Below are 113,787 nucleotides of genomic sequence, written 5' to 3' on the forward strand. Positions count from 1 at the left end.
TTTTATTTATAGATTACGAGATTGTAGGGTTTTCAAAAATAACAATCTCTGAACTGTTTGTAGTTGAAACACGTTGGGCGTAATATGTTAAAGCTGAAGAAATATATGCTGGTAACGTATCATTTGTATGTGATGTTGTATATTCATGGATTAATTCCTTTAAAGTTGTCCATTCTAATTGTGCTGGGTGATCAGACACGAAAGAACTTACCCAGCGATCAAATGAAGATGAAAAATCAGTTTGTAAACGAAATACTTCTTTCATAATAAAACGCTCCCTTAAAATGTAGTATAATCATTTTACCATAAAACACGAACGATAGCTAATTTTTTTAAGTATAATGTTCGTGTTATATAGTTGTCTAGATGATTGGTTATGTAAATTCAATTTGCCATTTGAAATAACATTCCGTAAGATGAGAGATAGAGTATATTTAGAGCTGGAGGAAAGAAAGTGGAATTTGTATTTTTAGGAACTGGTGCAGGTGTTCCTTCAAAAGGAAGGAACGTTTCAGCAATTGCTTTACAATTGTTAGAAGAACGAGGACAAACTTGGTTATTTGATTGTGGCGAGGCCACGCAACATCAAATATTACATACATCTGTACGTCCGCGCCGCATTGAAAAAATATTTATTACGCATTTACATGGCGATCATATTTTTGGATTGCCTGGTTTATTAGGTAGCCGTTCATTTCAAGGAGGAACTACGCCTTTAACGGTGTATGGACCGAAAGGAATTAAACAATTTATTGAAGTGGCATTATCGGTAAGTACGACACATGTGAAATATCCACTTGAAGTTGTGGAGATAACAGAAGAAGGTACCGTATTTGAAGATAATGAATTTTATGTAGAAACGAAAAGATTGTCACACGGTATAGAATGTTTTGGATATCGTATTGTAGAGAAAGATATACAAGGTGCTCTTTTAGTTGATAAGTTGCTTGAGATGGGTGTGAAACCAGGTCCAATCTTTAAACGTTTAAAAGATGGTGAAGCAGTTGAATTAGAGGATGGCACGATATTAAATGGAAATGAGTTTATCGGCCCACCTCAAAAAGGAAGAATTATTACTATCTTAGGTGATACGCGATATTGCGAAGCGAGTAGGGAGCTTGCACAAGATGCAGATGTACTTGTCCATGAAGCGACTTTCGCAGCAGAAGATGAGCAACAAGCGTATGATTATTTTCATTCTACATCTAAGCAAGCTGCGAGCATTGCACTTCAGGCAAATGCGAAGCGACTAATATTAACTCACATTAGTTCTCGCTATCAAGGAGATACATATAAGGAATTATTGAAAGAGGCTAGAGAGTTGTTTTCTAATACAGAAATAGCGACGGATTTGAAATCATTCCCAGTAGAAAAATGATAATTTTATAAAAAATGGTAACGGCGGGTTACCATTTTTTTATGTCTAAAAAAATTTAAAAATAAAACTGTTATTATTTTATACTTATACTTGGATGATACAGAAAATTAGGATGGTTTGAATATATAGGATAAAAATACGAAATAATGATTATTTAGAAAAACTGTTATATAAGTCAGATGACATACAAGTGATACAAATAGCAGAAATGGACTTTTATTCAGAACTTTTAAAATTCAACAAAAGTAAGCGTTTTATAAAAAACAAGCTATAATGAGGGCAGATTATAATTTATGATAAGTCACATGTATTTTAGTCATTATCGTAACAAGTGAAGTTGACTAAATCATGAGAGAGTAACACGAGAATTATAATAGGAAAGATATTACTATTATTTGTCATAAGTCTTTTTCACTTTTTAGCTAAACGATATGATTAGCGAGTGTATCTATTGCAAGTTCCTTAGTAGAAGCTTTTTATTAATAAGGTGGTGGAGATTTAATTGGTACACCACTCTTTAAAAGAGTTCAGAACATCAGCAGGTAGTCTAGGCGGAATAGCGGGTGCAAATTTAGTTGCATTAGCAATGGTTATATCACTTGTTTATGCTATGCTTGCAATGGCTTCTGTGTTAAACTTTGGATTGCTACCAGACTTTATTGTGGATTATCTTATATCATTTTTTAATAAAAATAATACTAAGAATTTTATGTATTATGATAACTGGCATTATTTCAGGTTATATTGGATTACTTTTATTCAAAAACTATCCAATTCGTACAGCAGAACAAATTCGTGGTACAACTGGAAAAGCGACAGATGTAGCAGCTTAATAGAATAGTAGAATAAATTTTTTCATAGAGGTTTAGGGGGAGTTATGATGAAGTATCGCTCAGTATTTGATATTATCGGTCCAGTTATGATTGGACCATCAAGTTCACATACAGCAGGCGCGGCAAGAATGGGGCAAGTTGCTCGCCAGCTGTTTCGTCATGAACCAGAAAGAGTAAGCATTTCATTATATGGATCATTTGCAAAGACGTATCGTGGGCATGGTACGGATGTAGCGCTAATAGGTGGGATATTAGGATTTGAAACAGATGACTTACGTATTCCAGAGGCGCTAGAAATAGCAAAAGAGCGCGAAATTGAAGTAGAATTCATTGAAGAAGATGCCAATGCACCTCACCCAAATACAGCGAGAATTCGTTTGTATAAAGGTGAAGATGAAATTGAAGTTGTTGCTTGCTCAATTGGTGGCGGTAAAATTGAAGTTGTAGAATTAAACGGATTCGATCTTCAATTATCAGGCACGAGCCCAGCACTACTTATTGTAAATAACGATCGCTTCGGTGCTATTGCAGCGGTAGCTTCAATCCTTGCGAAACATGAGATTAACATTAGTACAATGAGTGTATCTCGTAAAGAAAAAGGAAGAAGAGCGCTTATGGTCATCGAAACAGATGAATTATTAGCAGATGAAGTAATTGAAGAAATAAAAGCGCAACAAAATATTTGTCAAGTAACTATTATGGAATAATTGCAGGGGGGACACACCATGTTTCGGAACGCAGCGGAACTAGTGGCGCAAGCTAAAGAACAAAATGTAAAAATCGCAGAAATTATGATTCAATGTGAAATGGAAACAAGAAGTATTTCACGTGAAGAAGTAATTGCTGGTATGGAAAAGAACTTAGTCGTGATGGAGCAAGCAGTAGAACGTGGTATTCGCGGCGTGAAATCACCAACTGGTTTAACTGGTGGAGATGCTGTAAAAGTTCAAGCGTATATGAAGAGTGGAAAAGGCTTATCTGGAGATACGATTTTGGATGCAGTAAGCAAAGCTGTTGCAACAAATGAAGTAAACGCAGCGATGGGAATTATTTGTGCAACACCAACAGCAGGGTCTGCTGGAACAGTGCCAGGTGTACTATTTGCACTAAGAGAAAAATTGCAGCCTACACGTGAAGAAATGATTGAATTCTTATTTACAGCAGGAGCTTTCGGTATGGTTGTTGCGAATAACGCTTGTATTTCTGGTGCGGCAGGAGGATGCCAAGCTGAAGTTGGTTCAGCAAGTGGAATGGCGGCTGCAGCTGCAGTTGAGATGGCTGGTGGAACACAAGATCAAGCAGCTACAGCGATGGCAATTTCATTAAAGAACATGCTTGGTTTAGTGTGTGATCCTGTTGCAGGACTTGTAGAAGTACCTTGTGTAAAACGTAATGCAGCAGGAGCTGCAAATGCGATGATCTCAGCAGATTTAGCATTAGCTGGTGTAACGAGTACAATTCCATGTGATGAAGTAATTGAGGCAATGTTTAGAATCGGACAAACGATGCCAGTAGCACTTCGTGAAACAGCAGAAGGTGGACTTGCAGCAACGCCGACTGGTCGTCGCCTGCAAGAAGAGATTTTTGGGAAGAACAATAACTAAGTGTAATTATAGAAAAAGGAGCTCAAATAAACTTGAGCTCCTTTTTCTATTTTTCTTTTGTTAGTTGTTCTAATGTTTTTCCAAGATTATGTGATCGTTTCGTTGCCTGTGTAATACAAGAAACAAGTGCTTGGTGAAATTTATGTTCTTGTAATACTTCAATACCTGCCTCGGTAGTTCCACCAGGAGAAGTAATTTCCTTTCGCAAAATAGAAGGATGTTTGTCACTTGCTTTTAACATTTCAGCAGCACCAATCATCGTTTGAAGAATAAGTGATTTTGCAACATCTTCTTTTAAACCAATTTTTGTTGCAGCTTCTTCCATAGCTTCCACTACGTAATAAATATAAGCAGGTCCACTTCCGGATAATGCAGTGACAGCATGCATATCTTCTTCCTCTACAACAGAGACGAGACCAATCGTTTCAAATAAAGATGTTGCAGTGCGAATATGTTCCGCTGTTGCATGTTTTGAAGGGGAGATAGCGGTAGCTGATTTTAAAATGGCTGCGGATGTATTTGGCATTGCACGAATAATTGGAACGTCTTTTTGAAGTAGTTTTCTAATTGAGTCAGTAGAAACACCTGCTAGTAATGAAATAATAAGCACGTTATTATTTATGTATTCTTTAAAAGGGGTAAGCGCCTCTGCAACATCCTTTGGTTTCATTGCTAGAAAAAGAATATTTGCATCAGTAAGCAATTCTTTTTTATTATGAGTACCTTTGACACCGTATTTTTTATGTAGCTCTTGTAATCTTGTCTCGTTAGAACGATTACTTACAGTAATTTGTTCACCTTTAACAACATTTGCATGTAACAAGCCACCAATAATAGCTTCGGCAATGGAGCCTGCACCGAGAAAGGAAATGTTTTGAATAGACATGATGTTCCTCCTTTAATTTTGGTTAGAAATTCTTATAAATGTACATACATTCGTTTTTTTATAGGAAACACCTCTTTTTATCTGAAAATAATGACAAATATATATAGAAGTTGTAAACTGAAGAAGTATTCATTTTTGAACCGGAAAGAGACAGGGGGGCTAAGCATGACGGCGATTCACCGAATGGAGATTCCTGTACCATTTGCAGTGGAAACTGTGAATGTGTTTTTAGTTGAGGGGGAGGCATTAACATTAATTGATACAGGGACGAATACAGAAGAGGCAAGGAATGCGTTAGAAAGTCAATTAGGTGCATTAGGACATACGCTAGAAGATATTGAAACAGTAGTCATTACGCATCATCATGCAGATCATTGTGGACTTTTAAATATATTTTCTGAGAAGACGAATATTATTGGACATCCTTGGAATGAGCCTTGGATCACACAAAATCCAGAATTTTTAAAGCGGTATCATGAATTTTTTAGAGAGACGGCCTTACAGTTTGGTGTGCCAGCAGCATTTTTGAAAGACGAGTCGTTATTGACGACGAGGACACTTAAATATTCTTGTAATAGATCGTTAACGCATACTGTGAGAGAAGGAGATCGTATTGATTCTTTGCCTGGATTTATAGTACTTGAAACACCAGGTCATGCTTCTACTCATATTTCTTTATATAGAGAATCTGATGGAATATTAATTGGTGGAGATGCTCTCATCAGTCATATTTCTTCGAATCCAATACTAGAACCACCATATGAAGGGCAAACAGAACGGGCACGCCCATTACTACAATATAATCAAACATTACAGCGTTTAAGCGAAATGAATATTTCACGTATTTTATCAGGGCATGGGGAAGATGTTCTAAATGTGAAACAACTTATTGAAACGAGATTACAAAAGCAAGAAACACGTGCTTTTAAAGTGCTTGAGTTATTAAAGGAAAAACCAATGACAGCATTTGAAGTATGTGTAAAACTATTTCCGGTATTATATAAAGAACAATTACCACTTACTATTTCAGAAACGGTTGGACAATTGGACTATTTAGCATATAATCAACAAGTGATGATTGATGAGTCATCGCAACAATTGATTTATTATGCAAAGTAGGTGACAGCAATGACAGGACGTTTACAAAATAAAGTAATCGTCATTACAGGTGCTTCTAGTGGGATTGGTGAGCAAGTTGCAATGCAAGTTGCAGCACAGGGAGCGACTCCAGTATTAATGGCTCGAACAGAAGAGAAACTACAAGCGTTAGTAGACAAAATTAAAGAAACTTATAATACGCCTTGCTATTATTATGTATTAGATGTAAGTGAAGAGATGGAAGTACAGTCTGTTTTTTCAAAGGTATTACAAGAAGTGGGACGTATTGATATATTAGTAAACAATGCGGGATTTGGTATTTTTAAAACGTTTGAAGATGCGTCAATGGATGAAGTGAAAGATATGTTCCAAGTAAATGTATTTGGATTAGTAGCATGTACGAAAGCGGTACTACCTTATATGGTAAACAAGAACGAAGGACATATTATTAATATTGCTTCCCTTGCCGGAAAAATTGCAACTCCGAAATCAAGTGCGTATGCAGCAACGAAACATGCTGTATTAGGATTTACGAATAGTTTACGCATGGAATTAGCGAATACAGATATTTATGTTACAGCAATTAATCCAGGTCCGATAGATACAAACTTTTTTGAAATAGCGGATCAATCTGGTACATATGTAAAGAATATGGGACGTTACATGTTAAAACCAACATACGTAGCAGAACAAATCGTAAAGTCGATGCACACGAAAAAACGTGAAGTAAACTTACCGAAGTGGATGGGAATTGGCCCGAAACTTTATGCTTTATTCCCAGGTTTATTTGAACGTGTAGCAGGTAAATCATTAAGTAAAAAATAGGAGATTTCCACATGGAAATCTCCTATTTTTATTGTTTTCCAGTCACATAATCATAAACAATATCCTCAATCTCCTCGTATAAATCAATTTCAATATTTGAATGAGTCACCGTTTGAATATGTTTCACTAGCATTTCCTGATCTTCTTTTGATATTGGACTGCATTGATATTGCTGAAAACTTTTTATAATCATTTTCTCAATTAATTTTTCGTTCATATTTTTTCCCGCCTGTATGTACGTATGTATTGTTTTATTGTACTTGAAGTGAAATAAAAAAACTACCATGCACTATTTTTGTATAAAAATTCGGTTGTGTATATTGTTTTTCTAGTAAAATTAAGTTTTTTAAGTTTGGAAAATTTATAAATATTTAATTGACTCTATAAATATACAATATTATAATCATACTTAATTTAAAGAATCGATTTGAGGAGGAACTTATGAAAGTCGCAATTATTGGAGCCACTGGATATGGGGGCATTGAGTTAATTCGTTTATTAGAACAACATCCATATTTTTCTATAGCGTCTCTTCATTCTTTTTCACAAGTTGGTGAGTGTATAACAAATGTATATCCGCATCTTCGAAATGTCCTCGTTCATACGTTACAAGAAATTGATGTGGAGACAATAGGGAAAGAAGCAGAAATCGTATTTCTAGCAACACCAGCAGGAGTATCGGCGGAGTTAACTCCCAAGTTATTAGCTGAAGGTTTAAAAGTAATTGACCTATCTGGAGACTTTCGTATGATAGATCCTTCGTCATATGAACTGTGGTATAAAAGGCCAGCAGCGAAAGAAGAAATTCTTAGAAAAGCAGTGTATGGGTTAAGTGAATGGAAAAGGACTGAGATTCAACAGGCAAATTTAATTGCAAACCCAGGATGCTTTGCTACAGCCACATTGCTAGCGATAGCACCGTTAGTACGTAGTAGCATGATTGAAGAAGATTCGATTATTATTGACGCGAAATCAGGGGTAACAGGAGCAGGTAAAACACCAACAACAATGACTCATTTTCCTGAGCTATACGATAACTTACACATCTATAAAGTAAACCAGCATCAGCACGTTCCAGAGATTGAGCAAATGCTTACAGAATGGAATAGTGAATTACAGCCAATTACATTTAGCACACATTTAATACCGATATCACGAGGAATCATGATTACACTTTATGCAAAAGTAAAACAAAAGATGGAAATAAAGCAACTTCAAAAATTGTATGAAGAAACGTATGAACAATCGCCTTTCATCCGAATTTGTACGCAAGGGAAATTTCCAAGTCCAAAAGAAGTGAGAGGCTCAAATTATTGTGATATTGGCATAGCTTACGATGAAAGAACAGAAAGAGTTACGGTCGTTTCTGTTATAGACAATATGATGAAAGGCGCGGCTGGGCAAGCGATTCAAAATGCAAACATAATAGCGGGACTAGAAGAGACAACAGGTTTACAACATATGCCGCTTTATCTATAAGGGGGACATGATGATTAAAGTAGCGTCTATTACAAAATTAGAAAATGGTTCGATTGTAACGCCGAAAGGCTTTTCGGCAATTGGTACTGCAAATGGTCTGAAAAAGGAGAAAAAGGATTTAGGGGCAATCGTTTGTGACGTACCAGCATCATGTGCCGCTGTGTATACAACGAATCAAATACAAGCAGCCCCTTTACAAGTAACGAAGGATAGTATAACGGCAGAAGGGAAGTTACAAGCAATTATCGTTAATAGTGGAAATGCAAATGCTTGTACTGGAATGAAAGGATTACAAGACGCATACGAGATGCGCGCATTAGGGGCGGAACATTTTGGATTGAAAGAAAATTACGTTGCAGTAGCTTCAACAGGTGTAATTGGTGTTCCGCTGCCGATGGATATAATCCGAAAGGGAGTTGCAACTCTTATACCGACGAAGGAAGAAAGTGAAGCATATTCTTTTTCTGAAGCAATTTTAACGACGGATCTCATAACGAAAGAAACTTGCTATGAAATGATTATTGATGGGAAGAAAGTGGCGATTGCGGGTGTTGCAAAAGGTTCAGGGATGATTCATCCGAATATGGCAACGATGCTTAGTTTTATTACGACAGATGCTCATATAGAGCATGACGTATTGCAAACGGCATTATCCCAAATTACGAATCATACATTTAATCAAATTACGGTAGATGGAGATACTTCTACGAATGATATGGTCATCGTTATGGCAAGTGGATTATCAGAAACAAGGCCGATAAATATGGAACATACAGATTGGGAAACTTTCGTATGTGCTTTACAGAAGGTATGTGAAGATTTAGCAAAGAAAATTGCGCAAGATGGTGAAGGCGCTACAAAGTTAATCGAAGTAAATGTGCTAGGAGCTCAAACGAATGAAGAGGCAAAAAAAATTGCAAAGCAAATAGTCGGTTCGAGTCTTGTGAAAACAGCAATACATGGTGAAGATCCAAACTGGGGGCGAATTATTAGCAGTATTGGACAAAGTGAAGTAGCTATTAATCCGAATACAATTGACATTACTCTTCAATCTATATTGGTATTAAAAAATAGTGAGCCTCAAACATTTTCTGAAGAAGAAATGAAAGAGAGATTACAAGAAGATGAAATAGTCATTAATGTGTACTTACACTTAGGAGAAGAGACAGGATCAGCTTGGGGCTGTGACTTAAGCTATGAATATGTGAAAATAAACGCTTGTTATCGTACATAAGGAGAGAGAAGATGAGCGAATATATTGTAGTGAAATGCGGCGGTAGTATGTTGAATCAATTAAATGATGTGTTTTTTGATTGTATAAAGAAATTACAGCAGAAGTATAAAGTAGTGATTGTCCATGGTGGTGGGCCAGAAATTGATGCCAAATTAAAAGATTGTAACATCAACGTAGAAAAAAGAGATGGATTACGCGTAACACCAAAAGAAGTTATGGATGTTGTTCAAATGGTGCTATGCGGAAGTACGAATAAAAAACTCGTAATGAATTTACAAAAGCATAATTTACTTGCGGTAGGTTGTTCAGGGTGTGACGGCAATTTACTTCAAGTTCAACCTGTCAGCGAAGAGATAGGATATGTGGGGGAAGTAAGTTATGTAGAAACAGCCTTATTAAAAGGATTAATAAATATGGAGTATATTCCTGTTATTGCTCCAATCGGGGTAAATGGTAATGAAGTTTATAACATAAATGCGGACAATGCTGCAGCTGGGATTGCGGCTGCGTTAGGGGCAAAAGAACTTATTTTTATTACGGATGTAGATGGAATATTACATGAAGGGAATTTGGTAAAGGAAACGGATGAATCTGAAATTGCTACTTTTATAGAAACAGGTGTTATTACAGGTGGGATGATTCCGAAAGTACAGGCGGCACTAGCATCATTAAAAATGGGAGTGCAAAAGATAAGTATTGTGAATGGTACAAAAGATTTTACTGAGGTTACGGGAGAGTGTATTGGAACGACGGTAACGAAAGGTGTGAGTATTGCATGACGAGTCATCTTTTTCAAACGTATGGCAGAAGAACTATTGAGTTTGTAAAGGGAACTGGAACGAAAGTTAATGATAATGACGGTAAGGAATATTTAGATTTCACATCAGGAATTGGCGTATGTAATTTAGGACATTGTCACCCTACTGTTCTCAAAGGTGTACAAGAGCAACTTGATGATATATGGCATATATCTAACCTGTTTACAAACAGCTTGCAAGAAGAAGTTGCGTCATTATTAACAGAAAATAGAGCATTAGATTATGTGTTTTTCTGTAATAGTGGGGCAGAGGCAAATGAAGCGGCTTTAAAGTTAGCACGTAAGCATACTGGAAAATCTCTCGTCGTAACATGCCAGCAGTCTTTTCACGGTAGAACATTTGGAACGATGAGTGCAACGGGCCAAGATAAGGTGAAAGAAGGATTTGGTCCATTACTTCCATCTTTTTTACATATCCCTTTTAACGATATTAAAGCATTAGAGGAAGTAATGAATGAAGAAGTTGCGGCGGTAATGGTAGAAGTTGTTCAAGGAGAGGGAGGAGTAATACCTGCTGATCTATCTTTTTTGAAAGAGATTGAAACATTATGTAATAAGTTCGGTTCCTTATTTATTATAGACGAAGTACAAACGGGGATAGGAAGAACTGGAACACTATTCGCTTATGAACAAGTGGGAATAGAGCCTGATATCGTTACCGTAGCAAAGGCGCTTGGGAATGGGATTCCTGTCGGAGCGATGATTGGCCGGAAAGAGCTCGGAGCGTCGTTTACTGCAGGATCACACGGTTCAACTTTTGGCGGGAATTACATCGCGATGGCTGCAGCGAAAGAAGTATTGCAAGTAAGTAAAAAACCATCGTTTTTAAAAGAAGTACAAGAAAAAGGCGAGTACGTATTAGAGAAGTTGCAAGAGGAATTACAGCATGTCGAATGTATTCAAAATATACGTGGTAAGGGGCTTATGATTGGGATTGAGTGTAAGCATGAAGTTGCAAGTTTTATAGAACAACTAGAAAACGAAGGACTTCTCGTATTACAAGCAGGTCCTAATGTGATAAGACTATTACCGCCACTCATTGTCACGAATGAAGAGTTAGAACAGGCAGTATATATAATAAAAAAAGTAGTTTGTACAAAAAACGTATCAATCATATAAGGGGGAAGTTTCATGTCAACTGTACAAGTACCGAAATTAAATACGAAAGATCTTTTAACACTAGAAGAATTAACGAAAGAAGAAATTATTTCTTTAATTGAGTTCGCTATATATTTAAAAAAGAATAAGCAAGAGCTTTTATTACAAGGCAAAATATTAGGGCTTATTTTTGATAAGCATTCCACTCGTACTCGTGTATCTTTTGAAGCAGGAATGGTACAGCTCGGGGGACATGGTATGTTTTTAAGTGGGAAAGAGATGCAAATGGGAAGAGGAGAAAGCGTTTCAGATACTGCGAAAGTATTATCGCAGTATATTGACGGGATCATGATACGTACATTCTCACACGCGGATGTAGAAGAGCTTGCAAAAGAATCGAGTATTCCTGTTATTAACGGTTTAACGGATGATCATCATCCTTGTCAAGCATTGGCAGACCTTATGACGATATACGAAGAAACAAATACATTTAAAGGAATAAAATTGGCTTACGTAGGTGACGGAAATAATGTATGTCATTCATTGTTGCTAGCGAGTGCAAAAGTCGGAATGCATATGACTGTGGCAACGCCTGTAGGGTATGAACCGAATGAAGAGATTGTAAAAAAAGCGTTAGCAATTGCCAAGGAAACAGGAGCTGAAATTGAAGTTTTGCATGATCCTGAATTAGCAGTGAATGAAGCAGATTTCATTTATACTGACGTTTGGATGAGCATGGGGCAAGAGGGCGAAGAAGAGAAGTATACTTTATTTCAACCTTACCAAATCAATAACGAACTTGTTAAGCATGCGAAGCAAACATATCGTTTCTTACACTGTTTACCTGCCCATCGTGAAGAAGAAGTAACAGGAGAAATTATAGATGGACCGCAGTCTATCGTCTTTGAGCAAGCTGGTAATCGATTGCATGCTCAAAAAGCGTTATTAGTGAGTTTATTTAAAAATGTAGAAGAGCCTTCCTAAAAGGGAGGTTTTTTTATATTAAAATGTCGGATGTATATTTGGTTAACCATTTCGATATCATTTATAATAAAAGAGAAAACTAAATTTGTTTTTCAGAGTGTGTCAGGACATACTACATATAAAAATATAGTTAAAGAGATGATGAGGGTGAAAACAACTAAGAAAACATATTCGTTTTTCCAGCGGATGTGGAGAATATTAAAGTTTCAATATTATAAGTTGCTTCGATCGCCAGAAGGCGCAAAGAAAGTATCGTTAGGGTTTGCTATAGGATTCGGCTTAGAAATGTTAGTCATTTATACGGCATCGCTCGTATATGTAATATTTTATCCAATCGTCAGGTTAGCAAAGGGATCTTTTCCTGCGGCAGTTATTGGCAATATTATTGGGAAAATATCGTTTCTCCCAGTATTTTTATTTCCGCTTGCGTATGCGCTAGGAAAAATGATTTATCCATTTCATGTACAGAAAATTCATCATGAACCATTTACGATATCGGACTTGTTTTCAAGTCACATTTTTACGATATTAAAGAGCTTATTACAAAGTGAAGTGTATGTATTAATTGGAATGACGATTTTAGGAGTTGTGTTTGGTCTCATTTCATATTTCGTTGTGCATTATTTATACGAAAAGAACCGTAAGTTACGTTTGAAGAAAAGGAAGAAACGAGTGAGAGAACCACTTGTACAATTATAAACAATGTCACATTCATTTTCTCCTTTGAATATGTTTAAGAAAAAGGAGGAGAGGATAATGTATTATTATTACGTGCCTCAAGTATATCCATATGTAAATTATTATCCGGTTTATGATACGAGTAGACAATACGAATTATATCGGCAACAACAATTACAGCAATTATCACAAATACCACAATTACCAACACAACAGCCTACACAGGAAAAAAACCATATTTAACAACATGGCCATATTCCAATGTATACTATGGTAATTATTACGAATCATAAAGCTGCTTCTATTTAGAAGCAGCTTTATACGTTTGTTTTCAAAATTAAATTTTGAATGGTTTGAAGAGAATGAATGAGCTTTTCGCGCTCTTCCTCAGATAATGTTTGGAAATTTTCTTTTAGTTTGTCTAAAATGAATTGCTGATACTGATTTACTAATAATTTCCCTTCAGCTGTTAGAGAAATTAAAATGACCCGTCGATCTTTTTCGCTATAATGACGCTCTATTAGTTCTTCTTGAATAAGTTTGTTTAATAGAGGTGTCATGTTAGGCCGTGAAATCGCTAGCCGCTTGCCGATTTCGGAAACTGCTAATGTGCCGTTTTCATGCAAAAGCAGTAATACTTGTGTATGTGATGGCGGCATATGTCTTTGAGAAGAAAATTCTCCAGGAAGCATAAATTTGCGATAAAAAAGAGGCACTAGCGAAAGAAGATGATCAACAATACGTTCCCACTCGCGTGATTCCATATAAAGGCCCCCTTCCACTATCATTGTAACAAAAAAGACATGTTATAAAAATAGAATTGTTTCATGGTCGCTTTAATATTTGTAGGATAACACTTGCTTTGTAAATGTGTTGGCAATAATTGCATAGCCGTTATCATTTGGGTGTACTTGGTCAAATAATAACTCTTTTTTATCATTCGATATTAATTTGCGAATTGGTAAAACGATAGATGGTTGATTTGCTTTGGAAATGGAATAAACAGATTCATTCCAGCCATCTAAAAACATATCTGCATAACTTGCGATGGAGTCATCGAGTTGTAACGGGTTATAGAGTTCTGAGAGAATGAGTAAAGCGTCCGGATTTTGATCTCGAACTGTCTTTACAATACTTTTTATATCCGCTTCAAAATGGGCTTTTTCTTTATTTAACATTTTTATACCATCTATAACACCAACATCACGATGTAAACGAAATAAATTATTTCCTCCAATATTAATTGTAATTATATTTGCTGCTCTAATTTTTTCCTTTACATCTTCTGATTGAACTTTTTTAGCGAGACGATCTGTTGTAAGACCGTTTACCCCAAGGTTTTCTACTGTAATTGGTTTATGAATTTGTGCTTCTATTTGCTTAGAAGCTAATTCAGCAAATCCACCTTGTGTCGATCCATATCCTTTAGCGAGTGAATCACCTAATACAAGATGATAAAAAGATTCGTTTGTTTGCTTATCAATCCAATTTGGGGCAGATGTTTTTTCTGTTTTTTCTTCAGATTCATTTTGTTTTGTCTCGTCGTTCTTTTCAAAATAAGAATAAGAAATGATCAGAAGGAGGAGACAAACAATTGTTAAGATGACTTTTTTCATAAATTCATCCTCCTTGTAATTGGTAATTGTATCATATTCAGCAGTATTAGCAATGTAAGGGCATATTATATGTTTATGAAAAGTTTATAATAACTTTACAGAAAATTTGTTGAAGTTTGTCAAAAAATATTGACGATAGGAAAGAACTTTATATATGATAATGTCAGATAAGGTGAAACTTTAATGAGTGGGAGCTTTATTTCCTATTAATTAATAGTCTTCATCAATCGGGCGTTTAAGGGGACTACTCGTTAGCGCAGGGTGAAATGAAAATTGTGTCTCTAATAGAAGAAAAAAGGTATGTGGTTAGAGACAGATAGGGATTCATTTCATTATTTCTGGTAATTGTATAAGGGGGATTTTTTGTGAAAAAGTCAAAAAAAATGCTAGCTGGAGCAACTCTTGCTATTGGTGTTATAGCGCCGCAAGTATTGCCAGCAACAGCTCATGCGGATGAGCAAACTGGGGAGAGTACAGTTAACTTACGAATTCTAGAAACATCAGATATTCACGTTAACTTAATGAATTACGATTATTATCAAACGAAAACAGATAATAAAGTAGGTCTCGTGCAAACTGCAACACTCGTTAATAAAGCACGTGAAGAAGCGAAAAACTCTGTCCTATTTGATGATGGAGATGCATTACAAGGGACACCGCTTGGAGATTATGTAGCAAATAAAATAAAAGATCCGAAGAATCCTGTGGATCCTAGTTATACACATCCATTATATCGTGTAATGAATTTAATGAAGTATGACGTCATCTCTCTTGGGAATCATGAATTTAACTACGGCTTAGACTATTTAAACAAAGTAATTAGTAAAACGGAATTCCCGGTTATTAACTCGAATGTTTATAAAGATGATCATGATAATAATGAAGCGAACGATGAAAATTATTTTAAACCATATCATATTTTAGAGAAAGAAGTAGTGGATGAAGCAGGCCAAAAACAAATAGTAAAAATTGGTGTAATAGGATTTGTCCCACCTCAAGTTATGAACTGGGATAAGGCAAATTTAGAAGGAAAAGTAAAAGCGAAAGATATTGTCAAAACAGCGAATAAATTAGTACCGAAACTGAAAAATGAGGAACATGCAGATATTGTCGTTGCACTAGCGCATTCAGGTGTTGATAAGAGTGGATACAACGAAGGAATGGAAAATGCATCATATCATTTAGCAACACAAGTTCCTGGCGTAGATGCAGTATTAATGGGACATTCACATACTGAAGTGAAGGATGTATTTAATGGTGTTCCAGTTGTAATGCCTGGTGTTTTTGGTAGTAACTTAGGTATTATTGATATGCAATTGAAAAAGGTAAACGGAAAATGGGAAGTACAAAAAGATCAATCTAAGCCGCAACTTCGCCCGATTGCTAATAGTAAAGGTACCCCATTAGTAGAATCTGATCAAAAATTAGTTAATGAAATTAAAGATGAGCATCAAGCGACAATCGACTATGTAAATACACCTGTAGGTGAAACGAAAGCACCAATTAATAGTTATTTTTCATTAGTACAAGATGATCCTTCCGTACAAATTGTGACAAATGCGCAAAAATGGTACGTAGAACAAGAACTTAAAAAACCAGAGTACGAAAAGATTAAAGATATTCCGGTTTTATCTGCAGGCGCACCATTTAAAGCAGGTGGCCGAAACGGTGCTACATATTATACGGATATTCCAGCTGGAACGTTAGCAATTAAAAACGTTGCAGATTTATACGTGTATCCAAATACGTTATATGCTGTAAAAGTAAATGGGGCACAAGTGAAAGAATGGCTTGAAATGTCTGCAGGTCAGTTTAATACAATTGATCCAAAGAAAACAGAAGAACAGCCATTAGTAAATATAGGCTATCCTACATATAACTTCGATATTTTAGATGGCTTAAAATACGAAATTGATGTAACACAACCGGCGAAATACGATAAAGATGGAAAAGTTGTAAATGCAAATACGAATCGTATTGTAAATATGACATATGAAGGTAAGCCAGTAGCTGATGATCAAGAGTTCATCGTCGCTACAAATAACTATCGTGGAAGTAGTCAAACGTTCCCAGGTGTAAGTAAAGGGGAGGTTGTATACCAATCACAAGATGAAACACGTCAAATCATTGTGAAGTATATGCAAAAAATAAAAAATATTGATCCAGCAGCTGATCAAAATTGGACGTTTAAACCGATTGTTGCAGATAAATTACATACAACATTTGATTCTTCACCAAATGCACAAAAGTATATAAAGAAAGATGGGAACATATCATATGTTGGACCATCTGAAAATGAATTTGCTAAATATGCAATTGATATAACGAAGAAAAATGATGATAAAGAAACTGGTGAAGGAAATCCAACGACACCGCCAACAGGTGGGGGAGAAAATCCAACAACACCGCCAACAGGTAATGGAGAAAACCCAACACCACCAACAGAAGAAGGTAATAATGGTAATGAACCAAAACAAGATGGAAACAATACTGGATCTGGACAAACTACAACAGATGATCAAAATACAAAAGAAACAACAACAACTGTAAGTGAAAATAAAGAAGCTGAAAAAGATGAACGTGATTTACCGAAAACAGGTGCAAGTATTGCTTCTACAATTGGAGCGGGTCTTGCGTTTGTTGGAGCGGGATTACTTATGTTATTTAGAAGAAAGAAAGCGAATAGATAGTCGAGAAATATAAAAAGGATTACCGATTTGGTAATCCTTTTTATTATATTATGAAACTGGTACTGCTTTTTCTTTTTTCCATGAAAGGCCGAATCCAGTAAAGCCGACGATAATGGTTACGACTGGACATGCTAAACAGAAGATTGCGTATGGCAGGTAATCGAATGTTGGAACGCTAAGAACGTTTGTTAAGAATACGCCACTTACACCCCATGGTACGAGTGGATTAATTACTGTACCAGCATCTTCTAATACTCGCGATAAATTACGACGTTCTAAACCGACTTCATCGTATTTATTAGCAAATGCTTGTCCTGTTAAAACGATGGATAAGTACTGCTCACCAAGTAAGAAGTTTACACCAATTGCAGTTGAAGCAGTAGAAATAATTAAGCGTGTACTAGTTTTTACGAAGCTAGAGATAATATTCATCAGCTGCGCTATAATACCCATTCCTTGTAATAATCCTCCCATACAAAGAGCTAGGAAAATAAGAGCAATTGACATCATCATACTTTGCAGGCCACCGCGAGATAATAAGCTATCAATATCTTTGATACCAGTTTTAGAAACGTAACCGTCTTGCATAATTTTTATTAAATCAGCTAAAGAAGTGCTAGGTTTAAAAATAAAGAGAATAATAATCCCTACCACAATTCCTGCAAGTAATGTTGGAACTGCGGGTACCTTTTTAAATGCGAATAGGAACAGTAATAAAATAGGAATCAGTGTAACGATAGAAATCGTTGTATTTTTTTCTAATGTGTTAATAAATGCTGAGAAATCAACGTTTCCATCAGATCCGCTTCCTAAAATGAAAAATGCGATAAAAGCAATAATGAAAGCTGGTACTGTTGTCCAAAGCATGTTACGAATATGTTCAAATAAATCTACACCCGTTACAGCAGGCGCTAAGTTTGTTGTATCAGATAAAGGAGACATTTTATCTCCGAAGAATGCACCAGAAATAATTGCACCAGCAATAAGAGCTGGATCGTATCCAAGGGCAGTACCCATTCCCATAAAGGCAAGTCCTACAGTTGCAGCAGTTGTAAAAGCACTACCGATACTCGTTCCAACAATTGCACAAACAACAAAAACAGTTGGAACGAAAATTTTTGGAGATACAAGTTGGAAGCCGTATACCATTAAAGTCGGAATAGTTCCAGCTGCGATCCAAACGCTAATTAATACGCCTACAAGTAAGAAAATAAATATAGATGGAATACCAGCTGAAATACTACTAATCATCCCTTTCTCCATAGTAGACCAAGAGATTCTCTTCAAGAATCCAAATGCTAATAAAAGAACGATACCAAATAAAATTGGGATGTGTGGTGAAACTTCTAATTGAATAACACTAAAACCAATACAGAAAAAGATAAAAATTGTTAAAAGAACAGACTCAATTTTTGAAACCATTGTTTTCCCCTCCTAAGTAATATGAAATAGCTCTTTTTTATATAAAATTCGCCAATATTGTATATTTCCTTCTAAAATTTAGAATTTTGTGACAAATCACCGGTAATTGTTTGTTCTTCTATATGATACGGAAAAGATTGGATAAAAAAACGTCCCTGCATATAATTATGCAGGGACGAAGAAATCGCGGTACCACCCTAGCTTGTGAAATGAATGTATCACAAAATAAAGGGTCATATGATATGCGCTTATAAAATAAAAAAACGCCCCTGCAATATATGCAGGGACGAAAAATTCGCGGTACCACCCTAAATTGTGAAACAGTGTCGTTTCACCACTCTTTAGACATAACGGTCTATAACCGTCTTTCACTACTCCTCACGTTTCGTAAAAGAAGCTCCAGGGGGTAATTCATAATTCGCTCTGTACTGGTTCGCACCGACCACCAGCTCTCTGAAATCAGAAATCGAAATACTACTAAATCCTATCAACGCCGATTCATATGATGTTAGTTAAATTTTTATCATATTTTCATCTTACATGTCAATAAAAATATTAAATGTTTTTTTAGGGAAATAAAGGATAATTGTTTTTAATGCTGTAAAAATGTACGTTATAATGAATTTGAAAGGGGGAGGAAAGAGTGAAGAAAAAAATAATTCTTTTTACCACTTTATTAGTTATTGGAGGAAGTGCTGGAATTTACACAGCTTTTGCGGCTGAATCAGAGCAGCTGAAACAAAAGCAAATACAACAATCAGAAGTGAAGAAAGTAAAAGAAATAGAAGAGAAGAAATCAATGGAAAAAGCAGCAGAGAAACTAGGAGTTTCTACAGAGGGAAAAACAAAAGAAGAGGTTACGAAAGAAGTAAATACCGCTAGGTTTGAGAAGCGTCATGATTTATTAATTGAGCACGCTAAGCAACTTGGAATTGATACAGAGGGGAAAAAAGATGAAGAAATTATTTTAGAAATTGGAAAGATACAGCATGGAAAGTAGAACAACTTATCGTATGATAAGTTGTTCTTTTTTAAGAACTATTTGATTTTAAAATAATTGACAGTCATTCAGATTTAATGTTAACTATATTTATAAACAAGTTAACATTAGGGGTGACAATTGTGACAATAAATAGTAAAACGATTGAAAAATCATCTTATACATATGAAGAATTAGCAGAGAAAAATAAAGCTTACGTATGGCACCCATTTACACAAATGAAAGATTATTTAGAAGAAGATCCTGTCATTATTGAACGTGGAGAGGGAAGAAAGCTATACGATGTAAATGGTAATGAATATTGGGATGGTGTTTCATCTATATGGTTAAATGTTCACGGACATCAAGTACCGGAATTAGATGAAGCAATTCGTGAGCAATTAAATAAAATTGCTCATTCTACTATGTTAGGACTTGCTAACGTTCCATCTATTTTATTAGCAGAAAAAATTATTGAGGTTGTACCAGATGGATTGAAGAAGGTATTCTATTCTGATTCAGGTTCTACCGCTGTTGAAATTGCAATTAAGATGGCTTTCCAATATTGGCAGCATAAAGGGAAACGAAAGAAACAAAGATTCGTTACATTAAAAGAAGCATATCACGGTGATACAATTGGAGCTGTTTCGGTAGGAGCAATAGACTTGTTTCACCAAGTGTATAGTTCGCTCTTATTTGATGCGATTAAAATGCCGTATCCATATACATATCGTTCTCCTTACGGAAATAATAGGGAGGAAATTGTAAAAAGCCATTTAGAAGAAATGGAAGAATTGTTGAAAGAAAAGCATGAAGAAGTAGCTGCCATCATTGTGGAGCCATTAATGCAAGGTGCTGGCGGGATGATTACAATGCCAAAAGGATATTTAAAAGGACTGCGCGATTTATGTACTAAGTATAATGTATTATTTATTACAGATGAGGTAGCGACTGGATTTGGGCGTACAGGGAAAATGTTTGCGTGTGAACATGAAAATGTGACGCCAGACATTTTAACTGCTGGGAAAGGTTTAACAGGTGGATATTTACCAATTGCAGTTACGGTAACGACGGATGAAATATATAATGCCTTCTTAGGAGAATATGAAGAACAAAAAACATTTTTCCATGGACATAGCTACACAGGCAATCCGTTAGGGTGTGCCGTAGCAATCGCGAATTTAGAGCTATATGAAAAAACAAATTTAATAGAAGAAGTGGCACATAAAACGGATTATGTGGCAGCGCAATTAGAAAAGCTCTTTGCGTATAAACATGTAGGTGATATTCGTCAGTGCGGATTAATGGTTGGTATTGAGCTTGTGAAGAATAAGGAAACGAAAGAAGCGTTTGACTGGACAGAAAGAGTCGGTGTTCAAGTATGTAAACGCGCAAGAGAGCTGGGTATGATCTTACGACCGCTCGGTAATACGATTGTATTTATGCCACCTCTTGCTTCTACAATTGAGGAGATTGATGATATGTTACGTATTTTGTATAAAGCAATCTCGGATGTTACGGAGGGAGAATAATGAGCGGTTTTTTTATAACAGCAACAGATACTGAAGTGGGGAAAACTGTCGTTGCCGGTGCATTAGCCGGTGTATTTAGAGAATTGGGATATAACATCGGAGTATATAAACCGTTGCAAAGTGGGCATGTTGCATCAAACCCTGAGGGAGATGCGGCAAGGTTAAAAGCATTATCAGGTGTGCCGACACAAGAAAATGAAATTTGCCCTTATTCTATTGAAGAACCACTTGCTCCGAGACTTGCCATGAAAAGAGCTGGAAGAGTAGTAAAGTTAAAAGAAATTACTGATTACTATAATGAACTATTAAAAGAGTTTAATAGCTTATTTGTAGAAGGGGCAGGTGGGCTTGCTGTCCCATATACAGAAGATGCTTTAGTAATTGATTTTGCAAAAGAATTACAGTTGCCTCTTATTGTAGTAGCTCGTCCTACATTAGGAACAGTAAATCATACAGTGTTAACGATTGCTTACGCAAAGGCGCATGGCTTAACCGTAGCGGGTGTCATTTTATCAGGTTGCAAAGAATGTGAAATGGAAAGAGTGCAAGAAAATAAAGAGATGATTGAAGAGCTGAGCGGGGTACCAGTTTTAGGATTATTACCATTCTTTGAAGGTGAGTTTACGAAAGAAGAAGTATTAGAATCTGCAAAAGAACATATTATGATTTCAAAATTAGAGGAGTTTATCCAAAATGAATCAAACGTGGCGGGCGCACCTTCAATGTAAATTACAACAATTACATGAGCAAGGGCAGTATCGTGATTTGCATGTAACAGAGAAGGCAGAAGAGACTTGGCTTATTCGAGATAAAAAAAGGATGTTAAATTTAGCGTCAAATAATTATTTAGGGTTAGCTGGAGATGAAAGGTTAAAAGAAGCTGCTATTGCCTGTACAAAAAGATATGGAACTGGAGCGACTGCCTCTCGTCTCGTTGTAGGAAATCATCCATTATATGAAGAGGTTGAGAGAAGCATATGTGAATGGAAAGGTACTGAAAGAGCTTTAATTGTAAATAGTGGGTATACGGCAAATATAGGTGCCATATCTTCTTTGGCCTCTCGGCACGATATTGTTTTTAGTGACAAGTTAAATCACGCAAGTATTGTTGATGGAATCATATTAAGCGGGGCAGAGCATAAAAGGTATCGTCATAATGATTTGGATCATTTAGAGAAGCTGTTGAAAATGGCTTCGCCTGAAAGCAGAAAATTAATCGTAACAGATACCGTTTTTAGTATGGATGGTGATACTGCGTATTTGAGAGATTTAGTACAGCTGAAAGAGAAATACGGGGCAATCATTATAGTCGATGAAGCACATGCGAGTGGAATATATGGAATCGGCGGAGCTGGGTTATCTCATATAGAAAAAAATCTTGCTCAAAAAATTGATATACATATGGGGACGTTTAGCAAGGCTTTAGGGTGTTATGGTGCGTATTTGACAGGTGATGAAATTTATATAGAGTATTTACAAAATATGATGAGAAGCTTTATTTTTACTACAGCTTTACCACCAAGTACGTTAGGAGCAGTGCAAAAAGCAATTGAAATTGTAAAAGAAGATAATGAAAGAAGAGAGAACCTTATAGCAAACGGAGAATACTTCAGAACTAAATTAAGGGATGCTGGTTTTGATATTGGGAATAGTTCAACTCATATTGTACCGATTGTAGTCGGTTCAAATGAACATGCTTTACGATTTAGTAAAAGGTTGCAAGAGGCAGGGATTGCGGCCATTGCAATTCGTCCGCCAACTGTGCCGGTTCATAGTTCTCGAATTCGCTTTGCAGTTACATCGCAACATACAATAGCTGATTTAAAATGGGCTATTGACCGAATTATTCACATTGCGAAAGAAGAGGAGATTTTCGTATGAACGAGCTAAAGATTATTTTTATCCCCGGATGGGGAATGGAAGAGAATATTTGGGATTTAGTACTTCCGTATTTTAAAGGATATCCTGTTGAATGCGTAGATTGGCGTAATGTGAAAGAACGAAGTGAATTTGCGGAACGAATTATAGATGTAGCGCATAACGACAACGTAATTTTAGTTGGATGGTCACTAGGAGCGTTAGCAGCAGTTGAAGCTTATAAAAAGATTCAGGCAAAAGGCATCGTATTAATTGGTGGGACTGCTAAATTTACAAATACGAGCGACTATAGTAATGGATGGAATGCTTTGCATATAGAACGGCTGAAAAGGAATTTGGCGAGAAGGAGAGAGGATACGCTCAAGCGTTTTTATGAAAATATGTTTACGAAAGATGAGCTAAAAGGGAATAAAAACTTTGAAGACATTGTAGACCGTTTTAAAGGTGATTCTATTCAGTCTTTACAACTAGGTTTGGATTATTTAATAGAAACAGATATGAGAGAAGAACTAAAAGAAATTAAAGTACCTATACTACTTATTCACGGAGAACAGGATGTAATATGCCCATTGTCTGCGGCACGTAGTATGACGGAGAATAGCAGCAGCGAGCTGAAAGTAGTAAGTGAAGCAGGGCATGCATTATGTGTAACGAATTTTGAATATTGTGCAAATGAGATAATTCAATTTGTAGAGGGGATACGACATGATCAACAAAACGTTACTACAAAAACGGTTTAATGGGGCAGCCGTATCTTACGATCGATATGCAAATGTACAAAAAAAGATGGCACATTCATTACTTTCAATCTTAAAGGAACGATATAGTGAAACGGCATCAATACGTATTTTAGAACTGGGATGCGGGACGGGGTATGTAACAGAACAATTATCAAAGTTATTTCCGAAAGCACATATTACAGCAGTTGATTTTGCTGAAAGTATGATTGCGATTGCGCAAACTAGACAAAATGTAAAAAATGTAACGTTTCACTGTGAAGATATTGAGCAATTACGATTAGAAGAATCCTATGATGTTATTATTTCAAATGCTACATTTCAATGGTTAAATAATTTACAACAAGTGTTAAGAAATTTATTTCAACATTTGTCTATAGATGGGATATTACTCTTTTCAACGTTTGGACATGAAACATTTCAAGAATTGCATGCTTCGTTCCAACGTGCGAAAGAAGAAAGAAATATAAAAAATGAAATATCGATTGGTCAACGTTTTTATTCAAAAGATCAGTTGCTTCATATATGTAAGATAGAAACAGGGGATGTGCATGTTTCTGAAACATGTTACATAGAGAGTTTTACAGAAGTTAAGGAGTTTCTGCATTCTATTCGAAAAGTAGGAGCAACTAATAGCAATGAAGGATCATATTGTCAAAGTCCCTCACTCTTTCGTGCGATGCTACGCATATACGAAAGAGACTTCACGGGAAATGAAGGGATAATGGCAACGTATCATGCTTTATTTATACATATAACAAAAAAGGGGAAGAGATGAAATGAAACAAGTACAAACAAAAAGGGATTGGAAAAAACTTGCATACGACGTAGTGGAAGAGAAAATGATTACGAAAGAAGATGCAATAGCGATATTAGAAGCTGATGATACAGAAGTTTTAGAAATTATGAATGCAGCTTACATTATTCGCCATCATCACTTTGGTAAGAAAGTAAAATTGAATATGATTATTAATACGAAATCTGGATTATGTCCTGAAGATTGTGGATATTGCTCACAGTCTATTATTTCAGAAGCACCGATTGATAAATATGCATGGTTAACGCAGGAGAAGATTGTAGAAGGGGCACATGAAGCAATACGCCGTAAAGCAGGTACATATTGTATTGTAGCGTCTGGTCGTCGTCCGACGGATAAAGAGGTAAATCACGTAATTGGAGCAGTTAAGGAAATTCGTGAAACGACAGACTTGAAGATTTGTTGTTGTTTAGGTTTCTTAAATGAAGATCAAGCAGGACGTTTAGCGGAAGCAGGCGTGCACCGTTATAATCACAACTTAAATACACATGCAAATAATTACGATAGTATTTGTTCAACTCATACGTATGATGATCGTGTTGATACAGTTCAAAAAGCAAAACAAGCTGGTATTTCACCATGCTCTGGAGCAATTTTTGGCATGGGAGAAACAATTGAAGAGCGTGCTGAAATTGCATTTGAATTACAACGTATAGATGCAGATTCTATCCCTTGTAATTTCCTTGTTGCTGTAAAGGGGACACCTCTTGAAGGGCAAAAAGAGTTAACGCCAGTAGAATGTTTAAAAGTACTTGCAATGATGCGTTTTGTAAACCCAACAAAAGAAATTCGTATTTCAGGAGGACGTGAAATCAATTTACGTTCTGTACAGCCAATCGGTTTATTTGCAGCAAATTCTATTTTTGTCGGGGACTACTTAACGACAGCTGGGCAAGAGCCGACTGCGGACTGGGGTATGATTGCAGATTTAGGATTTGAGATTGAAGAATGTGCATTATAAGATAGATGAAAAAGCAAACTTGTAAAAGGGTTTGCTTTTTTTGTAAATAAAATGTAATAAATAGTTGTGAACGCTTGATATTATTGGTTTTTGAGCGAAAAAAAGAATTTTTGTGGACGAATTTTCCAAGCCCTAGTTGTACATAGTAAATATGTAATTTATATTGGGTTGGAGGATTTTACATGTACAAATACATATTAGCGATTATGACTTGTTTAATTTTAATAAAAGCAATAAGTTCTGATCCAGTTAAGGCTGCTGAAAATCCTGAACAAAAAGAGATGCAACAAAGAATCGAACAACACTTTCGAACGAAAGCTGAACATTTTGGATTGAAAACGGAAGGAAAAGATTTAAAGGAAGTTAGAAAAGAAATTACTATTATAGAAGAAGCGAAAAAAAGAGAGAATGTATGGAGAACAGCACAAGCTCTTCATATAAAAACAGAAGGAAAAACGATGAATGAATTAATAAAAGATGTACAAAAAAAGGTGAAAAAATAAAAAGAGGCCGCAGCCTCTTTTTTTTATGCCCATTGTTTTGATAAGTGAGCCATTTCAATTGCAGCAACAGCTGATTCATATCCTTTATTACCAGCTTTCGTACCTGCGCGTTCAATCGCTTGTTCAATTGTTTCTGTCGTTAATACGCCGAAAATAACTGGGATGTCCATTTGTAGTGATAAAGACGCAACACCTTTTGCTACTTCATTACAAACGTAATCGTAGTGAGTTGTAGCACCTCGGATTACAGTACCTAGTGTAATAACAGCATCATACTTTCCGCTACTAGCCATCTTTTTAGCGATTAAAGGAATTTCAAATGCACCAGGAACCCAAGCAACATCAATATCATTTTCTTCTACACCGTGACGCTTTAATCCGTCTAAAGCGCCGCCAAGTAACTTACTTGTAATAAATTCGTTAAAACGTCCAACAACAACTCCAACTTTTAATCCTGTACCAACTAAATGACCTTCGAATACCATAATAAATCTCTCCTTTAATTATAAGTTTAGTAAGTGTCCTAATTTATTTACTTTCGTTTGTAAATACGATTTATTTTCTTCTTTTGCCGGCATTTGCAACGGTACACGCTCGACTACTTCTAAATCGTAACCTTGTAAGCCAGCAATTTTTCTTGGGTTATTCGTTAATAATCGTAAGCTTTGTAAACCTAAATCTTTTAATATTTGAGCACCGATACCGTAATCACGAAGATCAGCAGGGAAGCCGAGTTTTTCATTTGCTTCTACAGTATCGAATCCTTCTTCTTGTAATTTATAAGCGCGAAGCTTATTAAGAAGCCCAATGCCTCTTCCTTCTTGTCTCATATAAAGAAGAACACCTTTTCCTTCACGCTCAATTTGAGCAAGTGCTGCATGGAGTTGTGGTCCGCAATCGCAGCGATGTGAACCGAATACATCTCCTGTTAAGCATTCAGAATGAACACGTACAAGTACCGGTTCACCTGTTGAAATATCACCTTTTACAAGTGCGATATGTTCTTTCGTATCTAATGAGTTAGAATAGCCAATTGCGTGGAAAGTACCGAAATCTGTAGGTAATGTAATTTCCACTTCTCTCGTCACAAGTGTTTCATGATGGCGGCGATAAGCAATTAAATCTTCTATTGTAATCATTTTTATATCAAATTGTTTTGCGCATTCTATTAAATCAGGTACACGTGCCATCGTGCCGTCCTCATTTATAATTTCGCAAATAACTCCAGCTGGTTCGGCACCGCATAGCTTTGCTAAATCAACAGCAGCTTCTGTATGACCTGCACGACGCAGGACACCGCCTTCTTTCGCAATTAATGGAAAGATATGTCCAGGTCGATTGAAATCAGCGCCTTTTGATGCGGGGTTTAACAATTCTTGTATCGTAGTTGCACGTTCGTGAGCGCTAATCCCTGTTGTTGTAGAAACATGGTCAATGCTCACTGTAAACGCAGTATGATGTGAATCTGTATTATGAGATACCATTGGTTCTAATTGTAGACGTTCTGCGTACCCTGCTGTAATCGGTACACAAACGAGACCACGGCCATGTGTAATCATAAAATTAATTGTTTCTGGTGTAATGTACTCTGCTAAAGCAATAAAATCGCCTTCATTTTCTCGGTTTTCATCATCACATACGATAACGACTTTACCTTGTTTTAAATCTTCTAGAGCTTCTTCAATACGATGAAACATTGTGCTTCCCCCTTATAGAAATCCGTTTTCTTGTAAAAAGCTTTCAGTCATTGAACCTACTCGTTTTGTAGGTTTAGTAATAAAGCGTTCGATATATTTACCAATCATGTCACACTCAATATTTACGATATCTCCGGCATTTTTTTCCCCAATGACAGATTCGCTTACTGTGTGCGGGATGAGTGAAATCGTTATGGAAGATTCGTCTATAGCAAATATCGTTAAACTCGTTCCATCAACAGCAATGGACCCTTTCTGCAAACAATAGCGCAGCAGTTCATCAGAAATTGCTATTTTGTAATAGACGGCATTGTAATGTTGTTTTTTATTTAAAATCGTTCCGATGCCATCAATATGTCCTGAAACGAAATGTCCACCGAATCGTCCGTTTGCAGCCATTGCTCGTTCTAAATTTACTTTAGAGTGCGGTTTAAGTATACGAAGTGATGTCGACTGCATCGTTTCGGGCATTGCATCAACTGTAAATGAAGTAGTTGTAAAGTTTGTTACAGTTAAGCAAATACCGTTAACCGCGATACTATCACCTAAGTGAACATCTGATAAAATTTTCTTTGCATGAATCGTTAATTTCATCGCTTCTCCGCTTTGTTGCATGTTTGCTATCGTTCCTAATTCTTCTACAATTCCTGTAAACATTTCGTCACCTCGTTTCGGGCATTCGCAACGATTTTTATATCATCACCAATTTGTTTCATCTCTTGAATTTTCAAGGAAAGCGCATCTTGTAATTTTGAAAAACCATTTCCTCCAAATAAAGTAGGAGCATCTTTCCCACCAATTAATTTCGGGCTTATATAGGTTACAATTTCATTGAAATTGTTTGTTTTTAAGAAACTTGCATGAATCGATTGGCCACCTTCAACGAATAGAGAAAGAATTTGTTTCTCTCCAAGAAAGGAAAGAAGGTCCTCGATTTCTATATGCTTCGTTTCCATTTGGAATATAGCTATATTTTTAGATTCATAAGAAGATATCTTCTCTTTCTTTACATCCTTACCGACAATAATCCATGTCGGTGCTAAACCATCTGTTATAACATGAGAAGATGGTGGCGTTCGTAAATGGGTATCTAAAACAACGCGAATAGGATGTTTCCCACCATTTGGAATTCTTGTTGTTAAATGAGGATTATCAGCTATAACTGTATTCACTCCAACAAGAATTGCATCATGTGTATGGCGATATTGGTGAACATCAGCACGTGCTTCTTCACCTGTAATCCACTTACTTTCACCAGTTACAGTTGCTGTTTTTCCATCTAAGCTCATTGCGGTTTTGATTGTTACAAAAGGGCGTTTCGTTTTCATGTAGTGAAAAAAGTAGCGATTTAATAAAACTGCTTCTGCTTCAAGAACACCGGTAGTTACTTCAATTCTAGCTTCCTCTAATCTTCTTTTTCCGTTACCAGAAACGAGCGGATTACAATCGAGAGTAGCAATTACAACACGCTTAACTCCTCTTTCGATGAGCAATTCACAGCAAGGTGGTGTTTTTCCAAAGTGGCTACACGGTTCCAGTGTTACATAAACGGTAGCGTCTTTGGCGTTCTGACCAGCCATTTGAAGGGCATGAACTTCTGCGTGTTCTTCACCAGCTCGTAAATGAGCGCCCATACCAACGATGTTTCCATCTTTTACAACAACAGCACCAACCATAGGATTTGGACTTGTTTGTCCTGATGTTCCTTCTGCTAACTGCAGGGCAATCCTCATATATTCTTGATCTGTCATTTTCTTCACCTCTCCAAAAAAAATCAAAAAACCCCAAGGATTTAATATCCTTGGGGTTTGGGAGACGTGATTTCTAGAAATATAGTTTGAATACGAAAGCATAGGAAAGAAACCTAACGATAATTGATATTTCTGCATAAGGAAAAAACCTAGCAAAATATCGAATTTTTAAACGCTAGTTGTCTCTTTTTATTTCAGTATAAAAAATAAGTATAGAAAATTAAACATATATAAAGAATCAAAATGAATCTTTAAAAATATGCATACTGAAATAAAAGTGTATTCACTATATAAAAAACTAGAAACATATCCTTCTCCCATCCAGACTATACTGTCGGCCCTAGAGTTTCACTAGATCCACCGTTTTCGAGTTGAAAACGGGTCACGGACTTAGAAGTTTTCACTTCATCACCGCCGGTTGGGAATTTCACCCGACCCCGAAGGATGCTGTTTGCTCAAATTATAGCACAAAAAAAATAAAAGGCTAGTAAAAAATATTCGAATGTGAAGAATTGTGTGAAAATATATGCAGGCTGGAATGGAAATAAAAGTATTAGAAATGTTGTAAAGAGAAGGGATATAACGGAGTTGCTAAAAAGAAAAAACATGCACAAAAAAATGTGCATGTCACATGTAAAATTATTCTGCCTCTGGTGCTCTAACAACAGACTCGAATTTACCTTTATGCGAAGCGTCGCAATAAGGCATATTTTTTGATAAACCACAACGGCATAAAGAAAATGCCGGTTTTGCTGGGAATGCATTCCCTTGTGAGTCGACTAATTCCACGTCCCCTGTAACGCGAAAAGAGCCATTATCATTTACTTTAATTTGTACTTTTGCCAACGTTATCCCTCCTTCCCAAACGCTTAATTTCATCATATAATCAAGGGAAGTGCTTGGCAATATAAAGTGAAACTTTAATTAGTGAGGGAGGCATCCCCCACTAATTATTAGTTGAACCAATCGGGCTTTTAGGGGCAGTTAATCTCTTACCTAACTTCTTTGTTTCAGCCGAATTTTGAGGTGGGAGTTTTACTGCCCGCAAATAGCGGAGAAAAAAGAGCACTTTGTTTGAGAAAGAAGAGAGTGTTATAATAGTTTTCATAACTGACTAGAGTAAGGTGACGAGAGATGGATAAACAATTACATACATTACGAAACATTGCAAATGAGCGCACGTGGGCATCATTTTTGAATGATAATCATCCATATAGTTTGTTACATTGGTCCATTGCAGGTGTAGGGCAAGAGGCAAAGGATGTTTGGTTACTTCAAGATGAAGTAACATTTCAAACGACAGAATTCCCAACGTTAGATGATGCAATGCAATGGATTTCTGAAAATATGGAACAAGTTACAGACGTTTTAGCGCAATAAAAAACAGGCTTATGCAAGCCTGTTTTTTGTTTCTTTCACATATGTGTTTAAAAATTGATCGACGGCTGCTTCGTACTCTTCTTTATTTTCGTTATAAGAGCAAGCGTGTGCACCGTGTTCTGCAATATAAAGCTGCTTATTATTTTCTTTCGCTTCATATAACGCTTTTGTCATATCAGCTAAAATATAGTCGTCATCTTTACTATGAATAAAGAGAACGGGATTGTTAATGTTTTTTATACAGTCGATTGGTGAAACTTCACGAATTGTATAACCGTCACGAACTTTCAAAAATGCGTTTGCTAAAGGTAATAAAGGCCATTTTGGTAAATGGAATTCAACCTTTAAACGGTGCTGTAATTGTCCGTGAAAATCAGAGAAAGGACAATCTGCAATATAGAAATCAGCACCATCTTCTACAAGTCCTGCGTATTGAAGAAGTGTTGCAGCTCCCATAGATTCACCATGAATACCAAGTGTAATATTGGTGCCAAAACGGTTTTTTAGCCAGTCAACTACGGATTTTAAATCATGTTTTTCATAGTATCCATAGCTTGTTGTTTTTCCGCCAGTTTTACCATGACGACGATGATCGTAAATGAGGACGTTATATCCCCTTTTTAAGAATAAGTTTGCATATTTTACAGAGTTTATTTTATTTACAGTTACACCGTGGCAAAAAACCATAAACTTATTGGTGGAATGACCAGCAGGAATGTAATATCCGTGAAGGTCGTATCCGAATTGTGAAGGGATATGAATTTCTTCTTTATGAAGAGCATCAAAATCCTCTATACGAAAATGTTTTTTCGTTTCTCTTTCGAGTACTTCTTCCTCTGTTTTTTTCTTTAAGTACATCACTTTATTTGTAAAGAAAATCCCAAGGGCAGTTATTGCACCTAGTATAGTAAACAATGCTGCAAAAAAACGTTTCATACTTTACCTCATCCTCCAAATACCGTTACATGTGATACACTTATATTGTATCACAATGATATAAAAGGGGAGAAATAGGAAATGCTGCATATACAAAAAATTACGCCAGCGATGAAAGAAACAATCCGAATGTTCATGTGTGAGAACTGGGGAAGTTCATTGATGGTTTCACGTGGTAAGGGACATCAGTTAGAAGAGTTGCCAGGATTTGTTGCGCTCTTAGATGACAGAATAATCGGAATTATAACGTATGAAGTGATCGGGAATATGTGCGAAATTGTATCGCTAGATAGCTTTGAAGAAAGAAAAGGAATAGGGACGAAACTTGTGGATTGTGTATTACAAGTTGCAGAAGAAGAACGGTGCAGACAGGTTTGGCTTATTACAACAAATGATAATATGAATGCGTTACGATTTTACCAAAAACGTAATTTTGTAATGACTAATTTATATGTGAATGCGGTAGAGGAGGCACGAAAAATAAAGAAAGAAATTCCACGTATTGGATATGATAATATCCCAATTTTACATGAAATTCAGTTGGAGTATCGTTTAGTGAAATGATGTAACAATTTTCAGAAATGTGAGTTATTAATCTTGACGGATAGTGTAATTTAGGTTACCGTAAATTTGTAATCTATTACCATATTAAGGGGTGACGATGTGGCAACTATACGTGATGTTGCAAAATTGGCAGGTGTTTCAGTCGCAACCGTTTCACGAGTTATTAATGAAAAAGGATACGTTCATGAGGACACAGTAAAACAAGTAAAGGAAGCAATTGAAGAATTACGTTATAGGCCAAACAGTGCAGCGAAGCCACTATTTAAAGAGAATTCAACGATAATTGCATTACTTGTAGATAATTTATGTAACCAATCAAACATCAATTTGCTACATTGTATTGAGGAAATAGCATATAAAGAAGGTTATCAAATCATTATTTGTAATATAGAGAATAAAGATAGATACATACATATGCTGAAGCAAAATAACATTGCAGGTGTTATTTTGACAAGAGCAGTTTTTAAAAGTGTAGGAAAAATTCCATTTCCGTTTGTTGTGATCGATGAGCAACAATCACATGGAAATTATTATGAAAGTGGACAGAGAGCTGTTTCTTTATTAAAAGAGAAAGGGTGTCACTTTCTTGCATATTTCGGTGAGGGAGAAGAAAGTGAAGAAGTGGAAGATCATATAGCAGGGTTTTTAGACGCTGTTTGGGATGAAGGAATCTCTTATCGAGAAGAATGTGTACAAGGGTATACAAATAAACAATTTATTACATTATTGCAAAACAATCCATATATAGATGGAATTGTAGCCTCAAGTGATCAGATTGCTATTGAGTTAATTCGGTCAGCGAGATTTCTAAATATACATGTACCAGATAAATTAAAAATTGTTGGACCGAATGGGAGCATAGAGTGTGAATGGATAGGTTCATCACTACCGACAATTGAAAGCCGTGTCAAAGATAACGGAAAAGTAGCTTTTCAACAATTAAAAGGAAAAATGAAAAAGTAAAAGGTGCGTTTTATACGCACCTTTTTATAATGTAATTGCGGCAATAAAGCCAAATATAAGTAACGGTATATTGTAATGTAGAAAAGTGGGTACACATGTATCCCATATATGATGGTGCTGACCATCAGCATTTAAACCGGATGTTGGTCCAAGGGTACTATCCGATGCTGGAGATCCTGCGTCACCTAGCGCTCCGGCTGTACCGATAATAGCAATTGTGGCCATTGGACTAAATCCAAGCTGAATGCAAAGAGGTACAAAAATGGTTGTTAAGATAGGGATGGTTGAAAAGGATGAACCAATTCCCATCGTAACGAGAAGTCCAATAACGAGCATAAGAAATGCAGCGAGTGGTTTATTATTTCCGATTATATGTGCACTCGTTTGCACCAGAGATTCAACATGTCCTGTTTTTCGAAGAACAGCGCCGAATCCAGCGGCAGCAATCATAACAAAGCCAATAAAGGACATCATACGCATTCCGCTTGTTAATATCGCATCTGCTTCTTTAAGTGGTAGACTGCCGCTAACCGATAAGACGATAATACCTGCTAAAGCACCAAAAATCATTGATTCTGTTGTTAATTGAACAGTTAATGTAGCAATGATAGATAATAACCCGAAAGTAATGCTACGTTTTGTATAGGGAACGATTTCATTTTCGGTAGTATGAATTTGTTCTGTTTCATACGTACGAGGTTTTCGGTACGTAATGAATACCGCTACACATAATCCAATAATCATACCAATTGCTGGAATAGTCATTGCTTTTGGAATAAGTGTGACATCAAATGTAAGGCCGCTTTGCGCAGCGTTGGTTTGCAATACGTCATGATAAATTTTTCCGAATCCTGCAGGGATCCACATATAAGGAGTAATCAATCCAAATGTAATAATACATGTGACAAGTCTGCGATCCACTTTCAGCTCATTTAATACTTTTAAAAGTGCTGGAATTAAGATGGGGATGAAAGCAATGTGAACAGGAATCACATTTTGTGAGAAACAAGCCATCGTTAAAATAATGAATAAAATAAGTATTTTAGAATAAACTTGTTTTTTCGTGTCTTGTTCATTGCCAATCCATTTTAATGCAGTTTGAATCATAGCATCTGGAAGTCCTGTTTTGGAAAGGGAAATAGCGAAACCACCAAGCATTGCATAACTTAAAGCGATTGGAGCACTGTTTCCAAGACCAGTTGTAAAAGTGTTAATCGTTTCTGAAATACCGAGTCCGCCGATAATTCCGCCTGTTAAAGCTCCAACAATGATGGCGACAATGACCTGGACACGTAACAAACTAAGCAATAGCATAATTGCTACTGCGACGAGTACAGCGTTCATAATAAATGTAATCTCCCTAAATTTTTATTCTGTTAAGACAAGTAAATATGAAACATTTTGCGATGTTTATACATACTTGCGACATATTATTATAAAATGTTTTCTATGAAATGTAAAAGAACCTTTTGTTACTAATGCTGAAAAGCTAGCTCTTGTTTAATTGATTGCAAAGAATTAGCGAATAATTCTGGTTCTTCTAAATCAGGAGAATGTGCTGAATTTGGGAACCAAATCATCTTTTTTATAGGCGCTTCAATAATATCGCAATATTCCTGAACGAGTGCATAAGGAGTTTGATAATCATAGCGACCAGAACAAAAATAAACTGGAATAGATAAACTTGAGATAGAAGAAAAGAAATCGATTGTCAGCATTTCTTCCCATAAAACGCCAGATTTTAAATTTCCTGCGAGAAACTTGAACCAATCTAATAGCGTATACTCAGGAGAAAAGAAACCTTTTCGTATGAAAGAAAAGGAAGATCCGTTTTGGATTGCGCCTCCAAATGTGCCAAGCCACTTTCTTTGAATAATGAGACGTCTCGTATCTAAAAATGGTGGTTTGCCTAATTTTAAAAGGGAAGCTAATGCCTTTTTATGATCATGTTTTTTTGCAGAATGAATTAAATGTTGATATAGCAATTCTTCATTTTGTTTCATATGTACAATTTGCCCAATACCGATGTAAGCCTCGATATACTTTGGATATTGATGTGCTATGTTAAGCCCAATAATACTTCCCCAAGAATGACCAGCGAGAAATAGTTTTTGTTTGTTGAACCTTTTAAGTACATATTGAATCACTTCTTTTGCATCGGAAACGAATTGTTCGATTGTGAAATTTGCTCCGAAATCTTTCAGTGAAAAGGATTTACCAGCCCCGCGCTGATCCCAATTAATAACAATAAATTGCTTCTCTAATTCTTTTTGAAAATGGCGAATAAATCCGATTTGTGCCATCCCAGGTCCGCCGTGACAGCATAATAAAATAGGTTGCTCTACGTTTTGTCCACGCATAAGGAGAGTTTGTTTTCGATTATTAATCATAACGCTTTCTATCGTAGCGATACTATTAGGAATGAGTTGTTTGTTTTCATTATAGAACTGAGGGGTGTAGCTACGAAAAAGCATATTGAAAACCTCCTTTTGTGAAATCGTATGAATCGCACAGGCTATTCATTTTGCATATACTGTTAGAAAATCATTGTAACATACCATACTAGTGTCATTTCAACACGGGAGGAGGGAAATTGTGACGATTGGAGAAATTATAGATGGTTTAAATAGACGTGAACCCATCGCTATTATAGCAAAACGTCTTGAAATAAGCCCGTATACATTATCGAAGAAATTAAGATTGATTGGATACGAATATGATGGAGAGCAGAAGAAACGTATTTTTGTAGGAGATGGAGAAGAACCACGTCACTTACAACTCCAAGAAGCGACCGCCCTTCAATATGAGAAAACAGATTATCAATTGTTAATTTATGAGCAATTACAAAGCATTTATGAATTATTAAGAAAAAGAGAAGAAGTAATTGTACCAATTATGAGTAAAAGTACAGAGAAGAAGAGACGAACCTTTTCTATTAATACAGAAATATTATCACAATTGGACCTTATATCAGAATCGAAAGGAATTCAAAAATCTAAACTTGTAGAAGAGGCGTTGCACCAATTTTTACAGCAATATGAAGTTGACAAAACATCACATTTTGATAACTAAAGAAAAGGATACTATGTTCATTGGAAGAACGAGTATCCTTTTTATGATGTATATTACGTATAAAATAGAGGATCAGTATAAATCCTTTATGGCGTGAAAAATGAAATTTATTATTAGAGAAACACTTAATTTACTTTTTGAATTCTTCCATCAATAACTGGCTGAATTGGTTCTTTTAATTGTTTTACGTAATCGACTAACGCTTCAAAGTCGTTTGGACCAGTTTCTGCATTTTTACCATTTTTAAATGATACGAATCCGTCACCGCCAGAAGCTAAGAAGGCATTTGCAACTACGCTATACATTTTAGATGGAGATAATTCTTCACCGTTTGTTAAACGTATATTTGTAACTTTTTCACCGTTTGGTTTATTTGCATCCCACGTATATTGAATACCTGAAATTTGAAGCATTCTTGTTGTTCCTTTTTGCCATTGCTGATTTAAAATATCGCGAATGTCTTGACCTGTTAAATCTACTTTAATTAATTGATTTCCAAAAGGTTGAATGCCGTATAACTCACCCCACGTAATATCACCAGCATCTAAGTCATTACGAATGCCACCAGGATTCATGAGGGCGATTTGAGTTTGCATTGTTTGACGCTGAGCATCGGCAACTAAATTTCCAAGAGTGGACTCACCAGCATCATTTTGTTTACGGTCGATAGGTGCTGTAGATTTTCCGACTACTTCATTTACAAGTGGTGCAATTTTTTCTTTATATTGATCTAGTTTTTTCTTTACTTGTTTATCAGGTTCTACACCTTCATGATACGTTGTAACAACTTCAGCTTTTTTCTTTACAATATCCTTTGTTTTACGATCAATTGTTACATCCACGTCTGAGAAAGCCGTTCCGTATGAATTTGCTTGGACAATTAGTTTATTATTTACTGTACCATTTACATACGTATGACTATGTCCACCGAAAATAACATCAACTTCTGGGTCTGTTTCATTTGCAATTCGAGTAAGATCGCCATTTGTTACCCCAGACTCATCGGTTGTTCCACCGACATGAGCAAGAACGACGATAGATTTAACGCCGAGACGTTTTAATTGTTGTGTTGATTTATTAATTGCTTCTACTTCATCAGTAATTTGTACATTGTTAAGCATCGTAGGCATAACGACATTTGGTGTATCAGTTGTAACAACCCCAATGAATCCTACAGGAACACCATCTACCATTTTTACAGTAAACGGTGGTAAAAATAAGCGGCCAGTTGATTTGTTGTAGAAGTTAGCAGCTACATAGGGGAAGTTAGCTCCTTTGAAATTTCCTGTTTTTTCATGATATCCACCGTAAATGAGGCGTTGCATTTCATCAATACCTTCATCAAATTCATGGTTTCCGATTGTACCAACATCAAATTTTAAGTCATTTAAAAATTCAATTGTCGGTTCATCTTGTAATAATGCTGAAACTGGTGGACTAGCTCCGACGATATCACCAGCATGTACGAGAAGTGTATTAGGGTTTTGTTTTTTACGTTCTTTTAAATAAGTAGCTAAGTAATCAGCGCCACCAGCTTCTTTATTATTGATTTTTTTAACAGTATCTAGTTGTCCATGGAAATCATTAATACCAAGCATTTGTACGTCTATGTAGCGGTTTTGTTCAGCTGGATTCTGAGATGGGGGAGCGGCAAATACGCTTGAAAAAGTAATGGTGCTTAAAACAGCAACGGCAGGAATAATTTTTTTCCACATAATATAATTCTCCTTTTTTTATAATCTGACATCATACGACATAATTTTAATAGATTCATAGGATTATAGCTACACAAAAATTTAGTCTTTTCGAAAAATTAACATATTTACAAAAAGTGAATAATAGAGTAAAGACCCTTTTTTATTGTCGATTTCATCGTGTATCTACTATAATGGAGAAAAAAGTAAAAGGTGAGTAGCATGAAGAAAAAGAAACAAAGACAAATGCAAAGACAATCGCAAGTGAATCAACCAAAGAAAGAAACACTTACATTAGGCGATCAATTAAATGATTCACTCATGCAACAATTAAAGAGTAAGAAGAAAGAGTTGCAAGTGAGAGAAGAGGAAAAAGAGGCAGCTGAACTGGAAAGAAAGCGCCAAGAACAAAAAGAACGTGAAAAGAATAAATCATTTGAAGAACTGCTAAGTGAAAGTAACCTTACTTGGAAAGACTTTAAATAATAAAAAATGATCAGTGAAATACCACTGATCATTTTTTGACGAGCTTGTAAGAAAAGGGGAGTTAGAATGAGAAAAATTGTCGTTGTTCCACATGAAAACCATTGGAGTGAAAAATTTCAAATGGAGGCTAAAAGATTAAAATCAGCGATGCCAGAAACGGTAAAAATTCATCATATTGGAAGTACGTCAGTTCCTGGACTGGCAGCTAAACCTATTATTGATATGATCATGGAAGTAGAAAATATCGAAAGAGTAGATGGGTGGAATGAACGATTTATAGAGCTTGGTTACATCGTAAAAGGGGAAAATGGTATTTCAAGACGCCGATATTTTATTCATGGAACTGAAGAAAAAAGTTCGTATCATTTACACGTGTTTGAAAAAGGAAATCCAGAGATAGTAAGGCATTTAGCATTTCGTGATTATATGATGGCTCATTGTGAAGAAGCAGAGACATATGCAACCTTAAAGAAAGAATTAGCCGAAAAGTATACATATGATGGCGCGTTATATACGGAAGGAAAAAATGAGTTTGTGCGCAATGTGGATGAAAAAGCGAAAGAATGGAGAAAAAATAACGTGAATGAATTCACGTTATTTTTTAACTATATAAAAGTGTTATGTAAACTGTACGTATGTTTTGACTTTTGGGATGAATCTTGTTGAAATAAAGTTGTGGCTTATAAAAAATGTAACAATGAAAGGGAGACGACTGTGCATATTCCAACAACTACACTTCATAATGGCGTGAAAATGCCGATGATTGGTCTAGGCGTATATAAAGCGAAAGAAGGAGACGAAGTAAAGCAAGCAGTAAAAACAGCGTTAGAAGTTGGATACCGTTCGATTGATACAGCAACTGTATATGAAAATGAAAGCGGTGTCGGAGAGGCGATACGTGAATCAGGAATTCCAAGAGAAGATCTATTTATTACAACAAAAGTATGGAACGACGATCAAGGATATGAGGAGACACTCGAGGCATTTGAAAAGAGTTTAAAAAAATTACAAATGGACTATGTAGATTTATATTTAATACATTGGCCGGTAAGAGGGAAGTATGTTGATACGTACCGAGCTTTGGAAAAATTGTATGAAGAAGGTAAAGTGCGCGCGATTGGTGTTTCTAATTTTCATAAACATCATTTAGAACTATTATTACCAAATTGCAAAGTGAAGCCGATGGTAAACCAAGTGGAACTTCATCCGATGTTGACGCAATTTGAGTTGCGCAATTATTGTCAAGATGAGCAAATTCAAATGGAAGCATGGAGTCCGTTAATGAGGGGCGGAGAAGTATTCCAGCATCCAATCATTCAGGCTATTGCTAACAAATATGAAAAAACACCTGCACAAGTTATATTAAGGTGGGATATTCAAAGCGGGATTGTTACAATTCCTAAATCTGTTACACCATCTCGTATTAAAGAAAACTTTACTATTTTTGATTTTGCACTAACTGAAGAAGAGATACGTCAAATTAACACGTTGAATCGTGATTTACATGTAGGAACGAATCCTGATAAATATGATACGTTATAAAAAAGACTGTCTCCTGATACTGGAGACAGTCTTCTATTTATCGGTAATTCGATATTTTTAACGATGCAAAGCATATGTGTCATATTTAACAATCTTTTGAAGTTGTATATATTCTTCTTTCGTTAAAGGTAACTGTTGGCTAGCTCGTATATTTTCCTGTAATTGTTGAAGCGAGCTTGCACCAGGTATAACAGCTGCAACAGTCTTATTATGTAAGCAATATTGAATAGCTGTTCCTGTTAAAGAGCGTTCTCCAATCGTTTCTTTTACACTCGCTAGAGTTGTATGTAATTCATCGTAAGAATAAGAAAGATAATCCTTTTCCTTTACTCTTTCTATTTTTCTTGCATTGTTGTCAGTTAAAATTCCTTTTGCAAGTGGCCCGCGGGCAATGACGCTAATTTGGTGTTCATTCAGAAGTGGGAACCATTCTTCAGGGCGACGATTTAAAAGGCTATATTCCATTAGTACACTAACGATGTTTGAGCGTTTTGCATACTCACGAACGACATTTGGGCGTATAGAAGAAATACCGTAATGGCGAATAATACCTTCCTTTTTCAATTCTTCAAAAGCTTCAATTGTTTCATCTATTGGATCTTCAATCGTTCCGCCATGAAGTTGGTAAAGGTCAATATAATCAGTTTGAAGTCTACGTAAACTTTCCTTTACTTCAGTCTTTATGTAAGCTTTAGAAGGATCCCAAGACCAACCATTTTTTTCTTCTGTCCAACGATTTCCAACCTTCGTTGTAAGTACAATTTGGTCTCTTCTTCCCTTCAAGGCTTTTCCAACAAATTCTTCATTTAATCCGTAATCATATAAATCTGCTGTATCAAAAAAATTAATTCCTAAATCGATCGCTTCATCGATAATATGCATAGCTTCTGTTTCAGATGTACCGAGAGACATACAGCCAAGGCCCATTTCTGTAACAAACAAATCTGAGTTTCCTAATTGACGTTTTTTCATAGGTCAACCTCCTTACCTTTATTGTACGAGAGGGAAAAGAGGTTGACAAACGTTTACTTTTCGCTGCGCATTAACTGCCCGTAAAAGCATGATTAATGTTTCACTTTATTTGCTGTAATCCACTCTTGTACAGTTGTATACTCTTTGCTATATTGCTTTAGCTTATGGCGAATTTGCCATGCTTTTCCGACTAAAGTGACGCGATTTGGTAAAATATAAACTTTCATTTTTATCACGCTCCTTTCAATGTGGTAAAATGTATGAGGAAAGAATAGGAAATAGAACAGGGAGATGAAGTAGTGTGAGTAATCTTGCAGAGAGAACAGTAAAAACTGAGCCGATTTTTGATGGTAGAGTTATAAAAGTTCGTGTTGATGATGTAGTATTACCAAATGGAGCAATGAGTAAACGTGAAATTGTAAATCACCCTGGTGCAGTTGCTATTATTGCTATTACTGATGAGGGGAAAATTGTGCTTGTTGAGCAGTATCGTAAAGCACTTGAAAAGGCGATTATAGAAATTCCGGCTGGCAAGTTAGAACCTGGTGAAAAACCTGAGGTAACAGCAGTTCGTGAATTAGAAGAGGAAACAGGATATGTATGTGAAAATATGGAGCTCATTACTTCTTTCTATACATCTCCAGGATTCGCAGATGAAATTTTATATGTATATAAAGCGACAGGTTTGACAAAAAAAGAAAATAAAGCTGAGTTAGATGAAGATGAGTTTGTGGAATTAATGGAAGTATCGTTAGAAGAAGCGATTACTCTTATGAAAGATCTTCGTATTCATGATGCGAAGACGATGTTTGCAGTACAATATTTACAACTACAAAAATAAACACTCGCCAAAGGCGAGTGTTTTTTAATTGATTTTTGCATATACACGTGCATCACGTAAGCTACCATCTGGTGCTAGGAAATCATTTTCCATTGTACCTTCTAGAATGAATTCTAGACGTTCTGCTAAGCTACATGCATTTATATTTGTTGCATCAGTACGAATTTCAATTCTTCTAGCGCCTAGTTTATCAAAGGCGAACTGAATTGCACCTTTAACAGCTTCGGTCATATAGCCTTGTTTTGTATAGGCACTATGTAGCCAGAAGTGAAGTGAAAACTTTGGAATATCCCAGTTTTCAGGCTTTAGTGTAATTGCTCCGATGAATGTACCAGATACTTTATCGTATAAGTGAAAATCAAGTGTTTCACGAAGTAAAAACTGTCCGTGAGCTTCGCGAACAATTTCTTCAGCACTCTCTTCTGTTTCAGCGTTAATTGGTATCCACGGTACTAAGTCTTCTAGAGAAGCTTGGATTGCTTCATATACTTCTGCACCATCACCTGGAAATGGTTTACGAACTTGCAAGCGTTCAGTTTGAAATAATGTTGGAAAATCTAATAATAATGGTTTCAAGAGAAATCCCTCCTATTCTCTACTTTTTAGTTTAGCAAAGTAGAGCGGAATTTCAATGTTAATTCGTCATACTTTTTTCTTTCTTTCATACATTTTTAATAAGAGTGTGAACGGAGGGAAGAAAAATGTGGCGAAAAAATTGGCAAGACCGTGTAATGTCTCACATACAGGAAAACTCTTCATTATATATATTTAACGCCGTTTTATTATTGATGGGAGTAATATTCGGAGCCATTCTGGTGAATAGTTTACAAATCAATCAAAAACAAGATTTATCATTTTATTTACAACGTTTTTTTGGACAAGTCTCTAAAGGAGAATTTGCTATTGCGGGCGAAATGTTTCGAGAAAGTTACTTTTCGCAATTAAAATACATCGGGTTTATTTGGATTTTAGGGATTTCAATTATTGGATTACCACTTATTTTTATTTTATTATTTGTAAAAGGAGTTGTCGTTGGATTTACAGTTGGTTTTTTAGTAAGTCAGCATGGATGGAATGGACTATTATTAGCATTTGTATCTGTTTTGCCACAAAATTTAATTATCATTCCAGTCTTTCTCGTTATGACAACTATTGCTGCAAGTTTTTCTTTACGGATGATTAGGCATCAATTTATTAGAAAAATAACCGAGCCACTATTACCATTATTAATCCGTTATACATGCTTCTTTCTCGTAATTGGAGTAGTGTTAGCACTTGCTTCTAGTGTGGAGGCTTACGCATCACCAGTTTTAATGAAAGAAGTCGTTGAGGCTATTAATAAAAAATAAATACTTTTTGAGAATAATTATCAATTTGTTTTTATTGTTTTTTCTTTTGACAGAAGCCCTTCTTCTGATATAATGGTGTAAGAGTGGCGAGGAGGGAGTAGTACCGAATGGAAGAAAGAATTGAACGAATTAAGAAGCAATTACATGCAGCGAGCTACAAATTAACACCGCAACGTGAAGCAACAGTTCGTGTGCTGCTAGAAAATGAAGAAGATCATTTAAGCGCAGAAGATGTTTACCTCCTTGTAAAAGAAAAGTCGCCAGAGATCGGATTAGCAACCGTCTATCGAACTTTAGAACTATTATCTGAGTTAAAAGTTGTCGATAAGATTAACTTCGGAGACGGTGTTTCACGCTATGACTTACGCCAAGAAGGTGCGCAGCGTTTCCACCATCATTTGATTTGTACACAATGTGGTGCTGTACAAGAAATACAAGAAGATTTACTTGGTGAAGTGGAAAGGAAAGTAGAACGAGACTGGAGCTTTAAGGTGAAAGATCATCGTTTAACATTCCATGGGATTTGTAAAAATTGTCAAGAAAATGAAACGGATGAAAAATAACCTTTTCCTATTTATCTAGGAAGAGGTTTTTTATTTGAATAAGGTATAAATTGGTGAAAGCTTGGCATATGTTGTAATAACTTATATTTTGGAGGAATTTACAATGCGCCGAGCTTTAAAATTAACTTTTGATGGAATAAAAGTATTTTTATTATTTACAAGTTGTACGATTTTGTTTTATTTCGCTATACTATGGATAAATGAAGAATATGAAAGCTATCATCGTTATGAAAAACCTAAAGAAGAGACTGTAGAAAAAGTATCAGGGAATGAAGAACCGGCAAAGGATGCTTTCGTAAATAGAATGATGTTTTTCTATGAAAATGGGGAGTAGTGTAGAGTGGAAGATCAATTAAAAGATTTTATTCATTATATGGTTGTCGAAAAAGGATTAGCAAAGAATACAGTAGTATCTTATGAACGGGATTTAAAAAGCTACGTAAAGTATTTGCAAAATGTGGAACAGACGAAAACTTTTCATGAAGTGACCCGTTTACACATTGTTAACTTTTTGCAGTATTTAAAAGAGAACGGAAAATCTTCGAAAACATTGGCGCGTCATATCGCATCAATTCGTTCGTTCCACCAATTTTTACTTCGTGAACGAGCGGTAGAACACGACCCATCCGTACATATTGAAACGCCACAAGGGGAACGGAAATTACCAAAAGTATTATCAGTTGATGAAGTAGAGGCGTTACTTCAAACACCAAAAATGACAAGTGCTTTTGGGATTCGTGATAAGGCGATGCTAGAGTTACTGTATGCGACAGGACTTCGTGTTTCAGAATTGATTGCACTCAATTTAGAAGATGTACATTTAACAATGGGATTTGTTCGTTGCATAGGGAAAGGGAATAAAGAAAGAATTATTCCACTAGGAAGTTTAGCAACGGAAGCGATTCAAAAGTATATTGAAAAAGGAAGAAGAGAATTAATGGGGAAAAAAGTAGTAGATGCACTCTTTTTAAACCATCATGGTAATCGATTATCAAGACAAGGATTTTGGAAAATATTAAAACGATTAGCGAAAGAAGCAAATATTGAAAAAGAGCTTACACCTCATACGTTGCGTCATTCGTTTGCTACGCACTTATTAGAAAATGGAGCAGATTTACGTGCTGTACAAGAAATGCTTGGACATGCAGATATTTCAACGACGCAAATCTATACGCACGTTTCAAAAACTAGATTAAAAGATGTATATAAACAGTTTCATCCGAGAGCATAGTTACTATGCTCTTTTTTTCATAGATTAAGAGGGGAAGAGCGTTTCACAGAAACTTCACAAACATTTCGTATATTGTTTTCAGCAGAAGACTGGAATATTACAATGTATTTCCTCTATACTAAATAAAGTATAAAGGAGGAAATGATGATGAAAAAACTGATTATAACTTTATTTATCGCGATGCTAGCGTTGGCTGGCTGTAATACAAACAAAGAAGAACCGAAAAAAGAACAGAAACTTGAAGCTGTAAAAGTAGCAGTACAAACAAATCCGAAAGAAATTAAACCAGGTGAAAAAACAGAAGTACAAGCACTTGTTACACAAGGGAAAGAAAAAGTAACGGATGCCGATGATGTAAAGTTTGAAATTTGGAAAGATGGCGACGAAAAACACGAGATGTTAGATGGTAAGCATAAAGGAAAAGGTGTTTATGCAGTAGAGAAAACATTCGAAACGGATGGAGTATACCATATTATCGCTCACACAAATGCACGTGAAATGCACGTTATGCCAGAAGTAAAAGTTGCTGTAGGAAATGCGAAAGTAGAAGATGCAAAAAAAGAAAATAGTGATCACAGTGCAGGACATGGAGATCATAAAAGTGACACAATGATCCATCTTATGGCTGGAGACATAAAGGCAAATGCTGAATCTACAATGAAAGTTCATTTAAAACAAAAAGAAGAAGCCCTAACTGGTGCTGAAGTACAACTAGAGATTTGGAAAGATGGTGTTGAAAAACACGAATTTATTCCAGCGAAAGAAGGGAATAAAGGAGAGTATGAAACAAAACATACTTTCAAAGAGAACGGTGCTTACAAAGTGAAAGTACATGTAAGAAAAGGCGAATTGCATGAACATAAAGAAGAAACAATAGAAGTAAAATAAAAAGTAGCTCTTTAGAGCTACTTTTTATTTTTAATATGAAGAAATAAATCATAAAAAAATTAGCACTTCGTTGCAGAATGGATTACAATAGAAGTGTGAAGAAAATGAGAAATTCTACGAAAATGTATTAAAAAGAAAGCGTAAACATGTTATGATATCAGTATCAGATGTCTGACATCTGACTTAGAAAAAACTAGAAATGTTTTTGAATCGTTTCAAGTAAACGAAATAGGTTAGAAAATGATTTAAAGAAGTACTGTTTGACAATGAGAATTCTTTTGGATAACAGTTTCACTTTATAGCGTTTTGAACATACTACAAGAAGTAGAACTGAACTTATAGGAGGTCGCAGTTATGAATAAATATAAACGTATATTCCTAGTCGTAATGGACTCTGTGGGAATCGGTGAAGCACCAGATGCTGAGCAATTTGGTGATTTAGGATCTGACACAATTGGTCACATTGCTGAACATATGAATGGGTTACAAATGCCTAACATGGTGAAATTAGGTCTTGGTAACATTCGAGAAATGAAAGGTATCTCTAAAGTAGAGAAACCACTTGGATATTACACAAAAATGCAAGAGAAATCTACTGGTAAAGATACAATGACAGGTCACTGGGAAATCATGGGCCTTTACATTGATACACCATTCCAAGTGTTCCCGGAAGGATTCCCGAAAGAATTACTTGATGAATTAGAAGAAAAAACAGGCCGTAAAATTATCGGTAATAAGCCAGCTTCAGGAACTGAGATTCTTGATGAACTTGGTCAAGAGCAAATGGAAACAGGCTCTTTAATCGTTTATACTTCTGCTGATAGCGTATTACAAATTGCAGCACACGAAGAAGTAGTGCCACTTGATGAGTTATATAAAATCTGTAAAATTGCACGTGAATTAACATTAGATGAGAAATACATGGTAGGTCGTGTTATTGCTCGTCCATTCGTTGGTGAACCTGGAAACTTTACACGTACACCAAACCGTCATGATTATGCACTAAAACCATTCGGCCGTACAGTAATGAATGAATTAAAAGATAGTGACTACGATGTAATTGCTATCGGTAAAATCTCTGATATTTATGATGGCGAAGGGGTAACAGAATCACTTCGTACGAAGTCTAACATGGATGGAATGGATAAGCTTGTAGATACATTAAATATGGACTTTACAGGTCTTAGCTTCTTAAACTTAGTTGACTTTGATGCATTATTCGGCCACCGCCGTGATCCACAAGGATACGGAGAAGCTCTGCAAGAATATGATGCACGTCTTCCAGAAGTATTCGCAAAACTAAAAGAAGATGATTTATTACTAATTACAGCAGACCACGGTAATGATCCAATTCATCCTGGTACTGACCATACACGTGAATATGTACCATTATTAGCATATAGCCCAAGCATGAAAGAAGGCGGACAAGAGTTACCACTTCGTCAAACATTTGCTGATATTGGTGCAACAGTAGCAGAAAACTTCGGTGTGAAAATGCCAGAATACGGAACAAGCTTCTTAAACGAGCTAAAGAAATAGGGGGATAAACAAATGAATCGTGAACTTATTACAAAATCAGCTTCATACTTAAAAGAGAAATTTCAAGAGACACCACAAGTAGGACTAATCCTTGGATCAGGACTAGGTGTATTAGCAGACGAAATTGAGAACGCAGTAACAGTACCTTACAGTGAAATCCCTGAGTTCCCAGTATCAACTGTAGAAGGCCATGCAGGTCAACTAGTATTCGGTACACTTCAAGGTGTAACAGTAGTAGCAATGCAAGGACGTTTCCACTTCTATGAAGGATACGACATGCAAAAAGTAACATTCCCAGTTCGTGTTATGAAAGAACTAGGTGTAGAAACAGTTGTTGTAACAAACGCAGCTGGTGGTGTAAATACATCATTTGAGCCAGGCGATCTTATGTTAATTTCAGACCACATTAACTTCATGGGTACGAATCCATTAATCGGACCAAATGATTCTGAAATGGGCGTACGTTTCCCTGATATGTCTACGTCATATACGGTAGAACTTCGCGAAATGGCGAAACAAGTTGCAGCAGACTTAAATATTAAAGTACAAGAAGGTGTATACGTAGGAATGACAGGTCCTGTATATGAAACACCTGCTGAAATTCGTATGCTTCGTACACTTGGCGGAGATGCAGTTGGTATGTCAACAGTACCTGAAGTAATTGTAGCGCGTCATGCTGGTATGAAAGTATTAGGTATTTCTTGTATTTCAAATATGGCAGCTGGTATTTTAGATCAGCCACTTCACCACGATGAAGTAATTGAAACGACAGAACGTGTTAAAGCGAACTTCTTAGCATTAGTAAAAGCAATCGTAAAACAAATGAAGGGGTGACCTCACAATGAGAATGGTGGACCTAATTGCAAAAAAACGTGACGGACATGCATTAACGACAGAAGAAATTAATTTTATTGTTGAAGGATATACAAATGGTGATATTCCTGATTATCAAGTAAGTTCACTTGCAATGGCAATTTTCTTCCAAGATATGAACGATCAAGAGCGTGCTGATTTAACGATGGCAATGGTAAATAGCGGTGATACAATCGACTTATCAGCTATTGAAGGTGTAAAAGTAGATAAGCATTCAACAGGTGGTGTTGGTGATACAACGACACTTGTATTAGGTCCATTAGTAGCTGCTTTAGATGTACCAGTAGCGAAAATGTCTGGACGCGGTTTAGGACATACTGGTGGTACAATTGATAAATTAGAAGCAGTCCCAGGATTCCATGTGGAAATTGAAAACGATGAATTCATGCGTCTTGTAAATGAAAACAAAATCGCAGTTATCGGCCAAAGTGGTAACTTAACGCCTGCTGATAAAAAGTTATATGCACTTCGTGATGTAACAGCAACAGTAAACTCAATTCCGCTTATTGCAAGTTCGATTATGAGTAAAAAAATTGCTGCTGGTGCAGATGCAATTGTTCTTGATGTAAAAACTGGAGCAGGTGCATTTATGAAAACGGATGAAGATGCAAAACGTTTAGCAGAAGCAATGGTACGTATCGGTAATAACGTTGGTCGTAACACGATGGCAGTTATTTCGGATATGAGTCAACCACTTGGTGAAGCTATTGGTAATGCACTAGAAGTACAAGAAGCAATTGATACATTACAAGGTAAAGGGCCGAAAGATTTAGAAGAGTTATGTTTAACACTTGGAAGTCAAATGGTGTACCTTGCCGGACAAGCTTCATCTTTAGAAGATGCACGTGAAAAGCTAATTGAAGTAATGAACAACGGAAAAGCGCTAGAATCATTTAAAACGTTCTTATCAGCGCAAGGCGGCGACGCATCTGTTGTTGATGATCCTTCTAAATTGCCACAAGCACAATTTAAAATTGAAGTGGAAGCGAAAGAAGACGGATATGTATCAGAAATCGTTGCAGACGAAATCGGAACAGCAGCAATGCTTTTAGGAGCAGGACGTGCAACGAAAGAGTCTGAAATTGATTTAGCAGTTGGTCTAATGCTGCGCAAAAAAGTAGGCGATAGCGTGAAGCAAGGTGAATCCCTTGTTACAATTTACGCAAACCGCGAAAATGTTGAAGATGTAAAAGCGAAAATTTATGAGAACATGAAGATTTCTAAAGAACATGTAGATGCACCAACTTTAGTACACGGTATCGTAACGAAGTAATAAAAAAGCTGAGGAGATTTCTCCTTGGCTTTTTTACTATTTTTTGTTTATAATAATAATGGGTGAAATTATGATTAGAATTTGTGCAGTAACAAAAACAGATGAAGTATTATATGATGTTTCTCTAGAAGAAACAAAGAAAGACCATATTGTATGGTATTGGCTAGATTTATATAAGCCAACGAAAGAAGAGTATACATATATTCTGCAAGACCATTTTAAGTTCCATCCCCTTGCAATTGAAGACTGTATAGAATATGTACAGAGGCCAAAAGTTGATTTTTATGATGGATATAACTTTTTAGTACTTCATGCATTTGGGGAAGATGGACTAGAACCGCACGAAATCGATTTATTTATTAGTGATCGTTATATTGTTTCTTTCCACTTTTCTCATAACAATGCAATCGAAAGAGTATGGAAAACACTTGGAGAAAAGAAGCGTATTAAAAATAGTCCTTTACACGTAGCTCATACAATTATCGACCAAATTGTAGATGACTATTTTGCGCCTGTATATTACATTGAGGATCATTTAAATGCAATTGATGATAATTTAACGGGGGAGACAGCAGGAAGTGTATTAGAAGAGGTATTTGATATACGTACAGATTTATCAAAGCTAAGGCGTACAATCATTCCGATGCGTGATTTATTATATCGTATTTTAAATTCGACTCGTTTTTACGGTATAAGCGATCATGAAATTTACTTTAAAGATATACATGATCATTTGCTTAAACTAACAGAAATGATTGAGGCAAGCCGAGAGTTAACAGCAGATATTCGGGATAGTTATTTTTCATTAAACTCACATCATATGAATAACATTATGAAAACATTAACTGTATTCTCGACTATTTTCATGCCATTAACATTTATTGCGGGAGTATATGGAATGAACTTTACGCATATGCCAGAGCTTGGTGGACAATATAGTTATTTTATTTGTCTACTTATTATGGCACTAATTGGCGGCGGAATGATGGCCTGGTTTTATAAAAAAGGATGGTTTAAGTAAAAAAACACCGAGGATTTCCTCGGTGTTTTTTTAACCAATAGCATGTAATACAAACATAGCTAAGAATAAGCATGTAATGATATACATAGATGGTGCGACTTCTTTACGCTTTCCAAGAGCAACTTTTAAGATAGGGTAAGCAATAAATCCGAACGCAATGCCATCAGCGATACTATATGTGAGCGGGATCATAACGATAATTAAGAATGCTGGAAATCCTTCTGAAAAGTCATTCAGAGGAATTTGTTGAATGCTTGTAATCATCAGACCGCCAATAATAATTAAGATTGGTGCAATGGCACTATCAGGAATTAATTTGACAAATGGAAGAGCAAACAGTGATGCAAAGAATAGCAACCCAGTAACGATAGACGTCAGACCTGTCTTACCACCTGCAGTAATACCTGCGGCACTTTCTACTGTTGAAACGGTAGGACTTGTGCCAAATAGACCACATGTCATTGCTGAAATTGCATTGGCTTGGTAAGCACGTGGGAATTTACGATCATCTTCTAATAAACCGTGCAGAAGTCCCATGTTCTCAAAAATAAGCACCATGCTTAAAGAGAATGTTGCAATCCAAAATGGTAAGGAAGAAAGTTTCCCAAATGACATAGCTCCAAACACATCACCGTAATTAGCGAATGAGAATGAACTATTTCCCACTTGACTCGTATCCACAAGACCAAATAGCCATGCGATACCAGTTCCTATTGCAATCGTCCATAAAAAGTTTCCACGTACGTTACGAATAAATAATACAAGTGCAATGATAAGAGTAAGTAATGTCGCAAGAACGACAGGATTACTTAATTTCCCCATTGCCACAGCAGTATTTGGGTTCGAAACGACTAAACCACCTTTTTGCAATCCGATAAACGCTAAAAATAATCCGATGCCGACAGTAATCGCTTCCTTTAATGACTTTGGAATTGATACTGATAGCACGCGAGCGATTGGTGTAAAAGCGGCAATTGCAAAAATAATACCAGAGATAAAGACAGCAGCCAATGCTTCTTGCCAAGTTAGTCCAAGCGTATGCACAGCTGTGTACGTGAAGAATGCATTTACACCCATACCCGGGACAAGAATAGCAGGTGCATTTGCCCAAAATGCCATGAGTAGACATCCGACAAATGAACTAAAAACAGTTGCTAAAATTCCAGCTTCAAGAGGAATGCCAGCATCTGATAAGATTGACGCATTTACAATCATAATATATACGATTGTGAAAAATGACGTAACTCCAGCTAAAACTTCTTGTTTTGGTGATGTTTCGTGTAAACCTAATTTAAATGTTCTTTCAAGTATTCCTTTCATGTTAAACCTTCTTTTTCATATCCCTCTCCCACCCGTGATATCTCTTTCGTAAGAGCTCACCGTCCTTTATTATATCAGAACATCATGTTTTTACAACAAGGAAAATGATAACGTTTACTTATAAATGAAATTATTTATAAATACGTAAAAATTGCCCGTATTGTTGAAATAATTTCTAATTCTCCCGATTGAATAGGTGGAGCTGCTTGCGCATGTAAAGTAGCATAAGACGTAACCTCCCTTGGTAATTGGGCAGATTCTTCAACGAATGAGAGGGGAACAGGATTAATATTTAAATTATATGTACTCGCAATAGCACGAGCTTTTTCTACTGCCTGGTGCAGAGCTTGAATGAGAGCTTGCTCATAATATTTATTTGGATGAGATACTCGGAAACGTAACCCTTTTGCTACATTTGCGCCATTTGAAACGGCTATATCATATACTTCCCCAGCTTTTTGTACATTTAAAACGGTAATTTCATACAAATGCTCTACACGGTATCCTTGTAGCAATGCTTTATCATTTACATATTCGTATTGAGGAGTAATTGTATAAGAAATCGTCTCTATATCTTTATCGGCAATACCAAGCTGTTTAAGTGCATCCAGCAATTGTTTGGATTGCACTGCATTTTCTTCTTGAGCCTGTTTTACATTTTTATCATCTGTTCGAATGCCGAGTGTTAATATAACAACATTCGGTTTTGCTTTTACAACACCTTCTCCTTGTACAGTAATAGTAGCTTCTTTACCAGTATTAGCAGTGCGTACGTTGTGTAAATAAGGATTCATTCCACCCTGCATTTTCCATCACCATCCTTTTTATATGTATATGTGTGAACAAAAAAGAAATTTATATGAAAAAAGTTACATAAATGAGAATGTTGAGGAAAGAAAGCATATACAACATAGGTATTTATAGATTATAATATGTGTAAATATGATAAAAAAGGGACGAGGCTATTGAACGAAAAAAGAGAAACGCTGATTTTAGATTTATCTGCATCATTTCGAAAAATGATACGTTTATTACAAAATGATATTAATACACGTTTTGCAGAACATATGCCATATAATGAATTTTCTGTATTACGTGCGTTATTTTTAAACAGTCCACAGATGGCTTCGCAAATTGCGAGTGAAGTAAACGTAACCTCCAGTCATATTACAGCTGTTACAGATCGTCTCGTACGAAAAGGATTAGTAGAAAGAAAACGTTCTAATTCAGATCGTCGAATCGTGTACTTAGAAATTACAGAGCATGGAAGAGAAGTAACTGAAAAACTTGAAGCTGTGCGTAAAGAATATTATAAAGAGAGATTTAAAGGTTGGAGCGACCAAGAAATAGAAATGGTCTTAGAACTATTTGGCCGCGTATTATAATAAATGAGGATAGGAAGCGAAAGCACTCCTATCCTTTTTCTTTTGAATAAAAATATTTTGAAACTCCGATACTTTAATTAAAAGATCGGAGGAAAGATTATGAAATATATTGCTGCACTTACCATTTTATTTGGTAGTTTTTTCTGTTTTCAAACATTCACGTACGCAGATACGCCTATCCAAGTGGTGCGAAAAGAAGTGAAGTACATCGAAAACGATAATACAGTCTTATATTCAAAATTATGGGTTCGTTCTATGCAAAACGCAGTATTATTCCACCATAGCGATAATATTCGTAATCGGGACACATTACGTAATGTAACAAGTTCATCGCTTGTTAAAGCGAAGCAACTATCTTTTCAGAAAGCAGCACTTTATATACCGAGACTATCGCAATACGTATCAAAAATAGGGAAAGAAAACATTCAAGTGTACTACATTGCGATTCACTATAATGTGAAAAAAGAAAATGCATATCAATTAGATGGCATGAACTATTTTCTACAAGTATTCGTAAAAGAGCGTGGGGAATGGAAAATTGCCGAAAGTGTAGTTGCACCGACAGAGCAAATTGTGCAAAATGGTGATGGATTTGGGATGAAAGAAGAGATGGTGTATGGGGATAGGAGAGAGAATGTGAAATAACCTCCTTTAAAAGGAGGTTATTTCACACGCCAAGAAAATTTGAATTTTAATAAGCAAGATAATAGTAGGTAGACTATCGTACTGGTCCCTATAAAACCAATATAATAATTTACGATAGAATGACTTCCGCCCGCTGCCATTCCTCCAAACATTCCAATAAAGGTTACACAACATATCATACATAGTGTTTTAAGCTTCGGATATAATAGAAAGTTTCCGTTTTGTTCATTAGGTGATCTTGTATATAAGTACATTCCTAAAGGTAATAGAATAAGTATATTTACGATTGGACCGATAAGTTTTGTTGCTGAAGGAATATACGTAAAATTAGGTTCAACATGACGTACGCCTTGTTGATCAGTATAAGCACGTTGAGGATCGTAATTAAAATTAATATTGAATCCGCGAACTGGCGCTAAAATACTCACTTTTTCTATTACTGAACCGTAACGATCTACATTTTCCTCCGTATAGACGGGATGATTGGAAATAAGTCCAACCGTATGAATAGAAATAGCCCCGGCAATTAGAGTCGGCAAAATAAAAGGGAATCCAAGTATAGCAACACTGAAAAATCCTTGTGAAATCATATTACCAGCAATTGTTCCTATGCATAATGCAAGTGTATATATAGCAATTAAGATAATAACCATGTATAAGAAGTAAGTATGAAATGGTGAAAATATTTGATACTTATTATGAAAGGTTGTCTTTTTCATAATAGCAAAAAGTCCCCAATTTAGTATAACGATAGCTACAATATTACACACACCAAAAAGCCATTTCGTTATGAAGAGATGTGTTCGTTTAAATGGCATAGACCATAAAATGTCACTTGATTGATTTTGACGTTCCCATCCAATAAGAATACAGGCTAATATAATAAGGAGTCCTCCTTGAACCATAATAGCATCGGGAAGTGAAAGTTGATAATTATATCGGTATATATATTTCCATTCATTATGTTCATGAAAATATTTTAATTGCTCGGCAGCTGCTAAATAGTATTTATATGATAGTACATAAAAACTTACTAACCAAAATAGCCAAACAATATATTTACTTTGTTTGTAGGTATGCACCCATAATGCTTTTTGAAACATAGGATCTCTCCTTTAAAAAACTTTATAGTTTGTAAGACGTGATAATATAAAATAAGTGACGATTCCAAATAAAAAGAATCCAACATAGTAACTAAATAATAAATCAAAACGTTTTAACATTTGCCCACCTATTAATGCAAAATAAAAGGTAGTACCCCACATCCAGAGTGAGTTGTATTTTGGAAAAAGGAAAATTTTCTTATTATGTTCATTAGGTGATCGTGCATAAAGAAACATACCAATTAGTAAGCTGGAAATAGTATAGAAGATAGGAACAAGTATTACTTTTGCAGAGTAGTAACTATGAAAAGTGGGTCCCCTTTGTATTACTTTTCCATGATCTTCATCTGATTGGACAGTAGGGTGGTAATTATAACTAATTGAAAAGTCTAATATAGCGCTTGAAATGTTGGTCTTTTTATTGAATTTATAAATGTTTTCAAAATTCGTATAACTTTTATTCCCCTGTATTGCCTCAGCGTGAGCTGTAAAGAAAAGGAGTAAGAGTGAAAAGATTCCCATTCCCATTATGCAAAAAGTAATGCTGAAGATGCTTTGTGAAATAATACTGCCAGTAAATGTACCTATACATAAAGAGACAGTATAGATAGCGATATATGTGAAAATTGCGTACAGGAAATATCGATGAAATGGTTCGAAAGATTGATATTCAAAGTGAATCGTAGATTTATAAATAAAATACATAAGACCCCAATTGATTAGAAATGATAGTACAATGAAAAATCCACCAAAAACCCATTTCGATAAGAACATATCACGTCTTTTAAATGGAAATGTCATAAGTGAATCTCCATTTTGATTACTTCGCTCCCAGCCAATTAATATACAGGATAGGATAATTGTAATAATACCTAACCAAAAGCAATTAGAAGAATAAAAAGAATAATGATAGTAGAACTTTTCTTCACCTATTTTTTCTGGATGGAGAAAGAGAGACTGTTGAGTTTCTGCTTCTTGATAGTATTCGAAAGATAAAAAATAAAGTGAACTGAAGAGAAAAAGTAACGCAGCATATTTCCCACGCTTCCAATTCCACATCCACAACGCTTTATGAAACATACCCATCCTCCTCCAGTGTCGTAACGAAGACATCTTCAAGTGACATTGTTAATTCTTCAATAAGTATAGGTTGCTCTTTGTAAAACTTCTCCAGTGTTGTAGCCACATTTCCTTCGATTAAGATTGTATATACTTTTCCTGTTTGATTTAATATTTTAATATTGCTTAAGTTTTCTAGTTTTTGAGGTAGTGAACGTTCATAAGCAACTTGTATTTTAGCAAATCGTGATTTTGCATCGTCTAGTGATGTAATAGACGAGATAGTATGGCCTTTTAATATAATAATTGTATCTGCAATTTGTTCTACTTCATCTAAATGGTGAGTGGAGATGAAAATGGTAATCTCTTTTTCTGCAACTTCTCCAACGAGAAACTGTAAAATTTTCCTTTTCACGATAGGATCAAGTCCATTTGTCGGTTCATCTAAAATGATATATTCTGCCTTTGTAGAAACGGCTAAAATGATGGCGAGCAGTGCTTTCATTCCTTTTGAATAACTACGAATTCGTTTATTTGGTAAGTTGAAATGTTCTAGTAGTTCATAGAAATATGGTTCATCAAATGCTGTATAAACTGATTTATAAAACTTCACGATTTCTTTTACTGTATAACCGTTCAGCATGTTAGTAGAATCCGGAACATATACGATTTTTTGTTTCGTTTCAGGATTTTTATGGATGTCGATATCCTCATATGTAACAGTTCCCTCGTCTGGGTCTAAAATACCGACCATCGTTCGCAATAAAGTTGTTTTTCCCGCGCCATTTCTTCCGAGTAATCCGATGATACTCCCTCTTTGCAATGTGAAAGAAACATCGTCTAAAATTGTTTGATTATCAATTGTTTTCTTCAAGCTTGTCACTTTCAACATCCGTATTCCCTCCAATCTCTTTATAGTATGAATCTATCCAATCATGAATTTTATCTTTCGTAATACCAAGATAAGAGGCTTCTAATAGTAATTGATGAAATTGCTTTTCAACCATAGCGATTTTCCTTTCGTCTAATGTTGGGGTAATCGATTGGGATACAAATGTTCCTTTTCCTCGTAACGTTTCAATAATTCCTTGTCGCTCTAACTCTTGATACGCTTTACTCACTGTATTTGGATTTATAACGAGTAAAGAAGCGAGTTCGCGTACAGAAGGAAGTTTATCACTTGGAGCCAACATGTTTTTCAATACGAGTTCTTTTATATTTTGAACAATTTGTTCCCATATCGGAGTGTTGCTTCTTGGGTCAAGTTGAATATGCAAGAGCAATGTCTCCTTCCTCATATGTATTAAGTGTACTACTGCGTGTAATACACTTAATACAATATAGGGGACGAATGTATTTGTCAACTGAAAATTTTAGAAAAATTTGGTATTAAAAAAAGGTAAATTGGAAAAAATAGGTCTGATATAGAATGGAGGGTTAGTCATGAAGCGAGTTTTTGGAATACTTGTTTGTTTCATGTTATTGCTTTCTGGAACTTCAGTGAGTTTCGCACAATCTGAGAAAACGAAGCAGGAGAAAACAGAAGAAACAACACCGAAGTTAGCGGAACAAGCGTCGTCAGCAATCGTAATTGAGCAAGATACAGGTAAAGTTTTATTTGATAAAAACCCAAATGAAAAATTACCACCTGCTAGTATGACAAAGATTATGACAATGCTTTTAATTATGGAACAAGTTGAAAAAGGAAAACTAAAACTGACCGATAAAGTTAGAGCGAGCGAACATGCAGCTTCAATGGGTGGATCGCAAATCTTTTTAGAACCTGGGGAAGAGATGACTGTAAATGAGATGTTAAAGGGTATTGCAATTGCATCTGGAAATGACGCATCTGTTGCAGTAGCCGAGCATATCGCGGGTTCAGAAGAAGGATTTGTAAATATGATGAACAAAAAGGCGAAAGATCTAGGGCTGAAAAATACACATTTTCAAAACCCAACAGGTCTTCCGGCCAAAGACCATTATTCGACAGCAAATGATATGGCTATAATGGCGAGAGAATTGATGAAGTATCCACTTATTCGTAAATATACAGGTAAGTACGAAGATTATTTACGTGAAGATACGGATAAAAAGTTTTGGCTCGTTAATACGAATAAGCTAGTACGTTTTTATCCTGGCGTAGATGGAGTAAAAACAGGTTTTACGACAGAAGCGAAATATTGTTTAACAGCATCGGCTGAAAAAAATGGCATGCGTGTCATTTCAGTTGTCATGGGAGCACCAACATCAAAAGAACGGAACAACCAAGTGACGAAGCTTCTTGACTACGCATTTGGTCAATATATGACAAAGAAATTGTATACGCGCGGCGAAAAAATTAAGACAGTTCAAGTAGGGAAAGGGAAAAAGAAAAAGTAGATTTAGTTGCATCAGATAATGTTTCTCTTCTTATGAAGAAGGGCGAGAATATGGACAAGGTAAAACAAGAAGTAATTGCTGAAAAGAAAGTAAAAGCACCGATTAAAAAAAGGTGACGCGCTTGGTACACTTGTTATTAAAAAAGATAAAGATGTTTTATTAAAACAAACAATTGTAGCAAAAGAAGATGTTGCTGCAGCGAGCTGGTGGGAGTTATTTAAAAGAAGTTTTGGGATGTTTTCAACATCAAAATAGCGGCAAATATTTTGCCGCTTTTCTATTCGTATGTAAGTGAATAATGCTGAAAGGTTTCACTTTATGACGAAATAGTTCTTCTTTTGTCAGCAGGAAGGATTCTTATTTTGTATCACGAAAATCTTTATGTATGTGAATAAGTAAAGTTTGAGCATAAGGAGGAAATCGTGTGAGTCTTTCCATGCAATTAGAAGTAAAACGTGACGTCCTATGTGTGAGACTAGAGGGTGAATTAGATCATCATACGGCTGAAGAGTTGCGAACGAAAGTAACAGATATGATTGAGACACATGGTGTTCATCATATTGTTTTGAGCCTAGAGAACTTATCTTTTATGGATAGTTCTGGTCTAGGTGTTATATTAGGCCGATATAAACACGTAAAGGGATTAGGTGGAGAAATGGTTGTTTGTGCAATTTCACCGCCTGTTAAGCGTTTATTTGAAATGTCGGGCTTATTTAAAATCGTTCGCTTAGAAGAAAGTGAAGCGCACGCGCTCGCGACGTTGGGGGTGGCATAGATGAGAAATGAAATGAACCTTCAATTTTCAGCATTAAGTCAAAATGAATCGTTCGCTCGCGTTACAGTAGCGGCTTTCATTGCACAACTAGATCCAACGATGGAAGAATTAACGGAGATTAAAACAGTTGTGTCAGAAGCGGTTACAAATGCAATTATTCATGGATACGAAGGAAATGCAGAAGGTATTGTTTATATTTCTGTAATTTTGGAAGAAGCAATGGTGAAACTCACGATTCGAGATGAAGGGATTGGAATCTTTAACTTAGATGAAGCGAGACAACCCCTTTTTACAACTAAACCTGAATTAGAGCGTTCCGGAATGGGATTTACTATCATGGAAAATTTTATGGATGAAGTAGAAGTTATTTCAAACGAATCTTTCGGGACAACAATCCATTTGACAAAATACTTATCAAATAGTAACGCTCTATGCAATTAAGGAGAATAGCCTATGGACATAGAGGTCAAAAATGAGAAGAAGAAACCTCAGTTAAAGGACCACGAGCTAAAAGCGTTAATTCAAAAAAGTCAAGATGGAGATCAACAAGCGAGAGATACAATCGTTCAAAGTAATATGCGCCTCGTTTGGTCGGTTGTACAGCGGTTTCTTAATCGAGGATACGAACCAGACGACCTATTTCAAATTGGATGTATTGGGCTCTTGAAATCGGTAGATAAATTTGATTTATCTTTCGACGTGAAATTTTCAACATATGCAGTTCCAATGATTATTGGTGAAATACAACGTTTCTTACGTGATGATGGATCAGTGAAAGTTAGTAGGTCTTTAAAAGAAACAGGAAACAAAATTCGAAAGATGAGAGATGAGCTTTCGAAAGAATTCGGAAGGGCTCCAACGATTAATGAAGTGGCAGAGGCACTAGAACTAACGCCAGAGGAAGTTGTTCTAGCACAAGAAGCGAGCCGGGCCCCTTCGTCTATACATGAAACTGTATATGAAAACGATGGAGATCCAATCACTATTTTAGATCAAATTGCAGATCAATCTGAAACGAAATGGTTCGATAAAATTGCTTTAAAAGAAGCGATTAGAGAACTAGATGAACGAGAGCGCTTAATTGTATACTTGCGTTACTATAAAGATCAAACACAGTCAGAAGTAGCAGAGCGCATAGGCATTTCGCAAGTACAAGTTTCAAGACTTGAAAAGAAAATATTAAAACAGATGAAAGATCGAATAGACGAATAATTGTCTATTCGATTTTTTTACGCCGTTAATAGGAGAGAGATGTTAATTTTCGCAAAAATTAACAGAATTTATTGATAATTTAGTCAATTTAAAATATAATCCAAGTATGAACTTGTCATAAAGGGGGAAGGAAACATGGAAACGAGGCAACAATGGGGAACGAGAGCTGGATTTATTTTTGCAGCGGTCGGATCTGCCGTTGGATTAGGAAACATATGGCGTTTTCCTTATACAGCGTATGAAAATGGAGGAGGAGCATTCTTTTTACCGTACTTATTTGCATTATTAACGACTGGTATTTCATTGTTAGCGTTTGAGTTTGCCCTTGGTCATCGTCATCGTGGTTCAGCACCACTTACATTTTTCCGTATTAGCCCGCGTGCCGAATTTATTGGATGGTGGCAAATGTGCGTAACATTTATCGTTTCAACATATTATGCAGTGATTATTGCTTGGTCTATATCGTATACATACTTTGCAATTACTGGAGCATGGGGAAAAGACACGCAATCATTTTTATTTAAAGAGTACTTACATGTTGCAGATAAGCCAGGGCAATTTGGAGGACTTGTACCGGAAGTATTAATTCCATTAGCTCTCGTTTGGATTATTGTACTTGGCGTTGCATTTAAAGGAGTTAAAAAAGGAATAGAAGTTGTTAACCGTATATTTATTCCTTTATTAGTTGTTATGTTCCTTATTATCGTCGTTCGTGCAGTGACGATGGAAGGTGCTATGCAAGGACTAGATGCATTCTTTAAACCAGATTGGAGTCGTATTTTTGATGGGAAAGTATGGCTTGCTGCTTATGGTCAAATATTCTTTAGTTTATCTTTAGCATTTGGAATTATGATTACGTATTCTAGTTATTTACCGAAAAACTCGGATACAACAAATAATGCCTTTATTACTGGATTTGCCAACTCAGGATTTGAATTATTAGCAGGTATTGGGGTCTTTGCAGCTCTTGGATTTATGGCGAATAATATGGGAGTACCGGTTGATAAAGTAGCAAGTGCTGGCGTTGGGCTTGCGTTCGTAGTATTTCCGCAAATTATTAATGAATTGCCGATGTCACCGTTGTTTGGTGTATTATTTTTCTTATCGTTAACGGTTGCTGGAATCACATCACTTATTTCACTCGCGGAAGTATGTTTTGCCGCTGTATCTGAAAAATTCAGTTTAAGTCGGGAAAAAACCATTGGAATTATGGGAACCCTTCTCGTGTTAGTTTCTCTTGTATTTGCAACACGTGGTGGGCTTATGTTCTTAGATGTTGTCGACTATTTCGCTAATAATTTCGGATTAATTACAATTGCACTTGCGGAAGTAGTGACGATAGGGCTCATTTTACGTCGTTTACCAGTTTATCAAAATCATGCAAACTTTGTATCTGATATTAAATTAGGAACGTTTTGGAGAGTGAGTTTACTCGTTATTACTCCGCTTATGTTAGGGTATATGCTAATTGATGGTACAATCCAAAATATTAAAAAGAATTATGGAGATTATCCGACTGAGTTTGTTATAACGTATGGTTGGTCGATAGCAGCAGCCTTCCTTATCGTTGCGCTAATTATTAGTCTAAAGAAATGGAATGCACAAATACATTCGGATTCTGCCAAGCTTGAAAAAGAATGGAAAGATCGAGGTGTTTCATAATGAGTGGATCAGCAATTATGATGATGGTTATTGGAATAGTAGTCATTTGGGGAGGGCTTGCATTAAGTATTGCAAACTTATTTAAGAAAAAGGCATAAGTAAAAAACATCTGTACCGAAATGGTGCAGATGTTTTTTTATGAAAAAATTGTATTAGAAAAAAATTCAATAACCATACTACAACTACGAGGAAGAGTGAAGGGGTGAATGAAAGTTGGAACAAACGATTTATATTAAAATGCGCAATCGTTTAAAAGTTTCTCCTACTTATGAAGTAAAGCTGGGCGATGTTGCTCAACTTGCCGGAGATTCTTCCGTAGTTGAGTTGTTACAAAATGAGATAGTTTACAAAATAACAGCGCATGATAAGACGCATGTTGTAATTGATGTTATGAAAGTAATTGAGATTATTCAACAGAAAGCATCTCATCTACAAATTAATTTACTCGGTTCTGGACAAACTCTTGTTGAAATTATATACGAAAAAAAGAAGACACACCCAATTTTTTTCGGGCTTGTATGGCTGTTACTTTTCATTGGAGCGGCCCTTGCGATCATTTATTTCCATGAAGATGTAAGTATGCAACAAGTACATCAACGGTTATATTACATGATTACTGGAGAATTTAATGCGCAACCACTTTTATTTCAAATTCCTTATTCTTTAGGTCTTGGCTTAGGGATGGTTTTATTCTTTAATCATGTATTTCAAAAGCGAATTAATGAAGAGCCGAGTCCGCTAGAAGTTGAGATGTTTCAATACCAACAGTCACTTGATCAGTATGTAATCGTTAATGAAAACAAGGATAATATGAAACAACTTACCGATGATTGAGTATGGATTTGTTATTTTAATTGGTTTAGCTGGAGGGATTGCGGTAGGTAGCGGATATGTCGCATTTTTAGCTGTACTTGGTATAATCCCCCGTTTAGCCCAATTAACGAGAAGTGGAAAGCATATTCAATATTTTGAGTGGGCAGTCATTGCAGGTACTTTAACAGGGGCTTGGTGCAGTTTGAAAAACATTACATTTCAAACGTCGCAATATTGGCTCGTTATATTAGGGATATTTTGTGGCACGTTCATTGGAATGCTTGCTGCAGCATTAACAGAGGTGTTAAATGTTCTACCTATTTTAGCGAAACGAGTAGGGGTAGAGGGGAAGATTATTGTTTTACTCGTTGCTCTTGTACTTGGGAAAGTAATAGGATCGTTGTTTCACTGGATTTATTTCGTAAAGTAGGAGGCAGTATATAAATGACAAGTCAGAAATTGAAGGATGATTACATAAATAAAGTGAAGGAGTATCATCCAAAGCCAAACTATTTACTAAATTGTATCAAAGCATTTCTTGTAGGTGGACTCATTTGCACAGTTGGAGAAGTATTGATGAAATTTTATATACATTATTTTCACTTCAGTGAACAAGAGGCAGGAAACCCAACTGTTGCAACCCTTGTTTTATTATCCGCGATTTTAACAGGGTGTGGTGTATATGATAAAATCGGTCAATTTGCTGGAGCAGGATCAGCGGTACCGGTAACAGGATTTGCAAATTCTATGGCGAGCGCTGCCTTAGAACATAAGAGCGAAGGGGTTGTTCTAGGGATTGCTACAAATATGTTTAAACTGGCAGGAAGTGTGATTGTATTTGGGGTTGTTGGTGCATATATCATTGGGTTAATAAGGTATACCTTTAAAATTTTTATGTCTTAAAGGAGGGGCTAGTATGAGGTTGACCGGAAAACAAACGTGGGTATTTCAAAATGATATATATGTGAATGCAACGGGTACTGCTGTCGGTCCGAAAGAAGCTGAGGGCCCTCTTGGGAAAAAATTTGATATTTCATATGATGACTTGCATTGTGGAGAAGAAAATTGGGAGCTCGCCGAACGAAGATTAATGTCAGACTCAATTCAACAAGCAGTGCAAAAAGGGAATATAAAAACATCGCAAATTGATTTCTTTTTAGCGGGAGATTTATTAAATCAAACAGTGACAGCAAATTATGTTGCGCGTAAGTGGGGCATTCCTTTTTTAGGAATGTTTAGCGCTTGTGCAACGTCTATGGAGACTTTAGCAGTTGGCTCAGCTTTTATAGACGGTGGATTTGCAAATCGTGTCTTAGCTACAGTAAGCAGTCATAATGCAACGGCTGAAAGACAATTTCGCTATCCAACAGAGTACGGTGGGCAAAAACCAGGGACAGCAAATTCAACTGTGACTGGTGCAGGATCTATATTAATTAGCAATGAAAAAAGTGCAATTAAAATTACGTCAGCTACAATCGGAAAAGTGCAAGATTTAGGAATTACAAATCCTTTGGATATGGGGGCAGCGATGGCTCCAGCAGCAGCTCATACAATTCAACAACATTTTGAAGATTTAAGAAGAAGTGCCGATGATTATGATTTGATTGTTACGGGTGATTTATCAGCTGTTGGGACGCCGATTGCGAAACAACTTTTACTTGAGGAAGGTTATGATCTTGGGCATATATACAATGATTGTGGATTGATGATTTATGAATCAAGTCAAGAAGAAGTGTTTGCAGGTGGTAGTGGGTGCGCTTGTTCAGCAGTTGTTACGTATGGCCATTTATTACACGAGATGCAAAAAGGGAATTTACAACGAATTTTTGTCGTTGCGACTGGTGCATTATTAAGCCCGATGATGATGCAACAGAAGGAAACGATTCCAACAATTGCACATGGTGTCGTATTTGAGAGAGTTAAAGGAGAGTGAATTGTGGATTTTATATATGCATTTCTTGTAGGTGGAGCTATTTGTTTAATTGGGCAACTATTGTTAGATTTCGTAAAGTTAACACCAGCTCATTTAATGGCAACTTTTGTAGTCATCGGAGCAATTTTAGATGGATTTGGATTGTACGATAAACTAATAAAATTTGCAGGTGCTGGAGCGACAGTCCCTATTACAAGTTTTGGACATTCACTATTGCACGGAGCAATGCATGCAGCAGAAAAACATGGATATTTAGGAATTGGTATTGGCATGTTTAGTTTAACGTCTGCGGGCATTTCCGCAGCGATATTGTTTTCATTTTTTATAGCACTTATATGTAAACCGAAAGGATAAATCAAATGAGACGAAGGGTTGTTTTGGTCACAGATGGAGATGAATATGCAAAGCGGACAATTGAGCTTTTAACGAAGGAATTTGGGGGAAGGTGTATTTCAGCATCACAAAGTAATCCAACCAAATTGACAGGGAAAAAAGTTGTTGAGCTTATTATGCAAACGCCATATGACCCTGTATTTGTCATGTTTGATGACAGTGGATTTATTGGAGAAGGATCTGGTGAAAAGGCATTAAAATATGTGGCTACCCATAAACAAATTGATGTGCTCGGTATTTTAGCAGTAGCGTCTAATACGCATCATTGGGAATGGGCACGTGTAGATGTAAGTGTAGATCGGAACGGGAATTTAACCGAATACGGTGTTGATAAATTTGGACTTCCAGATGGTGAAATTGGCAGGATTAGCGGAGATACAATATATTGTTTAGACGATTTAAATGTTCCTGTCATTGTTGGAGTCGGTGACATTGGTAAGATGTGTGGAAATGATGAATGGGAGAGGGGATCACCTATTACGAAGAAAGCAATTCAATTAATTTTGGAAAGGAGTGGTTTTTATGACGAAGCCTAAAAAAGTGGATATTCCTATATCAACTTTCATAAGTGACAATGAAAATTATTTAAAGCAGACAGTTGGACTAGGCGTTACATACGATGTCGGCATTCGTAAATTTCAAATTTTGAATAAAGAAATTGGTGTGTTATTTGTAAACGGACTTTGTGATACAAATTATATTATCCCTATTTTAGAAGAAGCGGTGGATACAAATGAGATAAGGGATGTAGAAGAAGATACAGTGAAGCTTTTAGAGAATCGCTTAATCCATCAACAAGTAAGTAAAGTGAAAACGATGGATGAGGTAATGCTCCAAGTATTATCAGGACTGATCGTGATATTTGTGGAAGGTGAAACGGAAGCGTTCGCGATCGATGTTCGTAGTTATCCAGGGCGAACACCGACAGAACCGGATACCGAAAAGGTAGTACGAGGTGCGAGGGATGGATTTGTTGAAAATATCGTTGTAAATACAGCGTTAATTCGTAGGAGAATTCGAGATCCACGTCTTCGAAATGAAATGGTTCGAGTAGGAGATAGATCGCAAACGGATATTTGTATTACATACGTTCAAGATGTTGCAAATCCAGATTTAGTAAAGATTATAAAACAAGAATTAAATAACATCGATGTAGATGGAATTACGATGGCGGATAAAACAGTAGAAGAATTTGTTGTAAAGCAAAGCTATAACCCATTCCCACTTATTCGATATACAGAAAGGCCAGATGTAGCAGCAAATCATCTACTAGAAGGACATGTGTTAGTACTTGTTGACACATCGCCAAGTGCTATGATTACACCGACAACATATTTTCATCATTTACAGCACGCGGAAGAGTTTAGACAAAATCCAGCTGTCGGTACATTTTTACGCTGGGTGCGCTTTTTAGGTGTTATATTCTCGTTATTTTTATTACCATTTTGGTTAGTGTTTGTATTTGATCCAACTCTTTTGCCAGCAAATCTTGCTTTTATTGGACCGACTAAGATGACGCATTTACCAATTTTATTACAGGTGTTAATGGCAGAGGTCGGACTTGAGTTTTTAAGGATGGCAGCCATTCATACTCCAACGCCGTTATCGTCTGCAGCAGGGTTAATTTCCGCTATATTAATTGGTCAAATTGCAATTGATGTAGGTTTGTTTGTGCCAGAAGTAATTTTGTATGTAGCAGTTTCGATGGTTGGTGCATATGCAACACCGAGTTATGAACTAGGATTAGGGAATAAGGTTGGGAAATTGTTTGTTATTATTTTAACAGGTCTCTTCCATGAGATGGGATTTGTAATTGGTATGACGATATTAATTTTATTTTTTAACGTCTATAAAAAGTTTACAAACACCTTATTTATGGCCGTTTTTTACCATTTGATTGGGGCGCGTTAACAAAAATTTTACTCCGTCCAACGATGTCTAGTTTAAAAGTACGACCAAGTATTGTAAGACCTCAAAATGTAAAAAGACAAAAATAAACGGGATTATACACCCGTTTATTTTTTTTAGCAAAAATTTATTATTTTTTAACAAAAATCAAACATTTTTTGTGTACACTTAGAGTAGATATTGTGTATGAAAGGGGAAGAGGACATGATTAAATTATTTGTAAGTGATTTAGATGACACGCTCGTTTACGATGTGAATCATATGCAAAAAGAAGATGAACGTGCGCTGTGTTGGTTAGCTGAGAAAGGGACAAATATTTGTTTTGCCTCTGGCCGCTTTACACACAGAATTGATAAAGTTGTAAAAAGGTTTGCATTCCCATATTACACAACTGGCTTAAATGGAGCGACAATGTTACTTCCAGATGGAAATTTATTTCATGAATCGAGTTTTGAAAATGTGGTTGCCCAGGAAATATATCGATATATACATAAAAAAGGACTAGCGGATATTGTTTGTGCAAATGAGCAGCGATATACAAAAAGGAAGAATGAACATCACCATAATTTTGAAGCATATATGGGCGTGCATATCGCTGAAATTGAAGCGTTAGAAGAAGAGTTTGGTAAGACTGTACACCCTGCAAAATTGTTTGTTTTTGGAGAAGAAGAGAAAATTGTGACGTTAGATCAAGAGCTACGAGATACGTTTCAAGGCGAAGCGGAAGTTTTTATATCAGGTAAACGCTATGTTGATATTATGCCAAGAGGCGTGAGTAAGGGGAGTGCTCTAAAGCGACTAATGGATCATTTGCAAATTGAAGCAAATGAAGTTGCTTGTATTGGAGATTCTTTCAATGATATTTCTATGTTTGAAGTAACCCCGCATTCATTTACTCTTCATCATGCCCATCCATATGTAAAGGAGAAAGCAAATCATATAGTGCGTTCGGTTGAAGAGGCTGTTATGAAATTACCGTTACTTGTATAAAAAAGAAGCCCGTCATTGGCGGGCTTCTTTTTTACTTGAATAAAGATTTAACAAAATCAATGATACTTGAGAAGAAATCTTTCACTTTATCTAGAAAACTTTGCCCTTCTTCAGATCCTAAAAAGGCAGAAACATGTTCTTTTGCTTTGTTTAATTGACTACCAACTTGATTCCAATCGATATTAAGATTCTTCATTTTATCAAATAACGATACTAAGTTATCTAACTGTTCATCTGTTAATGTAATGCCGAGTTGGTCAGCAATTTTTTTAATTAATGAACGTAAATCTTCTGTTGTTTTTGGCTGTTCTTTTGCAATTTCTTCTTTAATTTTTGCAACAAGTTGAACTGCTTTTTCTTCACCAATTTTATCACCAAGCTGGGCTGTTTGTACCATTTCTTCATTCGCTACTTTTTTAACTTCTTCAGGAATTTGTTTATTGGACGCAGTTTCGTATGCTTTCATTAATCCAGTTAAAGCTGCAGTTCCTGAAACTTTAAAAGGTGCAGTAATTTGAATTTCTGCATCTTTTACACCTGCTGTAATCAAAGCGTTAGTGTACATTGCATCTGTTACCCAGTTAATGTTCTTTGATCGTACAATAAGACCAGATCCTGGTTTTGTGTATGTAATCATAGAAGAAGAAATTGCTCTCGTACCAATTTGTGCTTTTGGAACAATGCCTTCTAGAAATTTATGTTCTTCCGCATTAGATACAGTGATAATTGTAGCATCTTTTGGTGCTTTCATTTCTTTTAACAGATCTTGTTTTTGTTGTTCGGATAAGTTCTCTCCTAATGTAACAATTGATTCTCCCTCGATGATGTCTGCAAATGAAGCTGTTGGCATCATAAATACCGTTACAGCTAATAGCAGAGCTAATAATTTCGTTTTCACGAAAAATCGCTCCCTTTCTCTTTCTAAAATTTTCGGGCAACAAAGTTATTATAGTATATATTTCTTATTTGTCACCTAGCTTTTTCCACATTTCAAAAAAGAAGTATCTAGATTGTCGGATTCTTTTTGTTTCTAGTCATGAATGTGGTAATATAGTGCTGAGATAATTGAAAGGAGACATATACGCATGAAAACTTTAGGATACATATTAATGGAAAACGGTGAAAAAATCGACTTGGAATTTTTCCCAGAAGAAGCACCGAAAACAGTAGAAAACTTTAAAAAATTAGCAGAGCAAGGATTTTATGACGGTGTTACATTCCACCGTGTTATTCCTGGCTTCGTAAGCCAAGGTGGAGACCCAACAGGTACAGGTGCAGGTGGCCCAGGTTACTCTATTCCATGTGAAACTGATGGAAACCCTCATAGACACCTTGTAGGATCACTTTCTATGGCTCACGCTGGCCGTAACACAGGCGGTAGCCAATTCTTTATCGTTCATGAGCCACAACCGCATTTAGATGGTGTTCATACTGTATTTGGTAAAGCAACAAGCGGTATTGAAACAGTATTAAAAATGCGTCAAGGCGATGTAATGAAAGAAGTTAAAGTTTGGGAAGAATAAGGTAAGGAAAAAGAGAGCTTTTGCTCTCTTTTTTATTTTTAATGAGATTGAGTACTTCTTCTACAGCTCATCATACAAGTAGTATTGTTGCTAAAATATATTGCTTGTGAGAACAAACCTTTAACCAATTACATAGAATACATTACATTATATGTTTCAATAAATATTTTTTGTTATATTAATTTTGCTAGAATTGTGCTGCTTTAGGGTAACTATAAATGAAGTGCTGTTGAATGATATGTTTCTTTCCATTCCATATAAAATTTTCTTTTTTAACTCTATTTATTAAAGGAATAGTGCTGAAACATAGATTTGACTTTCTTCTTTTCGCTTTGTATGATTATCAAGTTGTTTTAGACTCTTCTCACTCTGTTGAAAATATTGTAAAATGAATGTGATATGAAAAGAGTGATTGAGGGGATTACTAGTTTGTAACTTTTGTAAGAAGGGATAAGGGTTATGTTAATTCGTTTTAAAAAAAGTTATGAAAAAATTGCAATGGGGCTTCTTTCGTTTATGCCAACTGAAAAAGATGTGAAAACATTACAATTGACAATGAAAGAATATGAAGCAAAAGATGATTGGCAATTGTATTTGTGGAAAGAAAATGAAGATTTTGTTGGAATAATGGGGATTGTAAAAAAAGAGAATCAAGTATTAGAAATTCAGCATTTGAGTGTGAACCCGTCTCACCGTCATGTGGGGATTGGGACGAAGATGGTTCAAGAGTTAAAGAGTAAATTTCTTGAGTTTACAATTTGCGGAAATGAGCAAACGGCAAGTTTTTGCGAAAAATGTAAAGGGCTAGAACAAAATATACATTCGTGAAAGCAGAGATAAGTAGTTTATTATCTCTGCTTTCTTTTTTGTAATTGTTCGTTTCGTTCAGTAATGACCTCTGTGCGATCACGCAAAGTGTGCTTGTTTATAATATATTCACCTGGGATAGCATTCAAGTCTTTCCAAGAGAGGTTTTGTTTTTGACATAACTCTATGCACTGCTTCTCTAACGATGGATCTGATAAGGGTAAAAATAAAGGTAAAAAACGTTCTTTTTTATGGATAGATTGCAATCTTTCATTGAGCAAGGAAAGAAGTTGTACTTGATTAATTCCTAAACGTTGTAAAGGCACACCGCTTTTTTCTAAAATTGTGATTGCGCTTTTCATCATTTTTGTGGAACCATTCCAATTAGCACGTCTTTGGTGGTATAAAGAAACTGCGATTTGAATGAGACCAACTAAGTAATGATCACGATTACCTCTTGGTTTTGTTTTCCAATACTCTTCTAGTATTTCGTGGCATTCAAAATAGTCATAATCTCCATGGAAATGAATTAAAAATTGTATGTATTCGGTAGGATACATGTTTTCTCGCTCCTATCTAACGGTTATACATATAAGTGTATCATAGAAATATGAACAATAAACGACTAGGAGGTTTCCCCCTAGCCGTTATTGTTCATATTAGCAGAAGCAAGCTGCTCCTACAATAATTAGTAAAATAAACAGTACAACAAGTAATGCGAACCCGCCGCTAAAACCACAATCAACGTGACCCATAGTTTTTTGACCTCCTACATTGTTCTTACTACACTGTTATCATATGAAGTGGTGGGCATGATGACATAGGCATCGGTCTATTTTTAATTAAATTTCTTAAAAAGGTTGGATAGAACATGAGTATGCTCTATACTTATGTTGTTATAGAAAAAATGTGGTGGGATGCTTTGTGCAATATAATTTTAAAGTAGAGGCTTTTGAAGGGCCGTTAGATCTATTGTTACATTTAATACATCGTTATGAAATTGATATATATAATATTCCTGTAGCAGATATTACAGAGCAATATTTATCTTATGTGCATACGATGAAAGAACTTCAATTAGATGTTGCAAGTGAGTATTTAGTAATGGCTGCAACGTTATTACAAATTAAAAGTAAGATGTTGTTGCCGAAACATGAAGAAGATGTACTTGATAACGGTGATGATTTTATAGATGATCCTCGTCAAGAATTGATGGAGAGGTTAATTGAATATAAGAAATATAAGCAAGTTGCTACTGAGTTAAAAGAAAGAGAACAAGAAAGAGCACAGCTATATACACGTCCACCAATTGACTTTACATCGTTGCAACAAGAAGAGGAGACAAGCTTACCTCTTGATGTTACGTTATATGATATGCTAGCAGCATTTCAAAAATTAATGCGCCGTAAAAAGGCAAAAAAACCTGTAACAACACGTATTACTCGTCAAGAAATACCAATTGAACAGCGAATGACTGATATTTTAAAGCAGTTAAAAATAAAGGGTGGTCGCCAAAGTTTTTATGATTTGTTTGTTGATGATGAACGTGAAATAATGGTTGTAACATTTTTAGCAGTTCTGGAACTTATGAAAAATCAACAAATCATAATTGAGCAAGAACATAATTTTGATGAAATTTTCGTATCAAGCTCTAATAAATCTGCATAGAGCAAGTATGTGAAAATGGGATAGAAACATTTTATCTCATGCTATGTTTTAATGTATCGTTTGGAACAAGAGAAAAAATATTGAACCGAACGCATTAATTGTGATTCGGTTTTTTGATGTGTATTTTTATGGGAAAATAGAAGGAAGGAGCTCGTGAAATGGATAGGAAAGAACAAAAGTCAATTATTGAAGGCCTTTTATTTGTTTCTGGTGATGAAGGGATTTATCCAGAACAAATAGCAAAAGTTCTTGAAATTGAAATGAATGAAGTAATTAATATTTTAGAAGAAATGCAACAAGAATGTGAAGGTGCAAACCGTGGTTTGCAAATTGTACAGTATGCAAAAGTATATCGTTTTGCTACAAAGAAAGAACATGCTTCATATTATCAAAAATTAATAGATACACCAACAGCTGCTTCACTCTCACAAGCTGCCCTCGAAACTTTAGCGATTGTTGCATATCGCCAACCAATCACAAGGACTGAAATGGAAGAGATTAGAGGAGTTAAAACCGATAAGGCGTTACAAACGTTGGTTTCACATTTACTTATAAAAGAAATGGGAAGAGCAGAAGGACCAGGGCGTCCTATTTTATACGGAACAACAAAAGAATTTTTGGACACATTTGGATTGAAAACATTAGATGATTTACCACTGCTTTCTGAAGAGAATGAACAAATGAATGAAGCAGATTTATTCTTCGGTTCCTTACAAGAGATATCGAAATAAAAGCTTAGCATTTTGCTAAGCTTTTTTTGTATATCAATTATTTACAGTGCCATACTAAATGAAAAAAGGAGACGAGTTATGAGAGGTATGCGGATTATTTTATTATTAGTTTCTGTTTTATTATGTTTTTCTTTAAATAGCGCATCAGCTAAAAGGTATATGATGTCCATTCATACTACGTCTCCTTTACATATGCATCGGCAACATCTTAGTAAAATGAAAGTGAGCTTTTTAAAAGTGGGGCAAGGTGACGCAACACTTATTATAATGCCAAATGGACAAACAATGTTAATTGATGGAGGACCTTATGAAGCAGGAGAGGTTATTATTCAGAAATTAATTGAGAAAGGGATTAATCATTTAGATGTAATTGTCAGTACGCATCCCGATATGGATCACATAGGGGGGTTAATTCCAATTGTAGAGCAAATGCCGGTATCGCTTATATTAGATAGCGGAAAAACATATAGTTCTCTTACTTATCATACGTATCGGAATAATATTAAAAAAAGAGGGATACCTTTCGTTTCAGTAAAGGAAGGACAATATATACCGCTGGATCCACATGTTTCTATACAAGTATTAAACAACGGGAAATCAAAAGATGAAAATAATGAATCCTCAATTGTTTTAAAGGTGCGATATGGAAAAGCGGATTTTTTATTAATGGGTGACGCGGATGTACGGACAGAACATGAAATATTAAAACAATTTGATGTCCATGCAGATGTGTTAAAAGTGGGGCATCACGGCTCATATACTTCAACAAGTGAAACGTTTATAAAAAAAGTGGAACCGCAGTTTGCTATTTTGTCGTACGGGAGTAGTAATCCGTATGGACATCCTCACCAAAGTGTAGTGAAACGCTTAAAAAGGCACGGTATAATGGTATATAGAACGAATAAACGTACAGTAGAAATGGAAACAGATGGTGAACATATTATGTTAGAATCTAGCGGGTTAATGCCATTATTGAAGTGATTTCTAGATTAGGGGGCGATACTGTCCCTTTTTGGAAAAATGAATAATATATATTATAATTATAAGAGACGTAAGAAATTTCCTTTTCTGTTGAATAAAAAGGAAATTTCATTAGAATGTATAGACAACTACTCGTGCGTATATTAAGATGGAACTAGGCGAATAAGGTAATAATAACAAGTAGGTAATTCATGGGAAAGGATCGATGAAAATGAAAACGCAAATTGTCATCAATGCCAAAATTTACACAGGTCAAGAAATAGTGGAAAACGGATTTATTCGTTACGCAGAAACCATTAAAGAAATTGGTTTGATGGCTCAATATGTACCACAAGAAAATGAAACTGTTTTTGATGCTACAGGGAAGATTGTAATTCCAGGTATGATCGATGTTCATATTCATGGTGGATACGATATTGATGCGATGGATGCAAATAGCGATGGGTTAGTAACTCTAGGTAAAGAAATGTTAAAAGAAGGGGTTACAACTTACTTCCCAACAACAATGACACAAGCTCCAGAGGCAATTGAAGCAGCGTTAACTGCTGCAAAAGAAGCAAAAGAAAAAGGAGCGCATTTCGAATATATTCACTTAGAAGGACCTTATGTTTCAAAGAAACGTGCAGGTGCACAACCACTTGAACATATCGTTCCTGCAAATATTGAGCAATTTAAACAATGGCAAGAAGCAAGTGGGAATTTAATTAAATTAGTAACATATGCACCAGAAGAAGAGGGAGCGTTAGAGTTTGAACAATATCTTGCTGAAACTGGTGTAGTTGGCACAATGGGGCATACAGATGCAATTGATGCGCAACTAAAAAATAGAAAGATTACACATGCGACACATTTATACAATCAAATGCGTGGATTACATCACCGTGAACCAGGAGTTGTTGGTCATGTGTTATTAAATCCAGATGTAATGGTTGAAGTAATTACAGATGGCATTCATATTCACCCTGATATGGTGAAATTAGCATATAAGTTAAAAGGACCAAAAAAAGTAAGTGTTATCACTGACGCAATGCGTGCAAAGGGTCTTGAAGATGGATTATATGAGCTTGGCGGACAGCCAGTACATGTAAAAGATGGTAGTGCTCGATTAGAAGATGGAACATTAGCTGGTAGTATTTTAAAAATGGATCAAGCTTTCCGAAATGTAATTGAATTTACAGGTTGTTCAATCGAAGATGCAGTACTGATGACATCAGTTAACCAAGCAGAAGAGTTTGGATTAAATAATAAAGGTGCATTAGCGGTAGGAAAAGATGCAGACTTTGTTGTGATGAATGAAGATTTACATGTATATGATACGGTTCGTTTAGGAATTCATATGAAGGAAGGGAAGTAATTAAATGAATATTCTTGTTGTAAAAACTCCAGAAGAACTAGCAGAAGCAGGTTATAAATTAATTGAAGAAGTTGTAAAAACAAAAGAAAATCCAACGTTAGGAATGGCTACAGGAAGCTCTCCATTAGGTATTTATGCAGAAATGCGAAAAAATAAACTTGATACAAGCCGTGTAACCACTGTAAACTTAGATGAGTACGTAAATTTACCACATGAAGATAAAAACAGCTATCATTATTTCATGCAAGAACAGTTGTTTGATCATCTTCCATTTAAACAAACTTATGTACCAAACGGGATGGCAAGTGATTTAGAGGAAGAGTGCAAACGTTACGAGAGCATTCTAGCTGCTAACCCAGTTGACCTACAGATTCTTGGAATCGGTGAAAACGGTCACATCGGATTTAATGAGCCAGGAACACCGTTTAATTCTCCAACAAACATTGTTGAATTAACAGAATCTACACGCCAAGCAAACCTTCGCTTCTTCGAAAAAGAAGAAGATGTGCCAACTCATGCGATTACAATGGGAATTGGAAGCATTATGAAAGCGAAACAAGTTCTACTAGTTGCTATGGGTTCTAAAAAGGCAGAAGCTGTTAAAGAATTATTGCAAGGTGAATATAGTGAAGAGTGTCCGGCTACAGTTTTACAACGTCATCCGAATGTAACCGTAATCGCTGATCAAGAAGCTCTATCTTTATGCAGTGAGGCGATTGCTGATGAACATCGACAAGTATTCACCATTTCCGATCTATTATCAGATTCAAGAGTGGGTGAAACAGCTAATTGAGGACGGCGAATGGAAGCCGGGAGATAAAATCCCATCTGAGAATGAACTTTGTGATAAGTTCGAAGTGAGTCGAATGACAATCAGACAGGCGATTAATAATTTAGTGGAACAAGGCTATTTATATCGGAAGCGTGGAATTGGAACATTTGTCCAACTTCCGAAAGTGGAACAAAAATTGCAAGGAATGACGGGATTCACAGAAGACATGATTTCTCGTGGGATGAACCCAAGTAGTCAATTACTTAGTTTCCGCCTAGTTCCAGCTACTGCGAAAATAGCAGACCGGTTGAGAATACAGGAGGGGGAATCGGTTTATGAAGTGAGGCGTATTCGCTTAGCTGATGATGAACCGATTGCTTTTGAGACGACATATTTGTCGCCAGCTCTTGTAAAAGATATTAACGAAGAGATATTGCAACAATCTTTATATGAACATTTAGAGAAAAAACTGGGCTTTAAACTTGTTAGCGCTACTCAGTCAATTGAAGCTTCCGTTGCGACGGAAAATGAAGCTGAACATCTGCATATTCCTAAAAAGGCGCCTGTACTTGTAATGCGTCAATGGTCATATTCAGAAGGTGAGGTACCGCTAGAGTACGTGAAATGTATTTATCGTGGAGATCGTTATAAATTTATTACGAATATCGCACGTAACAAATAGTATATTTCAGTTTGTGAAGTACAGTGGAATTGAAAATGGTTAACATGTAAAGAAATAAAAATACGACTCATCCTTATAAGGAATGAGTCGTATTTTTATTATGAGCAATTACGTGGTTAACAGCATCTTTGACGTGATTTACTACATAGTGAGCGTGATTTTTTACTGCATCATCTGCTTGTGACATAGCAAAACTGTGAGGAGTTAAAGAAAACATAGGAATATCATTGTAAGAATCCCCTATACAAGCAATTTCCTCAGGTTTTATTTGAAACTCATTTAATAAAACAGAAATGGCAGAGCCTTTACTAACATTCGGTGGCATTACATCTAAACATTGTTCTGCTGAGATGAAAGTACTAACTTTCCCGTGGAATTTTTCATCAATTTTTTTCTGAAGGAGTTGCAAGCTCTCCTTTGTTCCACCGACAGAAATTTTATTTGGGAAAATTGTATCATCAATCTTCTGTAGTAAGTTTGGTTCTTCAACAGAAGTCATAGTTACTTGTTGTTCAAGTTCTTGAATAAAAGGTGTTTTCTCTTCAATGTAATAATTATGCTCATCACTTACATAACGGAAATAAGGATCTTCATTCGTCATAGCTAACAAATCGGGAAGTATGCTGGAATCAAAAGTTGCAGATAATAGTTGTTTATTTTCATGTGTATATACAAAAACACCATTTACACTAATGCGATGAAAATTTGTATTTACAGCTTTCATTAAGTCTGCAATTTCATTATCAAGTCTTCCGGAAGCGAAGCAAAGAATAACATTTTGTTCGGCAAGGCTGCGTAGTGCCGCAACATCTTGTTCATCAATAAGACCTCCGTGTTGCATCATTGTACCATCGATATCACTTACAAACATTTTAATCATGCTGTTATCTCCTTTCTATGTACAGTTGCTCTTACATTATACGCATCATATATAAACATGTCTAAAAAATGAATTTTTATTAAATGGCAGATGTTTTACATTGACGACAAAGAAGAATATTCTGTAACATGAAAGTAGGCTATTTAAGTACGAGGGTGGTGTTATATGAATAATTATCTAGAAATTAAAAAAGTTTTAAATAATAATGTCATCATTGCTAGCCATCCTGAACACGAGGAAGTAGTAGTGATTGGAAAAGGAATTGGATTTGGGAAAAAAGCGAAAGATGTATTGGAGCAAGAACAAATCGAAAAAATGTTTGTCTTAAAAAATGAACGTGATCGTGAACAATATAAATTATTAGTGCCGCATATTAGTGAAAAATTAATTGAATTGATGAACGATATTATGCTGTACATTCAAGAAAAAGCGAAATCTCCACTAAATGAACATATTCATATTGCGTTAACGGATCATATTTCATTTGCGATTAAAAGGTTAAAACAAGGACTTACAATTGATAACCCTTTTTTAGTTGAAACAAAAATGCTCTATCCAGAGGAATATGCAATTGCGGAAGGTGTTGTACAACTTTTAAATTCTCGTTTGCAAATTACATTGCCAGAAGGAGAAATTGGTTTTATTGCACTTCACATTTACAGTTCGCTTACAAATTCTGATTTATCTTCAGTTAATCAAAACTCCCGTCTCATTGCACAACTTGTATCTTTAATTGAGACAAACTTACAAATTACATTAGACCAAGAGAGCATTCATTATTTACGCCTTATTCGTCATCTTCAATATGCTATTGAGAGGGTGAAAAAAGGAGAAAAAGTAGAAGAATCGCAAAGTTTTGCTGATTTATTAAAGGCGGAGTATCCAGTTTGCTATAACTTGGCTTGGAAGCTAGTTAAGGTCATGCAAAAAGAGTTGCAACTACCTGTATATGAAGCTGAAAGTATTTATTTAACGATGCACTTGCAACGCTTAGTGAAGGCAGAGCATGTGTAAAAAGTCATATATTTTTGTCTAAAATGAAAACGTTAAAAAAAATGATTGAATCGCTTACAATAGTTATGTATAATAACTATTGCAAAGTTATACAAATTTCGACAAACACATTAAGGTGAGTAACGAAAACGTTTGCCTTAATTATAGTGAACTTATACGTAAACCTATTTTTGACACGTGTTACTGATTCGATCAGGCATGAGTGGAGAAAAGTAAGGAATGTAAGCTAGAGAAAGGGATATACTACCCTTTGTATAGCTATCGTTCTATCTTTTTTTCCTCATGTCTTTTTGGCGTTTGTCGGAAGGTATCAATATAGATAAGAGAGGAAGGGTTTCCATGTTTAAGAAGATCTTTGGTGTTCTTCAAAAAGTCGGAAAAGCGTTAATGCTTCCAGTAGCGATTTTACCGGCGGCAGGTATTTTACTTGGATTTGGTAATGCATTTCAAAATCCACAGTTAACAAATGTTATTCCTGCTTTAAAAGCAGATTGGTTCGTAATGGTTGCAAAAATTATGGAACAATCTGGTGATATTATTTTCGCTAACCTTGCATTATTATTCGCAGTTGGGGTAGCAATTGGTTTAGCTGGTGGAGACGGAGTAGCTGGTTTAGCAGCATTCGTCGGCTACTTAATTATGAACAAAACGATGAGTGTGTTCTTAGAAGTAGATAAGCTAGTGAAAGTAACAAGTTCTGGAGCAGACCCAGTAAAAATTGGATTTGCAGATCCAGCGTATGCAAACGTATTAGGTATTCCAACGCTACAAACAGGAGTATTTGGTGGTATTATCGTCGGTATAGTAGCGGCATATTGCTATAATAAATACTTCAACATTGAATTACCATCATACTTAGGTTTCTTTGCAGGTAAGCGCTTCGTACCGATCGCAACTGCAACATTCTCTTTAATAGTAGGTATTATCATGTGCTTCATTTGGCCATACATTCAAGGTGGCTTAAACACGTTCTCACATCAAATGATTGATGCAAATAGAACAATCGCAGCATTTATATTCGGTTTAATTGAACGTTCATTAATTCCATTTGGATTACATCACATTTTCTATTCACCGTTCTGGTTCGAATTCGGTCAGTATACAAATGCAGCTGGCGAATTAATCCGTGGTGACCAAAAAATCTTTATGGCACAGTTAAAAGACGGTGTAGAATTAACAGCAGGTACATTTACAACTGGTAAGTATCCGTTCATGATGTTTGGTCTTCCAGCAGCAGCTTTAGCAATGTACCATGAAGCACGTCCAGAAAATAAAAAATTAGCAGCAGGTATTTTAGGTTCTGCAGCATTAACATCTTTCTTAACAGGTATTACAGAGCCACTTGAATTTTCATTCTTATTCGTAGCGCCAGTATTATTCGGAATTCACGCTGTATTTGCTGGTCTATCATTTATGACAATGCAAATTTTAGGTGTTAAAATTGGTATGACATTCTCTGGTGGTTTAATTGACTTCCTATTATTCGGTGTATTACCAGGCCGTACAGCATGGTGGTGGGTAATTATTGTTGGTCTTGTACTAGCAGTTATTTACTACTTCGGATTCCGCTTTGCAATTCGCAAATGGAATCTAAAAACACCTGGTCGTGAAGTGGCAAATGCAAATGACGGCGCAGGAAAAGCAGAAGCAGGCGAACTTCCTCGTGAAGTATTAGTAGCACTTGGTGGTAAAGAAAACATTGCTTCTTTAGATGCTTGTATTACTCGTTTACGTGTTCAAGTTAACGAACAAAAGAATGTAAACAAAGACCGCTTAAAAGAACTTGGAGCAGCTGGTGTACTTGAAGTTGGAAATAACATTCAAGCTATTTTCGGGCCGAAATCTGACACATTAAAATCACAAATTCATGATATTATGTCAGGTCGTACACCTCATGTTGAAAAAGAAGAACCTGTAAAAGTGGAAGAAACTCCTCAAAAAGTTGATGAAAATGAAACAATTGTATCACCAATCGAAGGAAAAATCTTACCAATTACAGAAGTACCTGACCAAGTATTCTCAGGAAAAATGATGGGAGACGGATTTGCAATTGAACCAACTGAAGGAACAGTAGTTTCTCCAGTGAACGGTGAGATTGTCAATGTATTCCCTACAAAACATGCGATTGGCATTCAATCTGAAGGCGGAAAAGAAATTTTAATCCACTTCGGTATTGATACTGTAAAATTAAATGGTGAAGGTTTTGAAGCGCTTGTAGCACAAGGCGACAAGGTGAAACAAGGCCAACCATTATTAAAAGTAGATCTTGCATTTGTAAAAGAAAATGCACCATCTATCATTACACCAATTGTCTTTACAAACTTACAACAAGGGCAACAAGTCGAATTGAAAAAAGATGGAAATGTTAAGAAGGGCGAAACCGCTATTATTGACATTCAGTAGGAATTTGACGCAAAATGTTTATAATTATAATAGGCGATGTGGTTGACCGAACATCGCCTATTATATACAATAGATGGTGTAGTACTCACGTCTATACAACTAAAAAATACTGTAATTTAAAGGAGATAAATTATCATGGAAAAAATCTTTAAAGTAACTAGCGACTCAGGAATTCATGCTCGTCCAGCAACTCTACTTGTAAACACTGCAAGCAAATTCGGTTCTGACATTAACTTAGAGTATAACGGAAAGAACGTTAACTTAAAATCAATCATGGGCGTTATGTCTTTAGGCATTCAACAAAACGCAGAAATTAAAATCACTGCAAATGGTGATGATGCAGCTCAAGCACTAGCAGCTATCGAAGAAACTATGAAAAATGAAGGATTAGGAGAATAATGACTCTTAACATTCAAGGGATCGCTGCATCAAGTGGGATTGCTATTGCAAAGGCTTTCAGACTTGAAAATCCTGAATTTAACATCGAAAAGAAATCAATTACAAACGAAGCTGCAGAAATTGCACGCTTAGACGCTGCGCTTGAGAAAGCAAAAACTGAATTAGAAGCTATTAAGGACCACGCATTTGCTGAACTAGGTGCTGACAAAGCTGCGATCTTTGAAGCACATTTATTAGTGTTAAATGATCCAGAACTAGTAAACCCAGTAAAAGATAAAGTAAATAGCGAAAAAGTAAATGCTGAATTTGCAATGGATGAAGTTGCATCAATGTTTATTTCTATGTTTGAAAACATGGATAACGAATATATGAAAGAACGTGCTGCGGACATTCGTGACGTAACAAAACGCGTTCTTGCACATTTACTAGGAATTAACTTCTCAAATCCTGGTACAATTTCTGAAGAGGTAATCATCATTGCTGAAGATTTAACACCATCTGATACAGCTCAGTTAAACCGTAAGTATGCAAAAGGTTTCACTACTGATATCGGTGGACGTACATCTCACTCTGCAATTATGGCTCGTTCTATGGAAATTCCAGCTGTTGTTGGTACGAAAGTTGTTATGGAGAAAATCCAAAACGGCGATATCGTTATCATTGACGGTTTAGATGGAGAAGTAATTGTAAATCCATCAGAAGAAACTCTTCGTTCGTTTGAAGAAAAGAAAGCGAAATTTGAAGAGCAAAAAGCTGAATGGGCTAAATTAAAAGACCAAGCTACTGTAACAAGTGACGGACATCACGTTGAGCTTGTTGCAAATATCGGAACACCAAATGATGTACAAGGTATTATCGATAATGGCGGAGAAGGCGTTGGCTTATACCGTACAGAATTCTTATACATGGGCCGTGACAATCTTCCAACAGAAGAAGAGCAGTTCGAAGCGTATAAAGCAGTTCTTGAAGGTGTAAAAGAAGGTCAACCAGTCGTTGTTCGTACACTTGACATCGGTGGAGATAAAGAGCTTCCATACTTACATTTACCAAAAGAAATGAACCCATTCTTAGGATACCGTGCAATTCGCTTATGTCTTGATGAGCAAGATGTGTTCCGTACACAACTTCGTGCATTACTTCGTGCTAGCGTATACGGTAACTTAAAAATTATGTTCCCAATGATTGCAACTCTTGATGAGTTCCGTCAAGCGAAAGCGATTTTATTAGAAGAGAAAGCGAAACTTGTAGAAGCGGGTACAACTGTTTCTGATTCTATTGAAGTTGGTATGATGGTTGAAATCCCAGCTTCAGCAGTATTAGCAGATCAATTCGCGAAAGAAGTTGACTTCTTCTCTATCGGAACAAATGATTTAATCCAATACACAATGGCTGCAGACCGTATGAACGAACAAGTATCTTACTTATACCAACCATATAACCCATCTATTTTACGTCTTGTAAAAATGGTTATCGATGCTGCTCATAAAGAAGGCAAATGGGCTGGTATGTGTGGTGAGATGGCGGGCGATTCACTTGCTATCCCATTATTATTAGGATTAGGTTTAGATGAGTTCAGTATGAGTGCAACATCTATTCTTCCTGCAAGAACACAGCTAAGCAAGTTGTCAAAAGCAGAAATGGAAACATTAGCAGAAAAAGCATTAATGATGTCAACTGCTGAAGAAGTTGTTGAACTAGTTAAAAGCATATAAACAATAAAAAAACCTGAGCCGATTTGAAATCGGTCTCAGGTTTTTTCTATGAGAAAAGTAAATCTTATTTGCTTACTATTGAGGATAAGAGACAGAATTAGATAGCGATTGCAACGATATCAGTTGGGCATACACGTAAAATACCAGTAAAAGTATTTCGATTTTGATTGTTCTTATCGTCTTTATTGTTATCTTTGTCGTCTTTGTTATTACGAGCTAAAGCAGAGAAAAGAGCAACACCGTTAGCGAAACCTTCAAAAATTACATTATTGAAAGTGCCATTACCTCTAATGCTTAAAAGAGAAAGCTCTGTTCCAACTGAAATGCTAGCAAGTACGTTACATACAGCTGGTTGTTGTGGTCTAACTACTTCTCTCTCTTTCTCGCGATGTTCGCGATGGTCACACTCTCTTTCACGATGATGACAGTCTCTAAAGTTATCACAGCATCCAAATGATCCAAACATAATCCTCATCACCCCCTTCACACTTATAATCTATGTAAGTTCGGTAGTTAGTGACTGGACAGAGAGTGGAATTTTTTCTAGGGGATTTTCTCATTTTAAATGACTAGCTGGGTGTTTAGTATGGAATGATGTTTAAAATAGGGGGAATATAACAAAAAAATGTAAAAACCACCGAAATAAATGAAATGGGTAGCCTTTACACTTTTTTACTTTTATATAAAACGATGATATATACAGGGAGAGCTAGGAGTAGTGGCACAATGGATCGTGCAGTATGTTTTTCTGATTCTAATTGGAATGCTTCTTCTTTTGGAAATTGTAAAATGGAGATGTTTGCGGCATCACCAATAAAATATAGAAGCAGTACAGTTACTATGTAACATAAAAGTGCGATAAAGCTTCCGTATGAACTCAATGAAAATCCCTCTCTTGTTATCTATTTGTTATCATTGTATCACAATTGTAACAAAAATACACGGGTATATTTCAACACCTTAACAAAATTCGACACGAAACGTCACGTTTATTTATGAGGAGGGAATAGAATATACTTTTCCATAAGTATAAATGTCGAATGATTTGTAGTAATATTACAAAAGTATGACAGGAAATAAAAAAACGAAGGCAACGTAGTTACTTCGTTTTTTTATTATTTTGCCCACTCACTCACTTGCTCTACGCTCATGCGAGGTGCAGGGTGGCCTTTTAAAGTTGATTCACCAATTGTAATAAGCATAATTGGAACGTAACGAGATGAAACGTTAAATTCGTCTGTCAGTGCTTGTGGATTGAAGCCACCAATAGCACAAGTATCCCAACCAGTTGCTTTAGCTGCAAGCATAAGTTGCATTGCTGCTAAAGATGCATTTGAAAAGGCAGCATCTCTTGGGAATTGTTCACGAGCATATGCAGATTCAATATTTTTAGCTAAGCGTTCTTTTGCTTCTTCTTTCATAAATCCTTGTTCTACAATTGGACCATATACCGGCTCAACATTTTTATAAGCTTCTAAATCGCCTAAAATAGCGACTACTGCAGAAGCATCAAGAATTTGTTGTTGGTTATAAGCTATTGGGTGTAATCGTTTTTGTACATCTTCACCTTGAAAAACAAGGAATTTCCAGTGTTGTAAGTTCCAAGCGGAAGGTGCTTGTGCTGCGGCTTTTAAAATCTCATGTAATTCTGTAGATGAGATTTCTTTATTTGGGTTGAATGCACGTGTAGATGTGCGTTCATATAGAACATCAAAAAAGTTGTCGTTTGTCATTGTATATCCTCCAAATTGTATATCGAATTATTTTCAAAAAAATAATATACACTACTTACATTTTGTAAGTTATCGAATTTAAGAATATAATATCTTTATTTTAATTGTCAAGTTTTAAAAATTAGCTAGGGCATTCATACAAACGATACAATTCCTACAATCATACACTAAAAAAGGAATTTATAGAGTGAAAAGCGAAGATAACATTCTCAATTAGCTTGTTAATATGTATCTCTCACAAATTAAAGTTTATTGGAGACCAGTCTTTTAAAAAAGTTTGTGAGGAATTCAGTAGAACAAGATATATGAAGTGAGTGAAGACTAGTGATGAACATACTACATTTTTTATTAGAGAATACGGTTTTCCAAAATGTGTTACAAGATCTGCAGTTAAATGTCCTTTATATAGAAAATGGATGTAAGCATCAACAAACGGTAGAAAATATCCATCCCAAATGTATGTTTATAGCAAATAGTTTTGAAGAGGGCGAACTATTATTTCAAAGAACGAAACCACACATTATCATTACGTATGTAACAGATTATTCTCAAATAAAATATATAAAGAATATGTATACTCCGCACAGTACATTCATTGTCATTTGGGATCAACAAATAACAAAAGAATTCACAGATGTACTTGCATTAGGAATACGTAATATTGTAATAGCTCCTGTAACTCCGCAAGCAGTGTTAGAGGAAGTGAATAAGAGTTTGTATCAACTTTCTTTAGTAAGGCAAGTTAGTTTGCAGCAGGAATTGCTTCAAACGATGTTTGATTTTCAAAATGATCTATTATTTATAGTAGAAGATGATGAAATAGTTGATTGTAATACAAATTTTTTAGCTTTTTTCGGATATGAAAATTTGTTTGCCTATCGTGAGCAACATTTAGTATTTGCTGAACATTTTATTAGAGAAAATGGATACTACTCGACGACGCATGATATAACATGGCTAGACGATACTTTATCTAGTGGTAGAAGAATTAAGATGTTAAATTATGAAGGGGCAGTATCTACTTTTCTATTACGTGCGACACCATTGCCAGAAGATTTATCAAGATTTATTGTAAAGTGCACGGAAATTACAGAATTAGATGAAATCTATCAAGAGCAAGAAAGACTTGCTATGGTAGATTCATTGACAGAGATTTATAATCGTTTAAAGTTTCAACAAATACTAGAGGTAGAGTGGGAAAAGGTAATACGTAGTGATGAGAAAATAGCTATCATTTTATTTGATATAGATAATTTTAAAACGGTTAATGACACATATGGTCATGATTTTGGTGATTTGGCATTAATACAACTTGCAGAGCTTATGAAATCTAAAGTGGAGCAACAACATGTATTTGCAAGATGGGGAGGAGAAGAATTCATTATATTAGTGACAAATACAGTAGAAAAGGAAGCATTTCAAGTTGCGGAGTCATTACGATTCTTCATTGAAACAAAGCAATTCACTGGAATTTCGAAGCTAACAGCTAGCTTTGGAGTTGCGTTATATGAACAAGGAACTACAAGAGAAGAATTAATGCAACGAGCGGACATTGCATTATATGAAGCGAAAAAAAATGGGAAGAATCAAGTATGTGTGTATAGAAAAGAAAAAATGTAATTTTTCGCAACAAATTGTTGCGATTTTTTTTTATTGTTTGATAATAGAATAGGGGGACAATTTTTAGTGAAGGAATTATGGAGGATCAATATGATAAAAAAAGTAATGGTGATGGCTTCACTGTCTGCTATAGTTGGCGGCGGAGTATACTATTTTCTTGTTAGCCCCAATATAAAGGAAAACACTGTATTAACAACTAAAGTGAATCCTACTATTGAATCAGAAGTACAAGGGAATATAGAAGAAAAAGAAGAGCAACAAATTGATTATGCTAGCATATCTCAAAAATTAGATCAATATTTAGTCGGAAAGCAATTTAATGGAACAGTTTTGGTAACAGATAAAGAGCGTGTTATATTGAATAAAGGATATGGGTATGCTGATGTTCAAAATAAAATAGAAAATACGCCTCAAACAAAATATCGTATTGGTTCTATTACGAAAACAGTTGTTGCCACATCTATTTTACAGTTGCAAGAACAAGGTAAATTGAATATTCAAGATAATGTAAATAAATATATTCCTTCATTTCCGGAGAATAAAAATATTACACTATATCATTTGTTAACCCATACCTCTGGTTTACCTGAACATGCGAAAGGAAATGTGAATGCTGCTTCCCGTTTACAGTTAGTTAATTGGATTGGACGTCAAAATTTAGAATTTCCTGCAGGAACAGGTTGGAGATATACAGATTATAATTATATGGTTCTTGCTTATATAATAGAACATATCTCGAAAAAACCTTTAGGAGATTACATAAAAGAAAACATATTTGTAAAAGCAGATATGCATGAATCCGGTATGGGAAATATGGTACCTGGAGATAAAAATTTTACAAAGGGTTATGTGAAAAAAAATCAAGAGCTTGTACCAGCGCAGAAGTTAGGCATGGATTGGCTATATGGTTGTGGTGAGATGTATACGACAGTTGGAGATATGAAGAAGTTAGACGAAGCAATTATAAATGGAAAACTTCTTTCTGAACAAAGTATACAAGCAATGTTTTCGCCTTCAGCAGAACGGAAATATGCATTTAGTTTTTATATATATCCAGATTATTTTCATAATCATGGTGTATTATCTGGTTGGAACACTTTCAATAATTTTAATAAAGAAAAAGGAATTTTTGTTATGTTATTTTCAAATGTAAAAAATAGTATGGATGATGACTTTAATAAAGAGTTCCGAAAGATGGTAAATGATTTATTAGAACAAAGGGGATGAGAAAATGGAACATAAAACTTTATCAATAGGTTTCATTGGTATTGGCGTAATGGGAAAAAGTATGGTTTATCACTTAATGCAAGATGGTCATAAAGTATATGTATATAATAGAACGAAAGCAAAAACAGATTCTTTAGTGCAAGATGGTGCACAATGGTGTGATACGCCAAAAGAGTTAGTGAAGCAAGTTGATATTGTAATGACAATGGTTGGATATCCACATGATGTAGAAGAAGTGTATTTTGGTATAGAAGGAATTATAGAACATGCAAAAGAAGGTACGATAGCAATTGACTTTACGACATCTACACCTACTTTAGCAAAACGTATTAATGAAGTTGCAAAAAGCAAAAATATATATACGTTAGATGCACCTGTCTCAGGAGGAGATGTTGGTGCGAAAGAAGCAAAACTCGCAATTATGGTAGGTGGAGAGAAAGAAATATATGATAGATGCTTACCTTTACTTGAAAAGTTAGGAACAAACATTCAATTACAAGGACCAGCTGGGAGTGGACAACATACAAAAATGTGTAATCAAATTGCGATTGCTTCCAATATGATTGGAGTATGTGAGGCTGTTGCTTACGCGAAGAAGGCTGGATTGAATCCAGATAAAGTATTAGAGAGTATTTCAACAGGGGCAGCAGGTAGTTGGTCATTAAGTAATTTAGCTCCTCGAATGTTAAAAGGAGACTTTGAGCCAGGATTTTATGTAAAGCATTTTATGAAAGATATGAAGATTGCTTTAGAGGAAGCAGAAAAATTACAATTACCAGTCCCAGGCTTAAGTTTGGCGAAAGAATTGTATGAAGAGTTAATTAAGGATGGCGAAGAAAATAGTGGAACACAAGTATTATATAAAAAATATATAAGGGGGTAAACGAGGTGGACCTTCAAAAGTTTGATGAGATGATTGATACTGTACAGCGAGCTACTTGTATGCAAATTAATGAAAAACAAAAAGAAGCTTTTAAACAAAAATATGATTTTGAACCAGACTTTGAATATGGAAGAGATGAGAAGGGGCATTATGTAATTCGAACCTCTAAAAAGATGTTAGAAGAAATGGAGTTTTATTTGGCATTGAAATATGATCGTGATGGAGTGGATCTTTATATGCAAGCTGAGATTGACGGTATATTTCATGTATCTGTTAGCTATGGTGAAGATGCCCTACATCTACAAGAATTGTTTCAATTTCTAGAAGAAAATAAATAAAAGTCCTCATTTGAGGACTTTTATTTATTTAGTCATTATAAGTTAGAAGCTCGGCGACATCGTTCAACTGGGAATGGGATAATTTGTGCGATGTGATTAGGACCAAATTGTTTTGTACGAGCATGGCGTATTATATAAAAAGCACACAGAATTGAAACAGGAATAGCGCCGAATAAACCAAATAATAAAGCGCTTACACAAGATGCGACAAATCCTAAAACACCAATTTCTAACTCTTCCATAATAGCTCCTAAAATAACAGGAAATGCCCCACATGTAACTCCAAGTATAAGTGCGATAAGTAAGCTCATGATTATCCCCCTCTGTTTGCGATATTATTTTCCTTCTTAGTTAATTGTAGTATATCACATGCAAAACAGAATTTTCAGAAAAATTTCAATAAATGTTCAAAAAATACACTTGAAAAATCAAGGCGTTAAATTTGTGATGAAATGGTACTTTTGAGTAAATAAAAAATCAGGCTTATTTCAAAAGTGAAATAAGCCTGTTCCATAGGAGGATGTATATATGTAGAGTGAATAAAAGTTTGGAAAAGGGGATCCAAGTCCTTTTATTCAACTAACTACCTTAATAGATTGGAACCCAGCCTTCAGTTGTCACAAAAATACGAATAGCTACAACTTGACGATCATCTTGCAAGGTAAAATAATGTCTTGCATTTTCTGGAACAGATATTAGATCGCCTGGCTCAAGTTCAACATCAAAGAATTTCCCATCTTTGCCTTCAATAGCGAAAATGCCATGACCACTGACGATAAAGCGGACTTCGTCGTCTATATGATGATGTTCTTTTTGGAAATTAATTAATAATTCGTCAAGGTTAGGTGTGCTATTTGAAAGTGAAATTACATCATGTGCTTTATAACCTCGACGTGCTGAAACATCAGCGATTTCTTTTGAAAAAACAGCTAATATTTCAGCTTTGTTTTCATCTGTTAAAGAATAATTTTCATTTAAATGAGTAGGAAGTTTAGAAATATTCCATTTCTCATATAAAACGCCTTCCTCTTGTAGAAATTTAGATACTTCCACTTCATTTTCAATACGAGTATTTACTTCATGAATACGAATTTGCGCCATTAGAAACGCCTCCTTGAATTGATAGTAGTTTTATATGAAATTGGAATAAAAACTCATAAGCTTCTAATCTCTTCTTTGCATCAAAGCTATCTCGGCCCCATACGGTAATACCGTGGTTACGGATTAATACCGCTCCCGAATCACCTTGTATATGCTTTCGAAAGTTTTCTCCAAGCGTTGGGATATGGGCATGGTTTTCGATAATAGGAATGTGAATTGTTGCACCTTCTTCCCAAATATCGAGAGCTTTAATAATTTCTTGATTTTGAAGGGTAACTGCATCACTATATAAATTTGTGATGACATTATTATCAGTTGTATGAACATGAAGTACGCACCCGGCATTCGTATTGTTATAAATATGTGTATGCAATATTGTTTCTGCTGAAGGGCGTAATTCAGTCTCTAAAACAGGAACTCCTACATGATCTACTAATAGAAAATCATCTGGAGTGGTTTTTGTTTTATCTTTACCGCTTGCTGTAATGAGAAAAGTAAGTGGCTCATGACTAACTTTTATAGAAATATTACCACTTGTTGCTGGGAACCAATTTCGAGTTGTTAATTCTTTTTTTATCTCGCTTAAGTCATACCATTGACGAAAAAGTTGTTTCATGATTTCACCTCCAACAAATGTTTTAATTCATTTTGAATATCATGGAATGTTTCAAACGGTGTATAAGCAATATAATTCTCTGCACACTTTGTAATAAGGAAGTCACGAGCAAATACTTTATCTGCTTGTTTCGCAGCTTGTAAATCAGTAATTGAATCTCCAATTACAATATGAAAGTCATTTGTATCACTTAATTTACGGATTAATGATGATTTACATAATCCGCAATGATTTTGACAATGATCATCACAAGAATGAGGCCATTTAACTGTAATAAACTCTGCTGAAAAGTCTGTTTCATTACAATAAATTTGCTCTTTTGGAATGATTCCTTGTAAGAGTGGATAGACGAAGAAATCCATTCCACCTGATATCACGTAAAAAGAAATGTTATTTTCCTTTACGAATTGTATAAACTCATGAAAACCACTACGGATTTCAGCAGTTTCTATTAAAAATTGAATAATATCATCGTGCAGATTAGTAGGTATGAATTGAAATAATTGAGAAACACCTTCTTGAATGGATAGTTCTTGTGATAAAATTTTATTCTTTACTTCTTCGGCTTCTGGTGGTGCGAATTTTTCCATAATGGACATAATGTTATCATTATTTGTAATCGTGCCATCGAAATCACAAAATACTTGAATACTCATAATTTCACCTCATAAGAGGGATTTCCCCATATTTGTAGTGCACTATGCAAATTTATGTCGTCTACTTCATGGAGTGGTTTATTTTGCAAAGTAGCATCAATTGCAGTACGGAAAGCTTTACCGCCGCCTTGCGCTCCATTTGGATGTCCGTGTATCCCGCCGCCAGCATTAATAACAACATCTTTACCGAAATCTCGTACAATAAAGGGAACGAAACCAGGATGAATACCAGCAGACGGAACAGAAAAGCTCTTCTTGAAAAATGCATCGTCTTCAGTTAAATATTTTGAGATAGTAAGAGCCTCCTCTTTTTCTAGCGCAACACTTCCGTATGGAGATGGGAATAATGAAAAGTCAGCCCCAGCATAACGTAGTAGCTTTCCAAGTAATAATGGAGATGAAACTCCATATAACTTGGATGCTGAATAAGCACCACTTACAGCAGGATGTGCCATAATAGGAACTGGGATTTCATCATCTTCTGCAAGTGATTGTAGTACATCTAGTCCGTAAGCAAATACGTTGAATAATAGAATATCAGCTCCAGCTTGCACTGCACGTTTAGCATTTTCTTTTAAATCAAAAGTTCGTCCTGTTAAATTTACGGCATATAACGTTTTATGACCGTATGTTTCGTAGACAGATTGTAAAACTTCTTTTCCAGATACAATGCGTTTCGTAAGTGGTGTTAATGCATTTTCAAATAATATTTCATCATCTTTTACTATATCTACACCACCAATTGCTTGATCGCGTAATTGCGTTTTTAAATACCCAATGTTTCGTCCAATCATTCCTTTAAAAATACTCATTAAAAGGGGACGATCATGCACTTGTAAAAGATTTCGAATACCATCTATCCCGAATTTTGGACCAGGAAAATGTTTTTTTAACTCGTCTGAAAAAGTTAAGTCAATTAGTTTTACTTCGCCATCAAGTGATAGCTTTCCAAATGTAGTCGTTAAAATCGCTGGTAAATCTGGACTGAAGTTTAATAGCGGATATTCGATTTTAATAATTCCGCGTTTTACTTTTTTACGTAAATACGAATTGGTATGTTCATGTTCAGCTAATTCCTCAACATGAATGACGTTGCCTTTATGCTGCTTTAATTGTTCTTGCAATAAGTGTGGCAAATGAGTCCAAGAGCCAATTGTTAAACCGAGTGCAATTTGCTCAGCTTTTTTTTCTAAGTTATGTGAATCATCATGGATTAAATACGTCGCTATAATTCCGCTCATTGTTATAACCTCCTAGTTAAATAAAAAAACCTCTCAGCTAAGGAGAGGTTTTTTTACAACCAGCTCCTTATCTGTCAGCGTAATGCTGCGAGAATTAGCACCGTGTCTACAATTGTAGATCGGTTGCCGGGTTTCGTCGGGCTCGTCCCTCCACCTGCTCTTGATAAGAAGTATTTAGAAATGTTTAAAATTTTAAGATAACTGAATTTTGTCAGATATTTTTCGTGTTGTCAATTACTTTTTGAAAAAATTTAATTTACCAATTCGATTAATGGCTTCTCGTAATCTATCTTCTGTATGCAAGAGACCAACACGGACATACCCTTCCCCATGCTCACCAAATCCAACACCAGGAGCAACTGCGACATGTGCTTTTTCTAGTAAAATATCAGAAAATTGCTCAGAGGTATACCCTTTTGGAACGGGAAGCCATGCAAAGAATGATCCTGTTGGAATGTCTACATTCCAACCAATTGAGTGACAGGCTGAAATAAGAGCGTTTCTTCGAGATTCGTAACTATTTACAAGGTCTATTACACAAGACTGTGAACTTAATAGCGCTTCTCGAGCAGCATCTTGAACTGCACCGAATATACTAACATACATATGATCTTGTAATAGGTTAATTGTTTCAATCACACTTTCATTCCCTACAGCAAAAGCGATGCGCCAGCCAGCCATATTGAAAGTTTTTGATAATGTGTAAATTTCAATTCCTATATCTTTCGCACCATCTGCTTGCAAGAAACTAACAGGTTTTTGACCATCAAATCCGATAGCGCCATAAGCAAAATCGTGAACAACTAATATATTATGTTTATTAGCAAAGTGAATGGTTTCATCAAAAAAATCTTTTGATGCAGTAGCACCGGTAGGATTATTTGGATAGTTTAAAAACATTAATTTTGCACGCTCTGCAATAGAGTCATCAATGTTCGTATAATCTGGTAAAAAGTTATTTTCTGCAATAAGCGGCATTGTTTCAAAGTGTGCTTTTGCTAAAGCAACCCCGGATAAATAATCTGGATAACCTGGATCCGGAACGAGAATCGTATCACCAGGATTTGTAAAACAAATCGGTAATTCTACTAGTCCAGCCTTCCCGCCAAACAAAATAGCAACTTCAGTTTTTGGGTTTAATTCGACGCCGTATTCACGTTTATAGAATGTAGCCACGGCTTCCTTTAAGCTTTCATGTCCGCGAAATGGCGGATATTTATGATGAATGGTCTTTTCGGCAGCATCTTGTAAAGCTTTTACGATATGCTGCGGTGTTGGTTGATCTGGATTACCTTGACCTAGATTAATAACATCGTGACCAGCTGCAACGACTTTGTTAACTTTTGCAACAAGTGAAGCGAAAAATTGTGTTGGCAATGATGTTACTATCTCAGAAGGTTGAAATAATTTCATACTTTCCACCTCTTTTGAAAGTTGTTACAATTCTAGTGACAAATGATATAATCTTTCCAGTATTTTGTAAAGAGAAAAATAAGAATGGGGCTGAAAAAATGAAAGTCGCATGTATTCAAATGGATATTGTTTTTGGAGATGTAGAAAAAAATATTGAGAATGCTAAAAATAAAATAAGCGAAGCTATGAAGGAAAGGCCAGATGTTATCGTCTTACCAGAACTATGGACAACAGGATATGATTTAACGAGACTTTCTGAAATTGCAGATAGGGATGGAGTAGAAACGAAAGAAAAGTTAATAGAATGGGCGAAGCAATATGATGTACATATTGTTGGTGGGTCCATAGCGAAGCAAACGGATCAAGGCGTTACAAATACGATGTATGTTGTAAATAATGAAGGACAGCTAGTCAACGAATATAGTAAAGTACATTTATTTCAGCTTATGGATGAACATAAATATTTAATAGCTGGTAATGGTACGGGCGAATTTAAGCTAGATGATGTTGAATGCGCTGGAACAATTTGTTATGACATTCGTTTTCCAGAGTGGATGCGTGTCCATACTGCTAAAGGGGCAAAATTATTATTTGTTGTAGCTGAATGGCCATTAGTTCGTTTAGCACATTGGCGTTTGCTATTGCAAGCAAGAGCAGTTGAAAATCAATGTTATGTTGTTGCGTGTAATAGAGCAGGAAAGGATTCAAATAATGTGTTTGCAGGTCATTCTTTAATTGTAGATCCTTGGGGTGAAGTTGTAGTAGAGGCGAATGAAGAGGAATCAATTTTATTTGGAGAGCTTGTATTCGAGAAAATTAAAGAAGTACGTAAAGGAATTCCAGTTTTTGCGGATCGCCGTCCAGAATTATACAAATAAAATGTTGACAAGTGATTTTTATTCTTGGTATAGTCTTCAACATAAAGTTAAAAATTCAAAAAATTATACAACTCTTATCAAGAGCAGGTGGAGGGATTTGGCCCGATGAAGCCCAGCAACCGACCGTAATACCATTGTGAAATGGGGCGTTTATTACGCCAAAAGGCACGGTGCTAATTCCAGCAGAAAGTAAAACTTTCTGGCAGATAAGAGGGGAGAAGATAAACTTCAAACCTCTTTCTTAGTGGAAAGAGGTTTTTCTATGTTAGAAAAACCTCTGAATTTAAAAAGGGGGAGAAGACGATGGGATATTATTCATTAACAGAAATAACAGCTGTACAATATGCGAAAGATCATGGCTATTTTGAAGAGAAGGCAAATGTCATTTGTCATGAAATTGGAGATGGAAACTTAAATTACGTGTTCAAATTAGATGATGGAGAGAAATCCATTATAATAAAACAAGCACTGCCTTATGCTAAAGTAGTTGGTGAAAGCTGGCCATTGTCTATAAAAAGAGCAACGATTGAAAGCAAGGCACTGCAAATTTTTGCGCAGTATGTACCGGATTATGTTCCAGTAGTGTACAGTCATGATGAAGAGTTAGCGATAACGGTAATAGAAGACTTATCAAGACTAACAATTACAAGAAAAGGATTAATAGACGGAGAAGAATATCCGCTTTTATCCCAGCATATTGGTCGTTTTCTAGCACATGTTTTATTTTACACTTCAGATTTTGGTTTACAGTCAGAAGAGAAGAGGGTACTAGAAGGTGCCTTTGTAAATCCGGACCTTTGTAAAATTACAGAGGATTTAGTGTTTACAGATCCATTTGGACATTATGATACAAATGATTATGAGCCAGATTTACAGCTCGTGGTTGATGAACTTTGGAGTGATAAAACTTTAAAACTAAAAGTAGCACAATATAAATATAAGTTCTTAACAAGAAAAGAAACTCTTATTCATGGTGATTTACATACTGGTAGTATTTTTTCGTCACCTTCTGAAACGAAAGTGATTGATCCAGAATTTGCGACATATGGCCCATTTGGATTTGACATAGGTCAATTTATTGCAAATCTATTATTAAATGCTTTATCTAGAGAAGAAGAAAAGAGAAGAGTACTATTTTTTCATATAGAAAAGACGTGGAGTTATTTTGTAGAGACTTTTACAAAGTTATGGATTGGGGAAGGTGTAGAAGCATATACGAAAGAAAAACAATGGTTACCAATTATTTTGCAAAATATCTTTACTGATGCTGTTGGATTTGCCGGATGTGAACTAATTCGTAGAACAATTGGTTTAGCTCATGTAGCAGATTTAGATGAAATAGAAAATAAAGAAACAAGAATTCAAGCTAAGAAACAAGCGCTATCCTTAGGAAAAGAACTAATAAAATATGAATCTAAAAGTGCTGATATTCAACTGTTTCGAACATTATTTCAACAGACAGTTTCAAGGGGTGTAAAAGTATGAGTACAATCGTTACTGTTCCGAGATCTGTAAGTTGGAAAGGTGATGCAATTGCGGTATTAAATCAAACGAAATTGCCACATAGCACAGAATACAAAACATTAACGACTATTGAAGAGGTTTGGAAAAGTATCATAATGTTAGAAGTACGCGGAGCGCCTGCAATTGGAATTGTAGCTGCATTTGGTTTGGCGCTTGCAGCGAAAAAATATAATACTTTACATATCGAAGAATTTCAAAAGAAGTTTAATAGAGACTGTAACTATTTAGGGACATCACGCCCAACGGCAGTAAATTTATTTTGGGCAATTGATCGTATGAGAGAATCTATTCGAGAGATTACTACAATAAAAGAAGCACAAAAAATATTAGAAGAAGAAGCGCTTCGCATTCAGCAGGAAGATGAAGAGGTGTGCCGAAATATTGGGGAATATGCGTTAACATGTTTTAAAGATGGCGATAATATTTTAACAATCTGCAACGCTGGAAGTATTGCAACTGCCAGATATGGAACTGCATTAGCTCCCTTTTATATTGGAAAAGAGGAAGGTATGCGTTTACATGCATATGCGTGTGAAACGAGGCCAGTTTTACAAGGTGGTCGCTTAACGACGTGGGAATTGAAGCAAGCAAATATTGATGTGACCCTTATTACAGATAATACTGCAGCTCATGCTATTCAAACGAAAGAAATAAACGCGATTATTGTGGGAGCGGATCGAATTGTCGCAAATGGAGATACAGCCAATAAAATAGGGACAATGAATTTAGCTATTTTAGCAAAGCACTTTAATATCCCATTTTACGTTGCTGCTCCACTGTCAACATTTGATGTTACGAAAGAAACTGGAGCCGAAATTATTATTGAAGAAAGAGATGAAACAGAAGTTACAAAAATCTTTGGAAAACAAGTAGCACCAATTGGAACGGATGTTTATAATCCAGCATTTGACATAACGCCGAATGAATTAATTACAGGAATTATTACTGAGAAAGGGATTTTACGTGGAGATTATAAAAAAGAAATTCTGACATTATTTGAAAGACAAGCTGAAATTTAATAGCTTGTTTTTTTATGCCTAAATGCAGTGTTTTCTCTTACTTATATAATGAAAGGAGGGGAAGAGGGTGGAAGAGTGGATCAAGATGATAGGTAATGTAGGGTTTCCGATTGTTGTAACATTATATTTACTCCACCGTATTGAAAGTAAACTAGAGGGGGTAATTGTTGCAATTGAGAAGCTCCCGCGGCAATTACTAAAGTACGAAGATCCTCGGGAATAAAAATAAAGTTTGCTCTTCTTGAGCAAACTTTATTTTTATTGAGCGGTATAACCACCATCTATAACAACAGCTTGTCCCGTTATACCTTTAGCTTTTTCACTCGCTAAAAACATCGCATAATCAGCGATTTCTTGTACTTGTAATAAGCGCTTTTGTGGGACGAGTGGATAAATAACATCTTCTAAAACATTTTCAAGTGGTACATTTCGTGTAGTAGCTAAGTCTTGTAGTTGATTACGTACAAGAGGGGTATCGACATAACCAGGGCAAAGGGCATTAACAGTAATACCATTCGTAGCACCTTCTAAAGCAGCAACTTTTGTTAATCCAATTACGCCATGTTTTGCACTATTGTAGGCAGCTTTTCCAGCAAATCCGACAAGGCCGTTAATAGAAGCGACATTAATAATACGACCATATTTTTGTTGTTTCATAATCGGAAAGGCATGCTTAATTGCGATAAACGGAGCAATTTGCATAATTTGAATTAGTAGCTCGAACTTTTCAGTTGGAAAGTCTTCAATGGGGGAAACGTGTTGCATTCCTGCGTTGTTAATTAATATATGTAATGAACCGAAATGATCAACTGTTTGAGAAATTGCTGCTGTAATTTCCTCTTCAGATGTAACGTCACATTTTAAACCGATAGCTTGAAAACCTTCATTTTGTAATTGTTCAGCAGCTTCTTTTGCACGTTCTTCAAGTCGATCGGTAATCACAACTTTTGCACCTTCTTTTGCAAAAGCCTTTCCCATTTCATAACCAATACCACTTGCAGCACCTGTTAAAAAGACAACTCGATTTGTAACCATGATGAAAAACATCCCTTCATAATAAAGTTTTCATAGTGCTCTATTTAGAGAAGCTATAATGAAATTCCTGCAAACATTTGGAAAAAAATATCATTAGCTATCTTGTTTTGCAAAATAGTCTTTGCTATACTATTTTGTAAAGCAAGATACTTACGCTTATCTATCTTGTAAAACAAGATAGTAGGAGGATTTAAATTATGTCGACAAGTCAAATGCTGAAAGGGATTTTAGAAGGGTGCTTACTTGCTATTATTTCTGAAGGCGAAATATACGGTTATGAAATGAGTGAAAAGCTAGCGAAGTATGGTTTTACAATGGCGAGTGAGGGAAGTATTTATCCGTTATTAATACGAATGCAAAAAGAAGGACTAATAATAAGCGTAATGAAGGAATCTCCATCTGGTCCAAAGAGAAAATATTATACATTAACAGAAAAAGGCGAGGAAGCACTTGATGAATTTATGGATCGCTGGGAAGCGATGCAAAGTAGTGTAGAGCGTCTACTTGAAGGGAAGGGGAGAAAAAAATAATGCTATCAAGAGAAGCACGAAAGTTTTTGTTAGATATGAGATTATTTTTGACGGCAAAGAGTGTAAAAGAAAGTGATATTGAAAACTTTTTAGAAGATGCAGAGTTGCATTTAATAGAAGGTGAGAGTGAGGGGAAGAGTGTAGAAGATATTTTCGGAAGCTCACCGAAAGAATATGCAAATGAACTTGTAAAAGTGATGGAAAGGGATAGACAGGAAACGTGGAAGCAAATTGGTTTTACAGTAATGAATATCGTATCGTTTTGGATTATTGCTTCTATCTTAATAGTGAATAATGGAATGTTACAGATTTCACTTATTCAGTGTATCGGTTATAGTTTTTCATTTATTTTAGTTGTTATAGGTCCTAATTTTCTACTTCGCAAAATGACTTTTGTAACAAGTTTTTCAAAAACGTGGTTTTCTATGTGGTTTTTAGTAATGATAGCGCCAATGTTTTTAATGGGAGTTATTACGGTACTAGATGTGATATATCCTACAAAAATGTTTATATTCACTCAAATGCAAAGTTATTTATTGGCTGGTGGTATTTTTATTATTACAGTAGCGGTAAATATGTATTTTAATGGATGGTTTAAAAACTTATATTTAATTATTCCACTTTCAATTATGTTAGTGTTTAAAACATTTACATCGGAAGATCTCGTACCAATGTTATTTCAAATTATATGTTTATATGGAAGTTTATTTATTTTAATTTTTGTTGAAATTATGATGAAGACGAATAGAAGAGAAATGGTTAAATAAGGGAGGTGTTATAATGAAGATTTCTAAAGAAAGTGAAAAATTTTTAATCGATACGAAAGTATATTTAATAACAAAAGGGATTAAAGAAGAAGATGTGGACGCTTTTCTAGAAGATGCAGAGCTTCATTTAATAGAAGGTGAAAAAAAGGGAAAGACAGTAAGTGACATATTTGGTGACTCACCAAAAGAGTATGCGGAAGAATTAGCGAAAGAGATGGAGAAGGATAAAAGCGGGAGCATAAAAAGTATTTTAGGGATGATTATTGGTATTGGTGGATATTGGTTACTGACAAATATTTTATTTGGAAGTCCAGATCAACAATTTACGTTAACAAATGTACAGTTAATTGGTTATCCTATCGTTTTAATCATTACGATTATTGGAACGATTGTTGCATTTAGAATGTCTTCTTTTAAAAGTAAATTAGTAGAATTTGGGATGATTTATGTAATAGTAATGGTTCCTATTTTATTATTGGTGTTATTGATGTTTATGAATAAATGGTATGGGACACCTGTATTGCAATTGGCGACAATGCAAACATATATATTAGCAGCAATTATCTTTTTATTACTTCTTATTGGTGAAGTATATGTTCTTGGCTGGATGGGTGTTTTTGTACTAATTGTTCCTCTTACGATTATGTTCTTATTTAAAGACTTAGAAGAAAGTAGTGTATTTTGGGGAATTGCAAAGGTCTTACTTATGTATGGAAGTATATATGGATTAATGAAATGGTCTTTAAAAATTGAAGAAAGAAAAAGTATGAACTAGAAATTCAATAAAAAGCGGCTGCTCTGGATATACAAAAAATTATTTCCAAAGAAATATTATATAGGGATTTTTAGAGGGATTACATTTACATTTAGTTGTCTATTTTTATTTCTAGCAGCCGGGATTTATTTTGTTGATTGGAATAAGTTGTTTTAAACAGTAACATGAGGGTTACTGTTTTTTTCTTTGTAATAAAGAGCTTTGTAAAGAGAGCGCTTTTTGTTCTGCTGTTAATAAGGAATGAATATGAACGTTTTCTGGACGAGGGACTATCGGATACATAAGATTTGTTGGAGAAGGGTGGTGCTCCGAGCCGGTTGGAGAATGAGGATCTGCATGAGTAAGTTTTCCGTGAACACGTCTTGTAAATAAAATATGACCGATTTCGTGAGCGAGCGTATATATATTTTTCATAGGAGCAGCCGAATTTGTTAAAACGATATAGCCAGTAAGTTGCTGTTGTTTTGCTAAAGAATAAGCGCAGGCAATTACTGCTGTTTCTTTGAAATAATCACTGCCAATATAACAAATATAAAGGTCGCATTCAGGAGCTTCATTTACACATGTTTGGAAAAAGGATGCCAGCTTTTCTTGACTTTGAATGGAATTTTTATAACTGATTTCACGGTCAAAAAAACGGAAAAGTTCATTTAATACAATTACTTCTTGAATTTGAAATGTAATGGGGTGCCAAATTGATTCTGCAACAGCTAAATCTTTTGCGATGCGGTCATCAGAAATATCGGCGCCGGGAGTAATACAAATACATATATTGACGTATGGATCCATAAGGAACACCTCAAATGAAAAAAAGTTCTTCCTATAATATATGTGGGAAAAAGATGTCATGTATGGATAAACGCCTTCTTTATTGAATATATAGATGACAAGTCGAAAAAATTTCATAGTTCTATAACATGGTGTGATCATCTTTTTGATATAGTAAAGAAAAGGGGGAGAATATATGTATACATTAAAAATCGTTTCAGACAGAGAAGCTCTTTATCAATTTGCAAGTTATGTAAGAGTTGTGCAAGGGGTTGAAGATGTATATGTAGAGGTGGGAGAACCTTTATATGAACATCCGTTGATGAAGTTTTATGTACATATTAAGCTGGAAGAAACATATGAGCAGCATAAAGCGTTACAAGAAATAGCAAGATTAGTAGAATTAGGGCGATTTACATACGTCCATTATCGTAATGATGAAATTGAAGAAGCTTTTGAAGCTGTAAAATATGAAAGTTTTAAGAAATAGAAATGGGAAAAAAGGAAGCGGAAACTTCCTTTTTTTTCTTGGAAATTACATCAACAAAAGGAGAAAAATTTTGTTATGATAAGGGAGGGTGAGGAAAGGAGAGTTTACATATTGGGGTATATTGAAGAGTTACGCAAAGTCGTTGGGACAAGGCCACTTATTCTCGTTGGGTCAGCAATCATTATATTAAATGATAATCAAGAAGTATTGCTTCAATATCGTTCAGATACATATGATTGGGGTGTACCTGGTGGGGCGATGGAACTGGGCGAAACGACAGAAGAAACTGCACGTAGAGAGTTATTTGAAGAAACGGGGTTAACTGCAAAAATAATGCAATTTCTTGGTGTTCTATCAGGAAAAGAAGTATATTTCCGTTATCCGAATGGCGATGAAATTTTCAATGTCATTCATCTGTATCAGGCACATCATGTGAGTGGGGAATTAAAGCTCGATCATGAAGGGTTGAAACTTCAATATTTTCCAGTAGATAAGTTGCCAAAATTGAATGAAACAACAGAGAAAATTTTACAAAAGTTTTTATATGCACTAACAGAATAGAAGGTTAATTCCTTCTATTTTTATTATATCAAATATTTTGATTTTTTAGTATGTTTATAGTATGATAGTTATAGATATACATCTTATGGAATTTCACCTAAAAACTTACTAGGGTACATAAGAGAGGGGCAAGTGCAAAATGCATAATGTTGTTATTACAGCTGCAGTTCGTTCGCCAATTGGAACTTTTGGAGGAGCGCTAAAAAATGTAACGCCAGTAGAATTAGCTGTTCCTGTACTTCAGGAAGCTGTAAAACGAGGCGGGGTAGAACCACATGAAGTTGATGAAGTAATTTTAGGTCATTGTATTCAAAGAACTGATGAAGCAAATACGGCGAGAACAGCTGCATTAGCGGCAGGATTTCCTGACACAGTTACGGGATATACAATCCAACGCCAATGTTCTTCAGGTATGCAAGCAATTATGTCAGCTGCAATGCAAATCCAATTAGGTGTAAGTGATGTTGTTGTTGCAGGTGGAGTAGAAGCGATGAGTTCGAGCCCTTATGCATTGAAACAGCACCGCTGGGGACAACGTCTACAGCACGGAGAAATTCGTGATACGGTGTGGGAAGTGTTAGAAGATCCGATTCACCATATTATGATGGGTGAAACAGCGGAAAATTTAGTTGAACAATATGAAATTACAAGAGAGGAACAAGATGAAGTTGCTCTTCGCAGTCATACATTGGCACTGAAGGCAATCGAGTCTGGATACTTTGACGATCAAATTGTTCCTATTACAATAAAAGAGCGTAGAAAAGAAGTTATATTTTCGAAGGATGAACATCCACGTGCAGATATTACAGCTGAAAAATTAGCTGGATTGAAGCCGGCATTCCGTAAAGATGGATCAGTGACTGCGGGGAATGCATCTGGCCTTAATGACGGGAGTGCAGTTCTAGTATTAATGAGCGAAGAAAAAGCGAAAGAAAAAGGTTTACAACCGTTAGCTAGAATTGTTGGATATTCAGTAGCTGGAGTAGATCCAAAAATTATGGGTATTGGACCAGCACCAGCAATTCGTAAAGGTTTAGAAAAAGTAGATTGGTCATTGGAAGATGCAGATTTACTTGAAATTAATGAAGCTTTCGCGGCTCAATATTTAGCTGTAGAGAAAGAGTTAGGCTTAGACCGTGAAAAAGTGAACGTAAACGGTAGTGGCGTAGGACTTGGGCATCCAATTGGTTGTACAGGGGCTCGTATTACAGTAAGTTTAATTCACGAATTAAAAAGACGTGGGTTAGAAAAAGGAATTGCCTCTTTATGCGTCGGTGGCGGTATCGGGGTTGCCTTATTTATAGAAGCACTATAAAAAAGAAGCAGCTATTGCTGCTTCTTTTTTTACGACTCAAATAGATGATGAAATAATCGATCACGATTTTCAAAGAAAAGTTTCGTCGTTTGATAATGCTCAGTTTCTTCTAATGTGGATTCGTGAATCCCTTCTTGTGTTAAAGAATATATAGTGGATTCAGGGTAGGCCATTAAAATAGGAGAATGCGTCGCAATAACAAATTGTGAACCTTGTTCCACTAGCTCGTGCATTCGAATAAGCATGGAAAGTTGTCTCATTGGTGATAAAGCTGCCTCAGGCTCATCTAAAATGTATAAACCTTGTCCTGAAAAACGATTCATAAATAATGAGAAGAACGATTCGCCGTGTGATTGTTCGTGTAGTGAAACGCCGCCGTAAGATTTTATAGCATCTATTTCATCAATATAAGAAGCAACGTTATAAAATGATTCAGCGCGAAGAAAGAAACCGTCGTTTGGTGTATTGAAACTTTTTGAAATTCGAAGGTATTCATGTAAAGATGAATGGGAATCGTTTGTGCTAAAGCGGAAGTTCTTCGTTCCACCTTCTGCATTAAAACCTAACGCAATTGCAATTCCTTCAAGTAATGTTGATTTACCTGTTCCGTTTTCTCCAATAATGAATGTTACATTTGGATGAAAAACTAGTGATTGTAATGTTCGGATAGCAGGTAAGCAGTAAGGATATCCGGAAAAATTAGGGATATTTTCTTTTTTTAATGTAACATTTTGTAAAAAGGGTACGTCAATCAATATATAAACCTCAATTCATAACGGATTTTGATTCTAAAAAGGCGGCAAATACAAGTGTTAATGACACCTGAATTCCTTCCTTATTTTCTGAATATTTTATGTGGATTATATCATTTAAACTATCATATTCCAATGTGAAAATAAATATTGCATGAAGATCCATTCTCTCGTTATGATATATGGTATTCTATTGAAAATGTGAGAAGGAGTTAAAGTATGCCGTTTACATTTGCACATCCAGCAGCAGTTCTTCCTTTTGCGAAAAAGCATTCTAAACATATTTCAGTAACGGCTCTTATATTAGGTAGTATGGCGCCTGACTTTGAATATTTTTTACACTTTAGACCGTATGGTGTAATTGGGCATACGTGGCTTGGATTCTTATATTTGAATTTACCACTTGTCTTCTTGTTAGCATACATATATCATTACATTTTAAAAAAGCCTTTTATAACGCATTTACCTAAACCGTTTGCTGGGTATTATACATATGTAGTAGACAAGCGGTGGGGGCTTCATACATGGAAGAATCTTTTTGTATTTTGTTATTCAGCATTATTCGGTATGTTAACGCATGTTGTTTGGGATGCATTCACTCATAAGACAGGCTATTTTGTTATGAAAATACCATTATTACAAAGAGAATGGTACGGTATCTCTGTTTATAAATATATGCAACATGGAAGTACATGTATTGGTGTTCTATTATTAGTATACGTTTTATGGAAGTATAGAAATGAAATGGGTAAAGATTTTATTTTAGCTTCGGAAAAAAGAAAGTATTGGGTTTCAGTAATTGTTGTAGCAACTATTATATTTATCGTGCACGCGTTCCTAGATCCCTATTTTCATATTTTCCAAATTGGAGGTATAATAGTATCTGGACTGACAAGTTCATTTTGTGGACTTGTCATTGTTTCTATAGTTTACAAAGCCAGGGACTAATTTTATATTCATGAATGATAGCGTTAGGAGAAATGAAATGATGAAAGCATGGAAAAGTATTTTTGTTTTATGTAGTTTTCTTCTTATGTTAAGTGGTTGCTTCCATCAAGAAGAAAAGAAAGCTGAACCAAAGAAGAAAGAATCTATTCCTGAAACAAAAGAATATGGTGGGCGTGAGCTGAAAAAAGTAGGACAAAAAGTGAAAGAAACAGGATGGGGTACTTTCAAGTTAGAGCAGATGCATTCTGTGAATCAAACATTTGAAGTAGCGCCAATGAAAATTCACGTACAAGATGTGAAAGTAATTTCTTTATCACAGATGAGTGAAAAGGCAAAAAAAACATTGAAAGTATACACGGCACTAACCCCTGAAGAAGTAAAACGGAGATTAGGGGATAAAGTAAGCCAAGAAGATGCAGAATTATATGCATCGCTAAGTGGAACAGAGATTAGTAATACAATTCGTTACGTTGAGATTACATATAAAGTGGAGAATACCGGAAATAAAAATATGCAATTTTTCTCTATGAATGATGTTATGATTAATGGTAAGCAACATTTTAAAGTAGCCACTCAAAACTTTTTATATGACGAAGATACGTTAGTTGGTACAAAAAATGTATCAAGAGAAGACTATAAGCCTGGTGAAACAAGAGATGGTATTATTGGTTTAATACTTGACGATGGAAAAGACAAGGTAAAGGATATTCAGTTTACAACTGATGATTTACTTGCAGGGGATTCAGAAACACAAGATGTTGTAAAAGAGCCACAAACGTTTAACATCTCACTAAAATAATGTAAGACAAAACAGTCAGCATTCAAATATTATGCTGACTGTTTTTTTATTTCTTTTATGTATGAATCTACATTTTGAAAAGGCACCTTAATTTTAAACGCATCTTTTTGTTCATTAAATTGCTTTTCATTGTAGGGACCGAAACGTTTATTGTGCTTTACGTCAATAATCCAATAATGTTCACTTTTTTTATTTGCAATTGCTGCGTCAGGGTTATTCGGATCTGATTTTTCCTCGGTTTGTTTTGCAATAATGTATTTATCATCCCAAGCAATGTCTGTAATTTTTGCAGGGATGTATTGTGTGGCATATACAGCATCTTGCGAGGGGAAAAGTTCAAATGCATTTCCAGAAGTACGTATGAGTTCGTATTCATCGTTAACCGTATAAGTTAAGTGACCTGTGTTTCCTGCACAACCAGTTAATAGGAAGGCGACGAATAGGATTATCCATTTTTTCAATATGGGAACCTCCTTTATAATGCTATTGTAACAAATTGTACAAGAAAAGTAAGAGAAACGCTAGTTTACAATGTTTTTTAGAAGTGGTACGATGAGACGGGTAAAGAAGGATATGAAGGAGTCGACATAAAATGAAGTTAAAGATGCATCGTCCAGCGCTTGTAATGAATCGCATAGGTGCTTCCCTAATTGACATGTTTTTAATCTCGGTTATGTATGGTGCAGTAGTAGCTGTTATGACCGGAAACTATAGTGCTATGTTTAAGCGCTTTAATATAAGCTTAGGTGATTTTAGATATGATTTCGCAGTAGTTTTTATATTAATGGCGATATATTTTATTGTGTTACCCTTTATTTGGAACGGTGTTACACTTGGAAAAAAGGTAACGAGAATAAAATTAATTTCATTGAAGAGTGAAAAGCTAACGTTGCAAACATTAATTATAAGATTTTTTGTAGTGTTATTACCGAACGTATTGCTATTAGGAATTCCATTAATATGTAATATATATATGATGTTGTTCCGCAAAGATAATTGTGGTTTTCAGGATTTAATTACAAAAACGAAAGTAATAAGCCTTGTATAATGAAAAAAAGACCTTTTTATATATAAAAGGGTCTTTTTGATTTTATAAGTATATGGGGAATGTTTACAGTAAGGAAAAGCTAAAATGTGTTAATTCTATTCATAATAGATTGAAAATTAAGAAAATGATATAATGATTAAAAATAATATCTTTATTCCGCCATATTGGGGCTGATTAAAATTTCACTTTATATAATAAGGGGGAGATTAAAATGACTGGAGGTAGTGTAATCTTTTGGGGGATTTTAATTTTCATCGGTTTAGTTTTCGACCAGCGTAATAATAAGAAAAAAGAAGGATAAAAAGTAAACGTTTACAAATGAGATAGCAATTTTCTTGCTTGCAGATTAATCTTATAAAGGAGTATACTGAATGACGGTAAGACTTATAGAAGGGGTAATGAAAATGAAGCTTGCAGGAAAAGTTGCTATCGTAACTGGCGGTGGCATCGGTATTGGACGTAATACAGCTCTTTTGTTGGCTAAACAAGGCGCAAAAGTTATTGTGACGGACATTGATCAAGAGAGTGGACAAGCAACAGTGGAGGAAATTATGAATCTAGGCGGAGAGGCACTTTTTGTATCCTATGATATGGGAAAGCAAGGAGATTGGCAACGCGTTATTAGCATTACTTTGAATGCATTCAGTCGCATTGATATGCTTTTTCAAAATGCAGGTTTATATAAAATAGATTCTATTTTTTCTCGCCAACAAGAGAACGATTCCAATGTACTTTGTATTAATGACGTTTGGATAGAGATAAAACAATTAACGTCATCTTTTATGAAACAGCAAGAAGAAGTGGTGCTTAGTGATTTACCGATTTTCGGTATTATTAGCACAAAAGGACAATCATTTCATACAGTAGAAGCCCTAGTATAATAATAAAAACCGCCCTCAATATATGTGGACGGTTTTTTTGTATGTGTATAGTAAAGATAAATTTTTTAGCGAATACGTTGTTCAGTTTGGTTATCAAAGAAATGTGCTTTATTCATATCAAATGCTAATTTAATTTGGTCACCAGTTGAAAACGTATGTCTTGCATCTACACGTGCTGCAAAATCTTGATTTCCAAGTTTCATATATAAAATGGATTCAGCACCTAATAATTCAGCGACTTCAATTTTTGTTGTGAAGGCAGTAGATTGCGAAGCTTCTAAAAATAGTAGTTCATCATGAATGTCCTCTGGGCGAATACCTAAAACAATTTCCTTATTTACATAGCCTTGTTCACGTAGCATCTTCATTTTTCCTTCAGATACTTTAATTTTTATAGTATTGTCTATAACGAAATCGGTTTCAGTCAATTTACCACGGAAGAAATTCATCGCTGGTGAGCCGATAAATCCACCCACGAAAATGTTTTCTGGCGTTTCGTATACTTCTTTTGGAGTTCCAATTTGTTGGATTTTTCCATCCTTCATAACGACAAGACGCGAAGCCATAGTCATTGCTTCTGTTTGGTCATGTGTTACATAAATTGTTGTTGTTCCAAGGCGATGATGTAGCTTAGAAATTTCTGAGCGCATTGCAACACGGAGTTTAGCATCTAAGTTTGATAATGGTTCATCCATTAAGAAAACTTTTGCATCTCGAACGATTGCTCTACCTAACGCAACACGTTGGCGCTGTCCACCTGATAATGCTTTCGGTTTTCTATCTAAATATTGTTCAAGTCCTAAAATTTTTGCTGCATCTTTCACACGACGATCGATTTCATCTTTTGGTATTTTTCGAAGTTTTAATCCAAATGCCATATTATCATATACACTCATATGTGGATAAAGAGCGTAGTTTTGGAATACCATAGCGATATCTCGATCTTTTGGAGGAACATCATTCATTAGTTTACCATCAATTGAAAACTCGCCTTTTGAAATATCTTCAAGTCCAGCTACCATTCGTAATGTTGTAGATTTTCCGCATCCAGAAGGACCGACAAATACAATAAATTCTTTATCTTGAATGTGTAAATTAAAATCAGTTACAGCTGTTACGTTATTATCATATATTTTATAAATGTTTTCTAATTTAAGTTCTGCCATGGTATTTCCCCCTAGAAATAATTATGCAAACGTTTTCTTTGAGTTCATTATAAACGAATAGATTCAAAAAATAAATAAAAAAATAAAACGTTTTCATTTATTGGAGATTTATTAGTGGTTTTCATATGTTTTCTTAGAAAAAGAACAATAAAAATTGTAAGCGCTATTTTAAATTGAGATAGAATCTGTTATCATTCATTAATGAAAACGTTTGCGCCTTAAAAAAGAGAAAAATGAATGATGAATGAAATGGGGTAGCATAATGGAAAAACAATGGTGGAAAGAAAGTGTAGTATATCAAATTTATCCTCGTAGCTTTATGGATAGTAATGGTGATGGTATAGGAGATCTTCAAGGGATTATTTCAAAGCTAGATTACTTAAAAGAGTTAGGGATTGATGTGATTTGGTTATCACCAGTCTATGAATCTCCAAATGATGATAATGGTTATGATATAAGCGATTATTGTAAAATTATGAACGAGTTCGGAACAATGGAAGATTGGGATGAGCTATTATATGAAATGCATGAACGTAATATGAAACTTATGATGGACTTAGTTGTTAATCATACTTCGGATGAACATAATTGGTTTATTGAATCACGTAAATCAAAAGATAATAAATATAGAGATTACTATATATGGCGCCCTGGAAAAGAAGGGAAAGAACCGAACAACTGGGGAGCTGCTTTTAGTGGATCTGCATGGCAGTATGATGAAATGACGGATGAATATTATTTACATCTGTTTTCTAAAAAACAGCCAGATTTAAATTGGGATAATGAAAAGGTAAGACAAGATGTTTATGAAATGATGAAGTTTTGGTTAGAAAAAGGAATTGATGGCTTCCGTATGGATGTTATTAATTTTATTTCTAAAGAAGAGGGATTACCAGCTGTTGAAACAGAAGAAGAGGGGTATGTTTCAGGTCATAAGCATTTTATGAACGGTCCAAACATTCATAAATATTTACATGAAATGAATGAGGAAGTATTATCGCATTATGATATTATGACGGTTGGTGAAATGCCTGGTGTAACGACAGAAGAAGCGAAATTGTATACTGGAGAAGAACGAAAAGAGTTGCAAATGGTATTCCAATTTGAACATATGGATTTAGATTCAGGAGAAGGTGGAAAGTGGGATGTAAAACCATGCTCACTTCTTACTTTAAAAGAGAATTTAACAAAGTGGCAAAAAGCATTAGAGCATACCGGATGGAATAGCCTTTATTGGAATAATCATGATCAGCCTCGCGTTGTATCTCGTTTTGGTAATGATGGAATGTATCGCATTGAATCAGCAAAAATGTTAGCGACAGTTCTTCATATGATGAAAGGAACGCCATATATTTATCAAGGAGAGGAAATTGGAATGACGAACGTTCGATTCCAATCAATTGATGAATATCGAGATATTGAAACGTTAAATATGTATAAAGAAAAAGTGATAGACCATGGTGAAGATATAGAAAAAGTAATGGAATCTATTTATATAAAGGGTCGTGATAATGCTAGAACTCCGATGCAGTGGAATGATCAGAATCACGCTGGATTTACAAAAGGTGAACCTTGGATTACTGTAAATCCTAACTATAAAGAGATTAATGTGAAACAAGCAATCCAAGATGAAGGTTCAATTTTTTATTACTATAAGAAATTAATTGAACTACGCAAAAATAATGAAATAGTTGTGTATGGATCATATGATTTAATATTAGATAATGACCCTTCTATTTTTGCTTATGTAAGAACATATGGAGATGAAAAACTACTTGTCATTGCAAACTTTACTGCGGATGAAAGTGTATTTGAAATGCCTAAGGATATTAGTTATAGTGAATCAGAGTTATTTATACACAATTACGATGTAGAAATCGGATCAATAGATAACATTCCATTACGTCCGTATGAAGCGATAGTGTTCAAATTGAAATAAGAAAAAGCCTTATGCCATTTCGAACTTGGCATAAGGCTTTTTTGGATTACCATTTTAATATGGAGAATCCATATGGAGGAAGTGTAACTTGTAATACACTTGCTTCCGCTGAAAATTCTTCGTTTGTATAAATGTTAATTATTTTCTTACCAGTAACATGAAGAGGGAGTGAAACTGTAACTTCACTATTAGTAGGGTTTAAAACGAAAAAGATAGTTTCATCCTCATATGTTTTCGTATAAGAAATATAATTATGTTCATCATTTGCTTCGATGAATTGAAAAGTACCATGTCCTCCAAATGCTTTATGTTGTTTACGTAATAAAATCAATGTTTGTATATGGGTAAATAATGCATGATCTTGTTCTTTAGTATCCCAAATCATACATTTACGGCAATCAGGGTCCATGCCGCCATCCATACCAATTTCATCCCCGTAATAAATACAAGGAGAGCCGATGAAAGAAAGATGGAATACATAGAGCAATTTCAACTTATTTTTATCTCCGTTGCATGTTGTTAAAATTCTTGGAGTATCATGGCTGTCTAATAAATGAAATGCTGCTTCATTTACATTCATAGAGTAGGAATGTAGAGATTCTGTAATTTGCTTCATGAATTCACTTGCTTTAATGGAATCGTTAGCAAAGTAAGAAAGTAGAGCATTTGTAACAGGATAGCTCATGACAGCATCAAATTGATCGCCTTGTAGCCACGGAAGGGCATCGTGCCAAATTTCTCCCAAAATATATACTTCAGGATTTAGTGTCTTTATTTCAGTTCGGAATTCTCTCCAAAAGTTGTGATCGACTTCATTGGCGACATCAAGGCGCCAGCCATCTATATTGAATTCTCGTACCCAATAACGTCCTACTTCAAGTAAGTATTCTTTTACATCTGGATGAGCTGTATTTAATTTAGGCATATACGGTGTAAAGGCGAAAGTATCATAATTTGGAAGTGGTTCGGTTATAATCGGAAATTCATGAATGTGGAACCACTCTTTATATGCGGACTTCTCACCATTCTCTAGTACGTCTTGAAATTTCTCGAAAAAGTATCCACTATGATTAAACACAGCATCGAGCATTACTTTTATACCGTGCTTATGACATTCTTCAACGAGCTCTTTAAAAGTTTCTTTCGTCCCAAATTGTGGGTCAATTTCCATATATTCAATTGTGTCATATTTATGGTTTGAATGAGCTTTGAAAATAGGTGTGAAATATATTCCGGAAATGCCAAGCTTAACAAGGTAATCAAGGTTTTGAATAACACCAGAAAAATCTCCGCCGAAAAAATTAGTTGGAGTTGGATTCGCACTTCCCCAAGGAAGGGTGTTTTCTGGATTCAGCGTACTATCGCCATTAGCGAATCGCTCAGGGAAAATCTGATACCAAATGGTGTCTTTAATCCAAGATGGTGCTTTGAATACATCATCTGCATGAATAAATGGAAAACAGAAAAAGTTACCAACATCATCATTTGGAATGCTAGAAAAGAATCCTCGCTCTGCATAAATAAGAGTGTCTGTTTCAGATTTTAATTCAAACCCATAACGTAAGCGCTTAAATTTTGGTTCGATTGCAATGGACCAATAATCAAATAATGCAGTAGAACCCGTTTTTTTCATGGGTGTACTTGCTGATATCCATTTCCCGTCTTTCCATTCGTAAGGATCACCGTAAATAAGATCGGCGCTTTGAATATCATCTCTCTTAGTACGTACTCGGATGTGAATTGTTTGTTCATCATAAGCGTATGCATAATTATCTTTCGGCCTATGATAAATGGCTTCTTTAAACATATAGAAAATCCCCCTTCAATATCTCTATACATAGTATTCCCTTAAGTGTAATAATAAAGCCTGTATTGCAAACGATTGCCTTTCTCGTAGCTTTAATATTGCTTATAAGAGTAGTATTCATTTTATATAAAGTCAATGTATAAAGAGTATAATGACATAATTTTTAAATTAATATTTGCAAAATGAATAAAAGAATGTATAATGATAGACAAATAGCGCAAACGTTTTCATAGATTGAGATATTGTTTGCGCTTCAATTAAACTATCAAATGCAAACGTTTTCAGTTACTGAGGTACATAGACAATTTAGGGAGGTTTTTGGGATGAAGAAAGCATTATCATTATTAACGGTTTCAGCATTATCTATTGGTATGTTATCTGCATGTGGACCGAAAGATTCAGGGAAAAAAGAGGAAAGTAAAGCGAAAAAAGACTATGATCTTCTTGTTTGGGAAGATGATAAAAAAGGTGTTGGTTTAGAACCAGCAGTGAAAAGCTTTGAGGAAAAATATAAAGTAAAAGTAAAAGTTGTTGAAATGCAAATGACAGATCAAGTGAAGAAGTTACGCCTTGATGGGCCAGCGGGGACTGGACCAGATGTTGTAACATTGCCACACGATCAAATCGGAAATGCAGTAACAGAAGGTTTACTTTCTGAAGTGAAAGCAGATGATGCTGTAAAGAGTAAATTTACTAATTCATCAATAGAAGCACAGACATATAACGGAAAATTATATGGTTTACCAAAAGCAATTGAGACACCAGTCTTT

127 protein-coding genes, 4 pseudogenes, 3 riboswitches and 1 other annotated feature (1 of these 135 running past the window's edge) are annotated in these 113,787 nt (G+C 35.5%); of the genes and pseudogenes, 88 read left to right on the forward strand and 43 right to left on the reverse strand.

Annotation, left to right across the window (positions count from 1 at the left end; genetic code table 11):
- Positions 1-13: 13 nt before the first annotated feature.
- Positions 14-265: a DUF3932 family protein gene (locus HMPREF1014_RS03725; protein WP_000665709.1), complete on the reverse strand. Its 252-nt coding sequence runs from the start codon at positions 263-265 to the stop codon at positions 14-16.
- Positions 266-454: 189 nt separating this feature from the next.
- Here HMPREF1014_RS03725 and rnz point away from each other — a divergent pair, with 189 nt between their 5' ends.
- The 3 genes from rnz (at position 455) to sdaAA (ending at position 3,815) form a co-directional block, all read left to right on the forward strand.
- On the forward strand, positions 455-1,378 hold the full coding sequence (rnz, locus tag HMPREF1014_RS03730) for a ribonuclease Z (protein ID WP_000397453.1): 924 nt from the start codon (positions 455-457) through the stop codon (positions 1,376-1,378).
- 880 nt (positions 1,379-2,258) lie between these two features.
- Positions 2,259-2,918: an L-serine ammonia-lyase, iron-sulfur-dependent subunit beta gene (gene sdaAB, locus HMPREF1014_RS03740; RefSeq protein WP_000877445.1), complete on the forward strand. Its 660-nt coding sequence runs from the start codon at positions 2,259-2,261 to the stop codon at positions 2,916-2,918.
- A gap of 18 nt (positions 2,919-2,936) precedes the next feature.
- A complete protein-coding gene (gene sdaAA / locus HMPREF1014_RS03745; protein ID WP_000489461.1) occupies positions 2,937-3,815 on the forward strand; it encodes an L-serine ammonia-lyase, iron-sulfur-dependent, subunit alpha in 879 nt (292 codons plus the stop codon).
- A 46-nt stretch (positions 3,816-3,861) separates the two neighbouring features.
- Here the strand turns inward: sdaAA and proI are convergent, their stop codons facing one another.
- Positions 3,862-4,701, reverse strand: coding sequence for a pyrroline-5-carboxylate reductase ProI (gene proI, locus HMPREF1014_RS03750; RefSeq protein WP_000027251.1), 840 nt, complete (start codon positions 4,699-4,701; stop codon positions 3,862-3,864).
- Between the two features lie 165 nt (positions 4,702-4,866).
- Here proI and HMPREF1014_RS03755 point away from each other — a divergent pair, with 165 nt between their 5' ends.
- Together HMPREF1014_RS03755 and HMPREF1014_RS03760 are read left to right on the forward strand one after the other, a co-directional pair.
- Complete coding sequence (locus HMPREF1014_RS03755) at positions 4,867-5,820, forward strand: MBL fold metallo-hydrolase (RefSeq protein ID WP_000125105.1); 954 nt, start codon at positions 4,867-4,869, stop codon at positions 5,818-5,820.
- Between the two features lie 9 nt (positions 5,821-5,829).
- Positions 5,830-6,624, forward strand: coding sequence for an SDR family NAD(P)-dependent oxidoreductase (locus HMPREF1014_RS03760; protein ID WP_000147791.1), 795 nt, complete (start codon positions 5,830-5,832; stop codon positions 6,622-6,624).
- Between the two features lie 28 nt (positions 6,625-6,652).
- Here HMPREF1014_RS03760 and HMPREF1014_RS03765 read toward each other — a convergent pair whose 3' ends face one another.
- The gene (locus tag HMPREF1014_RS03765) at positions 6,653-6,841 is read right to left on the reverse strand and encodes a YqzH family protein (protein ID WP_001003222.1); all 189 of its coding nucleotides are present in this window, start codon (positions 6,839-6,841) and stop codon (positions 6,653-6,655) included.
- Positions 6,842-7,065: 224 nt separating this feature from the next.
- Here HMPREF1014_RS03765 and argC point away from each other — a divergent pair, with 224 nt between their 5' ends.
- The 7 genes and pseudogenes from argC (at position 7,066) to HMPREF1014_RS31160 (ending at position 13,207) form a co-directional block, all read left to right on the forward strand.
- Entirely contained in the window at positions 7,066-8,103 is a 1,038-nt protein-coding gene (gene argC / locus HMPREF1014_RS03770; RefSeq protein ID WP_000861252.1) for an N-acetyl-gamma-glutamyl-phosphate reductase, read from the forward strand.
- A 10-nt stretch (positions 8,104-8,113) separates the two neighbouring features.
- Positions 8,114-9,337, forward strand: coding sequence for a bifunctional glutamate N-acetyltransferase/amino-acid acetyltransferase ArgJ (gene argJ / locus HMPREF1014_RS03775; protein ID WP_000598380.1), 1,224 nt, complete (start codon positions 8,114-8,116; stop codon positions 9,335-9,337).
- Positions 9,338-9,348: 11 nt separating this feature from the next.
- On the forward strand, positions 9,349-10,116 hold the full coding sequence (argB, locus tag HMPREF1014_RS03780; RefSeq protein ID WP_000006083.1) for an acetylglutamate kinase: 768 nt from the start codon (positions 9,349-9,351) through the stop codon (positions 10,114-10,116).
- The gene (argD, locus tag HMPREF1014_RS03785) at positions 10,113-11,273 is read left to right on the forward strand and encodes an acetylornithine transaminase (protein ID WP_000200562.1); all 1,161 of its coding nucleotides are present in this window, start codon (positions 10,113-10,115) and stop codon (positions 11,271-11,273) included. Before argB ends, argD begins: the two co-directional genes overlap by 4 nt.
- 12 nt (positions 11,274-11,285) lie before the next feature.
- Positions 11,286-12,236, forward strand: a complete 951-nt coding sequence (argF, locus tag HMPREF1014_RS03790) for an ornithine carbamoyltransferase (RefSeq protein ID WP_000108846.1) — start codon at positions 11,286-11,288, stop codon at positions 12,234-12,236.
- Positions 12,237-12,374: 138 nt separating this feature from the next.
- Positions 12,375-12,935, forward strand: a complete 561-nt coding sequence (locus HMPREF1014_RS03795) for a DUF2062 domain-containing protein (RefSeq protein ID WP_002005691.1) — start codon at positions 12,375-12,377, stop codon at positions 12,933-12,935.
- Between the two features lie 57 nt (positions 12,936-12,992).
- Positions 12,993-13,207: pseudogene (locus HMPREF1014_RS31160) on the forward strand (hypothetical protein).
- Positions 13,208-13,231: 24 nt separating this feature from the next.
- On the opposite strand, the gene HMPREF1014_RS03805 reads toward HMPREF1014_RS31160, so the two are convergent.
- Both HMPREF1014_RS03805 and HMPREF1014_RS03810 read right to left on the reverse strand, forming a co-directional pair.
- Positions 13,232-13,678: a MarR family winged helix-turn-helix transcriptional regulator gene (locus HMPREF1014_RS03805; RefSeq protein WP_000445819.1), complete on the reverse strand. Its 447-nt coding sequence runs from the start codon at positions 13,676-13,678 to the stop codon at positions 13,232-13,234.
- Between the two features lie 72 nt (positions 13,679-13,750).
- Positions 13,751-14,530, reverse strand: coding sequence for a GDSL-type esterase/lipase family protein (locus tag HMPREF1014_RS03810; RefSeq protein WP_000755848.1), 780 nt, complete (start codon positions 14,528-14,530; stop codon positions 13,751-13,753).
- 365 nt (positions 14,531-14,895) lie between these two features.
- On the opposite strand from HMPREF1014_RS03810, the gene cpdB reads away from it, so the two are divergent.
- Positions 14,896-17,220, forward strand: coding sequence for a bifunctional 2',3'-cyclic-nucleotide 2'-phosphodiesterase/3'-nucleotidase (gene cpdB, locus HMPREF1014_RS03815; protein WP_000748608.1), 2,325 nt, complete (start codon positions 14,896-14,898; stop codon positions 17,218-17,220).
- A gap of 48 nt (positions 17,221-17,268) precedes the next feature.
- On the opposite strand, the gene nhaC is transcribed toward cpdB, so the two are convergent.
- Complete coding sequence (gene nhaC, locus HMPREF1014_RS03820) at positions 17,269-18,642, reverse strand: Na+/H+ antiporter NhaC (protein ID WP_000253735.1); 1,374 nt, start codon at positions 18,640-18,642, stop codon at positions 17,269-17,271.
- Positions 18,643-18,921: 279 nt separating this feature from the next.
- Positions 18,922-19,142, reverse strand: a binding site (T-box leader).
- 143 nt (positions 19,143-19,285) lie between these two features.
- Between nhaC and HMPREF1014_RS03825 the strand changes: the two genes are divergently transcribed.
- The 8 genes from HMPREF1014_RS03825 to HMPREF1014_RS03860 all read left to right on the forward strand — a co-directional run bounded on the left by HMPREF1014_RS03825 (position 19,286) and on the right by HMPREF1014_RS03860 (position 26,049).
- The gene (locus tag HMPREF1014_RS03825) at positions 19,286-19,642 is read left to right on the forward strand and encodes a hypothetical protein (RefSeq protein ID WP_000726902.1); all 357 of its coding nucleotides are present in this window, start codon (positions 19,286-19,288) and stop codon (positions 19,640-19,642) included.
- A 77-nt stretch (positions 19,643-19,719) separates the two neighbouring features.
- Complete coding sequence (bioA, locus tag HMPREF1014_RS03830; protein WP_009326545.1) at positions 19,720-21,153, forward strand: adenosylmethionine--8-amino-7-oxononanoate transaminase; 1,434 nt, start codon at positions 19,720-19,722, stop codon at positions 21,151-21,153.
- Positions 21,153-21,881 (forward strand): dethiobiotin synthase, encoded by a 729-nt coding sequence (bioD, locus tag HMPREF1014_RS03835; protein ID WP_000012496.1) that lies wholly within the window; start codon positions 21,153-21,155, stop codon positions 21,879-21,881. Before bioA ends, bioD begins: the two co-directional genes overlap by 1 nt.
- A complete protein-coding gene (gene bioF, locus HMPREF1014_RS03840) occupies positions 21,847-23,034 on the forward strand; it encodes an 8-amino-7-oxononanoate synthase (RefSeq protein WP_001077290.1) in 1,188 nt (395 codons plus the stop codon). The genes bioD and bioF overlap by 35 nt, the downstream gene beginning before the upstream one ends.
- Positions 23,031-23,771: an alpha/beta fold hydrolase gene (locus HMPREF1014_RS03845; RefSeq protein ID WP_001004163.1), complete on the forward strand. Its 741-nt coding sequence runs from the start codon at positions 23,031-23,033 to the stop codon at positions 23,769-23,771. The genes bioF and HMPREF1014_RS03845 overlap by 4 nt, the downstream gene beginning before the upstream one ends.
- Positions 23,737-24,546 carry a malonyl-ACP O-methyltransferase BioC gene (gene bioC / locus HMPREF1014_RS03850; RefSeq protein ID WP_000608907.1) on the forward strand — a complete coding sequence of 270 codons (810 nt, stop codon included), beginning with the start codon at positions 23,737-23,739 and terminating at the stop codon, positions 24,544-24,546. Before HMPREF1014_RS03845 ends, bioC begins: the two co-directional genes overlap by 35 nt.
- Before the next feature lies 1 nt (position 24,547).
- Positions 24,548-25,546, forward strand: coding sequence for a biotin synthase (bioB, locus tag HMPREF1014_RS03855; RefSeq protein ID WP_000815856.1), 999 nt, complete (start codon positions 24,548-24,550; stop codon positions 25,544-25,546).
- 182 nt (positions 25,547-25,728) lie between these two features.
- Positions 25,729-26,049: a hypothetical protein gene (locus HMPREF1014_RS03860; protein ID WP_000280032.1), complete on the forward strand. Its 321-nt coding sequence runs from the start codon at positions 25,729-25,731 to the stop codon at positions 26,047-26,049.
- A gap of 23 nt (positions 26,050-26,072) precedes the next feature.
- Here HMPREF1014_RS03860 and ribH read toward each other — a convergent pair whose 3' ends face one another.
- From ribH to HMPREF1014_RS03885, 5 genes are all read right to left on the reverse strand, one after another.
- Positions 26,073-26,534, reverse strand: a complete 462-nt coding sequence (ribH, locus tag HMPREF1014_RS03865) for a 6,7-dimethyl-8-ribityllumazine synthase (protein WP_000230895.1) — start codon at positions 26,532-26,534, stop codon at positions 26,073-26,075.
- Positions 26,535-26,552: 18 nt separating this feature from the next.
- On the reverse strand, positions 26,553-27,746 hold the full coding sequence (ribBA, locus tag HMPREF1014_RS03870; RefSeq protein WP_000468983.1) for a bifunctional 3,4-dihydroxy-2-butanone 4-phosphate synthase/GTP cyclohydrolase II: 1,194 nt from the start codon (positions 27,744-27,746) through the stop codon (positions 26,553-26,555).
- A gap of 12 nt (positions 27,747-27,758) precedes the next feature.
- A complete protein-coding gene (ribE, locus tag HMPREF1014_RS03875) occupies positions 27,759-28,403 on the reverse strand; it encodes a riboflavin synthase subunit alpha (RefSeq protein WP_000493898.1) in 645 nt (214 codons plus the stop codon).
- The gene (ribD, locus tag HMPREF1014_RS03880) at positions 28,385-29,497 is read right to left on the reverse strand and encodes a bifunctional diaminohydroxyphosphoribosylaminopyrimidine deaminase/5-amino-6-(5-phosphoribosylamino)uracil reductase RibD (RefSeq protein WP_000131994.1); all 1,113 of its coding nucleotides are present in this window, start codon (positions 29,495-29,497) and stop codon (positions 28,385-28,387) included. The genes ribE and ribD overlap by 19 nt, the downstream gene beginning before the upstream one ends.
- A gap of 305 nt (positions 29,498-29,802) precedes the next feature.
- A riboswitch (FMN riboswitch) is annotated at positions 29,803-29,946 on the reverse strand.
- Between the two features lie 190 nt (positions 29,947-30,136).
- Positions 30,137-30,343: a CDGSH iron-sulfur domain-containing protein gene (locus HMPREF1014_RS03885; RefSeq protein WP_001151579.1), complete on the reverse strand. Its 207-nt coding sequence runs from the start codon at positions 30,341-30,343 to the stop codon at positions 30,137-30,139.
- Positions 30,344-30,631: 288 nt separating this feature from the next.
- On the opposite strand from HMPREF1014_RS03885, the gene HMPREF1014_RS03890 reads away from it, so the two are divergent.
- Positions 30,632-30,877: a DUF2552 family protein gene (locus HMPREF1014_RS03890; protein WP_000360793.1), complete on the forward strand. Its 246-nt coding sequence runs from the start codon at positions 30,632-30,634 to the stop codon at positions 30,875-30,877.
- Positions 30,878-30,886: 9 nt separating this feature from the next.
- Here HMPREF1014_RS03890 and HMPREF1014_RS03895 read toward each other — a convergent pair whose 3' ends face one another.
- Positions 30,887-31,813, reverse strand: a complete 927-nt coding sequence (locus HMPREF1014_RS03895) for an alpha/beta hydrolase (RefSeq protein WP_000819234.1) — start codon at positions 31,811-31,813, stop codon at positions 30,887-30,889.
- Positions 31,814-31,894: 81 nt separating this feature from the next.
- On the opposite strand from HMPREF1014_RS03895, the gene HMPREF1014_RS03900 reads away from it, so the two are divergent.
- Both HMPREF1014_RS03900 and HMPREF1014_RS03905 read left to right on the forward strand, forming a co-directional pair.
- A complete protein-coding gene (locus HMPREF1014_RS03900; RefSeq protein WP_000902432.1) occupies positions 31,895-32,377 on the forward strand; it encodes a GNAT family N-acetyltransferase in 483 nt (160 codons plus the stop codon).
- Between the two features lie 99 nt (positions 32,378-32,476).
- Positions 32,477-33,340, forward strand: a complete 864-nt coding sequence (locus HMPREF1014_RS03905; RefSeq protein WP_000201342.1) for a LacI family DNA-binding transcriptional regulator — start codon at positions 32,477-32,479, stop codon at positions 33,338-33,340.
- A 24-nt stretch (positions 33,341-33,364) separates the two neighbouring features.
- Here the strand turns inward: HMPREF1014_RS03905 and HMPREF1014_RS03910 are convergent, their stop codons facing one another.
- A complete protein-coding gene (locus tag HMPREF1014_RS03910) occupies positions 33,365-34,684 on the reverse strand; it encodes a Na+/H+ antiporter family protein (protein ID WP_000994810.1) in 1,320 nt (439 codons plus the stop codon).
- 131 nt (positions 34,685-34,815) lie between these two features.
- Positions 34,816-35,814, reverse strand: coding sequence for an alpha/beta fold hydrolase (locus tag HMPREF1014_RS03915; RefSeq protein ID WP_000898966.1), 999 nt, complete (start codon positions 35,812-35,814; stop codon positions 34,816-34,818).
- Between the two features lie 121 nt (positions 35,815-35,935).
- On the opposite strand from HMPREF1014_RS03915, the gene HMPREF1014_RS03920 reads away from it, so the two are divergent.
- A complete protein-coding gene (locus tag HMPREF1014_RS03920; protein WP_000151926.1) occupies positions 35,936-36,412 on the forward strand; it encodes a ribbon-helix-helix domain-containing protein in 477 nt (158 codons plus the stop codon).
- Between the two features lie 125 nt (positions 36,413-36,537).
- Here the strand turns inward: HMPREF1014_RS03920 and HMPREF1014_RS03925 are convergent, their stop codons facing one another.
- The gene (locus HMPREF1014_RS03925; RefSeq protein WP_000265548.1) at positions 36,538-38,127 is read right to left on the reverse strand and encodes a bifunctional metallophosphatase/5'-nucleotidase; all 1,590 of its coding nucleotides are present in this window, start codon (positions 38,125-38,127) and stop codon (positions 36,538-36,540) included.
- Between the two features lie 201 nt (positions 38,128-38,328).
- Between HMPREF1014_RS03925 and HMPREF1014_RS03930 the strand changes: the two genes are divergently transcribed.
- From HMPREF1014_RS03930 to HMPREF1014_RS03940, 3 genes are all read left to right on the forward strand, one after another.
- Positions 38,329-38,592: a YqkE family protein gene (locus HMPREF1014_RS03930; RefSeq protein WP_000727561.1), complete on the forward strand. Its 264-nt coding sequence runs from the start codon at positions 38,329-38,331 to the stop codon at positions 38,590-38,592.
- A gap of 66 nt (positions 38,593-38,658) precedes the next feature.
- Positions 38,659-39,258, forward strand: coding sequence for a GrpB family protein (locus tag HMPREF1014_RS03935; protein WP_001227189.1), 600 nt, complete (start codon positions 38,659-38,661; stop codon positions 39,256-39,258).
- A 48-nt stretch (positions 39,259-39,306) separates the two neighbouring features.
- A complete protein-coding gene (locus tag HMPREF1014_RS03940) occupies positions 39,307-40,134 on the forward strand; it encodes an aldo/keto reductase (protein ID WP_000547994.1) in 828 nt (275 codons plus the stop codon).
- 57 nt (positions 40,135-40,191) lie between these two features.
- Here the strand turns inward: HMPREF1014_RS03940 and HMPREF1014_RS03945 are convergent, their stop codons facing one another.
- Both HMPREF1014_RS03945 and mciZ read right to left on the reverse strand, forming a co-directional pair.
- A complete protein-coding gene (locus HMPREF1014_RS03945; RefSeq protein ID WP_000747213.1) occupies positions 40,192-41,106 on the reverse strand; it encodes an aldo/keto reductase in 915 nt (304 codons plus the stop codon).
- Between the two features lie 92 nt (positions 41,107-41,198).
- A complete protein-coding gene (mciZ, locus tag HMPREF1014_RS03950) occupies positions 41,199-41,333 on the reverse strand; it encodes a Z-ring formation inhibitor MciZ (protein ID WP_000870302.1) in 135 nt (44 codons plus the stop codon).
- Positions 41,334-41,407: 74 nt separating this feature from the next.
- Here mciZ and HMPREF1014_RS03955 point away from each other — a divergent pair, with 74 nt between their 5' ends.
- On the forward strand, positions 41,408-41,947 hold the full coding sequence (locus HMPREF1014_RS03955; RefSeq protein ID WP_000067041.1) for an NUDIX hydrolase: 540 nt from the start codon (positions 41,408-41,410) through the stop codon (positions 41,945-41,947).
- Positions 41,948-41,971: 24 nt separating this feature from the next.
- On the opposite strand, the gene HMPREF1014_RS03960 is transcribed toward HMPREF1014_RS03955, so the two are convergent.
- The gene (locus tag HMPREF1014_RS03960) at positions 41,972-42,523 is read right to left on the reverse strand and encodes a GNAT family N-acetyltransferase (RefSeq protein ID WP_000803479.1); all 552 of its coding nucleotides are present in this window, start codon (positions 42,521-42,523) and stop codon (positions 41,972-41,974) included.
- A gap of 155 nt (positions 42,524-42,678) precedes the next feature.
- On the opposite strand from HMPREF1014_RS03960, the gene spoIIM reads away from it, so the two are divergent.
- The 9 genes from spoIIM (at position 42,679) to corA (ending at position 50,684) form a co-directional block, all read left to right on the forward strand.
- Complete coding sequence (gene spoIIM, locus HMPREF1014_RS03965; RefSeq protein ID WP_013142149.1) at positions 42,679-43,296, forward strand: stage II sporulation protein M; 618 nt, start codon at positions 42,679-42,681, stop codon at positions 43,294-43,296.
- Positions 43,297-43,403: 107 nt separating this feature from the next.
- The gene (fur, locus tag HMPREF1014_RS03970) at positions 43,404-43,859 is read left to right on the forward strand and encodes a ferric iron uptake transcriptional regulator (protein WP_000392657.1); all 456 of its coding nucleotides are present in this window, start codon (positions 43,404-43,406) and stop codon (positions 43,857-43,859) included.
- A 103-nt stretch (positions 43,860-43,962) separates the two neighbouring features.
- Positions 43,963-44,193, forward strand: coding sequence for a YqzK family protein (locus HMPREF1014_RS03975; RefSeq protein ID WP_001250432.1), 231 nt, complete (start codon positions 43,963-43,965; stop codon positions 44,191-44,193).
- Positions 44,194-44,199: 6 nt separating this feature from the next.
- Entirely contained in the window at positions 44,200-45,090 is an 891-nt protein-coding gene (gene xerD / locus HMPREF1014_RS03980) for a site-specific tyrosine recombinase XerD (RefSeq protein WP_000390088.1), read from the forward strand.
- A 147-nt stretch (positions 45,091-45,237) separates the two neighbouring features.
- The gene (locus HMPREF1014_RS03985; RefSeq protein ID WP_000733456.1) at positions 45,238-45,978 is read left to right on the forward strand and encodes a FixH family protein; all 741 of its coding nucleotides are present in this window, start codon (positions 45,238-45,240) and stop codon (positions 45,976-45,978) included.
- 354 nt (positions 45,979-46,332) lie between these two features.
- Positions 46,333-47,517, forward strand: a complete 1,185-nt coding sequence (gene deoB, locus HMPREF1014_RS03990) for a phosphopentomutase (protein WP_001046079.1) — start codon at positions 46,333-46,335, stop codon at positions 47,515-47,517.
- Positions 47,518-47,529: 12 nt separating this feature from the next.
- Complete coding sequence (locus HMPREF1014_RS03995; RefSeq protein WP_001078446.1) at positions 47,530-48,351, forward strand: purine-nucleoside phosphorylase; 822 nt, start codon at positions 47,530-47,532, stop codon at positions 48,349-48,351.
- A gap of 7 nt (positions 48,352-48,358) precedes the next feature.
- Entirely contained in the window at positions 48,359-49,663 is a 1,305-nt protein-coding gene (locus HMPREF1014_RS04000; RefSeq protein WP_001243069.1) for a pyrimidine-nucleoside phosphorylase, read from the forward strand.
- 58 nt (positions 49,664-49,721) lie between these two features.
- On the forward strand, positions 49,722-50,684 hold the full coding sequence (gene corA / locus HMPREF1014_RS04005; protein WP_002005674.1) for a magnesium/cobalt transporter CorA: 963 nt from the start codon (positions 49,722-49,724) through the stop codon (positions 50,682-50,684).
- 30 nt (positions 50,685-50,714) lie between these two features.
- Here the strand turns inward: corA and HMPREF1014_RS04010 are convergent, their stop codons facing one another.
- Together HMPREF1014_RS04010 and HMPREF1014_RS04015 are read right to left on the reverse strand one after the other, a co-directional pair.
- Positions 50,715-52,004 carry an NCS2 family permease gene (locus tag HMPREF1014_RS04010; protein WP_000676240.1) on the reverse strand — a complete coding sequence of 430 codons (1,290 nt, stop codon included), beginning with the start codon at positions 52,002-52,004 and terminating at the stop codon, positions 50,715-50,717.
- 134 nt (positions 52,005-52,138) lie between these two features.
- Positions 52,139-52,810, reverse strand: coding sequence for an SIMPL domain-containing protein (locus tag HMPREF1014_RS04015; RefSeq protein WP_001161449.1), 672 nt, complete (start codon positions 52,808-52,810; stop codon positions 52,139-52,141).
- 159 nt (positions 52,811-52,969) lie between these two features.
- Here HMPREF1014_RS04015 and HMPREF1014_RS04020 point away from each other — a divergent pair, with 159 nt between their 5' ends.
- Together HMPREF1014_RS04020 and HMPREF1014_RS04025 are read left to right on the forward strand one after the other, a co-directional pair.
- A complete protein-coding gene (locus HMPREF1014_RS04020; RefSeq protein WP_001003307.1) occupies positions 52,970-53,389 on the forward strand; it encodes a MarR family winged helix-turn-helix transcriptional regulator in 420 nt (139 codons plus the stop codon).
- Positions 53,390-53,488: 99 nt separating this feature from the next.
- The gene (locus HMPREF1014_RS04025; protein WP_000873787.1) at positions 53,489-54,034 is read left to right on the forward strand and encodes a hypothetical protein; all 546 of its coding nucleotides are present in this window, start codon (positions 53,489-53,491) and stop codon (positions 54,032-54,034) included.
- A 17-nt stretch (positions 54,035-54,051) separates the two neighbouring features.
- On the opposite strand, the gene HMPREF1014_RS04030 is transcribed toward HMPREF1014_RS04025, so the two are convergent.
- From HMPREF1014_RS04030 to HMPREF1014_RS04045, 4 genes are read right to left on the reverse strand one after another with little or no spacing between them, the layout of a single operon-like run.
- Entirely contained in the window at positions 54,052-55,137 is a 1,086-nt protein-coding gene (locus tag HMPREF1014_RS04030) for an ABC-2 transporter permease (RefSeq protein ID WP_000486562.1), read from the reverse strand.
- A 12-nt stretch (positions 55,138-55,149) separates the two neighbouring features.
- The gene (locus tag HMPREF1014_RS04035) at positions 55,150-56,217 is read right to left on the reverse strand and encodes an ABC transporter permease (protein ID WP_000468527.1); all 1,068 of its coding nucleotides are present in this window, start codon (positions 56,215-56,217) and stop codon (positions 55,150-55,152) included.
- Positions 56,207-57,088, reverse strand: a complete 882-nt coding sequence (locus HMPREF1014_RS04040; protein ID WP_000922147.1) for an ABC transporter ATP-binding protein — start codon at positions 57,086-57,088, stop codon at positions 56,207-56,209. The genes HMPREF1014_RS04035 and HMPREF1014_RS04040 overlap by 11 nt, the downstream gene beginning before the upstream one ends.
- A complete protein-coding gene (locus HMPREF1014_RS04045) occupies positions 57,054-57,473 on the reverse strand; it encodes a GntR family transcriptional regulator (RefSeq protein ID WP_000548027.1) in 420 nt (139 codons plus the stop codon). Before HMPREF1014_RS04045 ends, HMPREF1014_RS04040 begins: the two co-directional genes overlap by 35 nt.
- Positions 57,474-57,639: 166 nt before the next feature.
- On the opposite strand from HMPREF1014_RS04045, the pseudogene dacF reads away from it, so the two are divergent.
- From dacF to HMPREF1014_RS04115, 14 genes and pseudogenes are all read left to right on the forward strand, one after another.
- A pseudogene (gene dacF / locus HMPREF1014_RS04050) lies at positions 57,640-58,830 on the forward strand (serine-type D-Ala-D-Ala carboxypeptidase DacF).
- Positions 58,831-58,999: 169 nt separating this feature from the next.
- Positions 59,000-59,350, forward strand: coding sequence for an anti-sigma F factor antagonist (gene spoIIAA / locus HMPREF1014_RS04055; RefSeq protein ID WP_000059135.1), 351 nt, complete (start codon positions 59,000-59,002; stop codon positions 59,348-59,350).
- Positions 59,351-59,791, forward strand: a complete 441-nt coding sequence (spoIIAB, locus tag HMPREF1014_RS04060; protein WP_001243398.1) for an anti-sigma F factor — start codon at positions 59,351-59,353, stop codon at positions 59,789-59,791.
- A gap of 12 nt (positions 59,792-59,803) precedes the next feature.
- Positions 59,804-60,562 carry an RNA polymerase sporulation sigma factor SigF gene (sigF, locus tag HMPREF1014_RS04065; RefSeq protein WP_000350729.1) on the forward strand — a complete coding sequence of 253 codons (759 nt, stop codon included), beginning with the start codon at positions 59,804-59,806 and terminating at the stop codon, positions 60,560-60,562.
- Positions 60,563-60,697: 135 nt separating this feature from the next.
- A complete protein-coding gene (locus HMPREF1014_RS04070; protein ID WP_000450087.1) occupies positions 60,698-62,224 on the forward strand; it encodes a sodium-dependent transporter in 1,527 nt (508 codons plus the stop codon).
- The gene (locus HMPREF1014_RS04075) at positions 62,224-62,322 is read left to right on the forward strand and encodes a methionine/alanine import family NSS transporter small subunit (protein WP_000016826.1); all 99 of its coding nucleotides are present in this window, start codon (positions 62,224-62,226) and stop codon (positions 62,320-62,322) included. Before HMPREF1014_RS04070 ends, HMPREF1014_RS04075 begins: the two co-directional genes overlap by 1 nt.
- 115 nt (positions 62,323-62,437) lie before the next feature.
- On the forward strand, positions 62,438-63,058 hold the full coding sequence (locus HMPREF1014_RS04080) for a stage V sporulation protein AA (RefSeq protein ID WP_000438366.1): 621 nt from the start codon (positions 62,438-62,440) through the stop codon (positions 63,056-63,058).
- Positions 63,051-63,467 carry a stage V sporulation protein SpoVAB gene (gene spoVAB, locus HMPREF1014_RS04085; RefSeq protein WP_000575191.1) on the forward strand — a complete coding sequence of 139 codons (417 nt, stop codon included), beginning with the start codon at positions 63,051-63,053 and terminating at the stop codon, positions 63,465-63,467. The genes HMPREF1014_RS04080 and spoVAB overlap by 8 nt, the downstream gene beginning before the upstream one ends.
- 14 nt (positions 63,468-63,481) lie before the next feature.
- Positions 63,482-63,940, forward strand: coding sequence for a stage V sporulation protein AC (spoVAC, locus tag HMPREF1014_RS04090; RefSeq protein WP_000203810.1), 459 nt, complete (start codon positions 63,482-63,484; stop codon positions 63,938-63,940).
- 13 nt (positions 63,941-63,953) lie between these two features.
- Positions 63,954-64,970: a stage V sporulation protein AD gene (gene spoVAD, locus HMPREF1014_RS04095; protein WP_001241163.1), complete on the forward strand. Its 1,017-nt coding sequence runs from the start codon at positions 63,954-63,956 to the stop codon at positions 64,968-64,970.
- A 3-nt stretch (positions 64,971-64,973) separates the two neighbouring features.
- Positions 64,974-65,324: a stage V sporulation protein AE gene (gene spoVAE / locus HMPREF1014_RS04100; RefSeq protein ID WP_000345904.1), complete on the forward strand. Its 351-nt coding sequence runs from the start codon at positions 64,974-64,976 to the stop codon at positions 65,322-65,324.
- Between the two features lie 5 nt (positions 65,325-65,329).
- Positions 65,330-65,899, forward strand: a complete 570-nt coding sequence (spoVAEA, locus tag HMPREF1014_RS04105) for a stage V sporulation protein SpoVABEA (RefSeq protein ID WP_001254415.1) — start codon at positions 65,330-65,332, stop codon at positions 65,897-65,899.
- A pseudogene (gene spoVAF, locus HMPREF1014_RS04110) lies at positions 65,886-67,360 on the forward strand (spore germination protein SpoVAF). The gene spoVAEA and the pseudogene spoVAF overlap by 14 nt, the downstream one beginning before the upstream one ends.
- Before the next feature lie 97 nt (positions 67,361-67,457).
- Positions 67,458-68,261 (forward strand): Cof-type HAD-IIB family hydrolase, encoded by an 804-nt coding sequence (locus HMPREF1014_RS04115; protein ID WP_009326549.1) that lies wholly within the window; start codon positions 67,458-67,460, stop codon positions 68,259-68,261.
- A gap of 31 nt (positions 68,262-68,292) precedes the next feature.
- Here HMPREF1014_RS04115 and HMPREF1014_RS04120 read toward each other — a convergent pair whose 3' ends face one another.
- On the reverse strand, positions 68,293-69,159 hold the full coding sequence (locus HMPREF1014_RS04120) for a DUF1002 domain-containing protein (RefSeq protein WP_000850515.1): 867 nt from the start codon (positions 69,157-69,159) through the stop codon (positions 68,293-68,295).
- 187 nt (positions 69,160-69,346) lie between these two features.
- Between HMPREF1014_RS04120 and HMPREF1014_RS04125 the strand changes: the two genes are divergently transcribed.
- A complete protein-coding gene (locus HMPREF1014_RS04125; protein WP_000853782.1) occupies positions 69,347-69,784 on the forward strand; it encodes a peptidylprolyl isomerase in 438 nt (145 codons plus the stop codon).
- A gap of 459 nt (positions 69,785-70,243) precedes the next feature.
- Positions 70,244-70,612: a GNAT family N-acetyltransferase RibT gene (ribT, locus tag HMPREF1014_RS04130; RefSeq protein ID WP_000908401.1), complete on the forward strand. Its 369-nt coding sequence runs from the start codon at positions 70,244-70,246 to the stop codon at positions 70,610-70,612.
- A 20-nt stretch (positions 70,613-70,632) separates the two neighbouring features.
- On the opposite strand, the gene HMPREF1014_RS04135 is transcribed toward ribT, so the two are convergent.
- Entirely contained in the window at positions 70,633-71,151 is a 519-nt protein-coding gene (locus tag HMPREF1014_RS04135; protein WP_000283591.1) for a DUF309 domain-containing protein, read from the reverse strand.
- Positions 71,152-71,250: 99 nt separating this feature from the next.
- Positions 71,251-71,346, reverse strand: coding sequence for a YjcZ family sporulation protein (locus tag HMPREF1014_RS04140; protein ID WP_000510194.1), 96 nt, complete (start codon positions 71,344-71,346; stop codon positions 71,251-71,253).
- A 169-nt stretch (positions 71,347-71,515) separates the two neighbouring features.
- Here HMPREF1014_RS04140 and HMPREF1014_RS04145 point away from each other — a divergent pair, with 169 nt between their 5' ends.
- The 6 genes from HMPREF1014_RS04145 (at position 71,516) to phnF (ending at position 76,779) form a co-directional block, all read left to right on the forward strand.
- Positions 71,516-72,259 (forward strand): segregation/condensation protein A, encoded by a 744-nt coding sequence (locus HMPREF1014_RS04145; RefSeq protein ID WP_001199753.1) that lies wholly within the window; start codon positions 71,516-71,518, stop codon positions 72,257-72,259.
- Positions 72,260-72,417: 158 nt separating this feature from the next.
- Positions 72,418-72,990 carry a segregation/condensation protein ScpB gene (gene scpB / locus HMPREF1014_RS04155; protein WP_000375170.1) on the forward strand — a complete coding sequence of 191 codons (573 nt, stop codon included), beginning with the start codon at positions 72,418-72,420 and terminating at the stop codon, positions 72,988-72,990.
- Between the two features lie 78 nt (positions 72,991-73,068).
- The gene (locus HMPREF1014_RS04160; protein ID WP_001214829.1) at positions 73,069-73,971 is read left to right on the forward strand and encodes a ComEC/Rec2 family competence protein; all 903 of its coding nucleotides are present in this window, start codon (positions 73,069-73,071) and stop codon (positions 73,969-73,971) included.
- A gap of 211 nt (positions 73,972-74,182) precedes the next feature.
- Positions 74,183-75,325: an N-acetylglucosamine-6-phosphate deacetylase gene (gene nagA / locus HMPREF1014_RS04165; protein WP_001987227.1), complete on the forward strand. Its 1,143-nt coding sequence runs from the start codon at positions 74,183-74,185 to the stop codon at positions 75,323-75,325.
- 4 nt (positions 75,326-75,329) lie between these two features.
- Positions 75,330-76,118: a glucosamine-6-phosphate deaminase gene (nagB, locus tag HMPREF1014_RS04170; protein ID WP_001024210.1), complete on the forward strand. Its 789-nt coding sequence runs from the start codon at positions 75,330-75,332 to the stop codon at positions 76,116-76,118.
- Positions 76,048-76,779: a phosphonate metabolism transcriptional regulator PhnF gene (gene phnF / locus HMPREF1014_RS04175; RefSeq protein WP_021727649.1), complete on the forward strand. Its 732-nt coding sequence runs from the start codon at positions 76,048-76,050 to the stop codon at positions 76,777-76,779. Before nagB ends, phnF begins: the two co-directional genes overlap by 71 nt.
- A gap of 73 nt (positions 76,780-76,852) precedes the next feature.
- Here the strand turns inward: phnF and HMPREF1014_RS04180 are convergent, their stop codons facing one another.
- Entirely contained in the window at positions 76,853-77,659 is an 807-nt protein-coding gene (locus HMPREF1014_RS04180) for a Cof-type HAD-IIB family hydrolase (protein WP_000594244.1), read from the reverse strand.
- Between the two features lie 165 nt (positions 77,660-77,824).
- Here HMPREF1014_RS04180 and glcT point away from each other — a divergent pair, with 165 nt between their 5' ends.
- The 4 genes from glcT to ptsP all read left to right on the forward strand — a co-directional run bounded on the left by glcT (position 77,825) and on the right by ptsP (position 83,187).
- The gene (glcT, locus tag HMPREF1014_RS04185) at positions 77,825-78,673 is read left to right on the forward strand and encodes a glucose PTS transporter transcription antiterminator GlcT (RefSeq protein WP_001067317.1); all 849 of its coding nucleotides are present in this window, start codon (positions 77,825-77,827) and stop codon (positions 78,671-78,673) included.
- A gap of 339 nt (positions 78,674-79,012) precedes the next feature.
- Positions 79,013-81,076: a PTS glucose transporter subunit IIABC gene (gene ptsG, locus HMPREF1014_RS04190; RefSeq protein WP_000473174.1), complete on the forward strand. Its 2,064-nt coding sequence runs from the start codon at positions 79,013-79,015 to the stop codon at positions 81,074-81,076.
- A 135-nt stretch (positions 81,077-81,211) separates the two neighbouring features.
- Positions 81,212-81,475, forward strand: a complete 264-nt coding sequence (gene ptsH / locus HMPREF1014_RS04195; protein ID WP_000411080.1) for a phosphocarrier protein HPr — start codon at positions 81,212-81,214, stop codon at positions 81,473-81,475.
- Positions 81,475-83,187: a phosphoenolpyruvate--protein phosphotransferase gene (gene ptsP, locus HMPREF1014_RS04200; RefSeq protein ID WP_000174207.1), complete on the forward strand. Its 1,713-nt coding sequence runs from the start codon at positions 81,475-81,477 to the stop codon at positions 83,185-83,187. Before ptsH ends, ptsP begins: the two co-directional genes overlap by 1 nt.
- A gap of 97 nt (positions 83,188-83,284) precedes the next feature.
- On the opposite strand, the gene HMPREF1014_RS04205 is transcribed toward ptsP, so the two are convergent.
- From HMPREF1014_RS04205 to HMPREF1014_RS04215, 3 genes are all read right to left on the reverse strand, one after another.
- Positions 83,285-83,653 carry a DUF3915 domain-containing protein gene (locus tag HMPREF1014_RS04205; protein WP_000468038.1) on the reverse strand — a complete coding sequence of 123 codons (369 nt, stop codon included), beginning with the start codon at positions 83,651-83,653 and terminating at the stop codon, positions 83,285-83,287.
- A 196-nt stretch (positions 83,654-83,849) separates the two neighbouring features.
- Positions 83,850-84,068, reverse strand: coding sequence for a hypothetical protein (locus HMPREF1014_RS04210; protein ID WP_000100485.1), 219 nt, complete (start codon positions 84,066-84,068; stop codon positions 83,850-83,852).
- Between the two features lie 234 nt (positions 84,069-84,302).
- Complete coding sequence (locus tag HMPREF1014_RS04215; protein ID WP_000180372.1) at positions 84,303-84,920, reverse strand: nitroreductase family protein; 618 nt, start codon at positions 84,918-84,920, stop codon at positions 84,303-84,305.
- Between the two features lie 327 nt (positions 84,921-85,247).
- On the opposite strand from HMPREF1014_RS04215, the gene HMPREF1014_RS04220 reads away from it, so the two are divergent.
- From HMPREF1014_RS04220 to HMPREF1014_RS04235, 4 genes are all read left to right on the forward strand, one after another.
- Positions 85,248-86,540: a GGDEF domain-containing protein gene (locus tag HMPREF1014_RS04220; RefSeq protein WP_001023190.1), complete on the forward strand. Its 1,293-nt coding sequence runs from the start codon at positions 85,248-85,250 to the stop codon at positions 86,538-86,540.
- 90 nt (positions 86,541-86,630) lie between these two features.
- Positions 86,631-87,767, forward strand: coding sequence for a serine hydrolase (locus HMPREF1014_RS04225; protein ID WP_000592904.1), 1,137 nt, complete (start codon positions 86,631-86,633; stop codon positions 87,765-87,767).
- A gap of 4 nt (positions 87,768-87,771) precedes the next feature.
- Positions 87,772-88,650 (forward strand): NAD(P)-dependent oxidoreductase, encoded by an 879-nt coding sequence (locus HMPREF1014_RS04230; protein ID WP_000400437.1) that lies wholly within the window; start codon positions 87,772-87,774, stop codon positions 88,648-88,650.
- Between the two features lie 5 nt (positions 88,651-88,655).
- A complete protein-coding gene (locus tag HMPREF1014_RS04235) occupies positions 88,656-88,988 on the forward strand; it encodes a DUF3909 family protein (protein ID WP_000365617.1) in 333 nt (110 codons plus the stop codon).
- A 35-nt stretch (positions 88,989-89,023) separates the two neighbouring features.
- Here HMPREF1014_RS04235 and HMPREF1014_RS04240 read toward each other — a convergent pair whose 3' ends face one another.
- From HMPREF1014_RS04240 to HMPREF1014_RS04265, 6 genes are all read right to left on the reverse strand, one after another.
- Positions 89,024-89,299, reverse strand: a complete 276-nt coding sequence (locus HMPREF1014_RS04240; protein ID WP_000054659.1) for a hypothetical protein — start codon at positions 89,297-89,299, stop codon at positions 89,024-89,026.
- 277 nt (positions 89,300-89,576) lie between these two features.
- The gene (locus tag HMPREF1014_RS04245) at positions 89,577-90,089 is read right to left on the reverse strand and encodes a 1,2-dihydroxy-3-keto-5-methylthiopentene dioxygenase (RefSeq protein ID WP_000057315.1); all 513 of its coding nucleotides are present in this window, start codon (positions 90,087-90,089) and stop codon (positions 89,577-89,579) included.
- Entirely contained in the window at positions 90,067-90,705 is a 639-nt protein-coding gene (locus tag HMPREF1014_RS04250) for a methylthioribulose 1-phosphate dehydratase (protein WP_000811341.1), read from the reverse strand. The genes HMPREF1014_RS04245 and HMPREF1014_RS04250 overlap by 23 nt, the downstream gene beginning before the upstream one ends.
- Complete coding sequence (locus HMPREF1014_RS04255) at positions 90,702-91,361, reverse strand: 2-hydroxy-3-keto-5-methylthiopentenyl-1-phosphate phosphatase (protein WP_000027456.1); 660 nt, start codon at positions 91,359-91,361, stop codon at positions 90,702-90,704. Before HMPREF1014_RS04255 ends, HMPREF1014_RS04250 begins: the two co-directional genes overlap by 4 nt.
- Positions 91,358-92,602, reverse strand: coding sequence for a 2,3-diketo-5-methylthiopentyl-1-phosphate enolase (gene mtnW / locus HMPREF1014_RS04260; protein WP_000014183.1), 1,245 nt, complete (start codon positions 92,600-92,602; stop codon positions 91,358-91,360). The genes HMPREF1014_RS04255 and mtnW overlap by 4 nt, the downstream gene beginning before the upstream one ends.
- 64 nt (positions 92,603-92,666) lie before the next feature.
- Positions 92,667-92,772, reverse strand: a riboswitch (SAM riboswitch).
- 64 nt (positions 92,773-92,836) lie between these two features.
- Entirely contained in the window at positions 92,837-94,015 is a 1,179-nt protein-coding gene (locus HMPREF1014_RS04265; protein ID WP_000765516.1) for a pyridoxal phosphate-dependent aminotransferase, read from the reverse strand.
- A 14-nt stretch (positions 94,016-94,029) separates the two neighbouring features.
- Here HMPREF1014_RS04265 and HMPREF1014_RS04270 point away from each other — a divergent pair, with 14 nt between their 5' ends.
- The 4 genes from HMPREF1014_RS04270 to HMPREF1014_RS04285 all read left to right on the forward strand — a co-directional run bounded on the left by HMPREF1014_RS04270 (position 94,030) and on the right by HMPREF1014_RS04285 (position 97,659).
- A complete protein-coding gene (locus HMPREF1014_RS04270) occupies positions 94,030-94,893 on the forward strand; it encodes a carbon-nitrogen family hydrolase (protein WP_002098106.1) in 864 nt (287 codons plus the stop codon).
- A 71-nt stretch (positions 94,894-94,964) separates the two neighbouring features.
- Positions 94,965-95,106: riboswitch (SAM riboswitch) on the forward strand.
- 90 nt (positions 95,107-95,196) lie between these two features.
- On the forward strand, positions 95,197-96,378 hold the full coding sequence (mtnK, locus tag HMPREF1014_RS04275) for an S-methyl-5-thioribose kinase (RefSeq protein WP_000542683.1): 1,182 nt from the start codon (positions 95,197-95,199) through the stop codon (positions 96,376-96,378).
- A complete protein-coding gene (mtnA, locus tag HMPREF1014_RS04280; RefSeq protein WP_000104600.1) occupies positions 96,375-97,436 on the forward strand; it encodes an S-methyl-5-thioribose-1-phosphate isomerase in 1,062 nt (353 codons plus the stop codon). Before mtnK ends, mtnA begins: the two co-directional genes overlap by 4 nt.
- Positions 97,437-97,503: 67 nt before the next feature.
- Positions 97,504-97,659 carry a YvrJ family protein gene (locus tag HMPREF1014_RS04285; protein WP_000393337.1) on the forward strand — a complete coding sequence of 52 codons (156 nt, stop codon included), beginning with the start codon at positions 97,504-97,506 and terminating at the stop codon, positions 97,657-97,659.
- Between the two features lie 35 nt (positions 97,660-97,694).
- On the opposite strand, the gene HMPREF1014_RS04290 is transcribed toward HMPREF1014_RS04285, so the two are convergent.
- Complete coding sequence (locus HMPREF1014_RS04290) at positions 97,695-98,471, reverse strand: 3-hydroxybutyrate dehydrogenase (protein ID WP_000258430.1); 777 nt, start codon at positions 98,469-98,471, stop codon at positions 97,695-97,697.
- Positions 98,472-98,668: 197 nt separating this feature from the next.
- Between HMPREF1014_RS04290 and HMPREF1014_RS04295 the strand changes: the two genes are divergently transcribed.
- From HMPREF1014_RS04295 to HMPREF1014_RS04310, 4 genes and pseudogenes are all read left to right on the forward strand, one after another.
- Positions 98,669-99,001, forward strand: coding sequence for a PadR family transcriptional regulator (locus tag HMPREF1014_RS04295; RefSeq protein ID WP_000107971.1), 333 nt, complete (start codon positions 98,669-98,671; stop codon positions 98,999-99,001).
- On the forward strand, positions 99,001-99,768 hold the full coding sequence (locus HMPREF1014_RS04300; RefSeq protein WP_000952332.1) for a DUF1129 domain-containing protein: 768 nt from the start codon (positions 99,001-99,003) through the stop codon (positions 99,766-99,768). The genes HMPREF1014_RS04295 and HMPREF1014_RS04300 overlap by 1 nt, the downstream gene beginning before the upstream one ends.
- Positions 99,769-99,781: 13 nt before the next feature.
- On the forward strand, positions 99,782-100,543 hold the full coding sequence (locus HMPREF1014_RS04305) for a DUF1129 domain-containing protein (RefSeq protein WP_000703271.1): 762 nt from the start codon (positions 99,782-99,784) through the stop codon (positions 100,541-100,543).
- A 12-nt stretch (positions 100,544-100,555) separates the two neighbouring features.
- Positions 100,556-100,699, forward strand: a pseudogene (locus HMPREF1014_RS04310) (DNA-binding protein); the annotation flags it as partial.
- Positions 100,700-100,714: 15 nt separating this feature from the next.
- Here the strand turns inward: HMPREF1014_RS04310 and HMPREF1014_RS04315 are convergent.
- A complete protein-coding gene (locus HMPREF1014_RS04315) occupies positions 100,715-101,332 on the reverse strand; it encodes an ImmA/IrrE family metallo-endopeptidase (RefSeq protein ID WP_000371607.1) in 618 nt (205 codons plus the stop codon).
- Positions 101,333-101,507: 175 nt separating this feature from the next.
- Between HMPREF1014_RS04315 and HMPREF1014_RS04320 the strand changes: the two genes are divergently transcribed.
- The 3 genes from HMPREF1014_RS04320 to HMPREF1014_RS04330 all read left to right on the forward strand — a co-directional run bounded on the left by HMPREF1014_RS04320 (position 101,508) and on the right by HMPREF1014_RS04330 (position 103,677).
- The gene (locus HMPREF1014_RS04320) at positions 101,508-101,801 is read left to right on the forward strand and encodes a DUF3928 family protein (protein WP_000288327.1); all 294 of its coding nucleotides are present in this window, start codon (positions 101,508-101,510) and stop codon (positions 101,799-101,801) included.
- 111 nt (positions 101,802-101,912) lie between these two features.
- Positions 101,913-102,362, forward strand: coding sequence for an NUDIX hydrolase (locus HMPREF1014_RS04325; RefSeq protein WP_000540529.1), 450 nt, complete (start codon positions 101,913-101,915; stop codon positions 102,360-102,362).
- Positions 102,363-102,501: 139 nt separating this feature from the next.
- Entirely contained in the window at positions 102,502-103,677 is a 1,176-nt protein-coding gene (locus HMPREF1014_RS04330) for an acetyl-CoA C-acetyltransferase (protein ID WP_000552076.1), read from the forward strand.
- Positions 103,678-103,706: 29 nt separating this feature from the next.
- Here the strand turns inward: HMPREF1014_RS04330 and HMPREF1014_RS04335 are convergent, their stop codons facing one another.
- Complete coding sequence (locus tag HMPREF1014_RS04335; protein WP_000567992.1) at positions 103,707-104,432, reverse strand: AAA family ATPase; 726 nt, start codon at positions 104,430-104,432, stop codon at positions 103,707-103,709.
- 216 nt (positions 104,433-104,648) lie between these two features.
- Between HMPREF1014_RS04335 and HMPREF1014_RS04340 the strand changes: the two genes are divergently transcribed.
- Both HMPREF1014_RS04340 and HMPREF1014_RS04345 read left to right on the forward strand, forming a co-directional pair.
- A complete protein-coding gene (locus tag HMPREF1014_RS04340) occupies positions 104,649-105,377 on the forward strand; it encodes a DUF4184 family protein (protein WP_001116864.1) in 729 nt (242 codons plus the stop codon).
- Positions 105,378-105,414: 37 nt separating this feature from the next.
- Entirely contained in the window at positions 105,415-106,176 is a 762-nt protein-coding gene (locus tag HMPREF1014_RS04345; RefSeq protein WP_000973895.1) for a hypothetical protein, read from the forward strand.
- 29 nt (positions 106,177-106,205) lie between these two features.
- On the opposite strand, the gene HMPREF1014_RS04350 is transcribed toward HMPREF1014_RS04345, so the two are convergent.
- A complete protein-coding gene (locus HMPREF1014_RS04350; protein WP_000758785.1) occupies positions 106,206-106,637 on the reverse strand; it encodes a DUF3997 domain-containing protein in 432 nt (143 codons plus the stop codon).
- Between the two features lie 131 nt (positions 106,638-106,768).
- On the opposite strand from HMPREF1014_RS04350, the gene HMPREF1014_RS04355 reads away from it, so the two are divergent.
- From HMPREF1014_RS04355 to HMPREF1014_RS04365, 3 genes are all read left to right on the forward strand, one after another.
- Positions 106,769-107,224, forward strand: a complete 456-nt coding sequence (locus tag HMPREF1014_RS04355) for an RDD family protein (protein WP_000769095.1) — start codon at positions 106,769-106,771, stop codon at positions 107,222-107,224.
- A 211-nt stretch (positions 107,225-107,435) separates the two neighbouring features.
- The gene (locus tag HMPREF1014_RS04360; protein WP_000145650.1) at positions 107,436-107,525 is read left to right on the forward strand and encodes a hypothetical protein; all 90 of its coding nucleotides are present in this window, start codon (positions 107,436-107,438) and stop codon (positions 107,523-107,525) included.
- Between the two features lie 70 nt (positions 107,526-107,595).
- Positions 107,596-108,105, forward strand: a complete 510-nt coding sequence (locus HMPREF1014_RS04365; protein WP_000218410.1) for an SDR family NAD(P)-dependent oxidoreductase — start codon at positions 107,596-107,598, stop codon at positions 108,103-108,105.
- Between the two features lie 65 nt (positions 108,106-108,170).
- On the opposite strand, the gene HMPREF1014_RS04370 is transcribed toward HMPREF1014_RS04365, so the two are convergent.
- Positions 108,171-109,271: an ABC transporter ATP-binding protein gene (locus tag HMPREF1014_RS04370; RefSeq protein ID WP_000818932.1), complete on the reverse strand. Its 1,101-nt coding sequence runs from the start codon at positions 109,269-109,271 to the stop codon at positions 108,171-108,173.
- A gap of 262 nt (positions 109,272-109,533) precedes the next feature.
- Here HMPREF1014_RS04370 and malL point away from each other — a divergent pair, with 262 nt between their 5' ends.
- Positions 109,534-111,210 (forward strand): oligo-1,6-glucosidase, encoded by a 1,677-nt coding sequence (malL, locus tag HMPREF1014_RS04375; protein WP_000415182.1) that lies wholly within the window; start codon positions 109,534-109,536, stop codon positions 111,208-111,210.
- A 46-nt stretch (positions 111,211-111,256) separates the two neighbouring features.
- On the opposite strand, the gene HMPREF1014_RS04380 is transcribed toward malL, so the two are convergent.
- Positions 111,257-113,017 carry an alpha-glycosidase gene (locus HMPREF1014_RS04380; RefSeq protein WP_000471777.1) on the reverse strand — a complete coding sequence of 587 codons (1,761 nt, stop codon included), beginning with the start codon at positions 113,015-113,017 and terminating at the stop codon, positions 111,257-111,259.
- Between the two features lie 323 nt (positions 113,018-113,340).
- On the opposite strand from HMPREF1014_RS04380, the gene HMPREF1014_RS04385 reads away from it, so the two are divergent.
- Positions 113,341-113,787, forward strand: the 5' portion of a protein-coding gene (locus HMPREF1014_RS04385) for an extracellular solute-binding protein (protein ID WP_000709923.1). The gene runs 813 nt beyond the window's last position; only the first 447 of its 1,260 coding nucleotides appear in the window; the start codon lies at positions 113,341-113,343; its stop codon lies off the right edge, out of view.

The organism is Bacillus sp. 7_6_55CFAA_CT2 (genome assembly GCF_000238655.1).
Taxonomy (GTDB): Bacteria; Bacillota; Bacilli; order Bacillales; family Bacillaceae_G; genus Bacillus_A; species Bacillus_A cereus.

Excerpts from the sequence above, each read along its gene's own strand:
- HMPREF1014_RS03725 (WP_000665709.1), bottom strand. The coding sequence starts at position 265 with ATGAAAGAAGTATTTCGTTTACAAACTGATTTTTCATCTTCATTTGAT.
- sdaAB (WP_000877445.1), top strand. The coding sequence starts at position 2,259 with ATGAAGTATCGCTCAGTATTTGATATTATCGGTCCAGTTATGATTGGA.
- sdaAA (WP_000489461.1), top strand. The coding sequence starts at position 2,937 with ATGTTTCGGAACGCAGCGGAACTAGTGGCGCAAGCTAAAGAACAAAAT.
- proI (WP_000027251.1), bottom strand. The coding sequence starts at position 4,701 with ATGTCTATTCAAAACATTTCCTTTCTCGGTGCAGGCTCCATTGCCGAA.
- HMPREF1014_RS03755 (WP_000125105.1), top strand. The coding sequence starts at position 4,867 with ATGACGGCGATTCACCGAATGGAGATTCCTGTACCATTTGCAGTGGAA.
- HMPREF1014_RS03760 (WP_000147791.1), top strand. The coding sequence starts at position 5,830 with ATGACAGGACGTTTACAAAATAAAGTAATCGTCATTACAGGTGCTTCT.
- HMPREF1014_RS03765 (WP_001003222.1), bottom strand. The coding sequence starts at position 6,841 with ATGAACGAAAAATTAATTGAGAAAATGATTATAAAAAGTTTTCAGCAA.
- argC (WP_000861252.1), top strand. The coding sequence starts at position 7,066 with ATGAAAGTCGCAATTATTGGAGCCACTGGATATGGGGGCATTGAGTTA.
- argJ (WP_000598380.1), top strand. The coding sequence starts at position 8,114 with ATGATTAAAGTAGCGTCTATTACAAAATTAGAAAATGGTTCGATTGTA.
- argB (WP_000006083.1), top strand. The coding sequence starts at position 9,349 with ATGAGCGAATATATTGTAGTGAAATGCGGCGGTAGTATGTTGAATCAA.
- argD (WP_000200562.1), top strand. The coding sequence starts at position 10,113 with ATGACGAGTCATCTTTTTCAAACGTATGGCAGAAGAACTATTGAGTTT.
- argF (WP_000108846.1), top strand. The coding sequence starts at position 11,286 with ATGTCAACTGTACAAGTACCGAAATTAAATACGAAAGATCTTTTAACA.
- HMPREF1014_RS03795 (WP_002005691.1), top strand. The coding sequence starts at position 12,375 with ATGATGAGGGTGAAAACAACTAAGAAAACATATTCGTTTTTCCAGCGG.
- HMPREF1014_RS03805 (WP_000445819.1), bottom strand. The coding sequence starts at position 13,678 with ATGGAATCACGCGAGTGGGAACGTATTGTTGATCATCTTCTTTCGCTA.
- HMPREF1014_RS03810 (WP_000755848.1), bottom strand. The coding sequence starts at position 14,530 with ATGAAAAAAGTCATCTTAACAATTGTTTGTCTCCTCCTTCTGATCATT.
- nhaC (WP_000253735.1), bottom strand. The coding sequence starts at position 18,642 with ATGGTTTCAAAAATTGAGTCTGTTCTTTTAACAATTTTTATCTTTTTC.
- bioA (WP_009326545.1), top strand. The coding sequence starts at position 19,720 with ATGTTAACTATATTTATAAACAAGTTAACATTAGGGGTGACAATTGTG.
- bioD (WP_000012496.1), top strand. The coding sequence starts at position 21,153 with ATGAGCGGTTTTTTTATAACAGCAACAGATACTGAAGTGGGGAAAACT.
- bioF (WP_001077290.1), top strand. The coding sequence starts at position 21,847 with ATGAATCAAACGTGGCGGGCGCACCTTCAATGTAAATTACAACAATTA.
- HMPREF1014_RS03845 (WP_001004163.1), top strand. The coding sequence starts at position 23,031 with ATGAACGAGCTAAAGATTATTTTTATCCCCGGATGGGGAATGGAAGAG.
- bioC (WP_000608907.1), top strand. The coding sequence starts at position 23,737 with ATGATCAACAAAACGTTACTACAAAAACGGTTTAATGGGGCAGCCGTA.
- bioB (WP_000815856.1), top strand. The coding sequence starts at position 24,548 with ATGAAACAAGTACAAACAAAAAGGGATTGGAAAAAACTTGCATACGAC.
- HMPREF1014_RS03860 (WP_000280032.1), top strand. The coding sequence starts at position 25,729 with ATGTACAAATACATATTAGCGATTATGACTTGTTTAATTTTAATAAAA.
- ribH (WP_000230895.1), bottom strand. The coding sequence starts at position 26,534 with ATGGTATTCGAAGGTCATTTAGTTGGTACAGGATTAAAAGTTGGAGTT.
- ribBA (WP_000468983.1), bottom strand. The coding sequence starts at position 27,746 with ATGTTTCATCGTATTGAAGAAGCTCTAGAAGATTTAAAACAAGGTAAA.
- ribE (WP_000493898.1), bottom strand. The coding sequence starts at position 28,403 with ATGTTTACAGGAATTGTAGAAGAATTAGGAACGATAGCAAACATGCAA.
- ribD (WP_000131994.1), bottom strand. The coding sequence starts at position 29,497 with ATGACAGATCAAGAATATATGAGGATTGCCCTGCAGTTAGCAGAAGGA.
- HMPREF1014_RS03890 (WP_000360793.1), top strand. The coding sequence starts at position 30,632 with ATGGATAAACAATTACATACATTACGAAACATTGCAAATGAGCGCACG.
- HMPREF1014_RS03895 (WP_000819234.1), bottom strand. The coding sequence starts at position 31,813 with ATGAAACGTTTTTTTGCAGCATTGTTTACTATACTAGGTGCAATAACT.
- HMPREF1014_RS03900 (WP_000902432.1), top strand. The coding sequence starts at position 31,895 with ATGCTGCATATACAAAAAATTACGCCAGCGATGAAAGAAACAATCCGA.
- HMPREF1014_RS03910 (WP_000994810.1), bottom strand. The coding sequence starts at position 34,684 with ATGAACGCTGTACTCGTCGCAGTAGCAATTATGCTATTGCTTAGTTTG.
- HMPREF1014_RS03915 (WP_000898966.1), bottom strand. The coding sequence starts at position 35,814 with ATGCTTTTTCGTAGCTACACCCCTCAGTTCTATAATGAAAACAAACAA.
- HMPREF1014_RS03925 (WP_000265548.1), bottom strand. The coding sequence starts at position 38,127 with ATGTGGAAAAAAATTATTCCTGCCGTTGCTGTTTTAAGCACCATTACT.
- HMPREF1014_RS03930 (WP_000727561.1), top strand. The coding sequence starts at position 38,329 with ATGAAGAAAAAGAAACAAAGACAAATGCAAAGACAATCGCAAGTGAAT.
- HMPREF1014_RS03935 (WP_001227189.1), top strand. The coding sequence starts at position 38,659 with ATGAGAAAAATTGTCGTTGTTCCACATGAAAACCATTGGAGTGAAAAA.
- HMPREF1014_RS03945 (WP_000747213.1), bottom strand. The coding sequence starts at position 41,106 with ATGAAAAAACGTCAATTAGGAAACTCAGATTTGTTTGTTACAGAAATG.
- mciZ (WP_000870302.1), bottom strand. The coding sequence starts at position 41,333 with ATGAAAGTTTATATTTTACCAAATCGCGTCACTTTAGTCGGAAAAGCA.
- spoIIM (WP_013142149.1), top strand. The coding sequence starts at position 42,679 with ATGTCTCACATACAGGAAAACTCTTCATTATATATATTTAACGCCGTT.
- fur (WP_000392657.1), top strand. The coding sequence starts at position 43,404 with ATGGAAGAAAGAATTGAACGAATTAAGAAGCAATTACATGCAGCGAGC.
- HMPREF1014_RS03975 (WP_001250432.1), top strand. The coding sequence starts at position 43,963 with ATGCGCCGAGCTTTAAAATTAACTTTTGATGGAATAAAAGTATTTTTA.
- HMPREF1014_RS03985 (WP_000733456.1), top strand. The coding sequence starts at position 45,238 with ATGAAAAAACTGATTATAACTTTATTTATCGCGATGCTAGCGTTGGCT.
- deoB (WP_001046079.1), top strand. The coding sequence starts at position 46,333 with ATGAATAAATATAAACGTATATTCCTAGTCGTAATGGACTCTGTGGGA.
- HMPREF1014_RS03995 (WP_001078446.1), top strand. The coding sequence starts at position 47,530 with ATGAATCGTGAACTTATTACAAAATCAGCTTCATACTTAAAAGAGAAA.
- HMPREF1014_RS04000 (WP_001243069.1), top strand. The coding sequence starts at position 48,359 with ATGAGAATGGTGGACCTAATTGCAAAAAAACGTGACGGACATGCATTA.
- corA (WP_002005674.1), top strand. The coding sequence starts at position 49,722 with ATGGGTGAAATTATGATTAGAATTTGTGCAGTAACAAAAACAGATGAA.
- HMPREF1014_RS04010 (WP_000676240.1), bottom strand. The coding sequence starts at position 52,004 with ATGAAAGGAATACTTGAAAGAACATTTAAATTAGGTTTACACGAAACA.
- HMPREF1014_RS04015 (WP_001161449.1), bottom strand. The coding sequence starts at position 52,810 with ATGCAGGGTGGAATGAATCCTTATTTACACAACGTACGCACTGCTAAT.
- HMPREF1014_RS04025 (WP_000873787.1), top strand. The coding sequence starts at position 53,489 with ATGAAATATATTGCTGCACTTACCATTTTATTTGGTAGTTTTTTCTGT.
- HMPREF1014_RS04030 (WP_000486562.1), bottom strand. The coding sequence starts at position 55,137 with ATGTTTCAAAAAGCATTATGGGTGCATACCTACAAACAAAGTAAATAT.
- HMPREF1014_RS04035 (WP_000468527.1), bottom strand. The coding sequence starts at position 56,217 with ATGTTTCATAAAGCGTTGTGGATGTGGAATTGGAAGCGTGGGAAATAT.
- HMPREF1014_RS04040 (WP_000922147.1), bottom strand. The coding sequence starts at position 57,088 with ATGTTGAAAGTGACAAGCTTGAAGAAAACAATTGATAATCAAACAATT.
- spoIIAB (WP_001243398.1), top strand. The coding sequence starts at position 59,351 with ATGAGAAATGAAATGAACCTTCAATTTTCAGCATTAAGTCAAAATGAA.
- sigF (WP_000350729.1), top strand. The coding sequence starts at position 59,804 with ATGGACATAGAGGTCAAAAATGAGAAGAAGAAACCTCAGTTAAAGGAC.
- HMPREF1014_RS04070 (WP_000450087.1), top strand. The coding sequence starts at position 60,698 with ATGGAAACGAGGCAACAATGGGGAACGAGAGCTGGATTTATTTTTGCA.
- HMPREF1014_RS04075 (WP_000016826.1), top strand. The coding sequence starts at position 62,224 with ATGAGTGGATCAGCAATTATGATGATGGTTATTGGAATAGTAGTCATT.
- spoVAB (WP_000575191.1), top strand. The coding sequence starts at position 63,051 with ATGATTGAGTATGGATTTGTTATTTTAATTGGTTTAGCTGGAGGGATT.
- spoVAC (WP_000203810.1), top strand. The coding sequence starts at position 63,482 with ATGACAAGTCAGAAATTGAAGGATGATTACATAAATAAAGTGAAGGAG.
- spoVAD (WP_001241163.1), top strand. The coding sequence starts at position 63,954 with ATGAGGTTGACCGGAAAACAAACGTGGGTATTTCAAAATGATATATAT.
- spoVAEA (WP_001254415.1), top strand. The coding sequence starts at position 65,330 with ATGAGACGAAGGGTTGTTTTGGTCACAGATGGAGATGAATATGCAAAG.
- HMPREF1014_RS04115 (WP_009326549.1), top strand. The coding sequence starts at position 67,458 with ATGAAAGGGGAAGAGGACATGATTAAATTATTTGTAAGTGATTTAGAT.
- HMPREF1014_RS04125 (WP_000853782.1), top strand. The coding sequence starts at position 69,347 with ATGAAAACTTTAGGATACATATTAATGGAAAACGGTGAAAAAATCGAC.
- ribT (WP_000908401.1), top strand. The coding sequence starts at position 70,244 with ATGTTAATTCGTTTTAAAAAAAGTTATGAAAAAATTGCAATGGGGCTT.
- HMPREF1014_RS04135 (WP_000283591.1), bottom strand. The coding sequence starts at position 71,151 with ATGTATCCTACCGAATACATACAATTTTTAATTCATTTCCATGGAGAT.
- HMPREF1014_RS04140 (WP_000510194.1), bottom strand. The coding sequence starts at position 71,346 with ATGGGTCACGTTGATTGTGGTTTTAGCGGCGGGTTCGCATTACTTGTT.
- scpB (WP_000375170.1), top strand. The coding sequence starts at position 72,418 with ATGGATAGGAAAGAACAAAAGTCAATTATTGAAGGCCTTTTATTTGTT.
- HMPREF1014_RS04160 (WP_001214829.1), top strand. The coding sequence starts at position 73,069 with ATGAGAGGTATGCGGATTATTTTATTATTAGTTTCTGTTTTATTATGT.
- nagA (WP_001987227.1), top strand. The coding sequence starts at position 74,183 with ATGAAAACGCAAATTGTCATCAATGCCAAAATTTACACAGGTCAAGAA.
- nagB (WP_001024210.1), top strand. The coding sequence starts at position 75,330 with ATGAATATTCTTGTTGTAAAAACTCCAGAAGAACTAGCAGAAGCAGGT.
- phnF (WP_021727649.1), top strand. The coding sequence starts at position 76,048 with ATGAACATCGACAAGTATTCACCATTTCCGATCTATTATCAGATTCAA.
- HMPREF1014_RS04180 (WP_000594244.1), bottom strand. The coding sequence starts at position 77,659 with ATGATTAAAATGTTTGTAAGTGATATCGATGGTACAATGATGCAACAC.
- glcT (WP_001067317.1), top strand. The coding sequence starts at position 77,825 with ATGAATAATTATCTAGAAATTAAAAAAGTTTTAAATAATAATGTCATC.
- ptsG (WP_000473174.1), top strand. The coding sequence starts at position 79,013 with ATGTTTAAGAAGATCTTTGGTGTTCTTCAAAAAGTCGGAAAAGCGTTA.
- ptsH (WP_000411080.1), top strand. The coding sequence starts at position 81,212 with ATGGAAAAAATCTTTAAAGTAACTAGCGACTCAGGAATTCATGCTCGT.
- ptsP (WP_000174207.1), top strand. The coding sequence starts at position 81,475 with ATGACTCTTAACATTCAAGGGATCGCTGCATCAAGTGGGATTGCTATT.
- HMPREF1014_RS04205 (WP_000468038.1), bottom strand. The coding sequence starts at position 83,653 with ATGTTTGGATCATTTGGATGCTGTGATAACTTTAGAGACTGTCATCAT.
- HMPREF1014_RS04215 (WP_000180372.1), bottom strand. The coding sequence starts at position 84,920 with ATGACAAACGACAACTTTTTTGATGTTCTATATGAACGCACATCTACA.
- HMPREF1014_RS04220 (WP_001023190.1), top strand. The coding sequence starts at position 85,248 with ATGAACATACTACATTTTTTATTAGAGAATACGGTTTTCCAAAATGTG.
- HMPREF1014_RS04225 (WP_000592904.1), top strand. The coding sequence starts at position 86,631 with ATGATAAAAAAAGTAATGGTGATGGCTTCACTGTCTGCTATAGTTGGC.
- HMPREF1014_RS04230 (WP_000400437.1), top strand. The coding sequence starts at position 87,772 with ATGGAACATAAAACTTTATCAATAGGTTTCATTGGTATTGGCGTAATG.
- HMPREF1014_RS04240 (WP_000054659.1), bottom strand. The coding sequence starts at position 89,299 with ATGAGCTTACTTATCGCACTTATACTTGGAGTTACATGTGGGGCATTT.
- HMPREF1014_RS04245 (WP_000057315.1), bottom strand. The coding sequence starts at position 90,089 with ATGGCGCAAATTCGTATTCATGAAGTAAATACTCGTATTGAAAATGAA.
- HMPREF1014_RS04250 (WP_000811341.1), bottom strand. The coding sequence starts at position 90,705 with ATGAAACAACTTTTTCGTCAATGGTATGACTTAAGCGAGATAAAAAAA.
- HMPREF1014_RS04255 (WP_000027456.1), bottom strand. The coding sequence starts at position 91,361 with ATGAGTATTCAAGTATTTTGTGATTTCGATGGCACGATTACAAATAAT.
- mtnW (WP_000014183.1), bottom strand. The coding sequence starts at position 92,602 with ATGAGCGGAATTATAGCGACGTATTTAATCCATGATGATTCACATAAC.
- HMPREF1014_RS04265 (WP_000765516.1), bottom strand. The coding sequence starts at position 94,015 with ATGAAATTATTTCAACCTTCTGAGATAGTAACATCATTGCCAACACAA.
- mtnK (WP_000542683.1), top strand. The coding sequence starts at position 95,197 with ATGGGATATTATTCATTAACAGAAATAACAGCTGTACAATATGCGAAA.
- mtnA (WP_000104600.1), top strand. The coding sequence starts at position 96,375 with ATGAGTACAATCGTTACTGTTCCGAGATCTGTAAGTTGGAAAGGTGAT.
- HMPREF1014_RS04290 (WP_000258430.1), bottom strand. The coding sequence starts at position 98,471 with ATGGTTACAAATCGAGTTGTCTTTTTAACAGGTGCTGCAAGTGGTATT.
- HMPREF1014_RS04295 (WP_000107971.1), top strand. The coding sequence starts at position 98,669 with ATGTCGACAAGTCAAATGCTGAAAGGGATTTTAGAAGGGTGCTTACTT.
- HMPREF1014_RS04300 (WP_000952332.1), top strand. The coding sequence starts at position 99,001 with ATGCTATCAAGAGAAGCACGAAAGTTTTTGTTAGATATGAGATTATTT.
- HMPREF1014_RS04305 (WP_000703271.1), top strand. The coding sequence starts at position 99,782 with ATGAAGATTTCTAAAGAAAGTGAAAAATTTTTAATCGATACGAAAGTA.
- HMPREF1014_RS04315 (WP_000371607.1), bottom strand. The coding sequence starts at position 101,332 with ATGGATCCATACGTCAATATATGTATTTGTATTACTCCCGGCGCCGAT.
- HMPREF1014_RS04320 (WP_000288327.1), top strand. The coding sequence starts at position 101,508 with ATGTATACATTAAAAATCGTTTCAGACAGAGAAGCTCTTTATCAATTT.
- HMPREF1014_RS04330 (WP_000552076.1), top strand. The coding sequence starts at position 102,502 with ATGCATAATGTTGTTATTACAGCTGCAGTTCGTTCGCCAATTGGAACT.
- HMPREF1014_RS04340 (WP_001116864.1), top strand. The coding sequence starts at position 104,649 with ATGCCGTTTACATTTGCACATCCAGCAGCAGTTCTTCCTTTTGCGAAA.
- HMPREF1014_RS04345 (WP_000973895.1), top strand. The coding sequence starts at position 105,415 with ATGATGAAAGCATGGAAAAGTATTTTTGTTTTATGTAGTTTTCTTCTT.
- HMPREF1014_RS04355 (WP_000769095.1), top strand. The coding sequence starts at position 106,769 with ATGAAGTTAAAGATGCATCGTCCAGCGCTTGTAATGAATCGCATAGGT.
- HMPREF1014_RS04360 (WP_000145650.1), top strand. The coding sequence starts at position 107,436 with ATGACTGGAGGTAGTGTAATCTTTTGGGGGATTTTAATTTTCATCGGT.
- HMPREF1014_RS04365 (WP_000218410.1), top strand. The coding sequence starts at position 107,596 with ATGACGGTAAGACTTATAGAAGGGGTAATGAAAATGAAGCTTGCAGGA.
- HMPREF1014_RS04370 (WP_000818932.1), bottom strand. The coding sequence starts at position 109,271 with ATGGCAGAACTTAAATTAGAAAACATTTATAAAATATATGATAATAAC.
- malL (WP_000415182.1), top strand. The coding sequence starts at position 109,534 with ATGGAAAAACAATGGTGGAAAGAAAGTGTAGTATATCAAATTTATCCT.
- HMPREF1014_RS04380 (WP_000471777.1), bottom strand. The coding sequence starts at position 113,017 with ATGTTTAAAGAAGCCATTTATCATAGGCCGAAAGATAATTATGCATAC.